Source organism: Bacillus cereus group sp. BfR-BA-01355 (assembly GCF_022663675.1).
Taxonomy (GTDB): Bacteria; Bacillota; Bacilli; order Bacillales; family Bacillaceae_G; genus Bacillus_A; species Bacillus_A thuringiensis_S.
Genome location: NZ_JAKUFY010000009.1, coordinates 1 through 84,444, shown reverse-complemented (window position 1 = coordinate 84,444; position 84,444 = coordinate 1). Strand labels below are relative to the sequence as shown.

Genomic DNA, 84,444 nt, shown 5'->3' with positions numbered 1-84,444 from the left:
AAGAAAGCTGAAGAAGAGGCCAAGAAAAAAGCTGAAGACGAAGCTAAGAAACAACAAGAACAGCAACACCAAAATACCGGAGGAGATACACCTCAGGCAGACGGTGCTGTTGTTACAACAGAGTCCTAATAAACAAAAAAGAAGTCCGTTTCTCTTAACGAGAATCAGACTTCTTTTTTGTTATCATTTTCTTTACAAACAGCTTTTCTATTTCGATATATAACTGCGCTAATTGAATATAAGAATGATAATTACTCGGTTTCTTTATAATGAATGAATACCTTTCCATAAAATTAACAGGTTGCACTTTTAATTTATTCGTATTTATTTGCATTTCATTCAAACTATGAACAGGTTGCTCATTTAACCAATAGACAACCGATAACAAGTGAGCTGCAAAAAGAATCATTGGCCCCTCAGCCTCTTGCTTATCTCTATTTCGAAACAGTATAGCAATGTCTTCATGCTTATTTTTCCATACATTCAACACTGCTGGAATACTGTTTTCAATTTCCTTCCATGGCTCATACTGTCTTTCAATATCAAATATAAAGTAAGTATTTTGTATTATTTCTTCAAAAGACTCGTCTGTATGATACTCAATTGAATTTACGCTTTCTTTAAAAAATGGTAAGCAATGAAATTCTTTCGGTATTTCTATAACTCGCTCCATCCTTTATTTCACCTTCATTCGCTTCTTTCCTTCACGACATACTTCTAACAGCCTGCACTCCTCACATTGCGGTCGTTGTGCTTTACAGTGATAACGTCCAAAGAAAATCATACGATGATGCGTAACCCCCCACTCATCCATCGGTACTTTCTTCATTAACGTTTTTTCTACTTCTAACACAGAGTCTTTCCATCTACAAATCGCTAATCGTTTACTCACTCGCTCCACATGTGTATCAACAGCAATTGCCGGAATCCCAAACGCTACGGAAACTACAACATTCGCTGTTTTCCTTCCTACACCTGGTAATTTCGTAAGTTCATCTCGATCGCTCGGTACCTCCCCATTATAGTCATCTAATAACATTCGGCATAATTTTTGAATGTTTTTTGCTTTATTTCTATACAATCCGATAGAGCGTATATCTTGTTGTAATTCTTCTAGAGAAACACTTAAATAATCTTCTGGTGTTTTATATTTTTGAAATAAATTTCTTGTCACTTTATTTACAAGTACATCTGTACATTGTGCAGATAACGCCACCGCGATTACAAGTTCAAATGGATTGTCATGAACCAATTCACAATGTGCTTCTGGATACATATCCGCCATTGTGTCTAAACAATAACGGATTTGCGTTTTGTTAAGCATATTTCCCCTCCTATATTACTGCTCCAACCAATTATAAAAAGGCACTTTTCCAGTAAATTTCGTCTCTTGTTTTGTCATTTGTTGTGCTCTTTGTTGATTCGCTCTAAATTTTTGACCTTGATTTTGAGCCTGATCTACCGTTTTAATTCCATTCTTTTTCCACTCAAATAAAATACGATCAATATATCGGAAATTTAGTTTTCCACTCATTACAGCTTCTCTAAGAGCCGCTTGAATTAAATTTGGATGATGTTGATCTTGGTCCTCCCACATTCCTAACGTTTCACATTCGAACGGCGAAAGTGGTCTTCCAAATTCTTTTTCGAATACTGTATATAAATTTACTTGCAGCTGTTTTTTTTCTTTTTGCTCTTCCTCTATTGATTCATCCATTAAGAAATGTAATATTTTTTCCCATAACGGTTGTAAAGAATAACTTTCGCACATCATCGCTTCTGATCTTTGTCCACCTTCTAGTGATAAAAAACCTTTTTGAATCAACGCTTGAATTATTTCCATACATTTCATTTCTGTTATCGTCATCCGTTCAGAAATCTCTGAAGGAGTCGGAAACGAATTACCTGATTCTAAAAATGTATGTATATGAAGTACAACCATAAATTCCGTCTCATTTAAACCTAATTTTTTATAATGCATCATAAGCAATTTTGGAATTGCAATGCTTCCCTGCTCAAACCACTGTAACATCATTTTCTTTTTCATCACCAAACACCTCGCTCTCTAGTATAACACACCTTTAACTATTTCTTTTTGCCACAATTCGTCAAAAAAACCTCCCCATTAATAGGGAGGTTTTGTATATTACATAAATGAAATATACAATTAAGCTTGCACTTTACTTTTCATAAATGTATGGATGCGTTCCAATGCTTTCTCTACTTGTTCAAGAGATGTCGCATATGATAAACGAACATTATTTGGAGCACCAAATCCTGTACCTGGTACAAGAGCCACTTTTTCCTCTTCTAATAGAGCTTTTGCCCAATCATCAACTGTTGCATATCCTGATAAAGCTACAGCTTCTTTTACGTTAGGGAATAAGTAAAATGCACCTTGCGGTTTAATACAAGTAAAGCCAGGGATTTGAATTAATTTATCATAAATGATGTTTAATCTCTCTTCAAAGGCTTGACGCATTGTTTCCACAGGTTCTTGTGAGCCTGCATATGCCGCAATTGCGCCGTATTGAGCGATTGAAGTAGGGTTTGACGTACTATGACTCGCTAAGTTCGTCATCGCTTTAATAAGCTGCTTATTTCCTGCAGCATATCCAATACGCCATCCTGTCATAGAATGAGATTTAGATACACCATTAATAATAAGTGTTTGTTCTTTTAATTCATTAGAAAGCTGGGCAATTGAAATATATTCTACGCCACCATAAATTAATTTTTCATAAATTTCATCAGAAACGATTAAAATATCATGTTCTAAACATACTTCTCCAAGCTGTTGTAATTCTTCTTTGCTATAAATCATTCCTGTTGGATTGCTCGGTGAATTAATAATAACTGCTTTCGTTTTCTCTGTAATTGCCTCACGCAGCTGCTTTGCTGTAATTTTGTACTCATTGTCTTCTAAACCTTCTACATAAACCGGCTTACCGCCAGCAAGCTTTACTTGCTCTGGATAGCTTACCCAGTAAGGAGTTGGGATGATAACTTCATCTCCCTCATCAAGTAATACTTGGAATAATGTATATAATGCATGCTTTGCGCCATTACATACAATAATTTCAGATGGATCATACGCAATACCTTGATCGCGAGTAAATTTCTTCACAATTTCTTGTTTTAACGATTGTAATCCACCTGTTGGTGTATACTTCGTATGCCCTTCTAACATCGCTTTATGTGCAGCATCCATAATATGCTCTGGTGTATTAAAGTCAGGTTCCCCTGCCCCTAATGCAATTACATCATGACCCTCTGCTTTTAATGCTTGTGCCTTTGCTGTAATTTCTAAAGTTGAAGACGGTGTTAAAGCAGCTACTCGCTTTGCTAATTTCATTTGTAGTTCCCCCTACATCTATTTTTCAATGCTATATCGTCTTAAAAATTTTCCATCTTTAAATTCAAGATAGTAATAACTATAACGATTGTCATCATCAATATATGTAACTTCCCATAGTGGTACATCATTTTCAAAGCCTAATTTCACTTTCATAATCTCTTTCGGCTTACTTTTTGATTCCTTACTTTCATTGCCGACTTGCTCTATTGTTCTTTGTATAGCCTCTTTTTCAGAAATACCTTCGCTCTTTTTCCTTACTACAGTATCCCCTTTTTTCTCAGGCACCCAAACGATAAGTTGTTCTCCCTTTTCATCTGTACCTTGCACGACTATATATGCAGATTTTCCGTTGTAATAATCAACAGATTTCACCTTTGTAAGCTTTGCTTTTTCTTTAGCAATTTCTACAAATTTCGACTCTTTTGGAATTTTCTTTCCCATCGCTTTATTATAAACATACGCCCCATATATTCCGCTAGCAACGATAACAATAATGATTGCAAAAATCCACTTTTTCATTGTATCGCTACGTTCTGTAAATCGTAAATACAGCTGTTTCTTTATCTTTTTCGTCTAATGCTAGTCCGAACATGAGGTCCTGCTCTTTTAACGTACGATTCAAACTATCAACAATTTTATACAAATCAGACGAATATTTAATACGCGTCGTTGATAGTACTTCGATTTTCTTCTCCATGAAAAAACTCCTCCGTTACACAAAAATTTCTAATTATAGAAGAACGCAATGCGGTTACAATAAGAGTACATTCTTTACAACCCCTGCTTCATCACCCATCTATTATAGCAGGACATGTACAGCAAAAAAAGGTTTCAAGTCGAAAACCAACACATTTTGTATACAAGAAGTAAGAAAAATAAAATTCCTCCTACCCACATTTTTTACGCCTGAAGTTTATAAGTACTTCAGGCGTATTTTTCTTCCATTTTTATTCATTTAATGGTTCTTCTAATTGTACTAATAATTCTTCTAATGGCCCTTCATAAAGAGGTACGTTAGGGATCGATTGTAGAAATCGTTTTCCATAGGAAGAACTCGTCAAACGACGATCTAACACTACTACCGTTCCTGTATCTGTATTCGTTCGAATTAAGCGGCCGAATCCTTGTTTGAAACGTAATATCGCTTGTGGCAACGCTAATTTAGCGAATACATCCTCACCTTGATTTTTTAGCCACTCACCTTTCGCTTCCATCATAGGTTGATGAGGAGGCGTAAATGGTAGACGGACAATAACAAGACAACTTAAGGCATCTCCTGGAATATCTATCCCTTCCCAGAAACTACTCGTCCCTAATAAAATTGATTTGTCGAACTCTTGAAACTTTCGAATTAAGCGGCTTCGACTTCTATTATTCACACTTTGTGTGAGTAATAAATAACCCTCTAATTCATCATTATTTTTTAAATTCGCATACGCTTCTTTTAACATTTCATACGAAGTGAATAAAACAAGCATTCTGCCTTTTGTGGCTTTCGCTATCTTTGCAATATGTTCCGATACAGATTCAATATATCGCTCATTACTTACTTGCTTAATAAAAGGTACATCCGTTGAAACCATTAATTTCATTTGTTCATCATAACGAAATGGCGACGGAACCTTTAAAGTATTTGGAGCGAAATCATGTAAACCAAGTTCCTCTTTTATATAATCAAACGTATCGTTAACTGTTAGTGTTGCGGATGTAAAAATAACACTCTTTTTTTCTGTTAAAAATTTATCAGCAAATCTTTCACCAATATGAACAGGCTGTGCATATAGAACTGTTGAATGAATCGTCCCTTTCGTTTCAGTCTCCATCCAAGTTACATACGAATTCTTTTCTAATACGAGTAACTGTAATGATTCTGCCATCTTTCTCAGCAACTCAATTAAATGCATAAATTCACCTGTTACAACATGCATCTCCCATTCTAACTTACTTTGCAATATATCCACTTGCTTCTCAAGAGCAGTTACTACCCTTCTTAATTCATATATAAAACGATTTGTTAATTCGACGATACTATCCCACAACTTACCTTTTTCTAGTTCTGCGTTATACCTATAGATGAGCGGCATATTATTTGTTCCTTGTTCTTGCTTTGTTTGTTTAAATATAAAAGTACGTAACATTTGGAAGAGTTCATCCGCATCAAACTTAAGTTCCTTCAAACTATAACTTATCATACGGAAAGTTGAACGAGATGCTTGCTCTGATTTTTTCATCATTTTATATACTTTGGAGAGTACATCTTCTGTTTCTAGCGTCCCAAGACGAGATATAACCAATTGAAAATACATACAAGAGAACTGTTCACCCAATGTTCTACTCGCAGCTTCTTCAATATGGTGAGCTTCATCAAAAATAATATGTTCGCATGAAGCAAACAGCGGTTCTTCACTTGAAAAATCTTGAAATAATAACGCATGATTTGTAATAACGATATCTGCAAATAAAGCTTTATTCTTCGCTCGCTGGTAAAAACAACGACTAAACCAATTACTTTGCATACCGCCTGGACTATACGCATCACTACAAATACGATTCCAAAGTAACTTTCCGCCCTCAGGAATATTTAATTCGTCTCGATCACCCGTTTCAGTTTGCAATAGCCAAACTAAAATCTTCGCTTTCGTAAGTGCCATATCATAATTTTTTTCTTCCTCTTGTAAAGCATACTCAAATTTGTGTAAGCAAAGATAATGCTTTCTTCCTTTTAGAAGAGCTGCATCAAATGAAAATGGCATTATTTTTTGTAATAACGGAATTTCTTTTTCTAATATTTGTTGTTGGAGTTGTACCGTTTGTGTACTTATAATGACAGGTTCTTCTTTTCTCTTTGCAAAATAAAGACTAGGAAGCAAATACGCAAGAGTCTTTCCTGTTCCTGTACCGGCTTCAATTAGTGAAAAACGAGAATCTCTTAACGCCGTATATATCTCTTTCATCATCAGTTGTTGACTTTCTCTTCTTTCAAACTTTGGCATATGTGATTCCAATTTATCCATCGTTTTATTCAAGAAAGCATCAAACTTTGATGAACACGTTTCTCCAAGGTTTAAGGAATAGTTCCGCTTTTTCAGCGCAATATTTCGATGTATTTCATACTCCGCTATATCTTCTTTACCATGCATTACTTTCTTTAAAATATTTTCAGAAAGCACATCAGCTATATCACTTTGAAACACGTCGCTTAATTCATAAAGCGATTGCAACGTGACAAGTGGTAACTTTTCAATTTCATTTAAAAATTGTAAAAATAATTCCGCTGTTGCAAGAGCATCACTATCCGCACGATGTGGTTGATCATGTTCTAGTTCGTGCTTCTTAGCTAAATCACGTAATTTATAACTATCAGCTGTCGGTAAAAGAATTTGAGCCAATTCAACCGTGTCGATTTTAGGACAATGTATTTCTGTATATCCAGCCTGCCTTAATTCTTCATTTAAAAAATTCCAATCAAAGTGAACATTATGCGCAACGAAAGCCGCACCTTGTAATAGCTCAACAATCATCGGGGCTACATCTTGAAATAACGGGGCTTGTTTTACAAGACTTTCATCAATCCCTGTTAATTCTGTAATAAATGGTGGGATCTCTCTCTTTGGGTTAACAAAAGACGAAAAAATCTCCAATATCTCTCCATCTTCTACTACAACAGCTGCAATTTGGGTAATTTTATCCTTCCCATCTTTCCAGGAGTTCCCTGTCGTCTCTAAATCAACAACGACATAACGCTTACTCATATATGTAACACCTCAATTTCTTACCGTTCAAACAACAATAATTTATATAATGTTACTATACCACGTTTTATCTCATCTTAATGAAAAGATGCACAAAAAAGCTATCTCCGCAATGGAGATAGCTTTTCTACTTATAATATCGTACCCGCTTTTTCAGCACCTAACATTTCAATAATTTGATTATTGTCGTCTAGTACTGCAATTTTTGGTTCTTGTTTATGAACCTCTTCTTCCGTAACTAGCCCATAACAAATAATAATTACTTTGTCCCCTGGTTGTACAAGCCTTGCCGCAGCACCGTTTAAACAAACAACACCACTACCGCGTTCCCCTTTAATAACGTATGTCTCTAAGCGAGCACCATTATTATTATTTACAATTTGGACTTTTTCATTTTCTACAATATTTACTGCATCCATTAAATCTTCATCAATTGTAATACTACCTACATAATTTAAATTTGCCTCCGTTACAGTTGCACGATGTAACTTTGCTCTCATCATTGTGCGAAACATAGATGCTCCCCCTTATTTAACCGTTAATGTTATATTGTCAATTAATCTTACATTTTCAAATTTAACTGCAATAGCTAAAATGATTCGTCCTTCGACTTTCTCTACCATTGTTAATGACGGATATGCATATAAATCCGCATAATCTACAGTGCCTTTCGTATGCGTCTCAATATACTCTTTCACAAGATTTGTAATGATTTCCGGATTACGTTCACCTGCCTCAATTCTTTCTTTCGCTATACATAGACTGCGGTATAAATGAAGAGCCTCTTCACGTTCATCTTGTGATAGGTACACGTTACGAGAACTTTTCGCTAATCCATCTTCTTCCCTTACAATATCAACTGGTACGATTGTAACTGGAATATTGAAATCAGTTACAAACCCTTCAATTACTGCAACTTGTTGAGCATCTTTCATACCGAAATATGCAAGCGTTGGCAGCGTAATATTAAATAGTTTCATTAGTACAGTTGCAACACCAGCAAAATGACCAGGTCTTTGTTTACCGCATAATACGTCCGTGCGTTTCACAACTTCTACTGTTGTTGTTTGTTCTGATGGATACATTTCTTCTACACTCGGATAAAATAAATAATCTACACCGTTTTCTTTTGCTACATTTTCATCTCTATCAATATCACGAGGATATCGATCTAAATCTTCATTTGGGCCAAATTGCAGCGGGTTTACAAATACACTTAAAACTACAATTTCATTTTCTTCTCTTGCCTTACGTAATAAGGTAGCATGCCCTTCATGTAAATAACCCATCGTTGGAACAAAACCAATACTTTTTCCACTTGCATGCAGTTCGTTTGTAATTTGCTGCATCTCTTGCACTGTAGTTACGATTTTCATTATTGTTTTCCCCCGTATAATGCTAAGCGGTCTTCTTCTTTCATTGTGAACGAATGTTTTTCTTCAGGAAATTGCCTTGTCTTTACTTCAGTAACGTATTGTGAAATCCCGCGCACAATCTCCTCTTGAACAGACGTATATTGCTTCACAAATTTTGGAACACGATTTACGCCATATGAGATAAGATCATGATAAACAAGCACTTGCCCATCTACTTTTTGTCCTGCACCAATCCCGATTGTTGGTATTGTTAGTTGTTCTGAAATAAGTTCTGCTAACTGCATTGGTACACATTCTAACACAAGCGCTATTGCACCAGCTTCTTCACATTTCTTTGCATCTTCTATTAATTTTTTTGCACTCTCCGCATCTTTTCCTTGCACTTTATATCCACCCAACACTCCTACAGATTGAGGTGTTAAACCTAAATGCGCTACAACAGGAATTCCTGCGTTCGTCAAATATTGAATCGTTGATATAACTTCTCCAGCACCTTCTACCTTCAGTGCGTGCGCCCCGCTCTCTTGAACGATGCGGCGTGCATTCATCATCGTTTCTTGTAATGATACGTGATACGACATAAATGGCATATCAGTTACAATAAACGTCTCTTTCGCTCCGCGGCGTACAGCTTTCGTATGATGAATCATATCCTCTACTGTTACAGGTACTGTTGAATCGTATCCGAGTACAACCATTCCAAGAGAATCTCCAACTAAAATCATATCAACTTCAGCTTCTTCTGCTAATTTAGCAGATGGATAATCATACGCCGTTAGCATTGTAATCGGCTCACCTTGCTCTTTCATCTTCAAAAAATCTGTTTTTGTTTTCAAAAACTACTCCTCCTTTATGCAGGAGAGAGGAGATGGCCGAAATCATATAAAAAACCCCTCTGGCCATAAAAGGGCAGAAGGGTTGTGTGTTAGTCGGCATTATTCATCCCTCTGTCCCAGTCCGTTATTGGATCAAGGCAGAATCCAAGTTATTATTTTTCATATTACTTCGAATCATGGTGCAGTTCACTCTGATACTGCCCACATTCGAACTAATTATAGCAAACTACAAAAAGGAATTACTACATTTTTTTGAAAAAATAATTTTTTATTCTTATTACGGTATATGAAATTTAACAAGAGAGTATATATGCTATAAAGTGAAAATTTAATCAGCCCGACAAATAGCGGGATAAAGTTTTTATAGATAATTCAATCTTGAAAAGATACATGTTTTTTCAACGCATGTTAAAAAAATCTAAGTTAATTTCTTCTATAATCAATTGAACTGTATAGTATAACTCTTAAACTAATGATGCAGGTTAATTGAGGAAAAGTACTTAACAAAGGAGAATTGCAGATGTCTATGAACAGGTGGTTATTTCGATTCAGCAGTTTGCTTGTAATGATTGTATGGTGGATGTCTTTAGGATCCTTTCATGTATTTGCCTCAGTTAATGTCGTAACACAACCCACCGATTTAACGAACGTGATTGAGGTTGAACTAAATGATGATTACTTTAATCCAAATGTCATCACGATTCCGCTTGAAGGATCTACAACATTACTATTGAAAAATAAAGGTAAAAACGAGCACACCTTTACAGTGAAAAAACTCGGCATTGACGTCGTAGTCGAGTCAGGAAAAGAAAAGAATATTACCGTGAAACCTAAAAATACTGGTACATATGAATTAATATGTCGATACCATCTTCTTAAAGGAATGGAAGGCAAAGTAATCGTCAAATAACATGCCAGGCCAACTAGACGGAAGATATTTTGAAGTGAACTTTAAATATGAAAAGAATTTATTATCATGTTACAAATTCAACTCAAAAATATTGAAATAAAAAGAAGTTCCAAAAGAGGAACTTCTTTTACTTAATTTCGATATCTGCAGAATGAATATGATGTACTTTCCCCTCATGATCCTCCAGAAGTAATACACCATCCTCTGTGATTCCTTTCGCTAACCCCGTAATCGTCTCTCTCATCGTTCGAGCAGTAATTTCTTTCCCGATGCTCACAGCGTAACTTTCCCAAAGAATTTTAATGACAGAGAAACCATTTTGTAAATACTCTTCATATAATTTTTCTAGTTGTAAATAGATTTGTTGCATAAGTTCTGCACGAACAATCGGCTTACCTGATTCAATCGCTAATGAAGTAGCAATGTGCTGAATTTCTTCATCAAAATGTTCTTGCTTTTGATTCGCATTAATACCGATGCCCATAATGACAGCATTAATTTTATCAGGATCCGCTTGCATTTCTGTTAATATACCTACAGCCTTTTTACCTTGAATTAAAATATCATTTGGCCATTTTATTCCCACGCCTACACCTGTACATTTTTCAATTGCCTGTGCAACACTAACAGCCGCTAACAAAGTAAGTTGCGGTGCATGATGAACTGGAATCGATGGGCGTAAAATAATACTCATCCAAATTCCTGTTCCTTTTGGTGAATGCCATTTTCTGCTTAAACGACCTCTTCCCGCTGTTTGTTCTTCTGCTACAACGATAGTTCCTTCTTCTGCACCTTCATAAGCCAGTTTTGCTGCAATGTGCTGCGTTGATTCAACAGTTTCTTCAAAATACACTGTTCTACCAATTCGCTTCGTTTGTAGCCCTAACTGAATTTCATTAGCAGTCACTTTGTCTGGCTTACTTGCAATTCGGTAACCTAATCGACGCACAGCTTCAAGTTCATATCCCTCACTCCGGAGATCTTCCATATGTTTCCATACAGCAGTTCTTGAACAACCAAGTTTATCACTAATCGTTTGGCCGGATACAAACTCGCCATCCGCTTCAGAAAAAACTTGTAATAACTGCTTTCTTATAGTAGATTGCATCCTTGCAGCCACTCCCTTATACGCTCTTTCTCATTAACTACGTTCCCTTGTACGATTGCTTCCTCGATTTTCTGAAGCATTTCAGCAACCCACGGACCAGGCTTTTTGTTTGCCCAGTTTAATAAATCATTACCAGTCACATTCATTTCTTGACGCTCCTGGATTGGCAATACATGAAACATTGATTGTACTCGTTTAACAGATGTAGGGTCATAGCTTTCAATCATCGCTTCATATACTCTCTCTGCCATTTCAGCGATATGAATTCCCGTTTTATAAAGAAGGACTGTATCCCAACCCCTCTCCTTTCTAGTACGGATTGCCAATAAAACTGCAACAATATCTTTTATTTTTTTATTCGAAAACTTCCATTGACGTAAAAAGACAGATGGATGTTCTTCTCCGATACAATATAAGAAAAATGCCCACGCCTCAATATCCGTTTCGAAAGAATCCCATTTATACCGCGTAGCTGTTAAGAGTCTTTCTTCTGACATTTGTAAATATGGCAAATGAGAAAATAGCTTCGTCTCTACTAATTCTTTGAGACCTTTCACACAATATGTACCAGTTAACAGTTTCTCAAACTCTACTGTAATGCGCTCAATTGCTATATGTTCTAGCAAATGCCCATACGTTTCAATCGCTTGCTTCGTTTTCGTTTCTATTGAAAAACCTAACGTGCTTACAAACCGAATACCACGTATCATTCGCAGGGCATCTTCTTGAAAACGATCCGCAGCATTTCCAACTGTCACGATTTCTCTCTGTTGAATGGCTTCCTGTCCAGCGAATAAATCAACCATTTCGCCTTCTTCTGTCATAGCAATTGCATTCATAGTGAAATCACGACGTTTTAAATCCTCTTCTAATGAACGAACAAATTGAACACTACTAGGTCTTCGAAAATCTTCATATTCGCTTTCTGTTCGAAAAGTAGTTACCTCATAAGGCTCACCATTTTCTAAAACAATTACAGTTCCATGCTCAAGACCAACAGGAACATTTCTTGGGAATATAGCCATCACTTCTTCTGGTAAAGCAGATGTCGCAATATCAATATCTCCAATCGGCCTATCGATAATAAGATCTCGTACGCTCCCACCAACAAAGTAAGCCTCATGTCCTTGTTGCTTTAATGTCTCAATAATAGAACTAGCTTTTTTAAATCTTTCCATTTTTGTCATCCCTTAGTACGTCATAGTAAATCGTTTCATATTGTGAAACAATTTTTTCTGAGCGAAATTGCTCATAAACACTTTCTCTTGCTCGTTCTCCCATATTACGATGAAGTTCCTCGTCCTTTAATAGCTGAGTAGCTTGATTTGCCACTCCTGTTGTATCGCCAACTTCACATAAATATCCTGTTTCCCCGTGTTGAATAACCTCTGGAATACCTCCGACCCGTGTTCCGATACAAGGTACACCACACGCCATTGCTTCTAATAAAACAAGACCAAAACTTTCCTTCTCTGATAGAAGCAACATTAAATCACTCATCGCAAGTAGTTCTGCAACATTATCTTGCTTGCCTAGGAATAAAACGCGATCTTCAATATGTAAATTCTTCACTATCTGTAAAATCGTACAGAATTCTGGTCCGTCTCCAACAAGAAGCAACTTCGCATCTACTTCTTTAACAATTTTAGCAAATGCCTGAACAACATCCTGCACACGTTTCACTTTACGGAAATTCGAAATATGAATAAGTACTTTTTCGCTCTCACTTATACCGTATTCTTTCTTTAATTGAGACATATTACGCTTGAAATATACACGTTCGTCTATAAAGTTATATACCGTTTGAATTTCTTTACTTGGTTTTACAAGCTCATGCGTTTCGTTAATTAATGAATGCGAGACAGCAGTTACAACATCCGATTGCTCAATACCAAAACGAATTAAATTATTTAACGAAGGGTCGGAACCTAACACAGTAATATCTGTTCCATGCAAGGTTGTAACAATTTTAATACGCTCTCCGATCATTTGTTTTGCTAAATATGCACAAATCGCATGTGGTATTGCGTAATGCACATGTAAAATGTCTAGATTTTCTCTTTGTGCAACCTCTGCCATTTTACTTGCTAACGCTAAATCGTATGGTGGATATTGAAATACAGAGTATTGGTTTACCGTCACTTCATGAAAATAAATGTTTGGATATACTTTATTTAACCGGAATGGTAAACCCGATGTAATAAAGTGAATTTCATGCCCGCGTTCCGCCAATTGCTTTCCTAATTCTGTTCCAACAACTCCAGAACCACCTACAGAAGGATAACATGTAATACCTATTTTTAATTTCATTTACATCCCCCTAATAAATCAGCATGTAATAAAACCGGTTTCTTACTCATAAATCCCTCGGCATACAAGACTCCAACTTCTTTTCCAAACATCTTCTCACGAGCAATCACCGTTTCAACGTATCCTTCTGTTAACGGTGTCTTAACCCCATCACTCCCTGTTGAAAACTGACTTTCATACGATTCTAATGCTTCCACCTTTATAGAGAGGTGCTCACTTATATCTATACAAAAATTCGGTTTATGAAAACCATTAATCATATAATTATAAAAAGACTCCACACGATGTGGTGCAAGTTCCGGCATATATTTACGGATTCCTGCTGAAAAAATAGCCTCTTCCACAAGCTTTGCACAATTTGCATGATCTGGATGGCGATCTTCATAGTACGGCGCAAAAACTAGTTTTGGTTTATATGTACGGATCACCTTGACAATTTCACGTATATACTCTTCTTTCATATACAAACCACGGTCTGGCATCGCTAAATTCAGTCTCGTTTTTACTCCCATTATACGAGCTGCAACCTTTGCTTCTTCTTTTCTCAACTCTATCGTTCCATTTGAAGAAAGATCAGCTTCTGTTAAATCACAAATACCTACTTCATACCCTTGCTTTGTATATTTAGCGATGGTACCAGCCATGCCGATTTCAACATCATCGGCATGAGCACCAAACGCTAATATATGTAATCCACTCATAATTGTTCCCCTCATTTTCTTAACTTACGATAATCTAAATCTCCTCGCTCTAATGCGTGCATTAACATTTCAGCACTTGCCATATTCGTTGCAAGTGGAATCGCATATACATCACATAAACGAAGCAATGCATTCACATCCGGTTCATGCGGCTGTGCTGTTAATGGATCGCGGAAGAAAATCACCATATCTAAATCATTTTTTGCAATCATTGCACCAATTTCTTGATCTCCACCAAGAGGGCCAGATTGATATCTTGTTACAACTAATCCAGTCGCTTCCATAATGCGAAGCCCTGTCGTTCCTGTTGCAAATAATTCATGTTGTTCAAAAATTGGTTTATATGCGTATGCAAACGAAACCATATCATTTTTCTTTTTGTCATGTGCGATTAAGGCAATTTTCATCCGTTGTCTCCCCTTTAGTCGATAATATTTTCTAAACCGTACACAAGATGATCCAGGTTCATTACTGTCTCAATTGATAGTTTTACACCTGACATAAATGATGCACGATTGAATGAATCATGACGAACTGTTAACATTTGTCCATCTCCACCGAACATTACTTCTTGGTGTGCAATAAGCCCTGGCAAACGTACACTATGAATGTGAATACCGTCTACATTTGCACCACGTGCACCTGCTAGTTGCTCTACTTCATTTGGATGACCTTGCTGCCTTGATTCACGATTTTGACGAATTAATTCTACCGTTTTTACAGCTGTACCAGATGGTGCGTCTAATTTTTGATCATGATGTAATTCAATTACCTCAACATCTTGGAAATATTTCGCTGCCATTTGTGAGAATTTCATCATAAGAACTGCACCAATTGCAAAGTTTGGAGCAATAATTGTTCCTACTGCTTTTTCTTTTGCATTCTCTGTTAAACGTGCCAATTCTTCTTCTGTAAATCCAGTTGTACCAATAACAGAACGAAGTCCACGCTCAACTGCAAGTGTAACGTGTTGTTTCCCAACTTCTGGTGTTGTTAAATCTAACAACACGTCTGCTTCTACTTCATCTAAACAAGTATGTAAATCAGCGTAAATCGGTGCATGTAATGCTGGCATGCCAGGTAAATCAGAAATCTTCTCACCACCATGCTTATAATCCACTGCTGCTACTAAATTTAAATGTTCCGTTCTTTCCATAAGAAGGACTGCTTCATGTCCCATACGTCCTCTTGGTCCGGCGATAATTACTTTAATTTCTTTCATTATTCTTTCTCTCCCTCATCAATACGTGTCCAGCGATCTTTATCACGTGTATTAAATTTGTTCATTACAATGTTATGTGCTGTCTCTAAATCAATATTTAAACTATTTGCCATACAAATCATAACAAATAATACATCTCCAAGCTCTTCTTCAATACTATTTTCTTTTTCAGTTGTTTTCTTCGGTTTCTCACCATAATAATGATTTACCTCTCTTGCAAGCTCTCCCATTTCTTCCGTTAAACGAGCCATCATTGCAAGCGGACTGAAATAACCTTCTTTAAACTGACCAATATATGCATCTACTTCTTTCTGCATATCTTTCATCGTTTTTGCTTCCATACTATTCACCTCTAATCCTTCCTCTTTCATGTTAGCCAATTCATCGCGATTTGACAAATATTATTCCCCGCCAAACACCTATTTGCGACCCATTTTTGGATAGACTATAATAAAGTGAAACTTCTTTTGCGATTTTTGCAAAAGATTAGCCCGAACCAATCGGGTTCCTACGGCTGGTTTGCCCCTCTTCTTTGCTTCATCTCCTATCAGCCGTTAGAGCGGGATAAAGTGAAACCTTCTTTTGTGCTTTTCACAAAAGATCAGCCCACATCAATCAAGTTCTTACTATTTTCACTAGCAACTAGAAATTACTTATTATTATGTTTTACTGTTTCAGCGGAGCAATGCAATCATTACATAATTAGGGGGATTTCTATATGACATCAAAATTGAAGATGCGAAATATTATTTTTATTTTAATCGGTTCCGCTATTTTTTCTTTCGGTATTGTGAATATCAATATTGAAAATCACCTTGCAGAAGGTGGATTTACCGGTATTACACTATTATTGTATTTTCTATTTAAGTTTGATCCTTCTTATTCAAACTTAATTTTAAATATCCCTATATTTTTTATTGGTTGGAAGTTACTTGGAAGAACGACATTTATCTATACACTAATCGGCACCTTTAGCGTATCTTTATTTCTATGGATTTTTCAACGTTATGACGTTCTTAACTTACATTTAAACTTACAAAATGATATGACACTCGCAGCTTTATTCGCCGGGGCATTTATCGGTATCGGTCTTGGCATAATATTTAAATATGGCGGGACTACTGGCGGTGTAGATATTATCGCGAGACTCGCTCATAAATATGTTGGCTGGAGTATGGGTAAAACAATGTTTATGTTCGATGCTGTCGTTATCGTCGTCTCTATTCTTACCTATTTATCATACCGTGAGGGTATGTATACGTTAGTTGCTGTTTTTATCGGGGCTAAAGTCATTGATTTTATGCAAGAAGGAGCCTATGCCGCCAAAGGAGCGACTATTATCTCAGAGAAAAATGATGAAATCGCCGCCAAAATTTTATCTGAAATGGAGCGCGGAGCAACCTTTTTAAAAGCCGTTGGATCGTATACAAAAGTGGAACGTAACGTATTGTATTGCGTTGTTGCTAAAAATGAAATCGTGAAATTAAAAAATATTATTACGTCTGTAGATCCTCATGCTTTTGTCGCTGTAAGTGATGTACATGATGTAGTTGGTGAAGGATTTACGTTAGATGAAAATAAAAACCCTTTACATAATTAAATGTAACTAGAAAAGCACCTTAGCTTTTCTAGTTTTTTATTACAAGTCTTTTAAGCTTCTCCAAATCCTCATAAATAAGCTCCAATAAACTCCGATTATAAAAAATAGAAGCTGGATGAAAAGTTGGAAAAACATGATATTCATTCTCTGACCATATAAACTCTGCACTTTGCATATCCTTTAATTTTTGAATGGGCTGTTTTAATAATTGCCCATGTACATCTGTGATTTTTTTATTTTTTCCTGTTAAACGTTGAAGACCGATATTTCCAAGCGTGACGATAAGCTTCGGATTTATTTTCTCTAATTCATAATCTAATAAAGGCGCATGGGCAACTATTTCTCCTTGATTTGGCGTTCTATTATACTTTTTTTGTATGATTTCACCATTTCGTTCTTTTTTCTCTCGCCATTTATAAGGTCTACTCCGAACAGCGCTCGTAATATATACTTCTTCCCTTGTAACGTGAATACGCTCTAAAAAACCCATTAATTGTTTTCCCGCCCTCCCGCTAAACGGAATCCCATTATGAATTTCTGTTTCACCAGGCGCTTCTCCTAACAACATAAATTTGGGATTTTCAGGGCCTTGTCCACTTAAAAAACCTTCTAGTTGATAAGGAGCACTACGCTCTTTCACTTGTTTTACTAAATGGTCTGGATATTTCATTTCCCCCCACCGCCTTTCCGCATTACTTCTATTATTTCTATTTGCAATACATTATATAATTCAAGCCACACAACAAAAAAAGACTATCAAAATTGATAGTCTTTAGTCGTCGCTACGCTGCATACCAGTATACATTAATACGAGACGTAATAATTCAAATACCGCTACAGCTGCAGCTGCTACATATGTTAATGCTGCCGCATTTAATACTTTACGAGCTTGGCCATATTCATCTGTTGATACAATACCTAACGCTTCAATTTGTTGCATCGCACGCTTTGACGCATCAAACTCAACTGGTAATGTAACGAGCTGGAACACAACACCTGCTGCCATTAGAATGATACCTAATAACAACAAACCAGACATTTGTGCAAATATACCGATTAGGACGAAAACCCAAGACATATTCGAACCAAAGTTTGCAACTGGCACTAACGAATGACGAACGCGCATAAATTTGTAATCTTTTGCATCTTGAATTGCGTGTCCTACTTCATGTGCTGCAACTGCCGTACCAGCAACTGAATGTCCATAATAGTTATCTGTTGATAATCGAACCGTCTTAGCGGTTGGATCATAATGGTCTGATAAATGACCTGGTGTTTCTTCTACAGCTACGTTGTATAATCCATTTTCATCTAAAATTTTTCGAGCCACTTCCGCTCCTGTCATACCTGATGTTGAATAAACTTGTGAATACTTGCTATAGGCACTACGTACTCTTGACTGTGCATACAACGGTATGATCATTATGATCGCGAAGTAAATTAAATAAAACATCATGAACCTCCATTGAAGTTTTAATTATAGTACTTCTCATTCTATTTTCTTCTGCCACTATTGTCAATAAATAAACCTTACAATCCATATCTTTACTTATTACATTATCTATTTTTAGAATGTACATTACTTTTTCTTTTCTCTCTCTCTCCTTTATACTTTCTCCATCCAACATAAGTTAATGTGAATAAAATAAGTCCCCCAGTAATTGTCATAAACCAAATGAGAGAGGGTGCAATTTCATCCTTTTTTACTGTGTGAAATATCTTTTGCAAATCCCCTTTAATAATCCCTAATTGCATTTGGCCGCCTTTCGTTTTTAACATAACGTTACGAAATTCATCCAAATAAGATAAATGAGCATTTACACGCTGTACCTCGTTTTCTGGCAAAGCAATCATTAAGCTTGGATAAATAATATTGAATTCATTTAAAAATGTATTTAACGTTTGTTGAAACTGCCCAACATCTTCTTTTTCCATCGCTTTTTCCATTTGAGAAAAGGCATCCATTACTTTTCTTTCTCTTTCCATCCAAAGCGGTTGATATTTCGATACTTGCGCATCAACAGCAAGTTGTAATGCCAGCACATTATCCATTTTAGCTTGCTTACCTAAACCTTCTTCAAAGAGCGATTGTTGCGCCTTGTCGTAAGCTAAAGAAATAACTCTAACTTGATCTGGTGTTACTTCCTGCTTCTTTTCATTCCCCTTGATTAAAAATTGCTCTGAGAAAAGTTGTAATACTTGTACTGCTTTTTCATCTTCATTACGCTTCACTAACTGTAACGAGTCATCTAACAACCCTGTTAGCTCATTCCACTCTTCAGCATATATACGTAATGGAAACATTATAATTAGAAATGCTATCAATCCAATTAATGTTCTCTTCATCCCGGTCCCCCCTATAACTACTAGTACAAAATATGTTAATTGGGACAAGAATAGAACAGAACTGAACCGAAAAATATATTATCGTTTTACAAAGAAAAAATTCTCTTTAAGCAGAGAATTTTTTCTTTGACATCCTTTTCTTTTTTACGAAATATCTATATAAACTATAACAAAGTATACTACCACCTAAAATGAATAATAAAATAGCACACGCAGCATGCATAAAGAACTCCTCTGGTAGCATTAATATAACTGGATCCGTTTCAATATCAAACATCCAATAATCATTACTGAATAAAAGCTTATGGAATAATACAAAGCTCTTTTCAAAATTAATAGCGATTGGTAACATAAGCGCTATCGGAAAAATGATTGTTAAAATCGATCCGTGCAGTAAAAACTTTTCATTTTTCTTTTTTAATAAATAAATTCCGCCTATCACTGCAATCATAATTGTCGCATACATCACATATTGAATCTTTACTAAAATATTTTTAACATCTACAAAATGAATACGGCCATTTGTAGACATATCTAATGTTGGCAAATGTAATGCTCCGTCATAAAACGGGGATAAATATGTAATAAGCACATCGTAATTTCTTTTAATTTCATCCTTCGTCATATCCGCTAAATCAGGAATATTTAAAAAATCAATTTCAAAATAATACAGCCATTTTCCATACACAACTGCCGTTGTTGCAAGTGCAAAAATAGAAAATGCTATGCTATATGAAACAATTAAAGTAATCAATCGATCCAATATTTTTGTACCACTCTTATTTTTCTCCATGTTCTCCCCCTAAATGTTCTAACCATCATAAAGAAAATTGTTTCCTGTGCTCACGTAAGCAACAATAATATGTAATACATAGTACAGCAACGCTTAACCAAAACGTAAAATAACCAATTTCCTCTACAAACAAATGCATAATTCCATATCGCGGCATTTGCCAAAATAAATAATCAATTGCATCGTTATGCAACGTCCACACACCCGCTACTATAAAATGCCATTTTTTTATACGGTAAAATGGAGCATATAAAACACCTTGCACCGCCATCGCAAAGTGCGAAAGCATTAACATGTAGCCCATAAGGCCAATAGGACCTTTTACGTAAATCATAATCGCATTTACAACAACAGCCCAAATACCATATTTTATTAAAGTAACAATCGCTAGCGCTTCTATTAATCCCCAGTTTCTCTTTGTCAAAAAAGCAATTAAAACAAAGACAAAAAAGAGACTCGCCATAGGACTATCTGGTACAAACGGCCAAAATATAGGTGACGTTTCTTTCAATTGATTTCCGTACCATATAAACCCGTAAATTGTACCTAATATGTTAACAACCAATAAAAATAATAATACCGAGCGTTGTCTTAACATTGCATACAAGTACACCAATCTGTATGTCCAACACCTTTCAAGCAAAGTAATTCATTCACTAAATCCTACTCTATTATAACAAACTTCATCCAACTAAATAGAAAAGCTGACTACAAATTTTGTAGTCAGCTTTTTATTATTTTTTATTATACTTTGCAACGAATTCCGAAAGCTTCTTCAGTTCCTCATCTGTACCTTTAAATACACCTTTAGGCATGGAACCTTTTCCATCTTTCGCAATTTTAGCAATTTCTTCTGGCTTTAAAGTTAAGTTTTGCAGTGCTGGTGCTGCCGCCCCGCCCTGTAAGTTGTCACCATGACATGTTAAACAAGTATTTTTTTGCATTAATTTATAGCCATCATCATTTTTATCAACTGGCGCTGTTTTTACAATTGCTCCTTGTTTCTTTGCAGCTTCCCAGTCGTGGTGTGCTACAGATTCCCAAGTTAAAAAGATAATCGATGCAATTGCTAAAAGCATAAATCCAGTTGCTACAGGACGCTTCAATGGACGTCTTTCTGGACCTCGATCAAGAAATGGAGCTAACAGTAATGCACCAAACGCAATCCCTGGCATAATAAACGCTCCAATTACAGTAAATGAACCGGAAGCATAAGAATACTTTAATAACTGATACAAGAATAAGAAATACCAATCTGGAAGTGGTATATATCCAGCATCTGTTGGATCCGCCATTCTCTCAAGTGGCGACGGATGCGCCACTGTTAAACATAAATAACCGATTAAAAAAACTGCACCAACCATCCATTCTTTTAACAAGAAGTTCGGCCAAAATGCTTCTGTTTTCCCTGGGTATTCAGAATAGTCTTTTGGAATATTTGGTTTCCGAGCTACTGGTACCCGAGAATCTCCTACAAACTTCATCCCTTTGCCGCGATGCATAATCTCCCTCCTTTAGTTCTTTCCCCTTTAATTTAGCAATCTCTTATAGTGGACCGGAAATACCTTGTTTGCGAATCATGATGAAGTGGAAGGCCATTAAACCTAGAAGTGCTGCTGGTAAGAAGAAGACGTGAATAGCAAAGAAGCGAGTTAATGTTTGAGCGCCAACAATTTCGGAATGACCAGCGAGTAATGTTTTAATATAAGGACCAATGAGCGGTGTTTGCTCTGCAATTTGAATCCCTACTTTTGTAGCAAATAAAGCTTTCATATCCCACGGTAATAAATATCCGGTAAAACCAAGACCTAACATAACAAAGAAAATAAGAACACCAACAATCCAATTTAACTCACGGGGCTTTTTATACGCACCTTGGAAGAAAACTCTGAGTGTATGTAAAAACATCATTACAATTACGAGACTAGCACCCCAGTGGTGCATACCACGAACAATTTGCCCATAAGCAACTTCATTTTGTAAATAGTAAACGGATTCCCAAGCATTTTTAATATCAGGCACATAATACATCGTCAAAAACATTCCAGATAAAATTTGAATTACAGTAACGAAAAAGGTAAGTCCTCCAAAGCAATAGACGAATGCAGAAAAGTGATGTGCCGGGTTTACATGTTCAGGTACTTCATGATCAGCGATATCACGCCATATTGGTGTAATATCTAATCTTTCATCTACCCAATCATAAATTTTATTTAACATCTACTTTGCACCCCCTCTTGGCTTTGCTTTTCCTAGATACAGCGTTCCATCTTTCACTTTAGACTCGTACACATCAAGCGGAGCAAGGGGTGGCGTACCCTTAATGTTCATCCCATCTTTTGTATAACGCCCCCCGTGACATGGGCAAAAGAATTGATTCGGATGTGCTTTGTCCGAATTCCAGTTAACTGTACATCCTAAATGTTTACATACTGGAGAGAACGCAACAATGTCTCCGCTTTCATCTTTATGAACCCAAGCCGATTTTGGTTCTTCAGACTTGTACCAACCATCAACCTGCTTCACTTTAAAATCGAAACGCTTCGGCTCTGTTGTAATATCCTTTACTTGCGCAACAGCAACCATATCTGTTCCGGCTTCTTTTCTTAACACCGGATCAAGCGCAAATCGCGTCATCGGCATTAAAATACCGGCAGCCATAAAGCCTCCTACCCCTGTGAGTGTGTAATTTAAAAATTGTCTTCTTGACACGCGATGTTCTTTCTCGCTCACGAAAATTTCCCCCCTCTATCAGAAATTGTCCCCTCGTGATAAATTATATAAAAAATAAAAACTAGGACACTATCATGATATAATACGCTCATGCACAGGTCAATATCATACTACTCATAATAATAAGAACTTTCTGTTTATTGCGAGTTTCCCCACTTCTCTTCCAACATCACCATTATATTTTTTATATGTGCATGAATAACTTCTCTTTTTGCTTGATCACTAAATTGTTCTAATGCTAATGAAGGAAACCAAAATAAATCTCCCTGTAACTCTTGTATATCCTCTTTCCATGAAAAATCACTTGTAACATAAGCAATATGCTTAAAACCTTCGCTTCGTAAATGATTTGTCCATTCTTGCAAACGACCTTTTTCATTCTTTTGACTTTCTACTAAATACGTAAAAGCAGGCAGTAAAAGCACCCTTCCTTTATACTCTCTTTCCAATTCCATACTCAACAATTCGATAAATTCACCTTGTTCTACAACCATTTTTATTTCTTTCGCTGCCGAAATTGATAAAAGCGGTATTACTCCTGTATCAACATACTCTCTTGCTTGCTCAAACTGTTCCACATCTTTTACAATCCATTTCAAATTTCTTCCCCCCTTCATTTACAAATGACAGAACTTTCACTTTATATATATTAAACCATACTAAAAGAGGTAAAAAAAGAAAAACTACCCAATATAGGTAGTTTTTCTTGATAAAAGTCTGAAATTTGTAAAAATATTAATCCAAATACATTCTATAAAGTTTTTAACTCTGCCGTTAATCTATGAAACGCTTCCTTATCTTGCTTATCTAACGCTTCATCAATTTGTTTCAAAAGGCGTTCTCTTCTAAACGAAAATACACTTTCTTCCAAAAACCTTTCTGCAAGTAAACGATCTTTTTCATTTACTTCAATATGCTTTGGTAGATATGGGTTTTCTTCTAATACAGCTACATAATTCGCATTTTGAAACGATGATTTAAAGTTGAGTTGAATATAAATATCCTCATCTCGATTTAAACGAATATCATGAAACGATTTTTCAGCATCTGTTGTCATAACATTTTGTTTAAAAAAGTGAAACGGTGTGTCTTTCACACAATTCGCTGACATCACTAAGCCACGCGGACAATATTTTGCATGCTCTACGAAGTGGACTTTATGCATCAATTGATCGTGACTCATTAAATAATTCAGAATCCATACACATTCACGCTGTTTCAGTTGGTAATTATTCAAAAACCATTTTACAAAATCCTTCTTCTCGTTTACAGAAACAGGGGTATTCATAGCAATTAAGTCCCTCCTCTGTCTTTCTCTTTTCTTTTTAGATTCAAGAAGCGGCATTCAGTTTCCTTCCAACTTATGAAAAATCCTCTAAATTATATAACAACTCTTCAATATGAATTTGTGTCGGGTCTAGTTGTAATAACTGGGTAAATACTTCTTTCGCCTCTTTTCGCTTTCCTTCTTCCAATAAGAAATAACCGTATTCTTCTAAGAAGTCTGGATGATTCTTAAAAGAAGTATATGCACTTTCATAGTGTTTTAATGCATCCGAATACATTTCTAATTGTTTTTTTGCATACGCAAGGTCCCAAAGTAGTTGTGTATCTGGTTCTCCACTATCAATAGCACGCTCTACAATTGCAATTAAATCTTCGTACTTTTCTTGTTCTTTTAAGATATACGCATATTTTAATGTTGCGCCTAAATGCCCTGGATCTAACTCAAGTGCTTTTTGAAGAACTTCCTCTGCTTCTACTATTTTTCCTAATTTCGCCGCAATGTTCGCTAACTCTACATAAAACGGAACTGACAGCTCATCTACTTTAATTCCTTCATGAAGCGTTTCATAGCTTTCTTGAAGCATTCCTTCTTTTTCATAGCTTTTCGCTAAATACATGTACAGTGATGCGTACTCAGGGTCTAATTCTTTTAGTTCTTGCCAAGCACCGATTGCTCTCTGATATTCTTCACCTTGGTATAATGTGAAGGCATATCCAAATAATGAGTGAATATCTTTTTGTTCCTCTAGGCCTGCTTCATAATAAGAAATCGCCTCTTCCCAGTTTCCAATCGCACTTAACGTTTCTGCAAGACGAAGTGCGATCACAACACCACCCATTACTTTATGTTCCGCTAATAGCGATTCATAATAAGTAATTGCCTTTTGTTCTTCACCTTTACTACTATATAATTCTGCTAACCCAAACGTAATAACAGGTTCATCAGGCATCATTTCTTTCGCCTTTAATAGTTTTTGCTCTGCTACATCATCAAAACCTTGCATTTGGAATAAATCTGCAACAAGTAATAAAGATTGAACATATAAATCGTCATTTTCTGGAATATCATGAAGTACTTCAATCGCTTCATCTTCTTTATCTAGATCAATATATAATTCTGCTAAAAATACAGTGAATTCACTTTCTTCCGGATACAGTAAACGTAAGTCTTCAGTAATCGCTAATGCCTCATCTGTAAATCCAAGTGTATGATAGTAACGAGCGATATCATACTTCTCTTCATCATTTGCAATTTTTAATTGTTCTTTTAATAATTGTAATCCTTTTTCCGCTTCACCATTTTCAATATATGAAACAACTTGTTCAAACTTTTGCATAAACGTCTCCTTTAATTCTAAAAAATATTCTCTTCTGTTCATTTACCCCGCTATTAACGGGCAGTAAGACCCCCACCTCAAAATTCAGCTAAGGCAAAGAAGTTAGTTTGGGGATCAACTGCCCGTAAAAGCCCGATTGGTTCAACTAATAATCAGCGGGGGATAAACATCCCCCCACTGATTAAAGTTTCACTTTATCATAAGCAACTCACTGTTAGAACGCAACCTTTAGAATGAGCATGCTTCTTCTTATACTTCTTCTTACAGAGTAGGTAATTGTTCAAAAGGTTCGGATATGACACCGATACCTTATCATCATCTTCTATTGTACCGCTTTCTTTTATGACCGTGCAAATAACTTCTCTCACTAATTATCAAGCCATACAAACCGTGATTTACAGAACAACTTAATTACCAGTCTTCAACCTTTATTTTTAATACGATAAAAAAGGCTCCTATAATAGGAGCCTTCACAATCTCTTAAGAATATGTTTCTTCTTTCTGTACTTGCTCATTTACAAGCTCTTTCAGCAACTCTATAATTTCATCATTTTCTTCTTTCAAACCGACAGTAATACGAATACCATCATCGATACCAAATGCAGCACCAGAACGAACGATATATCCTTTTTTCATTAATCGTTCGAAAGCTTCATTACCCGGTATACCAAGTTTTAAGAAAATGAAATTTGTTTGAGATGGATAATAGAATACGTTATATTCTTTACAAAATGCATAATACTGATTTAGACCTTCAGCATTCTTTTTCACACAATCTTGTAAAAAGGCTTGATCTTCTAATGCAGCGAGTGCTACAGATTGCGCTACAGTTGATGTATTGAATGGTAACCTTGCTACTTCTAGCTGTCCGATTAACTTCGCATCCCCAATCGCATATCCGATACGAAAAGCAGCTAAACCATATGCTTTTGAAAACGTGCGTAAAACCATAAGATTTTCATACTTTTCAAGAAGTGGTAATGTTTGCGGATAGTCTTCTGCTTCCGCGTATTCATAATATGCTTCGTCCATAATAACGAGAGCCGACTTAGGAACCGATTCTAAAAATGAAAGTAATTTTTGTTTCTCAACATATGTACCTGTCGGATTATTCGGATTACAAATCCATACAATTTTCGTTTTATCATCTACTTGCTCTAGCATTGCATCTAAATCGTGAATACCATCTTTAAGTGATACTTCACGAACTTCTGCTCCTTCAATAACAGCATGGTGATGATATTGTGAAAACGTAGGATTCGCCATTACAACGTTTGTTCCTTCATGTAGTAACGCTCGGCTAATCATTTGAATGACTTCATCTAATCCACTACCAAATAGTAGTTGTTCTGCTTTTACACCTAAATGTTCCGCTACTTTTGTCCGAAGTTCAAAGGCATATCCATCTGGATAAAGGGCATATTGGCTCGCTAAAGAAGTTAATGCTTCTGTCACACGCGCTGAGCAACCGAATGGATTTTCGTTCGATGCTAATTTCACAATTTTCGATAATCCATATTCCCTTTTTACTTCTTCAATGTTTTTCCCAGGTACATACGCTCTCAAAGTTAACAATTGCTCTTTCACTCTCATTTTTCTTCCCCCAGTCATTTCATTCAATTTGATTACAATACAGTTATAGCCCCTTACTGTAATCTTTTATCATAACCGTCACTATTACGAGAATACCTCTAAATGAGCACTTCACAACACTTCGCTATCATTTTAAACCATATCTTTTTGAAATGCCTCTAACGCAATATGAACAGTCTCATCTGAAATAGATACGACATTCACTACCCCATATTCCTGCATAAGCACCATATGAATTGCTCCTGCATTTGCTTTCTTATCTTGTTTCATCAATTGAACGAGGCGCTCTACATTCAAATCTCTTGGCATTTTTGGATAGCCGTATTTCAAGAACCACTGCTTCATATCTTCATAAGCAAGATTAACCTTGTACACTTGCTCACTTAAAAATATGGCGAATAACATTCCAACCGCTACGCCGTCACCGTGAGTAATATTTCCATACCCTAGCTCTTTTTCAAGAGCATGTCCTAACGTATGTCCAAAGTTCAAATGGGCACGTACACCCTTCTCTGTTTCATCTTGTGATACAACATTTGCCTTTACAGGAATCGCCTTCGTTAATATATGGATTAACTTCTCATCACGAAGATCCGCTAATGTTTGCACTTCTTCTTTTAACCAATGATATAGCTCCACATCACCAATAAGAGCATGCTTTATCACCTCTGCATAACCTGAACGCCACTCTTTTTTAGGAAGAGACTGTAAAAACGGTGTATGATATACAACTGCTTCTGGCTGATGGAATGCACCAATCATATTTTTACCTAACGGATGATTAATCGCTACTTTCCCACCTACTGCGCTATCGTGCGCTAATAAAGTCGTCGGAACCTGCACAAAGCGAATACCACGCATAAACGATGCAGCAACAAAACCAGCTAAATCTCCAATCATTCCGCCTCCCAGTGCAAGAATTAAAGAATTTCTATCTAATTTATTTTCAAGAGCTGACGTATGAGCCGCATAGAAATTTTCGAAAGACTTCTCTTTTTCGCCACTTGGTACAACAAACGAAAACACGTCCTGCTCCACTTGTAATGCATCGATAACTGTCTGTAAATGTAGTGATGCAACAGCTTCATCTGAAATGATCATTACGTTAGATACAGCTGGCTGCATATTTTGAACGATCATTGTTAAGTGTGACAACGCTTCTTTACCAACATGTACATCATATTCTTTTGATTTCGTTTGAATATGTATGTTTCCCATTAAAATCCCCTCGCATATTCATTATGTTTCTCAATATTTTCACGAATCAGTTCCATACGATCTAATCCGAATTGTTCTATTAAAGCTGTTGCTAATTCCCAAGCCACAACCGCTTCTGCAACGACACTAGCTGCTGGTACTGCACAACTATCTGAACGTTCAATGCTCGCTGTAAAAGGCTCTTTCGTATCAATATCTACACTTTGAAGAGGTTTATAAAGTGTAGGTATCGGTTTCATCACACCGCGCACAACAATTGGCATTCCAGTCGTCATACCGCCTTCCAATCCACCTGCATTATTTGTTCTTTTTGTATATCCATGCTCCTCATTCCATAGAATTTCATCATGAACTTCACTTCCCGGTCTATGCGCTGCTTCAAAACCAATTCCAATCTCGACACCTTTAAAAGCATTAATACTCATAATTGCAGCTGCTAATTTCGCATCCAGTTTTCGATCATAATGCACGTAGCTACCTACTCCAATTGGCATTCCTTCCACAATTACTTCAACGATTCCACCAATTGAATCACCATTTGCTTTCGCATCATCAATCGCTTTCATCATTTGGTTACCAGCTTCGTCATCTAAGCAACGTACAGGAGATGCTTCTGTAATACTCTTTAATTCTTCAATTGAACTATACGTAACCTCCTTAGCTTGTACACCGCCAATTTCAATTACATGGCCCGCCACTTTAATACCAAGTTCTGCTAACACCTTTTTAGCAACCGCACCAGCAGCAACACGCACCGTCGTTTCGCGCGCTGACGAACGTTCCAGTACATTCCTCATATCTCTATGACCATATTTAATTGCACCATTTAAATCAGCATGCCCAGGTCTTGGTTTTGTCACTTTCCTTTTCATCTCTTTTTCTTCTTGTTCCGTTAAAGGTTCTGCACCCATAACTTTTGTCCAATGGGCAAAATCACGATTTTCAACAACGAGTGCAATAGGGGAACCTAATGTTTCTCCATGTCTAACACCACTTAAAATTTGCACTTGATCCGTTTCAATTTGCATGCGTCTACCACGCCCATACCCCTTTTGCCTTCTAGCTAACTCTTCGTTTATATCATCCGCTACTAAAGACAATCCTGCTGGAACACCCTCTATAATTGTTGTAAGTTGCGGACCATGAGATTCACCAGCTGTAATATATCGCATACGTTATTCCTCTTTTCGTATATGTATTTATCTCACTATATTAACTTTTATCATTCTAAAAATATTAAAGAAATTATATCATATATCGACCATTTTCTTATTCTATATTTCCGATAGGCCTAATTTAAATATCAATATATCATAACAGCTCAAACTTCGTAACTAATTGAAAATAAAAAAAGTGCAAGAAGAATACCCCTATTCTTCTTGCACTTTTTACTATTATCACAGTGATTAAAGCGTTTACAAATTATTTCAAAATAATTAGTAAATCCATTCATTCATTAATTTTGAGTAGTCAACTAATTCTTCTTCTTTAAAGAAAATAGCAATCTCGCGCTCTGCGCTTTCTAAAGAATCAGAACCATGGATAATGTTTTTCGCAACAGTTACACCGAAATCTCCACGAATTGTTCCAGGAGCTGCTTCATGTGGTCTTGTTTTCCCCATCATGTTACGCGCTGTATCTACTACACCTTCACCTTGCCATACCATTGCGAATACAGGTCCAGATGTAATAAAGTCTACTAACTCACCAAAGAAAGGTTTTTCCTTATGCTCAGCGTAGTGTTGTCCAGCAATTTCCGGAGTGACTTGCATTAATTTTGCACCAACTAATTGAAAGCCTTTTTTCTCAAAACGAGCTAGAATTTCCCCAATGAAGGCACGTTGTACACCGTCTGGTTTTACCATTAGAAATGTTTTTTCCATAAAAAATCTCTCCACTTCTGAATTATGTATGTAATTGTATATCCCCACACACATATTATCACCCTTATCACAATTGTGCAATAGTTTTGAAATAGAGAGATTATTTTATTTTTTAGAATAAACATTAAAATTTTCGTTTTCCAATATACTTTGCAACATTTTGTAATGCGTACTTTGCTTGTCCACGTGGGAGTGGTTTTATTATTTCTAAAGCTTTATGTAAATAACGTTCACTAAACGCAAATGCTTGATCAATTGCTGTACTATTTTTTACAGCATCAATAATTTCTTGCATTTCACTTGCTGTTGAATTTTCATGTACAGATGTGATTTTCTGACGAAGTACGGGATCTTCCATCGCATATAAAGCAGGAAGTGTAATATTCCCTTGTAGTAAATCTCCACCAGCAGGTTTTCCAAGTTTCTCTTCTGTAGAAACGAAGTCTAAAATGTCATCAATAATTTGATAAGACATTCCTACAAAATACCCATACCAAAATAGACGATTTACCGTATCACGATTAGCACCAGCAGCAATCGCTCCCAATTGACAACTCGCGGCAATTAATAATGCTGTTTTTCGCTTTATTCTTCTTAAATACGTTCTTAAATTTTGGTCATAATTGTATTTATCTTTAATTTGTTCAATTTCACCTTTACAGACTTCTAAAATAGTATGCGATAACGCTTGATGTGCCTCTGGAATTTCGATATTTGTTATACATTCAAGAGACTTAGCGAACAGATAGTCCCCTGTATACATCGCAATACGATCTCCCCATTTCGCATTCACAGTCGCACTGCCACGTCGTAAAAATGCAGCATCAATAACATCATCGTGAACAAGAGAAGCCATATGAATAAGTTCTAACGCAACAGCAACATGCTTAATCGCATCTAACTTATAATCTCCAAATTTCCCTGCAAGCAACACAAATACAGGACGAATTCGTTTCCCACCAGCTTCAATAAGCTGTAATGCTGCCTCTTCTACTAATGGCTGTTCAGAAGCGACTGTCTTTTTTAATTCATTTTCTATCACATTAATATCCGATCGTAAAAAAGAGTACATAAGTTGTAACTTCATATTGTTCACCTTAACCTAAAACTTCTTTTTTTCTATTTTAATTCTGGTTTAATACCTAAATGCATCGCTGCTACCCCAAAAGTAAATGGTTTCACTTGCACACGTTCAAGCCCAGCTTGCTCAAACATTTGAGCCAATTCTTTCATCCCTGGGAACGTACTAGCAGATTCTTGAAGCCATGAATATTCTTTATAACTTTTCGCAAACATCTTTCCAAATAACGGCATGATATATTTAAAGTATAAAATATACCCTTGTCGAAAACCAATCATTGTTGGTTGAGATGTTTCTAAACAGATTACTTTTCCACCTGGTTTTACTACACGTGTCATTTCTTTTAATACGTGCATATAATCCGGTACGTTACGTAAACCAAACCCAATCGTCACATAATCAAACGTATTATCTTCAAATGGAAGTTCCATTGCATTCCCATGTAGAAGTTCTACTTGTTTTAATTGTAACGCCTCTACCTTTTGCTTACCGACAGATAACATATTTTCACTGAAGTCTAAGCCAACAACCTTTCCTTGTTCACCTACGGCTCCAGCTAGCGCAATTGTCCAATCTGCGGTTCCACAGCATACATCAAGCGCTTGACTGCCTGGTTGTACATCCATAATTCGCATCGTTTCTTTACGCCACGCTTTATGTCTTTGAAAACTAATTACAGAATTCATCACATCGTATTTATCAGAAATCTTTTCAAATACGTCATGTACTCTTTCTTCTTTTGATTGTTGCATGCTCGTACCTTCTTCCAATGTAAAATTGCTTATGTCTTCTATTTATCCCTTAACACAGAATTTATTTCATTAATGTCTATGTGATTTTCTAAAAATTGTTTTTCTTTCTTTCTCAATTCCATCATCCAACTATTAATCACTACTTCTGCTTTATCCCCTAAAGCATCTTGCATCGCTTGAAAAACAGGTGAATGTTGTTTATCAGCATACAATTGAATTTCTTTTTGAAGACGATTTCCACCTAATACGTATGTGATAAATGGCTTCCAATGTGATAAATGAAAATGATCACATGTTTTTTGAAGGAGCGCAGACTCAATCGTTACTACGCTTTTCATTATGTCATCCGTCGTTTCATGCGCTTTTTGGTATAACATAATTTTGTGTTCATTTATCTCTTTAATTCCTTCAGCAAGTGCACGAATTAAAACAATATCACGATTCATAGACAATAAATAATAATATAGTCCACTATAGTAATCGCCTGCAAGTACTGTTAATTGACGACATTTATGCGATTCAATCGCTTCCTCGCCTGCTTTATTTGATACCTTTTCATGCGTATCAAGCGCAATTTGCACAAGCATAATCGTTACTACGTAATGCTCAATTTGTTCTATATGTAAGTTTGCACTCTTTAAAGCACCATATAACAATGCTATCTTTTCTTCATCAATAAATGGTTCTTCAATATAGTTTATAAAATAAGGATGGCGTAATTTCTCCATCAATTTCTCTTTTATACCCGCATACCCTCCGTAGATGTCACACACAAAAAATCACCCTTGTTTTCTAATTCATAAAACTTATTATAACACATACACTCTATTTTCTATAACCAAAACTTGGCTACACCTACCATTCATGTAAGCAATTTTTCTAATCTCACTCTGTCTAGCTAAAACTATATCATTTATTTACTAAAAAAAAAAAGAAAAGCAGTTTCCCGCTTTTCTTTACTTCGTTTTAATAAACGATAAAATTTCACTGCGCGCTGCAGCATCATTTTCAAGCACACCACGCACTGCTGTCGTTACTGTTTTCGCACCTGGTTTTTTCACACCACGCATCGTCATACACATATGTTCTGCTTCTACTACTACCATTACACCATGAGGCTCTAGTACTTCCATAATAGAGTTCGCTACTGTTGATGTAATACGTTCTTGCAGTTGTGGACGACGTGCAATTGTATCTACAGTACGAGCTAATTTACTTAACCCTGTCACCTTTCCACCTTGCGGAATATATGCAACGTGAGCAACTCCATAGAATGGAACTAAATGATGCTCACACATCGAATAAAATGGTATATCTTTTACTAGTACAAGCTCTTCGTGATCTTCTCCGAATACTTTATGCAAATGCTCTTTCGGATCTTCATGCATACCTGAGAACACTTCTGCGTACATTTTTGCAACACGTTTTGGTGTATCAAGTACTCCCTCACGATTTGGATCATCCCCAATCGCCTCTAAAATAAGGCGTACTGCATGTTCAATTTGTTCTAAATTAACTTTTGCCATCCGCTAGCCCTCCCGAAAACCTAAAAGTGATACGAACACATTCTAGCATATTTATGTTTTTAAAAGCAAAAAGAAGAGTTCCCAAAAAGGAAACTCTTCTTCCCTGTTAATATGTAAGGATTATTTAACCGCATCTTTTAACGCTTTACCAGGTTTGAATGCAGGTACTTTACTTGCAGCGATTTCAATCTCCTCACCTGTTTGTGGGTTACGACCTTTACGAGCCGCACGCTCACGAACTTCGAAGTTACCGAATCCGATCAGTTGTACTTTATCACCTTGTTTTAAAGCTTCTAAGATAGAATCAAAAACAGCGTCTACTGCTTTTGTTGCGTCCTTTTTAGAAAGGGAACTTGCTTCTGCAACAGCATTGATTAAATCTGTCTTGTTCATGCCATTCACCTCCTCCCAAAGATAAGACTGTATAATGATCATAAAATGAGTCTTACTTTCATTTGTAGGCAATTTTTACAAATTCTATACTACAAAGATGTAGATAAATCATTATCAACGCCTATATTATACGATTCTCCTTTATAATTCAATATTTTTAAGGAAATTGTTACTGTGAAAATGTGAAAATCTGATGAAACTTGACAATTTACAACAATGTATTAGATAATGACTGTTTATTTTTCTATTTTATAATCAAAAAAAACAAAAAATCCCTCTACAATGAGAGGGATTTTTCTTATAGTATAATCGCAATTAATCCGCCAGATCCTTCATTAATAATTCTTTCTAGCGTTTCTTTTAATTTATATCTAGCGTTTTCTGGCATTAAGGATAATTTCGCTTGAATTCCTTCTCGAACAATTGAGCTAAGCGAACGTCCAAATATATCAGAATTCCAAATTGATAACGGGTCATCTTCAAAATCTTGCATTAAATAACGAACTAATTCTTCACTTTGCTTTTCAGTACCAATGATCGGTTCAAACGTTGACTCTACATCTACTTTAATCATATGAATGGATGGCGCTACCGCTTTTAACTTCACACCAAACCTTGAACCGTGACGAATAATTTCTGGCTCATCTAAGCTCATATCTGCTAGCGCAGGCGCTGCTACACCATATCCTGTTTGCTTAACCATACGCAGTGCGTCTGCGACTTGGTCGTATTCTGTTTTCGCATGAGATAGATCGAGCATAAGCTTCAATAAATGATCTTTCCCCCGAATTTCTACCCCTACTACTTCTTTTAAAATCTGATCATATAATTCATCTGGCGCATATAAATCAATCTCCGCCACACCTTGCCCCATATCAATGCCAGCTAAGCTCGCTCGATCAATAAATTCATATTGACTAAACTGCCAAACAACCCGATCCACATCACGAAGACGTTTTATATCCTTCACAGTTTCTTGAACTGCTTCTTGATAACTTTGACGCAACCAATGCCCTTCATTTAGCACCATTACCCAGCTCGGAAGGTTCACATTCACTTCTAATACAGGGAATTCAAATAGCGCTTCACGAAGTACATTATATACATCTGTTTCTCTTAAACTCTCCACACTCATTGCAATAACCGGGATATCATATTCTTCTGATAAACTTTGGCGTAATTGCTCTGTATCTGGATGATACGGCTGTACCGTATTAATTATCATAATGAAAGGTTTTCCTACTTCTTTCAATTCATTTACAACGCGTTCTTCTGCCTCTATATAATCTCTTCTTGGAATTTCACCAATTGTTCCATCTGTTGTAATTACAACACCAATTGTTGAATGTTCTTGAATTACTTTACGCGTGCCGATTTCTGCAGCTTCATGGAATGGAATAGGTTCTTCATACCAAGGGGTATTAATCATGCGCGGGCCATTCTCATCTTCATAGCCCTTCGCTCCTGGAACCGTATATCCAACACAATCTACTAATCGAATATTCACTTCAAGTCCTTCATCTACTTCGATAGAAACCGCTTGGTTTGGAACAAACTTCGGTTCCGTCGTCATAATTGTACGACCAGCAGCACTTTGAGGCAATTCATCCTGCGCTCTTTGACGGTCAGACTCATTCTCAATATTTGGAATAACTACAAGTTCCATAAATTTTTTAATGAATGTTGATTTCCCTGTTCGAACAGCTCCTACAACTCCAAAATAAATATCACCGCCTGTTCGTTCTGCAATATCTTTAAAAATATCTACCTTTTCCAAGTGATTCCCTCCCTCAAAATTTTTGGGAATAATTCCGCGTTTATAGTCAACTAATACCTTCTCTAACGTTGCCTATAATATCTGATATAATATAATGGTATTCTAGAAGTTCGGACAATATATCATATAATTTTGTCCAATTTCATATGACTATTAAAAAATATCTTTTGTTTGCATCGTAAGTTGTATAACATAAAAAACCTTTCTTCTAGAACTTATTCACTAAAAGAAAGGTTCATGACTTATGATTTTAAAAAAATTGGTTCTCCGTCCTTTACTGTGTACGGTAAAGAATAAGCTGGTACAAACGGGGAACCTTTCGAAAGTATGTTTCGAATATCTTCTCCCTCCGTAAACTGCCCTTCATTTTTTTTCAAAGCGTCATATAAGTCGATTCTATAATCAACAAAAACTTCTCCTTTTTCATTAATTACAAAAGGAAGTCCTTTACCAGAATATGGACTTGTCACTTGTGGCACATCTTTATATCCTAGTTTTTTAAAATCCAATTCATATACACCATCTGAAATTACTTTTTTAAAAGGTGGATATTGATGTTCATCACGATACATCCTAAGCTTTAAAGATAGTTCCTGAATTTGTTCAGCCATCCTAACATCAATTAACTTTACTGTTGGATTTGTTTCAACGTCTATTAATACGTATTGATATACTCCTCCACTTTCATATGCATTCCCTGGTGCTTCTTGTATGTAACGCGGGGCAATCTGTTGAAAGTCGATTGGATACTTTTGATAAATAGGTGTACTCATATCCCTCGTCTTAATTGGCAATATCCCATCATTTTGCTCCTTAAATGTCACAACAGCTTTTTGAACAACCTGTAGCTGATCTTCATAAGGAACCGCATTTTGCTTCATATTTTCTTTCGGATACAGACACCCCGTTAAAAGGCTCATACAACAAAATATTAAAATAATATGGACTTTTTTCACTAGCATCACCTTTTCATACTAATATAACTTGCTCCGTATGTAGTATTTTCGAGACCATTCCATTTACTGCTGTACAGGTCCACTAAATACAACAAGAAAAATAACAATTCCTGACACAACCATAAGGGTGTACGCTACTAACGCTGTAATCCCTTTCAAAAATTTATTCTGTATTTTATGTCTACTTAATAAAATAAAACTTACTGCAAAAAACATAAATCCAATTGCCCCTAAAGCCAACCACATTTTCATAAGCCCTTCTGACATATACACACCCCTTTTTATTAATCTATTTTTATACTATTTTAACAAATTAAAATCTTTAAACAAATACAAAAAGAACATTTTACTACAAATTACGAATATGTAACTTTAATCAATAGGTTTTTCAGCATTTTCCACTAATCTAGATAAAAATAAAACCGAAGCGATTGTATCTCTCGCTTCGGTTGACCAAATATGCCCAAAAACAGCTCTATTCCCATTCTTTCATGGCTATCATATGCAATCTACAAACTCTTTGTTTCTCATAATTTATTTTTTAAACATTTTGCTTAACGAGCCAAAATCTGCTGGCATATTATTATTAATAATCGCTTTTACAATTTGATCCTCTTGCTCTTTCGGCACTTCACGTCCCGCCATAAGAGCCACTTGATGAATTAATTGACGAAGTACAGTTTCATCACGTAAATTCGCATTTTGCACGGATGACGCTAATTTAAAAATATCCTCTTTATTTACTTTCGCTTCCTTCTCAATATTATTAAAAATGTTATTATCCATTCTTTTCACCCTCTCCTCAAGTTACTCTTCATCCTATGCAAAAATAAAAAAATGGTGAAAAGACCCATAAAATAAAAAAGCGACAGAAGTACAAATGTACTTCTGTCGCTTTTCTTTACAGTAAGTCAGGTATAGCTTCCACTTCATGTTTTCGAACACGTCCCATCAATGAGCCTACCGCATCTTTTACGTTATTACCATTGAACAGCACGTCATATAAAGCAGCTGTAATCGGCATTTCAACTTCCATTTTCTCTGCCAATTCATGAGCAGCTTTCGTTGTTCTTACACCTTCCACAACCATACCCATGCTTTCTAACACTTCTTCTAAAGAATGTCCTTTTCCAAGCATATTTCCAGCGCGCCAATTTCGGCTATGAACACTTGTACAAGTTACAATTAAGTCTCCCATACCGGTTAGACCAGCAAACGTTAACGGATTCCCGCCCATTTTTCTTCCTAAACGAGCAATCTCTGTTAAACCACGTGTCATCAATGCCGCTTTTGCATTATCACCTAATCCAAGACCATCAGTTATACCAGCAGCTAATGCGATAATATTTTTTAACGCACCACCAAGTTCAACTCCAACGATATCTGGATTTGTGTATACACGGAAATAACTATTCATAAATAAATCTTGTACTTCCTCAGCCGCTTCCATACGCTTTGCTGCAGACGTAACTGTTGTCGCTTGTCGTAAACCAACTTCTTCAGCATGACTCGGTCCAGACAATACAACAACATCTTTAATTAAGTTCTCTGGAATTTCTTCCTCGATCACTTCCGAAATACGTTTTGACGTACCAGGTTCAATCCCTTTACTCGCATGAATCCAAGTAATCGGTTCTGTAACAATTTCTTTCATCTCTTGTAATACATCTCTGTACGCTTTCGTCGGTACTACTAGCAGTACTGTATTTACATCTACTAATGCTTCTTCTAAAGAAGAGTAGGCTACGATTGTGCTTGGCAATGTAATGCCTGGGAGATATCGACTATTCTCATGTTTCGTATTCATTTCATCCATAAGTTCTGAGCGATTTCCCCAAATACGTACATCATGTCCATTGTCAGCTAATACCATCGCTAACGCTGTTCCCCAGCTACCTGCTCCTACTACTGTGATTTTTGTCATAAAATCACATCCTCTCCATTAGTCTCTTGCTCGAGCAATAATGTGAATCGGCGTTCCTACAAAACCGAACGCTTCACGTAAACGATTCTTTAAGAAGCGCTCATATGAAAAGTGCATTAATTCTGTATCGTTTACAAACACAACAAATGTCGGTGGTTTTACCGCAACCTGTGTCGCATAAAAGATTTTCAGACGGCTACCATTATGAGTCGGTGTTGGATTCATCGCTACCGCATCCATAATTACATCGTTTAATACGTTTGTTTGTACACGGATACTATGGCTTTCATTTACCTCATTGATAACCGGTAATAACGTTTGTGTACGTTTTTTCGTTTTTGCAGACAAGAATACAATCGGTGCATAATCCAAGAATTGGAAATGAGCACGAATATTTTCTTCAAATGCTTTCATTGTTTTTTCATCTTTTTTCACTGCATCCCATTTGTTTACAACGATAATAACAGCTCGTCCTGAATCATGAGCATATCCAGCGATTTTTTTATCTTGCTCAATAATTCCTTCTTCTCCGTCTAAAACAACTAAAACAACGTCAGAACGTTCAATCGCTCTAAGTGCACGAAGTACACTATACTTTTCTGTACTTTCATATACTTTTCCTTTTTTACGCATACCAGCTGTATCAATGATTACATAATCTTGATCATCTTTACTATATGGTGTATCGACAGCATCACGCGTCGTTCCTGCGATATTACTTACAATTACACGTTCTTGACCAAGAAGTGCATTTACAAGCGATGATTTCCCTACATTTGGACGTCCAATTAAAGAGAAACGGATTGTTTCATCGTCATACGCCTCTTCTTCAATCTTTGGAAAATGATTTGCAGCTTCATCTAACAAATCACCAAGTCCTAAACCGTGTGTACCTGAAATCGGGAATGGCTCGCCAAATCCTAATGAATAAAAATCATAAATATCACTACGCATTTCTGGATTATCAACCTTATTTACCGCAAGTACAATTGGTTTTTTAGAACGATACAAAATTTTAGCAACTTCTTCATCCGCTGCAGTTACACCATCGCGACCATTCGTCATAAAAATGATAACATCTGCTTCATCAATCGCAACTTCCGCCTGTTGACGAATTTGTGTCAAGAACGGCTCGTCTCCAATATCAATTCCACCTGTATCAATAATGTTAAACTCATGATTTAACCATTCTCCCGCACTATAAATACGGTCTCGAGTTATACCTGGGATATCTTCTACGATTGAAACTCTTTCTCCAACTATTCTATTGAAAATAGTAGATTTTCCTACGTTCGGGCGGCCTACTATTGCTATTACTGGTTTCGGCATATACTTTCATCCTTTCAACTTGCTTCTGTTTATTATGTAAAAAACCCTTCTTTGTGCAAGAAGGGATTTGCATTCCAGAATATTTCTCAACGTATCAAAACACCTCACATTATAACACACGTTCCTAATGTTTCACAATAATATATACATTCTCTTGTAAGCGATGCGCAATACCATCTAAAATTGCCTCTAAATTATTTGCAACAAATTCTAGTTCCTCCATCGACTCACAAACAAATAAAGGAGCACCACCTGCAAATTTTTCTGGCGCTGTTGTAATAACTGCCAGGATAACGCTTTCTAACATCATCTCTTATCTCCCCTTCCTTTCGGGGCTTCCGATGACATATGGACGGCACTTTCTAACGTTGGTACATTTCCTATAACACTTATCGCTTTCTCTGCATCTTGATCTTGCGGTAAGACAAAAATTCCAACCCTACCATCCTCTAAATCACGCTTTGCTAACGGTACAAGCGCTGGTGTACCAGAATCTCTATAAATCCCTAGCGCCACCGAAACATCGTGTAAAACAGCTTGCCGTTGCCCTAAATTTGAGATTGTCACCATCGCATCAATTGATTTCGGTTTTAAAATAAACCCCATGCCATATTTCATAATCTCTTCTTGCCTCGCCGGCAATCCAATATTCATAATATAAATATTATCAATATACAGTCCTGCCCCTTCAAAACGAAGGGGCACGTGCTCAATTTCAACAAGATCATGTAGCCTTTTTCCAGACATTAATTTTTTCGCAATAAAAAATGCGATTATAGCCATAATTACTCCCGCAATCCATGAACGGAACCCTATATACGCAAATGTCGTTGCAAACGACGTTAACATCGCCAAATAGTTGCGACTTTCAAAAACCAATGCAATTCCTTCAATATATGTATTTCCACGCGGTACGAGCTCATATCCATCTAATTGTTGAAGCGTGTTTCTTTCCATATTACGTACATCACGAAATTGTGTTGCCGCTAACGTAAGAAATGTAATGGCAGAAAAATCTTTTTTCAAAATAGACGGGATTGCAATCGCTCCTAAAGCAGCTGCAATTAACCCCATTGCAATATGAATAATTTTCCCATGCAGCCTCGTCGGATATTGCCGCGTATCCGTCCGAAGCATTAACACTCTTGTAACTGTCCCCGCTATTACGCCGCATAAAATGGCTGATGTATATTCAGTCATGCATTACCCTCGCCTTTCTTTTACGTGTTTTTCTCTTAAACTGTTCCATGTATACTGATGCTTTTGCAATCCAAAACAATACTGCCATGAATAATGTAGAAACGGCGACGATATCAAAAAATGCTAAACTACCGTAATCATATGGAAAATTCAATTTCCGAAAAATAAATGTCACTAGCAACTCTCCTTGTAACATCCCTACATATAGGGAACATAATCGTAATATGCGATCCCCATGCAATAACACCGATGCATACACAAGAGCACTACTTAGCAGAAACACTCTATCCACCACAATCCAAATCGGATCATATATTTCTAACAAATGAAAACTTGTATATAACATTGCAATAATAAGTGCCGAAAGTAAGCTATATAATTTTTTCCAAACAGAATATAGCGTAATTCCTATAAAAGAAATAATACAAAGTAGAAGAGCATTTACTGATACCACGAATGAGGCAATCGTTACATGTAACGGAGAGCAAATTATAAAAATCATTATACAAGCGCCTAACTTCCACCGAATAGGGTCCTTTTTCATAAAAAAGGTTACGATGATCCACCCTATCCAAGCTACAAAATAAAAAGTACTTCCATCCATCAACTTCACCTCCTATGTTTTCCATTATGGGAACTTTTTATGAAAGTTAATCCACTTTATTTACGCATAGTTTTTTCTTATAACAGCAACACTTTTAACAAGGAGGTGTTATTTATTATGGGTAAAGATCGCCAAGAACGAAAACTACGAGAATCACGCCGCGTTGAATCTGATCGTAATCAATCACTACAATATCCAGGTGCAACTGGACTTGATACACCAGAGCAGGCTCGAAAACAAAACCAGCACTAATTAATACAAAAAGACGGTTTCGATGTTGTACGAAACCGTCTTTTGCATAATCATTTTAATGATTTTTATTTATATTGAAATAATATTTTGTGTACTATATCCTCCTATCACTTCTTTTGCCCCCACCTATTTCCCTTATAAAAGCAAGTCCTCTCAAAAATCCAGTAACTAATCATCTTCATTTTTTAACCTTTTTTCAATTACAATTTTTATAAAATACCAATTCCATTCTCCACTTTATATTACGAGAAAGAAAAGAAAACAAAAAATCAACCGAACGGTTGATTTTTTATCTCCTACTATAATGCGCAGTATCAATACCACGCTGCATTAACCAATGATATGTTTCACCTTTTACAACAAGAGGTACAGATTGCAACTCTTCTATCGTCTTCGCACCAAGAGCTGTCATAATAAATTTCAAATCTGTATGTAGAAGCTCAATTTCATCCACTAATTTCTCGATACCATCTTGCATTAAAATACGTAAAAAGTAACCAGCAAACGCAGTTGTATTCGCCCCTAATGCGATTGCTTTCGCTACGTCAAGCGCTGTCTGTATACCCCCTGATGCAATAAAAGAGAGGTTATTATTTGTAGAGGTTGCTTCAATAATCGAGGTTGCTGTTTGTATGCCCCAGTTATTAAAATAAGAAAGCATTCGCTGTCTTCTTTCATTTTCAACAGCAGCAAAATTCGTACCACCTTGCCCACCAATATCAATTGCCGTTACACCTACGTTCGCTAACTGTTGCATTGTTTCCTTACTCATCCCAAATCCAACTTCTTTTACAATGACAGGAACTTTACTATTTAAAACAATTTTCTCAATACGCTGAAGTACGCCAGTAAAATCACGGTCTCCTTCTGGCATCGTTAACTCTTGTATGACATTTAAATGAATTTGCAATGCATTCGCTTCAATCATATCAACGGCACGCTCTGCCTGCTCGATAGTTGCCTCACTACCTAAATTAGCAAAGAAAATACCATTTGGGTTTACCTTTCTGATCACCTTATAAGAAGCAGCCTCACTTTCATCTTTTAACGCCGCCATTTGCGAACCTACAGCCATAGCAAGGTTATGTTGTTTCGCTACATATGCTAATTGCTCATTGATATGTAACGTTTTCTCTCCTCCACCACCAGTCATCGCATTGATAAAAATCGGCGAACTTAGTGAAAGTTCGCCGATTTTTGTTTCACATGTTATTGTGTCATAATTTGAATTTGGCAAGCTTTGATGCACAAAATCAATATCATGAAAGCCATGCGTACGAGACTGACCAGTAGAAAGAGCGTATTCAATATGATCTAATTTACGTTTTGCCCTTACCACTTGTACCCCTCATTATTTCTTTAATTTTTTCAGTTGTTCACCAATAATATCACTTAATTGGAAAGTAGCAGAATCAGCATTTGGCTCATACTGACTATAATCTTCAATTACATTATTTTCCTCAATCGCTTCTTTTATACTTAAAGAAATACGTTTCTCTGCTGCGTGAACTTCAAGTACTTTCACTTTTACTTCTTGTCCCATTTCCAATACTTCATTCGGATTTTTCACGTGACGATTTGCAATTTGAGATACGTGTACAAGTCCTTCAACGCCAGGTAAAATCTCAACGAATGCACCAAATGTAACAAGGCGTTTTACTACTCCCTCACGAATATCTCCAGCTTTTATTTCGCCAGCAACGTTTTCCCAAGGTCCTGGTTGAGCTGCTTTAATCGATAAAGAAATACGTTGTGTATCAGCATCAACAGATAACACCTTTACCTTAACCTTTTGACCTTGCTCTAAAACTTCAGAAGGTTGCTCTACACGTTCGTGTGAAATTTGTGAAATGTGAACTAAACCGTCCACGCCACCAACGTTAACGAAAGCACCAAAGTCAGTTAATCGTTGCACTGTTCCTTCAACAACGTCCCCTTCTTTTAATGAAGAAATTGCTTCTTTTTTCTTAGAATCTAGTTCTAATTCTACTACCGCTTTATGCGAAAGGATTACACGATTTTTTTCACGGTCTAATTCAACAATTTTCACCGCTAACGTTTTACCTTTATAGTCAGTAAAGTCTTCTACATAATGTACTTCTACAAGTGAAGCTGGGATAAAACCGCGAACCCCAAGATCCACAACTAATCCGCCATTCACAATATCTTTTACAGTAACATCAAACACATGACCAGAAGTAAATTTCTCTTGTAATTCTACCCATGCTTTTTCTGCATCAACAGCACGTTTAGACAAGACAAGATCATCTTCTTCTAATTTAATAATTTTCAACTCTAGTGTTTGATCTAATTCTACAACATCGCTTGCTTTTTCAATATGAACGTTAGCTAATTCACTAATTGGAATTACGCCATCTGTTTTGTATCCAACATTTACAAGCACTTGTTTCTCTTCAACTTTCGTTACAGAACCTGTAACAACGTCACCAACTTGTAATTCTTTTGAATCCATAACTTCTTCATTCATTTTCTCTACCATGGAAATACCTCCCTACAGAATTGACAAAGCATTTTTTATGTATATACGAAATGAAAACAAAGTTTTCATTTGCATGTTTAAGAATTTCTCATCACATACTTTTTTCAATACCATTCATAAGAAAATATATTAAACCTATATAAATAGTATACAGCAAAACCAGCTTGAAAAAAGTATGTTTTGAAATATAATAGCGAATATATTCTGACAGTTTTATTCCTCTTTAACTAACTTCTTACAAATCAGCTCATTTGTCAAGGAAAGAGACTCACAATTCACGTATCCTTTACATTTCTATTTAAACAAAAAAGAAAGGGGATCATCCCCTTTCTTTATTTCGCAAACACTCTTGAAACAATACTCATAATTTTTTGGACAACTTCTTCAATTGATAAAGAAGTCGTATCTAATTCCAATGCATCATCAGCCTTTTTTAGTGGAGAAACTTCGCGTTCTGAATCTAATTTATCACGCTGAGCAATTTCTTCTTTTAGCTGCTCTAAATTAGAATCGAAACCTTTATTTAAATTTTCTAAATGTCTTCTTTCCGCTCTTTCTTCAACAGAAGCAAGCATAAAGATTTTCACTTCAGCATCCGGTAATACATGTGTACCAATATCACGGCCGTCCATTACAACGCCGCCTTTTTTCGCTAAATCTTGCTGACGGCGTACCATTTCTTCACGAACAAGGCGATGCTTTGCTACAATAGATACTCGATTCGTCACATCAGGTGTACGAATTACTTCAGAAACATCTTGTCCATTTAAAAATACAAGCTGTGTATTTTCTCCTTGCTGAAATTCAATATTTACATTCCTTACAACTTCCATTAACTGCTCTTCATTTTCAATATCTACTTTTTGTTCAAGGGCTGCATATGTAAGCGTACGGTACATTGCGCCTGTATCAATATAAACGTAAGAAAGTTCCTTCGCAACAACTTTTGCCACTGTACTTTTACCAGCAGCTGCTGGACCATCTATAGCAATTGAAATTCGTTTATCCATTGTAACACCTCATTTTTTCACTTATAAAACAAAACGAAAAGCAGGTGTTCACCCTGCTTCTTCTCATTTGCTTCACGTCATTAAATCCTCAATTATTGTAGCATAATCCTTCATAGAAGAAAATGAAAACTACCTATTCACCTGTAAGATTTCCGCTTTGTCTTTTACCATGACACCTTCATAATAAACAATTTTAGATAAATATTTCACTGATGACTTATGTATAAATAACAATTGCACAACAGAAAGACAAATAAATTGTATTATTAATATACGAATAAAAATTCTCTCCATCTTTTCCACCGTAATTGCTCCCTCCTATACTATATTTACACATCTCGTTTCGTAATTTTATACATCGTACATATAGCAGTTAATTTTATTGTCATTTGCGAGGCATACTTTTATACATTTCCATTGTCGAATTTACTAAAAACATGTTATGTTCTAAATGTATTTTTTACTTGAAAGGGGTATAAGAATTGAAAAGAATCCTAGTTTTACACACAGGTGGAACAATTGCAATGGAGGAGGATAAAGAAACTGGAGTCGTACAACCAGGTGAAAAAAATCCTCTTTTAAAATTCATTCCTGATTTAGAAGGCGATGTTGATTTAATCGTTGAAGATGTGTTCCATTTACCATCTCCCCATATGACACCGAGCGAAATGTTACAATTACAAGTCATCATTGATGAAAGAGTAAAACAAGACAACATTCATGGCGTAGTCATTACGCATGGTACTGATACATTAGAAGAAACAGCCTATTTCTTAGATTTAACAGTACAAGCAACTATTCCGATCGTTGTGACAGGTGCAATGCGCTCTAGCAATGAATTAGGTGCTGACGGCCTATATAACTTCTTATCAGCTGTAAAGGTTGCTAGTTGTGATGAAGCTGCAGAAAAAGGTGTTTTAGTCGTATTAAATGACGAAATTCATTGCGCTACAAATGTAACGAAAACACATACAAGTAATGTCGCAACATTCCAAAGCCCACAATACGGACCAATTGGAATGGTAACAAAACGCGGCGTTGTCTTCCATCACGCTTTAGTACATCATGAAACATATACGATAAACACAGTGTCTAAAAATGTAGTTGTTCTAAAAGCATATGCTGGCATGGATGATACATTATTAGCAGCAATCGAAAATCTTCCTGTAGACGGTATTGTTATCGAAGCGCTCGGACAAGGTAATCTACCTCCAAGAACACTTCCTAGTCTAGAACGATTATTAAATAAAGGTATTCCTGTCGTATTAGTTTCTCGCTGTTTCAACGGTATCGTTCAAGACGTATATTCGTATGAAGGTGGTGGTAAACACTTAAAAGATATGGGCGTTGTATTCACATACGGCTTAAATGCACAAAAAGCACGTATTAAATTACTTGTCGCATTAGAGAATACAAATTCTCATGAATCCATTCAAAATATGTTTATGCACGAATAAAAAGGAGTTGTCGAGATTTTCTCGACAACTCCTTTTTATTTTTCTCTTGATGCAATGGTTTGCGCAATCGCATCTCCATGAAATCTACCGTTCTCGATAAATATTTCATTTGCATTATTTCCAGCAGCAATGACACCTGCAATGAAAATATTTTCAGCATTCGTTTCCATTCTATCCTCTGTATAAATTGGACGTCCTGTTTCTTCATCAATCTGAACACCCATCTTCGTTAAGAAGCTATGATCAGGATGATAACCAGTCATCGCAAATACAAAATCGTTTTGGATTGTATAAACTTCACCATCAACTGTAAACGTTAATGTATGCTCAGTAATTTCTTTCACATGAGCCCCGAAATGCATTTGAATTGTACCGTTTCGTACTAACGCCTCAAATTCCGGCAAAATCCAAGGCTTTATGCTTGGCGAATACTCAATTCCACGATACAGTACCGTTACACGCGCACCAGCTTTAACAAGTTCTAATGCGGCATCTACACTCGAATTTTTCCCACCTATAACTACTACGTCTCGATCAAAATAAGGATGCCCCTCTTTAAAATAGTGAGCTACTTTCTTCAATCCCTCACCTGGAACATTCATATAATTTGGATTATCATAATATCCAGTTGCTACAACAATATATTTCGCTATATATGTTTCTTTACTTCCGTCACACTTTGTCGTCTCAACTTGAAAAACTCCTCCATCTTTTTGAACTTTCTCCACTCGCTCAAAAGCATTTACACGTACAGATTTACGTTTTACTACTTCACGATAATACGCAAGCGCTTGATTTCGAACTGGCTTACGATTTTCTGTAATAAAAGCTACATCACCAATTTCTAATTTTTCACTAGAAGAGAAAAATGTTTGATGAGTTGGATAATTATAAATGGCATTTACAATGTTTCCTTTTTCAATTACTAACGGATTTATCCCTACCTTTTGCAACGAAATCGCTGCCGCTAATCCGCACGGACCGCCTCCGATTATAATAACTGTTTCTTTCTGCATACTCGTCCACTCCTAGTCTTCTACCAATACACTATTTATAAAAACAAGAAAAAACCTACTTACAGCAGTAGGTACCTATCTTTATTGTATTCATTTTTCATATATTTGTCATCTAAACGAAACGTACATCCGATAGACATCTGCTAAAAACTGCTGAAATTTAATACCTTGTTTCCCTAATACATTCTCAGGATCAATCTTTCTAGCTGGATCAAGCGTTTTATGTGACACGATATCTTTTTTCGGATTTAAGCCAAAGTTTTGGCATAAATACGCATGATACCATGTAAAACGATTATATGCTTCCCAAAAGTTAACATCACCGCCATAACAAAGTTCCACTCCAATGGCCGCCTTATTCGCGTCATAGCCGTATAAGTCATTATCCGTCGGCACACCATATCGAACATGATACGCAACTTCATTTATAGGAATAATCTCCAATATTGTTTTATCATCTATAAATGTATGCGCCGAAGCTTTCGGTTGTAATTCATTAAAGTAATCTCGATTTCCTATCGCATTGCTTCCTGGATTCCCCGTATCATGGCTTACAATAAATCTCACTTTAGTCAGAGGAATCCCCGGCCGTGAACTTCCATATCCAATATAGTTGCGTTCTATAGGAAACATCGCCATTGCTACCAACTCCCGCTCTAGAAGATTACCTTACTTCCTTATATATGTATTCGGTAGCAACGTCCTTATCGCATATTTCTTACACGAAGAGAAAATCGAAAATATTTGAAGTGAACACCATAAACAACAAGATACTTACAGCCACTCCATAAAAACCGTAAAACCAAACACAATCTTCTTTCGTATCTAAACCGAAAAATTTATTTACCGATTGTAATAATGTGCCACGCTTGCTTTGTTTGTTTCGTAATACTTCCACTCGCTCTACAACATCTGCTGGCATCATAAATCTTTGGTCTACTATCATTTTCATCATTTATCTCTCCTTAAAATCATTTCCGTTTTGTTTATCTAAGGAGAGTATAGCACGTTTGTTCGTATAGAACAAGCGTTCTTTTTTTATTTTTATTTTATTTTTCAGCAAGCCAAGTAAAAATTGAGATTACAACGGCAATAATCGGCCCTACTACAACCACACCAAATATCAAAAACAGTAGCCCTTCCCCGAACATTCTAACGGTACTTACTTTTCGAGCTTTCATCGTTCTTGCAAGTTCTCCATCTAACCTCTTAACCTTTTCTTCTAATTGTTCTACTCGTTCCAGCATTTCATTCTCCATATATAACACCTCATTTAATACTTCAACAAAAAAACGTGATTCCCTCGAAAGGAAATCACGTTTTCTCAAGATATAATATTTTATACCCAACCTCTGAAGCGGCTTGCTTCAGCCATTTTACGAACACCAACCATGTACGCCGCTAAGCGCATGTTCACTTTACGAACTTGTGCTGTTTCATAAATAGAATCAAATGATCTTACCATTACTTTTTCTAAACGTTGTTCTACTTCTTCTTCAGTCCAGTAGTATCCTTGGTTATTTTGTACCCACTCAAAGTAAGATACTGTTACACCACCAGCACTTGCTAACACGTCTGGAACAAGTAAAATTCCGCGATCTGTTAAAATTTTAGTCGCTTCTAATGTTGTTGGACCATTTGCAGCTTCAACAACGATTTTCGCTTTAATATCATTAGCATTTTCTTCTGTAATTTGGTTCTCAATTGCAGCTGGAACTAAAATATCGCAATCAAGTTCTAACAATTCTTTATTTGAAATTGTATTGTTAAATAGCTTTGTTACTGTACCGAAGCTATCACGACGGTCTAATAAATAATCAATATCTAATCCGTTTGGATCATGTAACGCACCGTAAGCATCTGAGATTGCAATAACTTTCGCACCTGCATCATGCATAAATTTAGCTAAGAAGCTACCAGCATTACCGAACCCTTGGACAACAACGCGTGCACCCTTAATATCAATGCCACGTTTTTTCGCAGCTTCACGAATACAAATTGTTACACCTTTCGCTGTTGCTGTTTCACGGCCATGTGATCCACCTAATACAAGCGGTTTACCTGTAATAAATCCTGGTGAATTAAATTCATCAATACGGCTATACTCATCCATCATCCATGCCATAATTTGAGAGTTTGTGAATACATCTGGAGCTGGAATATCTTTCGTCGGACCTACGATTTGGCTAATTGCTCGTACATAACCGCGGCTTAATCTTTCTAACTCACGGAATGACATTTCACGTGGATCACAGATAATTCCACCCTTACCTCCACCATATGGTAAATCAACAATACCACATTTTAAACTCATCCAGATTGAAAGTGCTTTCACTTCATTTTCTGTTACATTCGGATGGAAGCGAATTCCACCTTTCGTTGGACCAACAGCATCATTATGTTGTGCACGATACCCTGTAAATATTTTAACAGTCCCGTCATCCATACGAACTGGTATTTTCACTGTCATCATACGAATTGGTTCTTTTAATAATTCATATACTTCGTTTGGATAACCCAATTTTTCTAACGCTTCACTAATAACAATTTGTGTTGAATTCAATAGTTCAAAATGTTGTTCCCTTTGTTGTTGTGTTTTTGTTTGAGTTCCCTTTTCGGCTACCATAGTAAGTAAACCCCCTGTAATTTCACTTGTTTAGTAAACCTTCATTGCCTAGTATACACCCTTAAATTTGGAATGCAATAGAAAACGCTAACAAATATATACAAACTATTTTCTGTTGCAAGCGTTTTCACTATTATTATAGTCCTTTTATTACTTTTAGAAAAGTAAAATACTTAAATATTTAAATATTTTTTATTTTACTCAAACATACTCCCATAAAACTGCATATTTTATTTTAAAAAAGTATGTTGGAGTATTTACAATCATCCCTTCCCTTATCCAAATAAAAACAAAACCTCAGCTATGTTGTATTAGCTGAGGTTTTGTTTTTTCACAAAGTAATTGTGTATTTGTTCTATCGCATTAAAATCCATTAATTCTTTACCGTACTCCATGATGCGATAAATAGTTGCGGTAGACGGATTACCGTATTCCGCTAAAATAGCTATAAAATCCGCCTTTAACAATTGAATTTGTTCCTCTTCTTCCATCCAAAGATAGAAGCGCTTATCCCACGTATATAGCTTTCCGCCAGTTACACCAAGGTTATATAAGCGATTCGACAGGTTAATTATGTCATCTAGCGTAGCAAACTCATATAATATATGCTCACTTTCATCTAGAGTCACTTGCATTTCAATAAACTCGTCACGAAACTCATCATCTGTATCCATTTCTTGATTTTCTTTCGTTACAATTACAACCATCCCTTGTGCTTGTAGAGAAAATACTTCAACTGCAATCGGACCATCTGCTTCAAATCCTAATTCCTTATTTGCTTCTTGCATCATATCACGAAATAATTGCTGTACTTTCGGCGCATTTCTCCATAAATCTTCTTTCGTTAATCCTCGTTCAGATAAATCATCAAATGTTAGAAAAATTTTTATCTTATTGTAATTTAATCGTTCCAGCCTCATCTCATACCCTCCCTACGTAACCAATGCATCTAATTTTTATTATATGAAATAGAAAATAGATGGTTCTTTTCGAACAACTATTCCGACATTTTTAACCATTCATCCCATTCTTCTTTTGTATCACCAATTAAGGTTGTTTCAATGTCCAACTGGTTTAGAACGCCTAGCTTTCCGATAAAGCCAACAGAAAGAGATTCCCTTTTTTCTTGTAATAAATTTATAAAGTTCATCGTCTTTTTCATTTCTTGTTCGTCAGCAAAAGATACAAATACATATTTCGGCTGTATTTCTTCTACCGCTGACAACATACCATCTTCAGCTAAGCTTGTCCTAATATATATCGCCTCATATCCTTTTAAGCGTAAATACGTTGAAAAAATAAATCCTTGCAATGCATTCTTTTCTAACACAATAACTTTGTGTAAAGAGGAAAACATTGAGGCATTGTGATACACCATTCCTAGACGCGTTTGTAAAAATGATAGTGCATATTGGAATTGCGCCATTGAAATCTCATTATTATTTTTTGACATTAATAAATTGTCTGTCACTCGAAGAACGATACTGGCAACAACCTTCTCTGTTGAATATATACTAAAAGCTTCGTTTAATAATGCAGTAATTGTAATTTCATCAAATTTTAACAAAGCTTGTAGCAAATCGTCCACTAAAACAACTTCTTTATCGAAAGGTATCTCTTTTTGAACTGTACTCTGCAAACGATTCTCTTCTAATAACTGAACTGCTTGTCCAATCATCATACCGGAAGAAACTTTTTCCATTAACCATTTTAAAATTTGAATATGTTCTTCTGTATATAAACGATGCCCAGCTTGATTCCGCTTTGGGGCAATAATTTGATATCGTCTTTCCCATGCACGAAGCGTACTCGGCTGAACTCCAATTATATTCGAAACAGCTTTTATATTATATTTTCCACTAAGAGTTGGCATCATTTCCCTCCGCACAATGTAATAATATGTGTTTGAGCAGGTGCTCGGAAACGAAGTGGTATCAATGTTGTTCCGTACCCATTACTAACAAAGAGAATCGTATTCAAATGGTTATATACGCCACCTTTTAAATATTTTTTAGATGGGAATAATCGGATTTGTCCCCCATGCGTATGTCCACTTAATACAAGTGAAATCTGCTCATTTCCAGACATCTTTTTTATTATATCAGGGTTGTGACTAACTAAGATACGAAAACCTTCTTCTTTACAATCCGCCAATGCCAAATCTAGACGATCACGGTGCAATCCAACATCATCTATACCGAGCAAACAAATTTTCTCTCCTAATTCAGACTCAAATACCACTCTTGTATTATCTAAAACTTTTACGTTATTTTCTAATAATAACGCATCTAATTCATGATATTCTATCTCATAATCATTGTTTCCCCACACAAAATATACAGGAGCTATCTCTCTTAACTTTTGAATATTCGCAGAGATTTTTGATAAAGAGACACCTTTCTCTGCTAAATCTCCTCCGATAATTACTAGATCTACTTTTCCTTTTACTTGTTCAATTAACAAATTCGAAATAACTCTTCTATGAATATCAGAAATAAAAAACACATTTACTTTTTGAAAACTTTTCGGAAATTCTTTAAATACTAAAGTATGTTCCAACACCGTATTACGCGTCGCTTCTTTATACATCACAAGAAGTAATAAAATCCCAATGCCTATGAGAGTACTGAATAATATAATCCATATCATATTTTTTACTCCCCTCCTCATAAAGATAATCCTAGGCTTTTATAACAAATTGTGATCGCTTAATTCACTAGCTCTCTTGCTTTGTGGATTTATCTTTTATCGGAATTTTTAATTCTTGCCCTGCACTCACTTCATCTTCTTGCAAGTTATTATACTTTTTAATGACTTCAATCCCATTTTCATCCGAAAAATATTGCTTCGCTATACTTTCTAAAGTTTCTCCCTCTTTCACAGTATGCGTTATCGCTTTTTCAGACTGTTTCTGTGAATCAGATTTAGCTGAATCAAAGAAGATTACTTCAAACGCACTTTTCCCGGCATTATTACTATCGCCCTTCACCTGAATATATTTATCCGTATACCACAAAATACTAATTGGCAGCAGAATGAATAGAAATGTTAAAACCCGGACGAAAATGTGATTTATTTTAAACTTTTGTTTTTTCTCTTTATTTCTATGAATTTCACTACGCGGCGGTAAACTTTCTTTTTCTTCCACTCGCTCAACTTCTAATTCCTCTTCAAAATCAGGAATTCGTTTCCTCATGTTGTTCACCACCACCTTCCATTTATTTTCTTAATTGGAGTCCCATTATAAAATCAACAAGAAAGTGTGCAAAGATTGTTATAAACAAATTCCCTGTCCATTCAAATACATAACCAAAGACAAAACTAATGAAACAGACGAAACAAAACAAAAATGGCTTTGTTATATAACGAATATGTAACACTGCAAATACTAAACTCGCAATTACAATTCCAAAATGAGTCTGCACTACACCTCTAAATAAAAATTCTTCTGCAAAACCGATTACGAACGTAATAACGAGTAAATGTAGAACCGACATTCCTCGAAACATCTTATCGTTAATACCACCATCATCAAACCAAGACTCTGGAAACACTCGCATTGCAACATAATCTAATAACACAATACCAATCGCTAACAAACCACCTATAATAAGTATAGATACTGGTTCCCATTTCCATAAATTAAACACTTCTTTTACATCTTGAAATAATATATATGCTAGTAAACAGCCAATACCGATAATAATTAACTGTGTTATATATAGATTCAGCCTTATTTCCTGCGGACTCATATCTTCAACATTATGCCTTTGAATGTTCATCATTCCTCCATCTTTTCTAGGCCGAAAAGCTTTTGTAACTCTGTTTCCCAATTATAGTCGAAATCCGATTGTTGCGCTCGTCTTTTTTTATAATCTTCTTTTGTAATACCGCAATAATCGCAGCAATTATTTAACTCTTTCTCTTTCCTATAACCGAACTGTTGCAGCACATATTCACGTCTACATCCTCTAACTCGTATCCATGACTTCATATTTTCTAATTCACTATATTTATTACGCAACCTTATTTCTACTTCAGCTATTAATCGGTTCATAATTTCATCTGACAAACCCTCTAATAATAATCTTCGTTGTTGTATAATTCCAACCTGTTCGAGATGATAACGAACGAAACGCCAATATTGCTCATTAAATCTTGCTGCATTATAACAAATTTCTTCTACATCTTCTATTGGTAATTCTTTCGTTTGAAACATTCTTTCTTGTAGTAAAGAAAATAAAAATTGTATTTGCGACTTACTTGGCAATTCATCCTCAATGATTGAAAGTGGTAAATCATGATCCAACGGACTACACAATAAAATAGCTATACTCGGTTTGCCATCTCTTCCAGCTCTTCCGATTTCTTGTAAGTAAGAAGCTATATTAGTTGGATAATGAAAATGAATAATATATTGCGTATTCGCCTTATTTACCCCCATACCAAATGCACTTGTACATATTACAAGCTGCAATTGATCGTTCATAAACTGCTGTTGAATTAACATACGCTCTTCATGTTCCATACCACCATGATAAAAAGCTACACCAGTAACACCTTTCCCTCTCAAGTATTCCGTTAACCTTTCTGTCCACGCTCTACTTGAACAATATACAATCCCCGGCCCTTGTAAATACATCACCTGCTCCAAAAGCGCCTCTTTCTTTTCTTCTATCGTCTCTACAAATTGCACCTCCATTGCAATATTAGGACGGTCAATAGAGTATACATGTTCCGCGGCACCCTTTAAATTTAAACTGTCTGCGATATCTTGCAGTACCCCTTTTGTCGCTGTGGCTGTCAATGCTAACACTGTAGGAGAACCAATATTTTCAATAACTACATTTAGTTTCTTATAGTCCGGTCTAAAATCATAACCCCATTGAGAAATACAATGAGCCTCATCAACAACAAATAATGAAATATGAATTTTCTTCAATTCCCTAATTAATAACTCCGACTGTAACATCTCTGGTGAAACAAAAATAAATTTATATGAAGATAATTTTTTCATCGCTTCTCTTTTTTCATTTAATGTCCGAAAACTATTAAATGCTATCACTCGGTTTTTCACAACATACTTTAATTGTGTCACTTGATCTTCCATTAAAGATAATAACGGCGATACAACAAGCACTGTTCCTTCTCGCATAAGCCCCGGAAACTGATAGCACATAGACTTTCCTCTTCCAGTCGGAAGCATTGCTATCACATCTTTTCCTTCTAATAAATCTGTAATAACTCCTTTTTGACCTGGACGAAATTCAGAATATCCAAACCACTTATATAAATATTCTTCAAGTTTCATTTACACCCTCCATCCGCGCTAATACAAGACGAACTTCAAAATAAGAGATATCTTCTCCAATCGCTTGTTTCAAAACACGTAACTTCCGCGTTTGCAATGCTTCAATTACTTTTATTACTTTGTCTATCTTTTCTTTTTCCATAAACATTTCAATAGAAAAATCTTTTTCTCGCAAAGCAATTTCAACAAAATGATCTTCTATCGTTGCAACCTTCAAATTCCGAATCGTTGCTATTTCTTCTAAAGAACGCCCTTGTCTCCAAAAATTATATGTTTTTTTCGTGGATAAACTAAATAGTTCAGCTCTCTCATTTGGATAAGATATAATTTCAGCTAATAGCGGAAATTCATTTTCTTTATCACGAACTTCTTGTATAAAGAAATGCATTGTACCCCAAAATAAAAAATACACCCTGAACATATCTTGTTTCGTAATTTCTGCTAATTGTTGCAATGTACAACCAATCCGTTCATAACCCGTTAGTCGATATGTTACAATCGTCGCTTCTATCGCATTACTTTTTTCTAAAAGATTATGTACTTCCGTCCACAGTTTTCTCGCCAATTCACTTCTCTTATATGGCCTTCCTGTTAGAAAACGTTTCACCCACATCATTATTTCTGTATCTTGTTGAATCGGGATAAACTTAGTATTATTCTGTTGTAAATTTGATATAGTTTGAATAATCAATGAAAATCTTTTCCAAAATGTTTCACCTAATTCTCCATAATGTAAACCATGCAAATGCGCTGGAAAAGCATAAACTTCCTCCCATTTATGTAACTGCGTTTTACCCTTAGGTGTTAACACATATGTATTTTCATGTATTTCTTGAATAAAATCTGCTTGCAACAACTTTACAACTTCACCATCATAGTCATTTCTATTTAATGATTTATATATTCCGAACAAAAAAGAAATTCTAAACATATTTCCATCTTGTAAAGTTTGCGAAGAACGTTTGCCCTTTAGTAAATAATAAATAGATGAAACGGTTCTTTCACCATTCAATTGTTTTAAACAATGCAACAAAGTATATTGTATTTGCATGACCGCTTCCACCTTCCAATCTTAACTTCATTCTTTTCAGTACAATTACACTATCTACTGTCGCTCATTAAACTTATCATAATAAGAACTATATACTTGTATATATTCTATTGTATCAAACGAAATCATATTTACGTATTTTGAAAATCTTATGACATAATTCAAAAATAAGTTGACACTCTAATTGATAAGCATTATCATTATAATTTTATGTTGAAAAGTTTTACAAACCGTTTTACAATAAGGTTATAATTTTTATGGCAAGCTTTTCACATACATATTATCAGGAGGGAAAAAAGATGGCAAAATATACAATCGTTGATAAAGATACTTGTATTGCATGTGGTGCTTGTGGCGCTGCTGCACCAGACATTTATGACTATGATGATGAAGGTATTGCATTTGTAACATTAGACGATAACCAAGGTATCGTTGAAATTCCAGATGTATTAATTGAAGATATGATGGATGCATTCGAAGGCTGTCCAACTGACTCAATTAAAGTTGCTGACGAATCATTCGACGGAGACGCTTTAAAATTTGAATAGTCTTTTATTAACTTCAAAAAATGCCCCTCATATTGATGAGGGGCATTTTTTGTATCTAAATTTTATTTTCCTTAATAAAAAACCATTAGTAGTTCCACACTACTAATGGTTTATATATATTATGCATTTTTCATTTTTGCAAACACCCATACTTTCAGGCGTGAGAATAATGCCACAAATACAATTGTTACAACAATTCCTTTAATTAAATTAAATGGTAAGATTGCCGTTACAACCGTTGTTCTTATAGCTTCGCTAGACATAGCTGGTGAATTTAAAAACCAAGTGTACGCCGGGAATATGATGATGTAGTTTAATACACTCATAATAAGTGCCATTGTAATTGTCCCTAGCATTAACCCTGTCGTTAAACTCTTCACAGTACGATACTTTCTAAATAAGAAAGCTGCTGGTCCAATAAATAAACATCCTGCAATAAAGTTTGCAATTTCTCCAACTGGTACTCCCGTTAAACTTCCTTGAATCCCGTAATGTAAAATGTTCTTTATTGCCTCTACAATCACTCCAGCTACTGGTCCAAAGATAATTGCTGCAATTAGAGCTGGTACATCACTAAAATCAATTTTCAAAAATGGCGGGAGCCCTGGGAACGGGAAATCTAACATCATTAGTAAATATGCAATACTACTTAGCATCGCTACACTCACCATCTGCACCACACTGTTTTTTTGTTTCATCTTTCTCTCTCCTTTTCCATCGATCATCTCATGGAAAGTGGAAAGGTTCTGCTATGCCTATTTTTTCATAGAACGAAAAAACCCTTTGTGTTTTACACAAAGGGAGAATTTAAGGCACATCAAACAGACGTTCAAATCCATATCTTTTTTGAACGCTTGAACCTCCATCTTCTCCCATCCAGACTGTACTGTCGGCTTTGGAATCACACCAAATCCTGCCTTAACGGCTCGCGGGCTTAGAACAAAATCATAAATAGTTCATCACCGCCGGTCGGGATTTTCACCCTGCCCCGAAGATAGACCGATATTCTATTTTCCCCTTCATTATACAACAACCTCATAACATTGTGAACAAAAAAATTGTAACTTATTTAAAATTAGTTATTTATTTTTCGTAACAATAAATAAATTGCGAGATATTTTACAATACAATCCATATTTTTTATTATTCGGCATTTCTCTTTTGAATTACCTAGTCATATATAATTAAAAGTGATAAGATATTGAATTGTTAAGATAAGAACATTTTCTGAGTTATGGAGGAAATGTCATGAAAAAAGAAAAGAGATATTCTATTCGAGAAGCAATGAAAAAAAACTTAAGAAAAGAATACTTTTACTTAAAAAAAGAATTACTTTTCTACTGCCCAATTGATTTAGGCACATTCTCAAACGAGACATACTATGCTACTTTCGATGAAGATGGCATCAGTATTTATCAGTATGATAAAAAAACAGAAAGTAAATTAAAATTGTGTGAGCGTCATCCGTGGAAAAGTTGGAGTAAAGTGAAGATTGATCACTATTTGACAACTTCTCAATTTATTTTTCAGGGTGAGCGAAATTGGATCTTATCCCTTTTTCAAAAAGGAAAAGAAGCTCAAAGAATTATTGAAGAGCATACATCTTTACAAACAGAAGTTGTTTCCCGCTCTTTCTTAAAAAAACTTCCTGGTTTTCGTTCTAATACACCACTGAATAAATACATCGGTAGCATTTGTTACACTGCACTTATTGCATTTTTATTAAAATGGATGATTCCATTTCAAGCACCACAAATCGCCCTGTATTCTATTTCGATTGGTTGTATGCTTCTTGGCCTACTTTGTTTGACAATCGGTTTAATTGAACCGACTATCGTACTGTTTCGAACAAAAGAGAAAACAAGAACAAAAGTTTTTTACTTATATAGCTATTTAGCTATTTCTGGATTTATATGTGTCTTTATTTTTTGGTAAAAGAAGCCGTCCCAAAATAAATTTTGGGACGGTTTTCTTTTAGATATAAATACTCTAATTCACTCAATACTTCTAGCAGAAGCGCCCATATAATTTCATTTACATTGAACCTTATTTAAGAATATTCAAAGTTTAATTTTTGAGACGTTGCCTTTACTTAACATATAATTGTTGATTAGGATAAATTAGCTCTTGCTGCAATCCATTTTTTTCTTTAATTTCCTTAAGTGTCATACTAAATTTCCGTGCAATACTAACTAAAGTATCCCCTTTTTGTACGACATATAATGATGAAGAAACAACTTCATTTCTTTGTTCACTTAAAACAAGCAATGGGTTCATCGCATTCTTTTTCGCCATCGTCCATCTTCCTTGATGAAGTTCTAGATGTAAGTGTGCACCTCGCGATTCTCCCGTGTTCCCTACTTCTCCAATTTTTTCACCTTTTGAAATATAATCTCCTTGACCCACATATCTCTTATTTAAATGTGCATATACAGCCTCATATTCTCCGTGTTTAATAAATACAACATTTCCATAACTACTTGAATAATAAGACTTCGTTACCTTACCATCTTGGATAGCTGCCACAGGCGTTCCAATCGGTGCAGCTACATCAATACCATAGTGTTTTCCATGCCTTGTCCCAAAATAATCACTTATCTGACCTTCAACAGGCCATGTCCATCGATTTTCTTCTGCATAAACATGTAATTGAGATACAAACAGTATACTCAATAACATGACTCCGCATTTTAAAACTTTCATATACATCCTCCGTTTTCTAATTACCACCATACCTTCTCTATTTTGGTATATTACAGAAAAAAGTATACAAAAAAAGAAAGTGAATTACTCCACTTCCTTCTCTTTCTTATCACGAAAAACTAATGCACTACGGTTATACTCCACATCTTTCACTTGTAATCGGGCATTTATTACTCTAGCTACTGCAAATAAATAGTCAGATAATCTATTTACATACTTTAGAACAACTTCATTTATTTCTCCTTCTTTTTGTAAGGACACGATACATCGTTCTGCTCGCCTTACAACTGTACGTGCAATATGAATAGCAGCTGCCGACTCGCTTCCACCTGGTAAAATAAAGCGCTCTAGCGGCGGTGCTTCTTCTATATACAAATCAATCTTTCTTTCTAAGCTTTCAACCATCTCAATTGTCACCTTATAAGGAATTTTTTGTTCCACTATTGCCAAGTCTCCTCCGCAATCAAATAGCTCATGTTGAATATTTTCGAGCTCATTGTAAATATCTCTATAAGTCCCGCCTTGAAGCTTAGTCATTGCATATCCGATATGAGAATTCGCCTCGTCTATTGTTCCATACGCTTCCACACGGATATCATCTTTATCAACCCTACCGCCTATTACACTTGTCGTTCCTTTATCTCCTGTTTTTGTATATAATTTCATTTCTTCACAGCACCTCTCTTGTTATTCTTTATTCGAGCAACATAGAAAAAAGTTCTACCATTCTTTATTTAATTGAGTTTACAAAAAAATAAAAAACAGCAGAACTTTATTCATTATCAACTTTAAAAACACATATCTAAATTATACGATTCGGTAAATATACAGAGAATGTAGTTCCTTCTCCGACAACACTTGAAACAGAAATTTTACCATCATGACCTTGAACAATATTTTTCGCAATCGCAAGCCCGAGTCCTGTTCCACCCTTTTTCCCACGTGTTCTTGCTTTATCAGCTTTATAGAAACGATCAAATAAAAATGGAATATCCTCTTCTGGAATGCCTGCACCCGAATCTTGTACTTCAAAAATGAGGCCATTATTTTTCGAATCAATTACAAGCGTTACATGTCCGCCTGCGTTTGTATGACGTATTGCGTTATCAATTAAATTCGTCAATACTTGTTCCATACGATCTGCATCAAACGGGTATTGTTCAATTGAATCTTTGAAATCAACCGTTAACGCGACCTCTTTATCCTTTGCAATCCCTTGGAATTTACGACCTATTTTTTCAACGAAAGGATGAATATCAACTTCACCTATATGTAACTCTACATTACCACTTTCCATGCGTGCTAAATCTAATAATTCATTTACAAGTTTACCTAAACGAACGGATTCATCATAAATGATTTGAACAAACTCATCAATTTCTTCTTTCGTTTGCACAATATCATCTAAAATCGCTTCACTATACCCTTGCAGCATTACCATTGGTGTACGAAGTTCATGCGATACATTCGCAATAAAGTCTTGACGCATCTTTTCAAGACGGCGTTCTTCCGTCATATCTCGCAGTACCGCTACAGCTCCACGAATTTTCGTTTGATTGTAAAGCGGCGTCATAAGAACTACATAGTTCCCTTTTTGTAAATTAATTTCAACAACTTGTTGTTGTTCACTTTCTACAACAAGATGGAATAGTTCCACAAGTTCAGAAGGTAGTTTTTTACTTAGCTCTATCTCTTTTTCTTCTTGCCAAACTTGTAAGAAATGTTCGGCCGGCGGATTGATTACTACAACTTCACCTTCTTGATTTAATGTAATAACCCCATCTGCCATACTACTTAAAATACTAGCTAACTGTTCTTTCTCTTGTTGCAAGGCGTTCATATTAAACTTCAACTGTTTTCCCATTTGATTTAAGGCTGTTGCAAGCTCACCAATCTCATCCTGAGATACCATAGGAGCTTTCGCATCAAACTTCCCACGCGACACTTCAAAAGCAACCTCACGCATTTTACGAAGTGGTGCTGTAATTCGAGTAGATAAGAAGAACGCAAAGAAAGTTGTTAATATAATCGCAATTCCAGCCGATAAGAAAATAAAATCAGTCGTTCTTTCCATACCTTGTATCGGTACTTGTAAAGATTCATATACGAACACTGCACTTTGATTTTTTGATTGCACTGGTTTTCCGACGATCATAATATCATTTTCGGTGTTTTTATTCTTCCTACTATTAGACGCTTTTCTAATGTTATTCTTAATTTCTTTTTTGTCTGTAAACACAGCCGCTAATTCTTTATCTTCGTTTAAGTCATCCATTGTAAGAGTGACTAATCCTTCTTGTTTCGGTGAAGAAGAGATTTCTTTACCATCTTCTACAATAATAATCCTTGAAAGTGGATCAGAGAATTTGTAAGCGATATTCTCAATCGTTTTTACATCGGCACCTTCTTCAATTAACTCTGAAACACTTGTTGCGACTTTTTGAAGCCTAGCTTCACTCATATCAACATAGTATGTTCTAAAAAACTGTGAAAGTAAAATCGCAACAAATCCAAGCACGAACGAAACGAGAAGTAATATGGTCATCCATAACTTCCCTACTACACTTCTCCAAAGCATCAGTCGTTCACAACCTCAAATTTGTAACCTACACCCCAAACAGTAACAATCATTTTCGCTGCATCTGGTGATTTTTTGCTTAACTTCTCACGTAAACGTTTTACATGTGTATCAACTGTACGTAAATCTCCGAAGAATTCATATTGCCATACTTCTTTTAACAGTTGCTCACGATCGAATACTTTATCAGGAGCTTTCGCTAAAAATAATAGTAACTCATATTCTTTCGGCGTTAAGTTTACTTCATTACCATCTGCAGTAACACGGTGTGCATCGTTATCAATTGTTAAGTGCGGGAATACAGTAACATCTTTTGTCGTTGTATCTTGTGTAAAGAATGTTGTTGGTACAGCACGACGTAATACCGCTTTCACACGTAGCACGACCTCACGTGGACTAAATGGCTTTACAATATAATCATCTGTTCCAACTTCAAATCCTTGTACTCTATTTACTTCTTCACCTTTTGCTGTCAGCATAATAATTGGTGTCGCTTTCTTCTCACGAACCCCTTTACATACTTCAATGCCATCTTTACCAGGCATCATAAGATCTAATAAGATTAAATCGTAATCATTTTGCAACGCCATTTCTAAAGCTGTATCACCATTATCTGCTTCTTCAATTGTGTATTGTTCTCTTTCTAAGTACATTTTCAATAAACGACGAATACGATCCTCATCATCTACAATTAAAATTCTTGATTCATTTTCCATCTCTACCCGCTGCGTACTCTCACCTCAGCGGTTCACACCTACCCTTCTTTACTATTATGTTGCGCTATTCTCGTTTATTTAAGCAATCTTCTAAATGTTTCACTTCCCATATTATGCTTCACAAGAATAATAAATTTTGTTCAATTTTTTTCCAAAACTATGTATTTTTTTTGAACAGTATATAATGTCCTCGACATCATTTTACAAAATCAACCGCTACTTTGTCATGTTTTTCTCAAAAAAGAAGAAAAGTTGACAAAAATAAAATAGGAAAGTGACATGCACTCTCCTATTTTATTTCTCTATGCATATGAATGTAAACCGGCAATAATTAAGTTTACTACAATAAAGTTAAACATAATAATTGCAAAACCAATTACTGCAAGCCAAGCTGATTTCTCTCCATGCCACCCTTTAGATAATCGTAAATGTAGTACTGCAGCATAAAAGAGCCACGTTATAAGTGCCCAAACCTCTTTCGGATCCCAGCCCCAAAAACGCGTCCACGCTATTTGAGCCCAAATCATTGCAAAAATTAACGCTCCTAATGTGAAAACTGGGAATCCAATTGCAATAGATCGATATCCGATTTCATCTAGTAAATCACTATTCGTATTCTTTACTAACGGCTGAAGTGCCGCCGATACTCGCTTCCGTAAAACAAGCCTTAATACAATATAAAGTAATGTTCCAACTAACACTGACCAAATAACAGTATTTAATTTTTTCGCATTTACAATCGCTGGAACTTCAACTACCGGTTCTAATTTATTTTCCGTCAATAACTTCCCTTCGTGCGGTCCTACTAAAGCTGGAAGATTGTACTTCATTTCCAGTTGTTGTTCATTTTTATCAACCCATTGAAACTTCGCTTCATATTTCATACTAGAAAATACCGTTGTTACTCCAATAAATCCAACTGTACAAACAAGCGTAAACACTACCGTCTCTAGCCAAAATGTCCGTTTACTTCTCGTTGATTGATCTACATTTTTTAATAAATACATGACGCCCGTAATAAAACTAATCGCTAAAATTGCTTGTCCTGCTGCTGCAGTCGTCACGTGAATATGTAACCAATTACTTTTTAAAGATGGAATAAGCGGAGATATTTCCCTCGGAAACATACTTGCATAGGCAATTAATAAAAGCGCAACTGGTAATGCAAATAGTCCAATTATACTTACGCGGTACATAAAATACATTACAATAAATGCTCCTACAAGCATCATGCCGAAAAATGTACCGAATTCAAAAAAGTTACTAACTGGCGCATGCCCTGATGCAATCCACCTTGTAACAAAATATACTGTTTGTGCTATAAACCCTAAAATTGTAATTGTTATTCCTACATTTGCCCATTTATGACCCTTTTCTTTAATGGCTCCACCAAAAAATAGAGTCGCAATTAAATATAAAATAAATGCGGTAAAGAGAAAGTTACTACTTATTTGCACCATATCGTTTCCCCACCTTAACTAATTTTTTTATCGATTACTTTATCATTTGGCTGTGGAATTGCTGTACCTTCTATTACTCTTTCAATATCTTTCTTTAAACCGAACCAATTTTTATTCGTATGCCCTGCAATCCACCATTCATCATTAACACGTTGTATCCAAATACGGCGATGATTCCAATACATACCTTGAATGACACCAACCATAAATATAAATCCTCCAATACCGAGAATCCAAAGCGTTAAATCTTTTCTTACAGTAAGTGCTGTTGCATTTTGCATTTCAACACCCGCAAACGACATTTTATATTTGTTGTTTCCATCAGGTTCTATATTTTGCTGAATACCAACAAAACTCACTTCACCATCTGGTGTTTCAGGTGTAAACATTTTAAATACAAATGCAGGATTGTTCGGTAATTTCGTTTTTGTATTCGGTTTTCCATTCTCATCAAAATAAAAATCAGGAAAATAGCTTAATAGTTCTAGAGAATAACCATTTCCTAAATCATATTTTTCCTTAGGATTCGTTAAATCTACTTTAATCGGTCCCCATTTTTGATTATTTTCTTTATTTTGCAAGTTGAAGGACATACTTTTAAATTCACTTTCTTTATAATCCACTTGATACACTGCAAATTGATCAAATTTCAGTGGTTCATTTACTCGAATTTCCGCTTCTTTTACTTTTTCCAACTTTGGTTTTTGCCCTGCTATATTTTCGCCCACAGCTTTATATAATACAGCATTCGTTTGGAAGTTTTTCGCAATCATTTTATCGCCTACACGATCAATCGCTTCCTCAAAAACTTCCTTGTCCTTACTTTTATCATAAACTTCTTTTATAAATTTCTCGTTTTTTAAGTAGTATTGTCCATCCGTCCCTGGTATTTCTTTCGTTTCACCATCACGTAACCAAAGTGCTTCGTCTACGTACATACTCGGTAAAAAACGAAGCATCGCACCGAATAAAAAGATAATAAGACCGATATGATTTACATATGGACCCCAACGCGAGAAGCGTCCCTTTTCGGCTAAAACGTTTCCGTCTTCCACTTTCACGTTATAGTTTCTTTTCTTTAAATTCTTTTGCACTCTTTCCAGGTCACCATCTTGCGGTGTACCAGTCCCATATAATCTCTGTCTCTTTAAAAAGCTAGGATGTCTTTTTACGCCTTGCTTTTTTAAAGCTTTATAAAGTGGAATAACGCGGTCTAAACTACATATCACAAGTGAAATACCGATAGAAGCAATCAAAATCATATACCACCATGAACCGTATAAATTATTAAATCCTAATTGATAGTATAATTGCCCTAAAAATCCGTATTCTTGCTTATAATATTCAGCTGGTGCAATCCCTGGAGTTATGTACATTTCTTGCGGAAAAATAGTTCCTATCGCTGATGCAGCTAAAGTTATTACGATTAGCCATACACCGACTTTTACAGAAGAGAAAAAGCTCCAAATTTTATCGACTATCGTTTTTGTTTGCGTGAGAGATCTCCGTGCACTCCCCTCATAGCGCATATCCAATAGTTTTGCATTTTCTTTGCTTTCAAATGGTTTCCCGCAAGCTTCACAAAAAACGGTTCCTATCGGATTAACATGTCCACATTCACATTTAATTTCTTTCAACACTCTCACCGCCCCTGTATCTATATGTACTATTGTATATTCTAACCTCGAGTTACCGCAATACTCAGAATTTTTAAATCAGAGGCACTATAGACACGCACCTCTTATGTAAAGGCTTTCTTTATTACGGAGTAATTTTCTTTAAATATCCTTCTAACTGTTCTTTCGTTTGTTCACCTATAATTTGCTCCACTACTTTTCCATCTTTATCAATCAAAAAGCTTGTCGGTAATGGACCTACTCCATATGTTCCTATAATCTTTTGTCCTTTATCAATAGCAACTGGGAATTTCAAACCATATTGGTTCACAAAGTTCTTTACTGCAATATCCGTTTCATCTGCATCTAACGCTATGATTTCAACGCCTTTTTCTTTATACTTTGGATATAATTCATTCATATAAGGCATTTCTTTTTCACAAGGTTTACACCACGTACCCCAAAAGTTTAAAAATACACCTTTTCCCTTTAAATCTTTTAGTTCAATTTTCTTCCCTTCTAAATCCGTCACAACAAAGTTAGGTGCTTCTTTTCCGATTTGCATTTTCTCTTTATTAGCAAAGAATCCTTGATAAAGGGTAAATCCTACAGCACCACATAAAATGAGTAGAATAATAACGCGAAATAATAAGCGATTTTTCTTCATATTACCTCTCCTCTCCTCGGTAAATGTTATGTATTATCTTCTGTAAATGTTGTATTGAATAAATCACCAGCAGAGCACTCCACTGGTGAATTTTTAACTCTATAGCTTATCTTGGCTTTGTAGAAGCAAGCGCGCGTAATTGTTTCACCTCATGTGGTGTCAATTCTCTCGCATCACCAGGTCGCAGGCTTCCTACTTCTAAGAAAGCATAACGTTCACGTTTTAATTTCACTACTTTACAGTCTAACGCTTCAAACATACGACGTACTTGACGATTACGTCCTTCATGAATTGTTAATTGTACAATAGCCATCTCTTTACGCTTGTCCCAAGAAATAATTTTCACATGTGCTGGTGCTGTTTTACCATCTTCTAATGCAACACCGCGTTCTAACATGCGAATTTTCTCACCTGTTAATGGGCCTTTTATTTTTGCAACATACGTTTTTTCAACTTTATATTTAGGATGCATTAATATATTTGCGAAGTCCCCGTCGTTTGTCATTAATAATACTCCTGACGTATCATAATCTAGACGTCCGATTGGGAATAAACGTTGTGTAATTTCAGGGAAAAAGTCTGTTACAACACTTCTACCTTTATCATCTGATACACTTGAAATTACACCAGTTGGTTTATATAGTAAAAAATAAACAGGTTCTTCTTTTTCAAGAGGGATGTTATTTACTTCTACTTTATCTTGAGGAGTTACTTTTGTTCCTAACTCTTTCACTATTTTTCCGTTAACTTTCACTTTTCCTTGCTGAATTAATTCCTCAGCCTTTCTTCTCGATGCAATACCTGCTTGCGCAATCACTTTTTGTAATCGTTCCATTTCTTTTTTTCACCTCGAATTTATCTTACCTTACATTAGAAAGACTTGGCAACCGCATACGCTTTACGGTTATTCGCCCCATCTCCCTTAAACAACATAGCGATGATATTAAACATATAAAGGTCAAATCATGTTTTTATCCTTTATTATTGTCCATATTTTTCATATTTCTCACAATAAAAGTTCATCATTTTGTCAAAAATACTGCATAAAAAAACCACTATTAAGCTACACCTTAATAGTGGTCGTATACGTATTATACGCGAAATAGCATAAAAAATGAATAGCTTTACTGAAACAATAGGGAAACAAAGACAATCGAGCAAATAATTCCGATTAAATCTGCAAAAAGACCTACTTTTAATGCATCTCCCATTTTTCTAATACCAACAGCTCCGAAGTATACTGTTAAAATATAAAAAGTCGTATCTGTACTCCCTTGCATCGTAGAAGCTAATCTCCCAATGAATGAGTCTGGCCCATATGTGGCAATTAAATCAGTCGTAATACTTAGACCAGCAGAACCTGAAATAGGACGTATTAGTGCTAATGGAACGATTTCTGCTGGAACGTGAATTAAATCTAGCATTGGCTTCATTACTGATATCATTGCATCTAGCGCACCTGACGATCGGAATATAGAAATAGACACAAGCATTCCAACCATAAAGGGTAAAATGGAAATTGCAATTTGAATCCCTTCTTTTCCTCCCTCAACGAACGATTCATACGTCGGCACTTTCTTTATCGTGCCATATAAAAGAATAAAACCAATTACACAAGGGATTACCCATAAGGAAATTGTATTTACAATACTCATTTTTTCCGCCCCTTTCTACTCCTTCTTCGGTAAAAATAGCGGTCAATCCAAATTGCTCCAATCATAGAAAGTACTTGTGCAATAAATGTTACCCCAACAATTTCAGTAGGATTGGCTGATTCATATGTCATTCGAATTGAAATGACTGTCGTAGGAATTAATGTAATAGCTGATGTATTTAATGCTAGAAACGTCACCATAGAACGGCTCGCCGAATCCTTTCCTCCATTTAACTCTTTTAGTTGTTCCATCGCTTTAATACCAAGAGGGGTTGCTGCATTACCTAGACCAAAAAAGTTTGCCATCATATTTGATAGAATAAATCCCATGGACGGATGATCCTTTGGTATTTCTGGAAACAACCTTTTTACTATCGGCATAAAAAGTGAAACTAATTTTTTTAACAATCCGGCTTCCTCTGCAATTTTCATTAAACCAAGCCAAAATACTAAAACACTAATAAGTCCTATACAAATCGTTACTGCATCTTTTGCTCCGTCAAATACAGCCTTATTCACTTCTTCCATCGTTCCATTTAACATGGCGTATACAATCCCAATGACAGCCATCGCTACCCATACGAGATTAACCATTGTTCCCAACACCTATCATGTAAGAAAAAATTTCTTTCACATTATTCCAGTAAAGTCCCGTTGTAGCTACTAACTTCCGTTTACTATAAAATAAATTCCGTTCTCCAACTTTCTCATTGCCAACATAAACATCTGTCTTTCCAACCTTTACTCCATCCTCAAGCGTTATACTTTTATCCAGTTCAACTTTTAATAACACGTTCTTTCTTTCCTCTTCAGTTAACGGCACGGAAAAACTATTTTTCGTATAAACATGGTTGGCATACTTCTTTTCATTTATTTCAGCAATTGCTCCTTGTCCTAAAACTTTCGTTTGCTTGAAACGTTCAAATCCTTTATCAAATAGATTCATATGATCATCCCAATCACTAGAAGCACTCAAAGTTACGACAATTAAATCTAGTCCATCTTTTGATGCCGTTGTAACAAGCGTTCTTCCTGCTTTCTTCGTAAAGCCTGTTTTTCCTCCTGTTGCAAATTCATAATAAGACGTTACCAACTTATGTTTATTTTTCCACGGGTAATCCCAAGAATCGGATTTATACGTTTTTGTTCCAAAGATTTTTTTAAATGACTCGTTTCCCATTGCATACTTCGTTAATAACGCCATATCGTAAGCCGACGAATAATGTGATCCATCTCCATCTAAACCATGAGGGTTTGAGAAGTGAGTATCTTTCATTCCAATTTCTTTCGCCTTTTCATTCATTAAATATACGAATCCATCTATACTCCCACCCACACTTTCAGCAATTACTTGCGCTGCGTCATTACCAGATCTAAGCATGAGTCCGTATACTAAATCTTCTAACTTCACTTTTTGTCCAGGCTTTAAATAGATTGCTGATCCTTCCACCCTCACCGCTTCATTGCTAACTGACACCATTTCTTTCATCTTCCCTGATTCAGCAGCTAACAAGGCAGTCATAATTTTTGTTATACTAGCAATTTTTTGAGGTTCATGTTCTGCTTTTCCGTATAATACACGACCAGACTGTTGCTCCATTAATACAGCATTTCGAGCACTGACATTGCTGTTCATCTTTGCATATGTAGGAATCGGCATAACGCTTGCGTACATAATAAGAAGCGTAATGATTACACAAATTCGTCTCATATTTCCCCCCACGTCCTTTTGGCACTTTTTGTACAAGTGTATGCTTGGCCTTTTAAAATATGAACGAAATCTTCCTTCTGCTTCCATTAAAAAAGACGCAGAGAATTTGCGTCTAATATGGTGTCCATTCAATTTGTTTCGCAGTTTCAAACCTTTTTTCTACATCAGGCCAATTTACAACATTCCACCAGTTTTTAATATATTCATCTTTTCGATTTTGGTATTGTAAATAATACGCATGTTCCCAGACATCTAGTACAAGGAGTGGTATCGTATCCCATTGTGTAAATAATTGATGAAGTGTACTTTGCAAAATTTCTAACCTTCCAGACCGGGGCACCCAAACGAGAATTGCCCAGCCTGAACCTTCTACTTTAGAGGCCGCTTCTGTAAAATGTTTTTGGAAACGTAAAAAGCTCCCAAAATCTTGTTCGATTTGTTGTGAAAAAGCACCTCTTGGACTCCCACCACCGTCTTTTTTCATGTTATTCCAAAATATAGTGTGTAAGTAATGACCTGACCCATGAAAAGCCGCTTCTCTTTCCCAATGCTTAATTAAATCAAATTGATTTGTTTTTCTCGCTTCTTCCATCATCTTCTCTGCTTTATTTAACCCTTCCACGTAACTCCGATGATGTTTATCATGGTGTAACATCATAATTTCTTTAGAAATATAAGGTTCTAACGCATTATACGGATAAGGTAATGGCGGGAGTGTATGTCCTCCAATTGGAACAGCTCGTTCGCTATCCCCTCTTTCATATAATTCATATTCCTCTTCTTCTTGCATAAATACTTCCTGCAAGTGATGCTGAATATGTTCTACATCATCACTTATTTCATACATAAACTCTGCATCTGTTTCATACTCATGCTCTTTCATACGCTCTAACAACGCCTGAATTTTATAAGCAAGCATATGGACATCATACACTTCCATTGCGCGGCTATCTAATACGTGAAGAACACTTTCACACCAATTTTCTACTTCATGAAAGTAATCTGTAAATACACCTTGCTGATTCATGTTGCACCTCCCTAATGCTATCCACTTAACTATATTCAATGAAAATCCCTTATATAACTGTACAAAAGGAAAAGAAGCTAAGTCACCTTAGCTTCTTTTCCGCAATCAATATTTGTGTAACATCTTTGTCTGATAATCCGTCTCATAATATTCTAGTTCTTCACGCATCAATTGAAATTTACCTTCTAAACTCTTCATCACTTGCCCCAAAGATGCAGGTGGTGTTTGTTGAAAAACGATAGAATTTTTTCCTGTATATGCAGACCGACTATTTTCATACCAATAATCACTCTTTGGTGAAAAAAACTCTGCAATTACTTGATGGTAAATCTTATATAAAATTTTTTCAGCTGCTGTTTTTCGAAATGGCTGACTATTCAACAAAACAAAACATGCATCATGTCCTTCTTCGCAAAAAACGAGAAGTCGTCTCATTGATGCTAATAACCCTTTATAATATTGCTCATTCCCTGCTGGTGTTTCCTCTAATAAAGAAGGCAACGTATGATAATTTACATAATTGGTTATCAAATTAATAGCATCTTCTAAAAATATAGAAACTTGTTCTGTTTGATTTTCAACCATCAAATTAGACATTTTTTCTCTCTCCTTTGCCATTTCACGCTATTTCTACTCTTTTATTTTTATGTAATTCAGCCAATATTTCTTGTACTTTCGACACCGTTCCCTCATCAAAATATTGTTGAAATTCTTCCAGATTATTTAAATACAAACGTTTTTGCGCACGAAGTTCCCTATCCTTCACTAAACAACATATCGCTACAATATCGCGCAAATATATGTTTTGTTCTTCTACTTTATACACTGGATTTCCTTCAAAAGGAGTAATTTCTTGTAAAACTTCTTCAAAATATCGAACGTATAAAACCGAAAAAGTTTTCTCTTTATCATTTAATATATATGTCACTTCAGATCTGTTAAAAAAATCTTCTGATGTATTAGGTTTCGCCTTTTCTAACTCATATCCTACATAACCTTTTATAATCATATACTCCCCTCCACCTTCTTTCATCTTATTCTAACTTAATTTTCTGATAAACAAAATATTCTTTTTAAATATACCTATATAAAAAATAGCTCCCCTATACAGGAATTTACCTTTTTATTTTTCTTGAAGTTTGTCATAATAATATTATTGTCTCAGTTTTCTTATACAAGGAGAGTTGTATTTATGTCGTTTTCATGGAAACGTTTCTTACAAATCGGGAAAATTATCTTCCCATTTGTTGTATTAACAATTGTATTCTTTCAAGCAAAAAAAGAATTAGCGGGCATTTCTTTTTTAGAAGCGATTGATACAATTAAAAACATTCCAACTGGAGGAGTCTTTTTAGCAATTACACTTGGTGCATTCGCTGTATCAACAATGTTCTTTTATGACTATGTTATGCTTCGTTACTTAAAAGCTGATATCCCTGTCCAAAAGATTTTCCGTATCTCGTGGATTGCTAATACTTTAAATGGATTTATCGGGTTTGGTGGTCTAGTTGGAGCCGGCGTACGCACAATGCTTTATCGTCCATACATAAAAGAAAATGGAAAACTTATTAAAAGTATCGCTTGGATGACAACTGCCTTTATTAATGGATTAGCCATTCTTTCATTTCTTGGTCTTATCGGAATATTAGACACGAGATTTATTTTGCATGAAAAACCATGGCTATGGCCTGTTCTTATCTTCTTTGCTCTTTTCGTCCCTATATATATCGGATTTTCTAAATTAAAAAATAGAAAAGCGATGCAAACAGAGGGACAAGAAGAAGAGGAGAAAAACCCAACTGTTTTATACTCATTAGTTTCATTAGTCGAATGGGTATCTGCTGGTATTGTTATGTACGTCATATTACTATTATTTGGCATTGAAATCGAATTCCAAAAGTTTTTAGGCGTATATGTCATTGCTGCTTTAGCTGGTGTCGTTAGTCTTGTTCCTGGTGGTCTTGGATCATTTGATCTTGTCTTCTTAACTGGGCTTGGGCAATACGGCATCGATACAGGTGTTTTGCTTCCTGCTATGTTATTATATCGTCTCGTCTATTACATCTTACCATTCTGCCTTGGTCTCATTTTTGCAGCTTTTGAAATGACAGGAGTAGCCATTAAAAAGTTTGAAGATAAACCCTTTATTGCGCCTGCATTAGAGACAACTGGTGTTATATGGACTTTGCAGCGTGACTTTCTAGGAAAGTTAGGTTCTTGGGCATCTGCTGCTTTAACAGTATTTGCTGGCTTAATGGTTATTTTATCAACTATTCTACCGACAAGTATAAATCGGGCACACGCCTTACATATTCTAGCTCCAAAACATCTTATTCAATTTTCTTTTAGCTTATCGCTAACATTCGGTATTCTCCTCCTCATTCTTTCACGAGGGATATATTACGGAACAAAACGTTCTTATTATATGACGATTGTTTCTTTAATTGGAGCGGCTATTTTTAATACACTAAAAGGAATTGATGTTGAAGAAACTTTTATTTTATTAATCGTACTCGCTGTATTGTATATGCTTCGTAAAAGGTTTGTACGTGAGAAAATGGAAGTCTCACTTTCCGATATCGTAAAAGTTTTTATATTCCTACTTGTAACGTTATATTTATATAAAAACTTAGGTATTTTATTTGCAAGTGCAAAAGAAGCTTTCCAACCTGATTTTGTCGTTCGTAATATTACACAAGTGAAACGAAGTGCATTAGCAGCTGCCTTTTTTGTTCCTACTTTTTTACTAATTGGTTCACTCATTGCAAATCGTTATCGAAATGAATTTCCCGGGCAACCAGCTAATGATAAAAGATTACAAAACTTCTTAGATGAACATGGTGGAAATGTACTTAGTCATTTAGGTTTTTTAGGAGATAAACAGTTCTTTTTCAGTAGTGATGGAAAAGCACTCATTCTCTTCTCAATAACTGGAAAACGACTTATTGTACTAGGTGATCCAATCGGGGACCCTTCCTCCTATCGTACTGTATTGCAAGAGTTTTTAGCTGAGGCTGATCGATTTGGATACATTTGTGTATTCTACCAAATTGAAAGTAAATGGATGAGCTTATATCACGATTTTGGTTATAACTTCTTTAAGCTCGGTGAAGAAGCTGTTGTTGATTTAAATACATTTACAATAACAGGAAAGAAACGCGCTGGCATGCGAGCTACTTTCAACCGTTTTGAAAGAGAAGGCTATACATTCTCTATTCATGAGCCACCTTTCTCAGACGAATTATATGAAGAGTTAAGAAAAGTTTCAGATGCATGGCTTGGTGGAAAAAAAGAGAAAGGTTTTTCACTCGGATACTTCGATCGTGAATATATTAGTCGCGCTCCCATTGCAACATTATCTGATGCGGATGGAAAATTTATTGCATTCACAACATTCATGCCCGTATATCAAAACGGATCATTATCTGTCGATTTAATGCGATATTATCCAGATGCGCCTAGCGGCATTATGGACGCAATTTTCATCCACTTATTCCAATGGGCAAAAGAAAATGAATACCACTCCTTTAATATTGGTATGGCACCACTTTCAAATGTTGGTTTATCCACACAGTCTTTCTGGTCTGAACGAGTGGCTGCTGCAATCTTTAATAACGTTCGTTATACGTATAGTTTCAGCGGATTACGACATTTTAAAGAAAAATATAAACCAGCATGGAGCGGTAAATATTTAGCATTTAGGAAGAATCATTCTTTACCAATTACAATGCTCTCTGTAACAAAATTAATAGGAAAAAGAAAAAACAGCTAAATTCTTAGCTGTTTTTTCTTTTTTGAACTTGTACAATAAATTCTTTTTCATAGTTCTTACCATTTATATAGAAATTCCCCCACATTTTATACGTACCCTCGGCAGGAAATGTAATACGGTATTGTAATTGTTCATCCGTATCCACAGGCATAGCGTATAAAAAGTTCTCCTTCGTTTCATCCACGATATAGAGTGACTCTACTTCTCCTCTCTCTGAATGTAATTTCAATTTTTCACCCTTTTTCGCTTGAAACTGAAATGTTAACGTAACTGGTTCATTCGGATGTAATGCGCCAAATAAAAGAGAAACTTCATACTCCCCTATTTTTTTTGTAAGTACACTGTCGATTGGAAATTTCACTTTTTTCTTATTGTTCCCCTCTTTCGTTCTACCAAAATCTTTTCTAGCGAATGACTCTACGGACTTATTTTTATCTTCGTATAAAAATATCGTATATTCTTCATCTTTCGCTATTTTGGAAGATAACTTATATGACCCGTTCCCTGCAAATGTAGGTTTAATTTGTTGTATGTGTTTTAACTGTCCATCTACAATCACTGCCCGAATTTGATCATTTACACCACGAATTTCATTATTCTTTTTGTTTAACAACTGAAATACAATATCTACTTTCTCATTTCCCTTTCCATTTGACACATCCCACTTTACTTCCTGAACATCTCCTACAGTCTCTTCGTTTTCTTGATATTTTTTTATGTAAAATCCTCCTGCCACAATAAGTACTAACGCAATAAGCCCAATGACAAGATTTTTCAAAACATCACCTACCATTTTTATTGTCTCTGTTCACATAAAACTTCTTAAGCTATATATTCTAGATTATGATTTATGAAATCCTCCTATTTTGCACATATTACAAATAATAAAAAGATTTTAATTGAAAGGATTCGTAGTGTATAATGCAAATGATATTGATTTCTATCAATACATTATAAGGAGGACTTTTCATGAGTGTACATATCGAAGCAAAACAAGGCGAAATCGCTGAATCTATTCTATTACCAGGTGATCCATTACGTGCAAAATATATCGCTGAAACATTTCTAGAGGATGTTTCTTGCTATAATAACGTACGTGGTATGTTAGGTTTTACTGGAACTTATAAAGGAAAACGTGTATCTGTTCAAGGTACAGGTATGGGTGTTCCTTCTATTTCTATTTATGTAAACGAATTAATCCAAAGCTACGGAGTTAAAAATTTAATTCGCGTTGGCACTTGCGGTGCAATTCAAAAAGATGTAAAAGTTCGTGATGTTATTATCGCAATGACGGCTTGTACTGATTCTAATATGAACCGTTTAACATTCCCAGGATTTGATTTCGCACCAGCTGCAAACTTTGATCTTTTAAAGAAAGCTTACGATGCTGGAACTGAAAAAGGATTACACGTTCGTGTCGGTAACGTCTTAACAGCAGATGTGTTTTATCGCGAAAGCATGGACATGGTTAAAAAACTTGGAGATTACGGTGTATTAGCAGTAGAAATGGAAACAACTGCTCTTTATACATTAGCAGCGAAATACGGCGTAAATGCATTATCTGTATTAACAGTTAGCGATCACATCTTCACTGGCGAAGAAACAACATCTGAAGAGCGTCAAACTACATTTAACGAAATGATTGAAATCGCTTTAGATGCAGCAATTCAACAATAATACACTAAAGAACTTGTCATACGTCTGGCGAGTTCTTTTTATGTGACTTTTTATAAATAACTATTTTATAAAGAGACAGATTTCTCCCCTCTACTTTATTGTAACGTTTGTTATAATAAAGTGAAACTTTAATCAGTGGTTTTTTTCCATCCCCCACTGATTATTAGTTGAACCAATCAGGCTTTTACGGACAGTTGATCTCCCACCTAACTCCCTTGTATTCGCCGAATTTTGAAGTGGAAGTCTTATTGCCCGAGCGGGATAAAGAAATCATTTACAGTATTTCTCATAAGAGGTGACGCAGTGAAAAACAGAAGTATCGTCTTTAAACTATTTTTATTAACATCAACTTTATTTACAATAATATTCCTACTTTTTTTCCTAGGACAATCTCTATTTTTAGAGAAATTTTATATTAATAAAAAAGTAAAAACAGTTCAAACTGCTTTTGAAAAATTCGTAGATAATTATGACAAAAGTGATAAAAGTTATGAGAAAGTTAGAAAACTAAAACAAGAATTTCATGATAAAACAAATGCCGATATGCAGTTTTTGGATTCTAACGGTATTATTAAAAGTGATAACAATTACTATATCGATGTATTTAATCCCAACAATAATAAACAGTATTCCATTCCACTCAATAACCTTTTAACACCAGAAGAATATAATAAATTCGAAAATTTAGGTTTAAAAAAAGATGTAATAATTAATGTTGATGGAGTCGTACAAGAGAATAATATTATTACACCACAAAAATTAGGAACGAATTATAATCAATGGCAAAACGAACATTTCTATTCGGATTTTCAGTCAATTAATGGTAATCCTTCTAAGAATAGACTTGCAAGCCGATACAAATCTACAACTCGTATCGTCTTTACAGGTGTTATAACTAAGTTACAGCTCCCATCAAAAGCTGAGGTTCGTCTTGCAAATGATATTGAAACATTACAAGCCGTTCAATATTTTGCAGATATTATTAGAGATGGCACTTCTAACTCGAACCAATTAAACACTTTCATATTAGATGGCGGCGAAAATATAAAAAATAGTATCTTTGTAAAGCCGATTATAGAAAACGGAAAGATTACAGAATATGCTTTTGCGATAGCGTCTTTACAACCCGTTAATGAAGCGATGCTAGTTTTAAAAGACTATTATGTTTATGCCTTAATCATCGTGTTTCTCGTTATTATTTTGTTATCCTTCTACTACTCAAAAATCATTGTTAAGCCATTAATTAAAATGAATCGTGTTACAAAAAAAATGGCTAATTTTGATTTCAGCGAGAAATTACCTGTTACAGCCGACGATGAAATTGGTGGGCTTTCCGGCAGTATCAATACATTATCTGTAAATTTAAAAGATCGAATCGATCGATTAAATGTTGCCAATACAAAGTTACAACAAGACATTGAACGTGAACGTCAATTAGAGAAAACAAGAAAAGAATTCATTTCTGGCGTATCACACGAATTAAAAACACCACTGAGTGTAATTAGAAGTTTTGCAGAAGGTATTAAAGATGGTGTTAGTAAGGATACTTCGTATTATACTGATGTTATTTTAGAAGAAACAGAAAATATGAACAGGCTGATTGTTGAAATGTTAGAATTAGCAAAGTTAGAATCTGGTACTTACAAACTAGATATGACGACGTTCTCAATTGGTGAATTAACGCAACAAGTCTATACAAAATTATTATTTAGCATGGAAGAAAAGCATCTACAAGTGAACGTCGATGCAGACCCTTCTATACTTGTTAAAGCAAATCGTAGCCGTATTGAGCAAGTAGTTGTGAACTTACTAAGTAATGCAATCCGCTATACGCCGGATGGAGAAAAAATACAAGTCTCCATTATAGAAGCAGAAGATACCGTAAAAATCGAAATCGAAAATACAGGAAACCCTATCCCTGAAGAAAGTCTTGAAAAAATTTGGGATCGCTTCTATCGCCTAGATGCATCACGTAGCCGTCACACCGGAGGTACCGGTCTCGGATTATCTATTGTAAAAAACATTTTAGACCTCCATCATGCCGAGTACGGTGTGTATAATACGACTAACAGTGTTGTATTCTATTTCAATTTACAAAAAGTAAAAGAAGTCAAATAATTTGTCTTAATTTCACTAGGAGTTCACATGAAATTCACACTCTCCCTTTATAGTAAGAAACAAGTTAATCCTTTCCTTTACACATATAAAAGAGGAGAGTGCGTGAAATGAAACAAGCAGGACAACCTATTCAAAATGAAAAACAATTAGAAACTATCAAAAATATACTTTTACAATCTTCGAAACGTGATGGCTTATTATTCGTATTAGCTGTAAATTCTGGCTTAAAAGTAAGTGAAATCTTACAATTAAAAGTTAGTGATGTAATCGATGAAAATGAAAATGTTCGCCATTCCATTTTATTTTACAATGAAAAAGTGAAGAAACATAAATGGTTTGCTGTAAATGAAGACTTACAGCACGCAATCGAAGACTACATGAAAGAACGTAAAACTTGGAAACGTAATGAACCATTGTTAAAATCTCAAAAAGGAACAAAATCTATTACGAGACAACATGCATGGTACATTTTAAACAAAGCTGCAAAAGAAGTTGGATTAGAAGGGATTAGCTCACATACACTTCGAAAAACTTGGGGTTATTGTGCATACAAATCAGGTGTTGATATTGCATTTTTACAACACTTCTTTGATCACAGTACTCCATCAAAAACTTTAAAGTATATCGGTATTGCTTAATAACTCTTATACATAAAAAAGGTTACCATTTGAAAATTTGGTAACCTTTTTTATATTTCATATTCTCTTTTCTTGTCTCTCCTATACTGTAGTGGTACTCTAATAATAAGGGGGAGAAATTATGAACACACTTACAATTGAATTACCAAAAGAAACGGCTGAAAAACTTGATTTATTAAAACAAGCTTACGAAAAGAAAACAGGTACTTCTATCTCTGAGAGCACTCTCGTGCAAACACTTATCTCAAAAGAATTTATCCAGGCGATAACTCCTTTTGATTTACAACAATTCATCAACGGAAAAGAACAGCATTAATGCTGTTCTTTTTTTATCTCTATTTAAAATATACAAAGTTTTTTATATATTTTTAGAAAAACCATTGACAATGATAATGATAACCATTATCATTTATTGTGAAGCCAACAATTGATGAATCAACCAAACGCTCAGTAACATTGTTACCCCTCTTTTTCATATAGAAAGGCACTGTACATTCCCCCTGTTTGTACAGTGCCTTTCTTGTTTATTATCATTCAAAAAAATTTAATTGCTCCGGCTTCGGCTCACCATATGTAATGTTCATCATTTTCATAAGCTGTTTCGCATTATCTGCTGCATCCCCACCTGAATTGTTGTTAAACAGTACGTATATATCCTTTGTTTTCTTTTTTAATTGCTCTAGTCGTTCCACCCATTCTTCCAGTTCTTTATTGTTGTAGCGATATAAACAACGAACCGCTCTCCAATTTTCCCCTTTATCAAGCCAACCATGAACATTTCGACCGTGAAAACGTATTAATGCCATGTTTGAATTCGTAACCTCTAATACGAGTGGCACAGAACCTATCCCAGCCTGTGGTTCATCACAAATTGTATGAACCCATTTCTCCTGTTCTAGAAACTGTAACGTCTTATCTCTCATTTCTGGATAAAACCATGTTTGATTTCGAAATTCTATTGCACATGGTAAACCTTCCATTTTTTCTTTCGTATATCGAAGAAAATCTACATTTTTCTTTTTGCAATCAAACCATGGTGGATATTGAAATAAAATTGTTTTTAATTTATTAGCTTCTATTAAAGGAAGAATGGACTGCTTATACACATCAAACATCTCATCAAACGTAGAAAAAGGAAATTCCCCTTTCATATGTCCTGTCATTCCTTGATACGCTTTTACGACAAAAGAAAAATCTTTCGGCGTTTCCATTGCCCATTTTATATAATTTCGTGCAGGTTGCATCGCGTAAAATGAACTATCCACTTCCACAATAGGAAAATACTCACTATATGTTCGTAATTTATTTCTATTTTCATAGGAATCTACGTATAAAGAATCATGATCTCCCCATCCTGTCACTCCAATGAACAGCACATATATTCCTCCCTTTTTAACTTTATCTTCTATTCACTCCCCAAACACTTTTGCTAATCAATTTCATTAAGTGGCCCTTTCTTTAAGAGTATCCTTATTAAAATATGATATACTATATGGAAGAATTTTTAAAATGAGGGGTTATTTATTTATGCTTCCAAACGATGCTACTGTATCTCATGAAAAACGAATTGAAGAACTAGAAAATAAAGTGCGTTTTTATGAAGAACTTGTAAATCAATTACCACATCATTTCACATACAAAAATCCACATATTGGTTTACAAATAAAGAAAACTAGAGCAACTCATTCCATTCAAGAAATACCAAAAGAGAATAAAGAGGCTCATTTTCAACTTACTTGTGATTCATTATTCTTATTTGAACAACTTGAAAAACACTTTGTACATATTTTTGATGCCTTTTCACATCATGTAACCTTTGTCGATAGTAAAGGGAATATTACTTTATGTAATCAAGTTGCCGCAGATGATTTCGGTGTAATACGAAATGATATTATCGGAAAACCGATTCAACAATTACTAAACTTGCCGGAAGAAAAAATTAAAGCGATTGAAACATTAAGAACGGGAACAGAAATATATAATGAAGAAGTTTTAGACAAAAACTATGGCATTATAAACAACCGAATTATTCGCGATTATAACGGGGAGATTTTTAGGGTTATTAGTGTCTTTCATTATTTAAACACAGAGCGTGATGCAGAGAAGTTTTCGTTAGCAGGACGAATCGCAGCCGGAATTGCACACGAGGTACGAAACCCTCTTACGACAGTACGAGGATACTTACAATTTTTACAAGAAAGTGTTTCTCCATCAAATAAAGAGTTATTTAAAAGCTTACTTATCCCTGAATTAGATCGTGCAAATAGTATTATTACAAAATTTTTAGCCATTTCAAAAACACGTGAATTTACAAGAGAACCGTTTCCTATTAATACATTTTTATGCGACTATATTCAACAGTTACTAGCTAGTGAAGTCTTCTTGCATAACATTTCAATTGATTATAACTTTTCTAATGAATTAGATGATATTTTAGTCAATATTGATCGACATGAACTTGTTCAAGTATTTTTAAACCTATTTCAAAATGCCGTCGATGCTCAAGGCGAAAAGCCTCTTTCTATTCAAATCACTAGTTATCGCCTAGATAACTTCGTTCGGATTACTTTCACAGACAATGGAATTGGTATTCCTCTAGCTATTCAAGAATATATCTTTGATCCATTCTTCTCAACGAAAGATTCGGGGACAGGACTAGGCTTATCAGTAACAAAAAAAATCATCCAAAATCATAACGGTACGCTCAAAATGACTAGTGATCCAGACGGTACAACCTTCACTATTTCTATTCCGATTTTACCTAAAGTAAATCGTGAAGCAATTAACTTATAAAATGAGAATGCTGTTCTATTAACTCCCTTTAATTGTTAAGCACACTCTAACAATTAAAGGGAGTTTTTTAAAACATATAGATTTTTCTCTACTTCTTTATTGTTCGTGTTAGGTAGGTAAACTTCTTATTTTTTGAGAAATAGTAGTTTGTCCATCACGAATTTAATTTAAATTTCATTATAATATATAGTAACGACTATTATTCTATGAAAGAAAGGAATGCAAAGATAAACAAAAAAAATAAAGGGAAAGTATTTTATGGTAATGATTGTTGCGAAGTAAGAGCTTGTAGTTATATCAACATCTCTAAGTCCGAACTTAAATAATTTGTTAGACTTCTTCAAGCTCTCGGCCAAGCTATTCAAGCTGTCTTAGTTCAATATGGATCTGGTTCCTAGGTGGAGGCGCTACTGGACCAGCGGGTACTCCGATTCGGGTAACTATAGCTGCAATAGGAAACTCCAATGCTCAAACAATATCAACTGGAATTAATATTCAATTAAATCAAGTTTTTGAAATAAATAATATTAACTTTAATGACACTACACATACTTTACAGGCGTATATGATATTAGTTTCTCGGCATCTACAACTTTCCCAGGCTCTTCACCGTTTGGATTCGGTATTTCATTCAATGGCCAACCACCTACTCGTAATTTTTCAACTAATGTTATCGGTAGTGCTGTTTCTTTCTCTACAATTGTTACTTTACAAGCTGGTACAACGATTTCTGTACAACCTACAGCAAATACTATTTCTATTCCTAACACGGGCGATACAACTGCGACACTATCTGTACTCCGAATTTACTAACCACAATTTCCGATAATATTTTGGGAGGACTAAACACATTTATAAGTAATAGGTGTGATTTTGATTGTCTATTAAATCTCTCTTTTAATAAAAAGGAGCACTTATTTGGGAGGATAAGTGCTCCTTCTTTACGTTTCTTTACCTCAAATTTACTCTATCTTAATCCTCATTTTGTATGATAAATAATGAAGTCAAAGATATGAAAGAGGGATGAAAAATGAGAGTTATGTCACCGATACGCATTTGGATTGCTCTTATGATATGCATTATTTTATGTGTAGGGGTTTTTTTAACTCTAAAATATTCTACTATTTCAAAAGCAGAGAGAAAAACAGTTCCATACACACTTTTGTATACGAAACAAAACAACATCCTTTATTCCAATTCCACAAATAATGAAAAAAAAGTTATAAAAGGAATGCTTATTACGAAAGCTTCTAGTTACGAAACTCTACTTCAAATTACTGAAACGATTAAAGATCAGTATACAAATAAAGGAATTGATGAAATCACGCTGACTATCCATAATGAAAATAATGGTAGTTATGAAGAAGAATTACCATACGAACCGATTAGTAAAGGAACAATAATCATCACATACGATTCTCAATCCTTTGGCAGTACCAACATTACTCTTAATGAATAGTAGCATTTACCCCACTAATTATGAGCTCACTTCATTTTTCACATGAGAAAGAGGCGAATAACGAAATTCGCCTCTTTCTTTTACCATAACGATGGAATCCACTCTTTCACTTTATTAAACCACTCTTGCTGTTCTTTTTTCCTTTTTTGTTCTTCTTCTTGCCTTTTCTTTTCTTCTTC

The 84,444-nt window shown here is 35.4% G+C and carries 92 protein-coding genes, 1 pseudogene and 1 riboswitch; of the genes and pseudogenes, 14 read left to right on the top strand and 79 right to left on the bottom strand.

The annotated features are described in order from the left end of the window. Positions 1 to 154: 154 nt before the first annotated feature. The 10 genes from MR167_RS05220 to panB all read right to left on the bottom strand — a co-directional run bounded on the left by MR167_RS05220 (position 155) and on the right by panB (position 9,322). Entirely contained in the window at positions 155 to 673 is a 519-nt protein-coding gene (locus tag MR167_RS05220) for a YpoC family protein (RefSeq protein WP_242314115.1), read from the bottom strand. A gap of 3 nt (positions 674 to 676) precedes the next feature. After that, positions 677 to 1,324, bottom strand: coding sequence for an endonuclease III (nth, locus tag MR167_RS05215; RefSeq protein WP_000933035.1), 648 nt, complete (start codon positions 1,322 to 1,324; stop codon positions 677 to 679). A gap of 15 nt (positions 1,325 to 1,339) precedes the next feature. Further along, entirely contained in the window at positions 1,340 to 2,047 is a 708-nt protein-coding gene (gene dnaD / locus MR167_RS05210; RefSeq protein WP_000728537.1) for a DNA replication protein DnaD, read from the bottom strand. Between the two features lie 120 nt (positions 2,048 to 2,167). Further along, entirely contained in the window at positions 2,168 to 3,355 is a 1,188-nt protein-coding gene (gene aspB, locus MR167_RS05205) for an aspartate transaminase AspB (RefSeq protein ID WP_000761559.1), read from the bottom strand. Positions 3,356 to 3,373: 18 nt separating this feature from the next. Next, positions 3,374 to 3,877: a cell wall elongation regulator TseB-like domain-containing protein gene (locus MR167_RS05200; protein WP_000758739.1), complete on the bottom strand. Its 504-nt coding sequence runs from the start codon at positions 3,875 to 3,877 to the stop codon at positions 3,374 to 3,376. 7 nt (positions 3,878 to 3,884) lie between these two features. Next, positions 3,885 to 4,055, bottom strand: coding sequence for a YpmA family protein (locus MR167_RS05195; protein ID WP_000412179.1), 171 nt, complete (start codon positions 4,053 to 4,055; stop codon positions 3,885 to 3,887). A 250-nt stretch (positions 4,056 to 4,305) separates the two neighbouring features. Then, positions 4,306 to 7,110, bottom strand: a complete 2,805-nt coding sequence (dinG, locus tag MR167_RS05190; RefSeq protein ID WP_000044952.1) for an ATP-dependent DNA helicase DinG — start codon at positions 7,108 to 7,110, stop codon at positions 4,306 to 4,308. Between the two features lie 131 nt (positions 7,111 to 7,241). Continuing rightward, positions 7,242 to 7,625: an aspartate 1-decarboxylase gene (gene panD, locus MR167_RS05185; RefSeq protein WP_000490186.1), complete on the bottom strand. Its 384-nt coding sequence runs from the start codon at positions 7,623 to 7,625 to the stop codon at positions 7,242 to 7,244. A gap of 12 nt (positions 7,626 to 7,637) precedes the next feature. Continuing rightward, the gene (panC, locus tag MR167_RS05180; protein ID WP_242314113.1) at positions 7,638 to 8,486 is read right to left on the bottom strand and encodes a pantoate--beta-alanine ligase; all 849 of its coding nucleotides are present in this window, start codon (positions 8,484 to 8,486) and stop codon (positions 7,638 to 7,640) included. After that, on the bottom strand, positions 8,486 to 9,322 hold the full coding sequence (panB, locus tag MR167_RS05175; RefSeq protein WP_000851105.1) for a 3-methyl-2-oxobutanoate hydroxymethyltransferase: 837 nt from the start codon (positions 9,320 to 9,322) through the stop codon (positions 8,486 to 8,488). Before panB ends, panC begins: the two co-directional genes overlap by 1 nt. 520 nt (positions 9,323 to 9,842) lie before the next feature. Between panB and MR167_RS05170 the strand changes: the two genes are divergently transcribed. Then, positions 9,843 to 10,232 (top strand): cupredoxin domain-containing protein, encoded by a 390-nt coding sequence (locus tag MR167_RS05170; protein ID WP_000062380.1) that lies wholly within the window; start codon positions 9,843 to 9,845, stop codon positions 10,230 to 10,232. Between the two features lie 127 nt (positions 10,233 to 10,359). On the opposite strand, the gene MR167_RS05165 is transcribed toward MR167_RS05170, so the two are convergent. From MR167_RS05165 to MR167_RS05135, 7 genes are read right to left on the bottom strand one after another with little or no spacing between them, the layout of a single operon-like run. Beyond that, positions 10,360 to 11,340, bottom strand: a complete 981-nt coding sequence (locus MR167_RS05165; RefSeq protein ID WP_001192058.1) for a biotin--[acetyl-CoA-carboxylase] ligase — start codon at positions 11,338 to 11,340, stop codon at positions 10,360 to 10,362. Next, a complete protein-coding gene (locus tag MR167_RS05160; RefSeq protein WP_242314111.1) occupies positions 11,325 to 12,518 on the bottom strand; it encodes a CCA tRNA nucleotidyltransferase in 1,194 nt (397 codons plus the stop codon). Before MR167_RS05160 ends, MR167_RS05165 begins: the two co-directional genes overlap by 16 nt. Further along, complete coding sequence (gene bshA / locus MR167_RS05155; protein ID WP_000768306.1) at positions 12,505 to 13,650, bottom strand: N-acetyl-alpha-D-glucosaminyl L-malate synthase BshA; 1,146 nt, start codon at positions 13,648 to 13,650, stop codon at positions 12,505 to 12,507. The genes MR167_RS05160 and bshA overlap by 14 nt, the downstream gene beginning before the upstream one ends. Then, positions 13,647 to 14,351 carry a bacillithiol biosynthesis deacetylase BshB1 gene (gene bshB1, locus MR167_RS05150; RefSeq protein ID WP_000015671.1) on the bottom strand — a complete coding sequence of 235 codons (705 nt, stop codon included), beginning with the start codon at positions 14,349 to 14,351 and terminating at the stop codon, positions 13,647 to 13,649. The genes bshA and bshB1 overlap by 4 nt, the downstream gene beginning before the upstream one ends. Positions 14,352 to 14,362: 11 nt before the next feature. Next, a complete protein-coding gene (gene mgsA / locus MR167_RS05145; protein ID WP_000684765.1) occupies positions 14,363 to 14,758 on the bottom strand; it encodes a methylglyoxal synthase in 396 nt (131 codons plus the stop codon). Between the two features lie 14 nt (positions 14,759 to 14,772). Next, a complete protein-coding gene (gene dapB, locus MR167_RS05140) occupies positions 14,773 to 15,573 on the bottom strand; it encodes a dihydrodipicolinate reductase (protein WP_242314109.1) in 801 nt (266 codons plus the stop codon). Beyond that, a complete protein-coding gene (locus MR167_RS05135; protein ID WP_014894810.1) occupies positions 15,573 to 15,914 on the bottom strand; it encodes a nucleotide pyrophosphohydrolase in 342 nt (113 codons plus the stop codon). The genes dapB and MR167_RS05135 overlap by 1 nt, the downstream gene beginning before the upstream one ends. A 377-nt stretch (positions 15,915 to 16,291) precedes the next feature. On the opposite strand from MR167_RS05135, the gene MR167_RS05130 reads away from it, so the two are divergent. Then, positions 16,292 to 17,173 carry a YitT family protein gene (locus MR167_RS05130; protein ID WP_000202118.1) on the top strand — a complete coding sequence of 294 codons (882 nt, stop codon included), beginning with the start codon at positions 16,292 to 16,294 and terminating at the stop codon, positions 17,171 to 17,173. Positions 17,174 to 17,201: 28 nt separating this feature from the next. Here MR167_RS05130 and MR167_RS05125 read toward each other — a convergent pair whose 3' ends face one another. From MR167_RS05125 to MR167_RS04985, 29 genes are all read right to left on the bottom strand, one after another. Beyond that, positions 17,202 to 17,843, bottom strand: a complete 642-nt coding sequence (locus MR167_RS05125; protein ID WP_000876853.1) for a uracil-DNA glycosylase — start codon at positions 17,841 to 17,843, stop codon at positions 17,202 to 17,204. 102 nt (positions 17,844 to 17,945) lie between these two features. Continuing rightward, a complete protein-coding gene (locus MR167_RS05120; protein ID WP_003258828.1) occupies positions 17,946 to 18,629 on the bottom strand; it encodes a zinc metallopeptidase in 684 nt (227 codons plus the stop codon). Between the two features lie 101 nt (positions 18,630 to 18,730). Then, positions 18,731 to 19,519 (bottom strand): sporulation protein YpjB, encoded by a 789-nt coding sequence (gene ypjB / locus MR167_RS05115; RefSeq protein ID WP_000831587.1) that lies wholly within the window; start codon positions 19,517 to 19,519, stop codon positions 18,731 to 18,733. A 106-nt stretch (positions 19,520 to 19,625) separates the two neighbouring features. Continuing rightward, a complete protein-coding gene (lit, locus tag MR167_RS05110; RefSeq protein WP_000414366.1) occupies positions 19,626 to 20,312 on the bottom strand; it encodes a lipoprotein intramolecular transacylase Lit in 687 nt (228 codons plus the stop codon). Between the two features lie 25 nt (positions 20,313 to 20,337). Next, positions 20,338 to 20,928, bottom strand: coding sequence for a lipoprotein heptaprenylglyceryl N-acetyltransferase LhaT (gene lhaT, locus MR167_RS05105; protein WP_000262838.1), 591 nt, complete (start codon positions 20,926 to 20,928; stop codon positions 20,338 to 20,340). 118 nt (positions 20,929 to 21,046) lie between these two features. Continuing rightward, positions 21,047 to 21,814, bottom strand: a complete 768-nt coding sequence (gene qcrC, locus MR167_RS05100) for a menaquinol-cytochrome c reductase cytochrome b/c subunit (RefSeq protein WP_000554601.1) — start codon at positions 21,812 to 21,814, stop codon at positions 21,047 to 21,049. A 43-nt stretch (positions 21,815 to 21,857) separates the two neighbouring features. After that, a complete protein-coding gene (gene qcrB, locus MR167_RS05095) occupies positions 21,858 to 22,532 on the bottom strand; it encodes a menaquinol-cytochrome c reductase cytochrome b subunit (RefSeq protein ID WP_000932700.1) in 675 nt (224 codons plus the stop codon). After that, positions 22,533 to 23,045 carry a menaquinol-cytochrome c reductase iron-sulfur subunit gene (gene qcrA / locus MR167_RS05090; protein ID WP_001290420.1) on the bottom strand — a complete coding sequence of 171 codons (513 nt, stop codon included), beginning with the start codon at positions 23,043 to 23,045 and terminating at the stop codon, positions 22,533 to 22,535. A gap of 137 nt (positions 23,046 to 23,182) precedes the next feature. Beyond that, on the bottom strand, positions 23,183 to 23,662 hold the full coding sequence (locus MR167_RS05085) for a YpiF family protein (RefSeq protein ID WP_242314107.1): 480 nt from the start codon (positions 23,660 to 23,662) through the stop codon (positions 23,183 to 23,185). 134 nt (positions 23,663 to 23,796) lie between these two features. Beyond that, the gene (locus MR167_RS05080) at positions 23,797 to 24,333 is read right to left on the bottom strand and encodes a ReoY family proteolytic degradation factor (protein ID WP_001095925.1); all 537 of its coding nucleotides are present in this window, start codon (positions 24,331 to 24,333) and stop codon (positions 23,797 to 23,799) included. A gap of 73 nt (positions 24,334 to 24,406) precedes the next feature. Continuing rightward, entirely contained in the window at positions 24,407 to 25,669 is a 1,263-nt protein-coding gene (locus MR167_RS05075) for a tetratricopeptide repeat protein (RefSeq protein WP_001168695.1), read from the bottom strand. Between the two features lie 480 nt (positions 25,670 to 26,149). Next, positions 26,150 to 27,262, bottom strand: a complete 1,113-nt coding sequence (gene hisC / locus MR167_RS05070) for a histidinol-phosphate transaminase (protein ID WP_001264022.1) — start codon at positions 27,260 to 27,262, stop codon at positions 26,150 to 26,152. Between the two features lie 132 nt (positions 27,263 to 27,394). After that, on the bottom strand, positions 27,395 to 28,480 hold the full coding sequence (gene aroB / locus MR167_RS05065) for a 3-dehydroquinate synthase (RefSeq protein WP_000526805.1): 1,086 nt from the start codon (positions 28,478 to 28,480) through the stop codon (positions 27,395 to 27,397). Beyond that, on the bottom strand, positions 28,480 to 29,652 hold the full coding sequence (gene aroC, locus MR167_RS05060) for a chorismate synthase (RefSeq protein WP_242314105.1): 1,173 nt from the start codon (positions 29,650 to 29,652) through the stop codon (positions 28,480 to 28,482). Before aroC ends, aroB begins: the two co-directional genes overlap by 1 nt. Positions 29,653 to 29,916: 264 nt before the next feature. Beyond that, on the bottom strand, positions 29,917 to 30,363 hold the full coding sequence (gene ndk / locus MR167_RS05055; RefSeq protein WP_000415878.1) for a nucleoside-diphosphate kinase: 447 nt from the start codon (positions 30,361 to 30,363) through the stop codon (positions 29,917 to 29,919). A gap of 124 nt (positions 30,364 to 30,487) precedes the next feature. After that, a complete protein-coding gene (gene hepT / locus MR167_RS05050; protein ID WP_242314103.1) occupies positions 30,488 to 31,450 on the bottom strand; it encodes a heptaprenyl diphosphate synthase component II in 963 nt (320 codons plus the stop codon). 32 nt (positions 31,451 to 31,482) lie between these two features. After that, the gene (gene menG / locus MR167_RS05045; RefSeq protein ID WP_102956101.1) at positions 31,483 to 32,196 is read right to left on the bottom strand and encodes a 2-heptaprenyl-1,4-naphthoquinone methyltransferase; all 714 of its coding nucleotides are present in this window, start codon (positions 32,194 to 32,196) and stop codon (positions 31,483 to 31,485) included. Positions 32,197 to 32,234: 38 nt separating this feature from the next. Then, positions 32,235 to 32,969, bottom strand: a complete 735-nt coding sequence (locus tag MR167_RS05040) for a heptaprenyl diphosphate synthase component 1 (RefSeq protein ID WP_000332840.1) — start codon at positions 32,967 to 32,969, stop codon at positions 32,235 to 32,237. Positions 32,970 to 33,152: 183 nt separating this feature from the next. Then, positions 33,153 to 33,722, bottom strand: a complete 570-nt coding sequence (gene folE / locus MR167_RS05035) for a GTP cyclohydrolase I FolE (protein ID WP_001151482.1) — start codon at positions 33,720 to 33,722, stop codon at positions 33,153 to 33,155. Positions 33,723 to 33,842: 120 nt separating this feature from the next. Next, entirely contained in the window at positions 33,843 to 34,115 is a 273-nt protein-coding gene (locus MR167_RS05030; protein ID WP_001043860.1) for an HU family DNA-binding protein, read from the bottom strand. Between the two features lie 298 nt (positions 34,116 to 34,413). After that, positions 34,414 to 35,892 carry a stage IV sporulation protein A gene (gene spoIVA, locus MR167_RS05025; protein ID WP_000416521.1) on the bottom strand — a complete coding sequence of 493 codons (1,479 nt, stop codon included), beginning with the start codon at positions 35,890 to 35,892 and terminating at the stop codon, positions 34,414 to 34,416. Positions 35,893 to 36,134: 242 nt separating this feature from the next. After that, the gene (locus MR167_RS05020; protein WP_000755479.1) at positions 36,135 to 36,848 is read right to left on the bottom strand and encodes a hypothetical protein; all 714 of its coding nucleotides are present in this window, start codon (positions 36,846 to 36,848) and stop codon (positions 36,135 to 36,137) included. Positions 36,849 to 36,911: 63 nt separating this feature from the next. Further along, entirely contained in the window at positions 36,912 to 37,115 is a 204-nt protein-coding gene (locus MR167_RS05015) for a DUF2768 domain-containing protein (RefSeq protein ID WP_001289006.1), read from the bottom strand. Between the two features lie 267 nt (positions 37,116 to 37,382). Then, positions 37,383 to 37,634 carry a stage VI sporulation protein F gene (locus MR167_RS05010; protein WP_000369753.1) on the bottom strand — a complete coding sequence of 84 codons (252 nt, stop codon included), beginning with the start codon at positions 37,632 to 37,634 and terminating at the stop codon, positions 37,383 to 37,385. Between the two features lie 115 nt (positions 37,635 to 37,749). After that, a complete protein-coding gene (locus MR167_RS05005) occupies positions 37,750 to 38,772 on the bottom strand; it encodes an NAD(P)H-dependent glycerol-3-phosphate dehydrogenase (protein ID WP_000161783.1) in 1,023 nt (340 codons plus the stop codon). Positions 38,773 to 38,790: 18 nt separating this feature from the next. After that, positions 38,791 to 40,101, bottom strand: a complete 1,311-nt coding sequence (gene der / locus MR167_RS05000) for a ribosome biogenesis GTPase Der (RefSeq protein ID WP_001125890.1) — start codon at positions 40,099 to 40,101, stop codon at positions 38,791 to 38,793. A gap of 124 nt (positions 40,102 to 40,225) precedes the next feature. Next, positions 40,226 to 40,411, bottom strand: a complete 186-nt coding sequence (locus tag MR167_RS04995) for a capping complex subunit for YIEGIA (RefSeq protein WP_000979048.1) — start codon at positions 40,409 to 40,411, stop codon at positions 40,226 to 40,228. Beyond that, positions 40,408 to 41,301, bottom strand: a complete 894-nt coding sequence (locus MR167_RS04990; protein WP_000141605.1) for a YIEGIA family protein — start codon at positions 41,299 to 41,301, stop codon at positions 40,408 to 40,410. The genes MR167_RS04995 and MR167_RS04990 overlap by 4 nt, the downstream gene beginning before the upstream one ends. Then, on the bottom strand, positions 41,294 to 41,905 hold the full coding sequence (locus tag MR167_RS04985; RefSeq protein ID WP_000349104.1) for a YphA family membrane protein: 612 nt from the start codon (positions 41,903 to 41,905) through the stop codon (positions 41,294 to 41,296). Before MR167_RS04985 ends, MR167_RS04990 begins: the two co-directional genes overlap by 8 nt. A 117-nt stretch (positions 41,906 to 42,022) precedes the next feature. On the opposite strand from MR167_RS04985, the gene MR167_RS04980 reads away from it, so the two are divergent. After that, positions 42,023 to 42,157, top strand: a complete 135-nt coding sequence (locus MR167_RS04980; protein ID WP_000513902.1) for a YpzI family protein — start codon at positions 42,023 to 42,025, stop codon at positions 42,155 to 42,157. Positions 42,158 to 42,446: 289 nt separating this feature from the next. On the opposite strand, the gene MR167_RS04975 is transcribed toward MR167_RS04980, so the two are convergent. The 4 genes from MR167_RS04975 to MR167_RS04960 all read right to left on the bottom strand — a co-directional run bounded on the left by MR167_RS04975 (position 42,447) and on the right by MR167_RS04960 (position 45,970). Then, entirely contained in the window at positions 42,447 to 43,496 is a 1,050-nt protein-coding gene (locus MR167_RS04975) for a type 2 isopentenyl-diphosphate Delta-isomerase (RefSeq protein WP_000251041.1), read from the bottom strand. Positions 43,497 to 43,508: 12 nt separating this feature from the next. Beyond that, positions 43,509 to 44,657, bottom strand: a complete 1,149-nt coding sequence (gene rpsA, locus MR167_RS04970) for a 30S ribosomal protein S1 (protein ID WP_242314101.1) — start codon at positions 44,655 to 44,657, stop codon at positions 43,509 to 43,511. 332 nt (positions 44,658 to 44,989) lie between these two features. After that, positions 44,990 to 45,667, bottom strand: coding sequence for a (d)CMP kinase (gene cmk / locus MR167_RS04965; RefSeq protein WP_242314099.1), 678 nt, complete (start codon positions 45,665 to 45,667; stop codon positions 44,990 to 44,992). A gap of 129 nt (positions 45,668 to 45,796) precedes the next feature. Next, on the bottom strand, positions 45,797 to 45,970 hold the full coding sequence (locus MR167_RS04960; protein WP_000413849.1) for a YpfB family protein: 174 nt from the start codon (positions 45,968 to 45,970) through the stop codon (positions 45,797 to 45,799). A gap of 179 nt (positions 45,971 to 46,149) precedes the next feature. Here MR167_RS04960 and ansA point away from each other — a divergent pair, with 179 nt between their 5' ends. Further along, positions 46,150 to 47,124, top strand: a complete 975-nt coding sequence (gene ansA, locus MR167_RS04955; protein ID WP_000822011.1) for an asparaginase — start codon at positions 46,150 to 46,152, stop codon at positions 47,122 to 47,124. A gap of 35 nt (positions 47,125 to 47,159) precedes the next feature. On the opposite strand, the gene MR167_RS04950 is transcribed toward ansA, so the two are convergent. From MR167_RS04950 to MR167_RS04895, 12 genes are all read right to left on the bottom strand, one after another. After that, entirely contained in the window at positions 47,160 to 48,140 is a 981-nt protein-coding gene (locus MR167_RS04950; RefSeq protein WP_001168517.1) for a YpdA family putative bacillithiol disulfide reductase, read from the bottom strand. 108 nt (positions 48,141 to 48,248) lie between these two features. Continuing rightward, the gene (locus MR167_RS04945) at positions 48,249 to 48,779 is read right to left on the bottom strand and encodes a peptidoglycan recognition protein family protein (protein WP_001240655.1); all 531 of its coding nucleotides are present in this window, start codon (positions 48,777 to 48,779) and stop codon (positions 48,249 to 48,251) included. Positions 48,780 to 48,858: 79 nt separating this feature from the next. Then, entirely contained in the window at positions 48,859 to 49,095 is a 237-nt protein-coding gene (locus MR167_RS04940) for a DUF3961 domain-containing protein (protein WP_242314097.1), read from the bottom strand. A 94-nt stretch (positions 49,096 to 49,189) separates the two neighbouring features. Next, a complete protein-coding gene (locus MR167_RS04935; protein WP_242314095.1) occupies positions 49,190 to 49,399 on the bottom strand; it encodes a hypothetical protein in 210 nt (69 codons plus the stop codon). An 80-nt stretch (positions 49,400 to 49,479) separates the two neighbouring features. Further along, positions 49,480 to 50,766, bottom strand: coding sequence for an NAD-specific glutamate dehydrogenase (gudB, locus tag MR167_RS04930; protein WP_000225173.1), 1,287 nt, complete (start codon positions 50,764 to 50,766; stop codon positions 49,480 to 49,482). 311 nt (positions 50,767 to 51,077) lie between these two features. Continuing rightward, positions 51,078 to 51,686: a genetic competence negative regulator gene (locus tag MR167_RS04925; RefSeq protein ID WP_001235399.1), complete on the bottom strand. Its 609-nt coding sequence runs from the start codon at positions 51,684 to 51,686 to the stop codon at positions 51,078 to 51,080. Positions 51,687 to 51,763: 77 nt separating this feature from the next. After that, complete coding sequence (locus MR167_RS04920) at positions 51,764 to 52,639, bottom strand: MerR family transcriptional regulator (RefSeq protein WP_001142722.1); 876 nt, start codon at positions 52,637 to 52,639, stop codon at positions 51,764 to 51,766. Beyond that, positions 52,639 to 53,415: a metallophosphoesterase gene (locus MR167_RS04915; protein WP_000637788.1), complete on the bottom strand. Its 777-nt coding sequence runs from the start codon at positions 53,413 to 53,415 to the stop codon at positions 52,639 to 52,641. Before MR167_RS04915 ends, MR167_RS04920 begins: the two co-directional genes overlap by 1 nt. A 67-nt stretch (positions 53,416 to 53,482) precedes the next feature. Beyond that, positions 53,483 to 53,962: a LysM peptidoglycan-binding domain-containing protein gene (locus MR167_RS04910; protein ID WP_001231548.1), complete on the bottom strand. Its 480-nt coding sequence runs from the start codon at positions 53,960 to 53,962 to the stop codon at positions 53,483 to 53,485. 22 nt (positions 53,963 to 53,984) lie between these two features. Continuing rightward, a complete protein-coding gene (locus MR167_RS04905) occupies positions 53,985 to 54,548 on the bottom strand; it encodes a CPBP family intramembrane glutamic endopeptidase (protein ID WP_001025781.1) in 564 nt (187 codons plus the stop codon). Beyond that, positions 54,548 to 56,077 (bottom strand): ATP-dependent DNA helicase RecQ, encoded by a 1,530-nt coding sequence (gene recQ / locus MR167_RS04900; protein ID WP_242314093.1) that lies wholly within the window; start codon positions 56,075 to 56,077, stop codon positions 54,548 to 54,550. The genes MR167_RS04905 and recQ overlap by 1 nt, the downstream gene beginning before the upstream one ends. Beyond that, positions 56,067 to 57,128 (bottom strand): YpbB family protein, encoded by a 1,062-nt coding sequence (locus tag MR167_RS04895; RefSeq protein ID WP_063675152.1) that lies wholly within the window; start codon positions 57,126 to 57,128, stop codon positions 56,067 to 56,069. The genes recQ and MR167_RS04895 overlap by 11 nt, the downstream gene beginning before the upstream one ends. Before the next feature lie 299 nt (positions 57,129 to 57,427). On the opposite strand from MR167_RS04895, the gene MR167_RS04890 reads away from it, so the two are divergent. After that, a complete protein-coding gene (locus MR167_RS04890; RefSeq protein ID WP_001151993.1) occupies positions 57,428 to 57,676 on the top strand; it encodes a ferredoxin in 249 nt (82 codons plus the stop codon). A 119-nt stretch (positions 57,677 to 57,795) separates the two neighbouring features. Here MR167_RS04890 and MR167_RS04885 read toward each other — a convergent pair whose 3' ends face one another. Next, on the bottom strand, positions 57,796 to 58,374 hold the full coding sequence (locus tag MR167_RS04885; RefSeq protein WP_000810856.1) for an ECF transporter S component: 579 nt from the start codon (positions 58,372 to 58,374) through the stop codon (positions 57,796 to 57,798). Positions 58,375 to 58,536: 162 nt separating this feature from the next. Then, positions 58,537 to 58,676: riboswitch (FMN riboswitch) on the bottom strand. Between the two features lie 248 nt (positions 58,677 to 58,924). Between MR167_RS04885 and MR167_RS04880 the strand changes: the two genes are divergently transcribed. After that, a complete protein-coding gene (locus MR167_RS04880; RefSeq protein WP_242297226.1) occupies positions 58,925 to 59,611 on the top strand; it encodes a hypothetical protein in 687 nt (228 codons plus the stop codon). Between the two features lie 153 nt (positions 59,612 to 59,764). Here the strand turns inward: MR167_RS04880 and MR167_RS04875 are convergent, their stop codons facing one another. The 14 genes from MR167_RS04875 to MR167_RS04810 form a co-directional block, all read right to left on the bottom strand. Further along, positions 59,765 to 60,379, bottom strand: coding sequence for a peptidoglycan DD-metalloendopeptidase family protein (locus MR167_RS04875; protein ID WP_000866113.1), 615 nt, complete (start codon positions 60,377 to 60,379; stop codon positions 59,765 to 59,767). Positions 60,380 to 60,463: 84 nt separating this feature from the next. Further along, positions 60,464 to 61,045, bottom strand: a complete 582-nt coding sequence (locus tag MR167_RS04870) for a cob(I)yrinic acid a,c-diamide adenosyltransferase (protein WP_000781274.1) — start codon at positions 61,043 to 61,045, stop codon at positions 60,464 to 60,466. 136 nt (positions 61,046 to 61,181) lie between these two features. Then, complete coding sequence (gene resE / locus MR167_RS04865) at positions 61,182 to 62,957, bottom strand: sensor histidine kinase ResE (protein ID WP_081359108.1); 1,776 nt, start codon at positions 62,955 to 62,957, stop codon at positions 61,182 to 61,184. Next, positions 62,957 to 63,673 (bottom strand): DNA-binding response regulator ResD, encoded by a 717-nt coding sequence (resD, locus tag MR167_RS04860; protein WP_000426861.1) that lies wholly within the window; start codon positions 63,671 to 63,673, stop codon positions 62,957 to 62,959. The genes resE and resD overlap by 1 nt, the downstream gene beginning before the upstream one ends. 302 nt (positions 63,674 to 63,975) lie before the next feature. Next, on the bottom strand, positions 63,976 to 65,133 hold the full coding sequence (resC, locus tag MR167_RS04855) for a cytochrome c biogenesis protein ResC (protein ID WP_086397275.1): 1,158 nt from the start codon (positions 65,131 to 65,133) through the stop codon (positions 63,976 to 63,978). 14 nt (positions 65,134 to 65,147) lie between these two features. Continuing rightward, positions 65,148 to 66,773: a cytochrome c biogenesis protein ResB gene (gene resB / locus MR167_RS04850; RefSeq protein WP_242314091.1), complete on the bottom strand. Its 1,626-nt coding sequence runs from the start codon at positions 66,771 to 66,773 to the stop codon at positions 65,148 to 65,150. A 121-nt stretch (positions 66,774 to 66,894) separates the two neighbouring features. Continuing rightward, positions 66,895 to 67,416, bottom strand: a complete 522-nt coding sequence (resA, locus tag MR167_RS04845) for a thiol-disulfide oxidoreductase ResA (protein WP_000742194.1) — start codon at positions 67,414 to 67,416, stop codon at positions 66,895 to 66,897. Positions 67,417 to 67,522: 106 nt separating this feature from the next. Beyond that, entirely contained in the window at positions 67,523 to 68,251 is a 729-nt protein-coding gene (rluB, locus tag MR167_RS04840; RefSeq protein WP_000440553.1) for a 23S rRNA pseudouridine(2605) synthase RluB, read from the bottom strand. A 289-nt stretch (positions 68,252 to 68,540) separates the two neighbouring features. Next, the gene (spmB, locus tag MR167_RS04835; protein ID WP_000029514.1) at positions 68,541 to 69,071 is read right to left on the bottom strand and encodes a spore maturation protein SpmB; all 531 of its coding nucleotides are present in this window, start codon (positions 69,069 to 69,071) and stop codon (positions 68,541 to 68,543) included. Further along, positions 69,068 to 69,664, bottom strand: coding sequence for a nucleoside recognition domain-containing protein (gene spmA / locus MR167_RS04830; RefSeq protein WP_242314088.1), 597 nt, complete (start codon positions 69,662 to 69,664; stop codon positions 69,068 to 69,070). Before spmA ends, spmB begins: the two co-directional genes overlap by 4 nt. Then, complete coding sequence (locus MR167_RS04825; RefSeq protein WP_001252627.1) at positions 69,657 to 70,781, bottom strand: D-alanyl-D-alanine carboxypeptidase family protein; 1,125 nt, start codon at positions 70,779 to 70,781, stop codon at positions 69,657 to 69,659. The genes spmA and MR167_RS04825 overlap by 8 nt, the downstream gene beginning before the upstream one ends. 112 nt (positions 70,782 to 70,893) lie before the next feature. After that, positions 70,894 to 71,808, bottom strand: coding sequence for a superoxide dismutase (locus tag MR167_RS04820; protein ID WP_001075736.1), 915 nt, complete (start codon positions 71,806 to 71,808; stop codon positions 70,894 to 70,896). 105 nt (positions 71,809 to 71,913) lie between these two features. Continuing rightward, positions 71,914 to 72,405 (bottom strand): YpuI family protein, encoded by a 492-nt coding sequence (locus MR167_RS04815; RefSeq protein WP_000067555.1) that lies wholly within the window; start codon positions 72,403 to 72,405, stop codon positions 71,914 to 71,916. A 22-nt stretch (positions 72,406 to 72,427) separates the two neighbouring features. Continuing rightward, positions 72,428 to 72,817 carry a hypothetical protein gene (locus tag MR167_RS04810; protein WP_000584359.1) on the bottom strand — a complete coding sequence of 130 codons (390 nt, stop codon included), beginning with the start codon at positions 72,815 to 72,817 and terminating at the stop codon, positions 72,428 to 72,430. A 183-nt stretch (positions 72,818 to 73,000) separates the two neighbouring features. Between MR167_RS04810 and mprF the strand changes: the two genes are divergently transcribed. Beyond that, entirely contained in the window at positions 73,001 to 75,580 is a 2,580-nt protein-coding gene (gene mprF / locus MR167_RS04805) for a bifunctional lysylphosphatidylglycerol flippase/synthetase MprF (RefSeq protein ID WP_242314087.1), read from the top strand. A gap of 4 nt (positions 75,581 to 75,584) precedes the next feature. On the opposite strand, the gene MR167_RS04800 is transcribed toward mprF, so the two are convergent. Further along, on the bottom strand, positions 75,585 to 76,373 hold the full coding sequence (locus tag MR167_RS04800) for a hypothetical protein (RefSeq protein WP_242314085.1): 789 nt from the start codon (positions 76,371 to 76,373) through the stop codon (positions 75,585 to 75,587). Positions 76,374 to 76,549: 176 nt separating this feature from the next. On the opposite strand from MR167_RS04800, the gene deoD reads away from it, so the two are divergent. The 4 genes from deoD (at position 76,550) to MR167_RS04780 (ending at position 80,329) form a co-directional block, all read left to right on the top strand. Beyond that, positions 76,550 to 77,257 (top strand): purine-nucleoside phosphorylase, encoded by a 708-nt coding sequence (gene deoD / locus MR167_RS04795; RefSeq protein ID WP_000110699.1) that lies wholly within the window; start codon positions 76,550 to 76,552, stop codon positions 77,255 to 77,257. A 303-nt stretch (positions 77,258 to 77,560) separates the two neighbouring features. Further along, positions 77,561 to 79,375, top strand: coding sequence for a sensor histidine kinase (locus MR167_RS04790; protein ID WP_000797506.1), 1,815 nt, complete (start codon positions 77,561 to 77,563; stop codon positions 79,373 to 79,375). A 107-nt stretch (positions 79,376 to 79,482) separates the two neighbouring features. Then, positions 79,483 to 80,013, top strand: coding sequence for a tyrosine-type recombinase/integrase (locus MR167_RS04785; RefSeq protein ID WP_000806236.1), 531 nt, complete (start codon positions 79,483 to 79,485; stop codon positions 80,011 to 80,013). 121 nt (positions 80,014 to 80,134) lie between these two features. Continuing rightward, positions 80,135 to 80,329, top strand: coding sequence for a DUF3924 domain-containing protein (locus MR167_RS04780; RefSeq protein WP_242314083.1), 195 nt, complete (start codon positions 80,135 to 80,137; stop codon positions 80,327 to 80,329). A gap of 214 nt (positions 80,330 to 80,543) precedes the next feature. Here MR167_RS04780 and MR167_RS04775 read toward each other — a convergent pair whose 3' ends face one another. Next, positions 80,544 to 81,389, bottom strand: a complete 846-nt coding sequence (locus tag MR167_RS04775) for a DUF72 domain-containing protein (protein WP_000897362.1) — start codon at positions 81,387 to 81,389, stop codon at positions 80,544 to 80,546. Between the two features lie 151 nt (positions 81,390 to 81,540). Here MR167_RS04775 and MR167_RS04770 point away from each other — a divergent pair, with 151 nt between their 5' ends. The 3 genes and pseudogenes from MR167_RS04770 (at position 81,541) to MR167_RS04755 (ending at position 84,265) form a co-directional block, all read left to right on the top strand. After that, positions 81,541 to 82,806 carry an ATP-binding protein gene (locus MR167_RS04770; protein ID WP_000937232.1) on the top strand — a complete coding sequence of 422 codons (1,266 nt, stop codon included), beginning with the start codon at positions 81,541 to 81,543 and terminating at the stop codon, positions 82,804 to 82,806. Between the two features lie 206 nt (positions 82,807 to 83,012). Then, positions 83,013 to 83,619 (top strand): annotated as a pseudogene (locus tag MR167_RS33635) (Gly-Xaa-Xaa repeat protein). A 217-nt stretch (positions 83,620 to 83,836) separates the two neighbouring features. Then, a complete protein-coding gene (locus tag MR167_RS04755) occupies positions 83,837 to 84,265 on the top strand; it encodes a hypothetical protein (protein WP_242314080.1) in 429 nt (142 codons plus the stop codon). The last annotated feature ends 179 nt before the right edge of the window (positions 84,266 to 84,444 follow it).

What these genes read in the sequence shown, in the direction of transcription:
- MR167_RS05220 (WP_242314115.1), bottom strand. Translation starts at nt 673, where the DNA reads ATGGAGCGAGTTATAGAAATACCGAAAGAATTTCATTGCTTACCATTT.
- nth (WP_000933035.1), bottom strand. Translation starts at nt 1,324, where the DNA reads ATGCTTAACAAAACGCAAATCCGTTATTGTTTAGACACAATGGCGGAT.
- dnaD (WP_000728537.1), bottom strand. Translation starts at nt 2,047, where the DNA reads ATGAAAAAGAAAATGATGTTACAGTGGTTTGAGCAGGGAAGCATTGCA.
- aspB (WP_000761559.1), bottom strand. Translation starts at nt 3,355, where the DNA reads ATGAAATTAGCAAAGCGAGTAGCTGCTTTAACACCGTCTTCAACTTTA.
- MR167_RS05200 (WP_000758739.1), bottom strand. Translation starts at nt 3,877, where the DNA reads ATGAAAAAGTGGATTTTTGCAATCATTATTGTTATCGTTGCTAGCGGA.
- MR167_RS05195 (WP_000412179.1), bottom strand. Translation starts at nt 4,055, where the DNA reads ATGGAGAAGAAAATCGAAGTACTATCAACGACGCGTATTAAATATTCG.
- dinG (WP_000044952.1), bottom strand. Translation starts at nt 7,110, where the DNA reads ATGAGTAAGCGTTATGTCGTTGTTGATTTAGAGACGACAGGGAACTCC.
- panD (WP_000490186.1), bottom strand. Translation starts at nt 7,625, where the DNA reads ATGTTTCGCACAATGATGAGAGCAAAGTTACATCGTGCAACTGTAACG.
- panC (WP_242314113.1), bottom strand. Translation starts at nt 8,486, where the DNA reads ATGAAAATCGTAACTACAGTGCAAGAGATGCAGCAAATTACAAACGAA.
- MR167_RS05170 (WP_000062380.1), top strand. Translation starts at nt 9,843, where the DNA reads ATGTCTATGAACAGGTGGTTATTTCGATTCAGCAGTTTGCTTGTAATG.
- MR167_RS05165 (WP_001192058.1), bottom strand. Translation starts at nt 11,340, where the DNA reads ATGCAATCTACTATAAGAAAGCAGTTATTACAAGTTTTTTCTGAAGCG.
- MR167_RS05160 (WP_242314111.1), bottom strand. Translation starts at nt 12,518, where the DNA reads ATGGAAAGATTTAAAAAAGCTAGTTCTATTATTGAGACATTAAAGCAA.
- bshA (WP_000768306.1), bottom strand. Translation starts at nt 13,650, where the DNA reads ATGAAATTAAAAATAGGTATTACATGTTATCCTTCTGTAGGTGGTTCT.
- bshB1 (WP_000015671.1), bottom strand. Translation starts at nt 14,351, where the DNA reads ATGAGTGGATTACATATATTAGCGTTTGGTGCTCATGCCGATGATGTT.
- mgsA (WP_000684765.1), bottom strand. Translation starts at nt 14,758, where the DNA reads ATGAAAATTGCCTTAATCGCACATGACAAAAAGAAAAATGATATGGTT.
- dapB (WP_242314109.1), bottom strand. Translation starts at nt 15,573, where the DNA reads ATGAAAGAAATTAAAGTAATTATCGCCGGACCAAGAGGACGTATGGGA.
- MR167_RS05135 (WP_014894810.1), bottom strand. Translation starts at nt 15,914, where the DNA reads ATGGAAGCAAAAACGATGAAAGATATGCAGAAAGAAGTAGATGCATAT.
- MR167_RS05130 (WP_000202118.1), top strand. Translation starts at nt 16,292, where the DNA reads ATGACATCAAAATTGAAGATGCGAAATATTATTTTTATTTTAATCGGT.
- MR167_RS05125 (WP_000876853.1), bottom strand. Translation starts at nt 17,843, where the DNA reads ATGAAATATCCAGACCATTTAGTAAAACAAGTGAAAGAGCGTAGTGCT.
- MR167_RS05120 (WP_003258828.1), bottom strand. Translation starts at nt 18,629, where the DNA reads ATGATGTTTTATTTAATTTACTTCGCGATCATAATGATCATACCGTTG.
- ypjB (WP_000831587.1), bottom strand. Translation starts at nt 19,519, where the DNA reads ATGAAGAGAACATTAATTGGATTGATAGCATTTCTAATTATAATGTTT.
- lit (WP_000414366.1), bottom strand. Translation starts at nt 20,312, where the DNA reads ATGGAGAAAAATAAGAGTGGTACAAAAATATTGGATCGATTGATTACT.
- qcrC (WP_000554601.1), bottom strand. Translation starts at nt 21,814, where the DNA reads ATGCATCGCGGCAAAGGGATGAAGTTTGTAGGAGATTCTCGGGTACCA.
- qcrB (WP_000932700.1), bottom strand. Translation starts at nt 22,532, where the DNA reads ATGTTAAATAAAATTTATGATTGGGTAGATGAAAGATTAGATATTACA.
- MR167_RS05085 (WP_242314107.1), bottom strand. Translation starts at nt 23,662, where the DNA reads ATGAAGGGGGGAAGAAATTTGAAATGGATTGTAAAAGATGTGGAACAG.
- MR167_RS05080 (WP_001095925.1), bottom strand. Translation starts at nt 24,333, where the DNA reads ATGAATACCCCTGTTTCTGTAAACGAGAAGAAGGATTTTGTAAAATGG.
- MR167_RS05075 (WP_001168695.1), bottom strand. Translation starts at nt 25,669, where the DNA reads ATGCAAAAGTTTGAACAAGTTGTTTCATATATTGAAAATGGTGAAGCG.
- hisC (WP_001264022.1), bottom strand. Translation starts at nt 27,262, where the DNA reads ATGAGAGTGAAAGAGCAATTGTTAACTTTGAGAGCGTATGTACCTGGG.
- aroB (WP_000526805.1), bottom strand. Translation starts at nt 28,480, where the DNA reads ATGGGAAACATACATATTCAAACGAAATCAAAAGAATATGATGTACAT.
- aroC (WP_242314105.1), bottom strand. Translation starts at nt 29,652, where the DNA reads ATGCGATATATTACAGCTGGTGAATCTCATGGTCCGCAACTTACAACA.
- ndk (WP_000415878.1), bottom strand. Translation starts at nt 30,363, where the DNA reads ATGGAAAAAACATTTCTAATGGTAAAACCAGACGGTGTACAACGTGCC.
- hepT (WP_242314103.1), bottom strand. Translation starts at nt 31,450, where the DNA reads ATGAAGTTACAACTTATGTACTCTTTTTTACGATCGGATATTAATGTG.
- menG (WP_102956101.1), bottom strand. Translation starts at nt 32,196, where the DNA reads ATGCAACAATCAAAAGAAGAAAGAGTACATGACGTATTTGAAAAGATT.
- folE (WP_001151482.1), bottom strand. Translation starts at nt 33,722, where the DNA reads ATGGCAAAAGTTAATTTAGAACAAATTGAACATGCAGTACGCCTTATT.
- MR167_RS05030 (WP_001043860.1), bottom strand. Translation starts at nt 34,115, where the DNA reads ATGAACAAGACAGATTTAATCAATGCTGTTGCAGAAGCAAGTTCCCTT.
- MR167_RS05015 (WP_001289006.1), bottom strand. Translation starts at nt 37,115, where the DNA reads ATGTCAGAAGGGCTTATGAAAATGTGGTTGGCTTTAGGGGCAATTGGA.
- MR167_RS05010 (WP_000369753.1), bottom strand. Translation starts at nt 37,634, where the DNA reads ATGGATAATAACATTTTTAATAATATTGAGAAGGAAGCGAAAGTAAAT.
- MR167_RS05005 (WP_000161783.1), bottom strand. Translation starts at nt 38,772, where the DNA reads ATGACAAAAATCACAGTAGTAGGAGCAGGTAGCTGGGGAACAGCGTTA.
- der (WP_001125890.1), bottom strand. Translation starts at nt 40,101, where the DNA reads ATGCCGAAACCAGTAATAGCAATAGTAGGCCGCCCGAACGTAGGAAAA.
- MR167_RS04995 (WP_000979048.1), bottom strand. Translation starts at nt 40,411, where the DNA reads ATGATGTTAGAAAGCGTTATCCTGGCAGTTATTACAACAGCGCCAGAA.
- MR167_RS04990 (WP_000141605.1), bottom strand. Translation starts at nt 41,301, where the DNA reads ATGACTGAATATACATCAGCCATTTTATGCGGCGTAATAGCGGGGACA.
- MR167_RS04985 (WP_000349104.1), bottom strand. Translation starts at nt 41,905, where the DNA reads ATGGATGGAAGTACTTTTTATTTTGTAGCTTGGATAGGGTGGATCATC.
- MR167_RS04980 (WP_000513902.1), top strand. Translation starts at nt 42,023, where the DNA reads ATGGGTAAAGATCGCCAAGAACGAAAACTACGAGAATCACGCCGCGTT.
- rpsA (WP_242314101.1), bottom strand. Translation starts at nt 44,657, where the DNA reads ATGGTAGAGAAAATGAATGAAGAAGTTATGGATTCAAAAGAATTACAA.
- cmk (WP_242314099.1), bottom strand. Translation starts at nt 45,667, where the DNA reads ATGGATAAACGAATTTCAATTGCTATAGATGGTCCAGCAGCTGCTGGT.
- MR167_RS04950 (WP_001168517.1), bottom strand. Translation starts at nt 48,140, where the DNA reads ATGCAGAAAGAAACAGTTATTATAATCGGAGGCGGTCCGTGCGGATTA.
- MR167_RS04945 (WP_001240655.1), bottom strand. Translation starts at nt 48,779, where the DNA reads ATGGCGATGTTTCCTATAGAACGCAACTATATTGGATATGGAAGTTCA.
- MR167_RS04940 (WP_242314097.1), bottom strand. Translation starts at nt 49,095, where the DNA reads ATGATGAAAATGATAGTAGACCAAAGATTTATGATGCCAGCAGATGTT.
- MR167_RS04935 (WP_242314095.1), bottom strand. Translation starts at nt 49,399, where the DNA reads ATGGAGAATGAAATGCTGGAACGAGTAGAACAATTAGAAGAAAAGGTT.
- gudB (WP_000225173.1), bottom strand. Translation starts at nt 50,766, where the DNA reads ATGGTAGCCGAAAAGGGAACTCAAACAAAAACACAACAACAAAGGGAA.
- MR167_RS04925 (WP_001235399.1), bottom strand. Translation starts at nt 51,686, where the DNA reads ATGAGGCTGGAACGATTAAATTACAATAAGATAAAAATTTTTCTAACA.
- MR167_RS04920 (WP_001142722.1), bottom strand. Translation starts at nt 52,639, where the DNA reads ATGCCAACTCTTAGTGGAAAATATAATATAAAAGCTGTTTCGAATATA.
- MR167_RS04915 (WP_000637788.1), bottom strand. Translation starts at nt 53,415, where the DNA reads ATGATATGGATTATATTATTCAGTACTCTCATAGGCATTGGGATTTTA.
- MR167_RS04910 (WP_001231548.1), bottom strand. Translation starts at nt 53,962, where the DNA reads ATGAGGAAACGAATTCCTGATTTTGAAGAGGAATTAGAAGTTGAGCGA.
- MR167_RS04905 (WP_001025781.1), bottom strand. Translation starts at nt 54,548, where the DNA reads ATGAACATTCAAAGGCATAATGTTGAAGATATGAGTCCGCAGGAAATA.
- recQ (WP_242314093.1), bottom strand. Translation starts at nt 56,077, where the DNA reads ATGAAACTTGAAGAATATTTATATAAGTGGTTTGGATATTCTGAATTT.
- MR167_RS04895 (WP_063675152.1), bottom strand. Translation starts at nt 57,128, where the DNA reads ATGCAAATACAATATACTTTGTTGCATTGTTTAAAACAATTGAATGGT.
- MR167_RS04890 (WP_001151993.1), top strand. Translation starts at nt 57,428, where the DNA reads ATGGCAAAATATACAATCGTTGATAAAGATACTTGTATTGCATGTGGT.
- MR167_RS04885 (WP_000810856.1), bottom strand. Translation starts at nt 58,374, where the DNA reads ATGAAACAAAAAAACAGTGTGGTGCAGATGGTGAGTGTAGCGATGCTA.
- MR167_RS04880 (WP_242297226.1), top strand. Translation starts at nt 58,925, where the DNA reads ATGAAAAAAGAAAAGAGATATTCTATTCGAGAAGCAATGAAAAAAAAC.
- MR167_RS04875 (WP_000866113.1), bottom strand. Translation starts at nt 60,379, where the DNA reads ATGAAAGTTTTAAAATGCGGAGTCATGTTATTGAGTATACTGTTTGTA.
- MR167_RS04870 (WP_000781274.1), bottom strand. Translation starts at nt 61,045, where the DNA reads ATGAAATTATATACAAAAACAGGAGATAAAGGAACGACAAGTGTAATA.
- resE (WP_081359108.1), bottom strand. Translation starts at nt 62,957, where the DNA reads ATGCTTTGGAGAAGTGTAGTAGGGAAGTTATGGATGACCATATTACTT.
- resD (WP_000426861.1), bottom strand. Translation starts at nt 63,673, where the DNA reads ATGGAAAATGAATCAAGAATTTTAATTGTAGATGATGAGGATCGTATT.
- resC (WP_086397275.1), bottom strand. Translation starts at nt 65,133, where the DNA reads ATGGTGCAAATAAGTAGTAACTTTCTCTTTACCGCATTTATTTTATAT.
- resA (WP_000742194.1), bottom strand. Translation starts at nt 67,416, where the DNA reads ATGAAGAAAAATCGCTTATTATTTCGCGTTATTATTCTACTCATTTTA.
- rluB (WP_000440553.1), bottom strand. Translation starts at nt 68,251, where the DNA reads ATGGAACGATTACAAAAAGTGATTGCGCAAGCAGGTATTGCATCGAGA.
- spmB (WP_000029514.1), bottom strand. Translation starts at nt 69,071, where the DNA reads ATGAGTATTGTAAATACAATTTCCTTATGGGTAATCCCTTGTGTAATT.
- spmA (WP_242314088.1), bottom strand. Translation starts at nt 69,664, where the DNA reads ATGGTTAATCTCGTATGGGTAGCGATGGCTGTCATTGGGATTGTATAC.
- MR167_RS04825 (WP_001252627.1), bottom strand. Translation starts at nt 70,781, where the DNA reads ATGAGACGAATTTGTGTAATCATTACGCTTCTTATTATGTACGCAAGC.
- MR167_RS04820 (WP_001075736.1), bottom strand. Translation starts at nt 71,808, where the DNA reads ATGAATCAGCAAGGTGTATTTACAGATTACTTTCATGAAGTAGAAAAT.
- MR167_RS04815 (WP_000067555.1), bottom strand. Translation starts at nt 72,405, where the DNA reads ATGTCTAATTTGATGGTTGAAAATCAAACAGAACAAGTTTCTATATTT.
- MR167_RS04810 (WP_000584359.1), bottom strand. Translation starts at nt 72,817, where the DNA reads ATGATTATAAAAGGTTATGTAGGATATGAGTTAGAAAAGGCGAAACCT.
- mprF (WP_242314087.1), top strand. Translation starts at nt 73,001, where the DNA reads ATGTCGTTTTCATGGAAACGTTTCTTACAAATCGGGAAAATTATCTTC.
- MR167_RS04800 (WP_242314085.1), bottom strand. Translation starts at nt 76,373, where the DNA reads ATGGTAGGTGATGTTTTGAAAAATCTTGTCATTGGGCTTATTGCGTTA.
- deoD (WP_000110699.1), top strand. Translation starts at nt 76,550, where the DNA reads ATGAGTGTACATATCGAAGCAAAACAAGGCGAAATCGCTGAATCTATT.
- MR167_RS04785 (WP_000806236.1), top strand. Translation starts at nt 79,483, where the DNA reads ATGAAACAAGCAGGACAACCTATTCAAAATGAAAAACAATTAGAAACT.
- MR167_RS04780 (WP_242314083.1), top strand. Translation starts at nt 80,135, where the DNA reads ATGAACACACTTACAATTGAATTACCAAAAGAAACGGCTGAAAAACTT.
- MR167_RS04770 (WP_000937232.1), top strand. Translation starts at nt 81,541, where the DNA reads ATGCTTCCAAACGATGCTACTGTATCTCATGAAAAACGAATTGAAGAA.
- MR167_RS04755 (WP_242314080.1), top strand. Translation starts at nt 83,837, where the DNA reads ATGAGAGTTATGTCACCGATACGCATTTGGATTGCTCTTATGATATGC.